Source organism: Rhodococcus wratislaviensis (assembly GCF_041228765.1).
In the GTDB taxonomy this organism is placed as follows: Bacteria; Actinomycetota; Actinomycetes; order Mycobacteriales; family Mycobacteriaceae; genus Rhodococcus_F; species Rhodococcus_F wratislaviensis.
This window is the reverse complement of the sequence record NZ_CP150489.1, coordinates 115,343-230,685: the sequence shown is the minus strand read 5'-3', so window position 1 is coordinate 230,685 and position 115,343 is coordinate 115,343. Positions and strand designations below refer to the sequence as shown.

Annotated in this window: 98 protein-coding genes and 2 pseudogenes (1 of these 100 cut by a window edge); 38 read left to right on the top strand and 62 right to left on the bottom strand. The window is 66.3% G+C overall.

The genetic code is table 11. From position 1 onward, the window contains the following. Positions 1-539: 539 nt before the first annotated feature. The 8 genes from WKC72_RS39940 to WKC72_RS39905 all read right to left on the bottom strand — a co-directional run bounded on the left by WKC72_RS39940 (position 540) and on the right by WKC72_RS39905 (position 10,735). Complete coding sequence (locus WKC72_RS39940; RefSeq protein WP_370185432.1) at positions 540-860, bottom strand: DUF202 domain-containing protein; 321 nt, start codon at positions 858-860, stop codon at positions 540-542. Further along, positions 861-1,214 (bottom strand): YidH family protein, encoded by a 354-nt coding sequence (locus tag WKC72_RS39935; protein ID WP_370185430.1) that lies wholly within the window; start codon positions 1,212-1,214, stop codon positions 861-863. A gap of 574 nt (positions 1,215-1,788) precedes the next feature. After that, entirely contained in the window at positions 1,789-3,324 is a 1,536-nt protein-coding gene (locus WKC72_RS39930; RefSeq protein WP_370185428.1) for an AMP-binding protein, read from the bottom strand. A gap of 114 nt (positions 3,325-3,438) precedes the next feature. Then, the gene (locus WKC72_RS39925) at positions 3,439-4,671 is read right to left on the bottom strand and encodes an acyl-CoA dehydrogenase family protein (protein ID WP_370185426.1); all 1,233 of its coding nucleotides are present in this window, start codon (positions 4,669-4,671) and stop codon (positions 3,439-3,441) included. A gap of 193 nt (positions 4,672-4,864) precedes the next feature. Further along, entirely contained in the window at positions 4,865-6,289 is a 1,425-nt protein-coding gene (locus tag WKC72_RS39920; protein WP_370185424.1) for an aldehyde dehydrogenase family protein, read from the bottom strand. Between the two features lie 32 nt (positions 6,290-6,321). Continuing rightward, complete coding sequence (locus WKC72_RS39915; RefSeq protein WP_370185423.1) at positions 6,322-7,446, bottom strand: NDMA-dependent alcohol dehydrogenase; 1,125 nt, start codon at positions 7,444-7,446, stop codon at positions 6,322-6,324. Positions 7,447-7,529: 83 nt separating this feature from the next. Continuing rightward, positions 7,530-9,425 carry an alkyl/aryl-sulfatase gene (locus WKC72_RS39910; protein WP_370185422.1) on the bottom strand — a complete coding sequence of 632 codons (1,896 nt, stop codon included), beginning with the start codon at positions 9,423-9,425 and terminating at the stop codon, positions 7,530-7,532. A gap of 53 nt (positions 9,426-9,478) precedes the next feature. After that, positions 9,479-10,735 (bottom strand): MFS transporter, encoded by a 1,257-nt coding sequence (locus WKC72_RS39905; RefSeq protein WP_370185420.1) that lies wholly within the window; start codon positions 10,733-10,735, stop codon positions 9,479-9,481. A gap of 376 nt (positions 10,736-11,111) precedes the next feature. Between WKC72_RS39905 and WKC72_RS39900 the strand changes: the two genes are divergently transcribed. Beyond that, positions 11,112-12,377, top strand: a complete 1,266-nt coding sequence (locus WKC72_RS39900) for a PucR family transcriptional regulator (protein ID WP_370185418.1) — start codon at positions 11,112-11,114, stop codon at positions 12,375-12,377. 285 nt (positions 12,378-12,662) lie between these two features. On the opposite strand, the gene WKC72_RS39895 is transcribed toward WKC72_RS39900, so the two are convergent. The 22 genes from WKC72_RS39895 to WKC72_RS39790 form a co-directional block, all read right to left on the bottom strand. Then, positions 12,663-12,983, bottom strand: a complete 321-nt coding sequence (locus tag WKC72_RS39895; RefSeq protein ID WP_370185416.1) for a DUF202 domain-containing protein — start codon at positions 12,981-12,983, stop codon at positions 12,663-12,665. Further along, complete coding sequence (locus WKC72_RS39890) at positions 12,983-13,336, bottom strand: YidH family protein (protein WP_370185414.1); 354 nt, start codon at positions 13,334-13,336, stop codon at positions 12,983-12,985. Before WKC72_RS39890 ends, WKC72_RS39895 begins: the two co-directional genes overlap by 1 nt. After that, on the bottom strand, positions 13,336-14,334 hold the full coding sequence (locus WKC72_RS39885) for a LysR family transcriptional regulator (RefSeq protein ID WP_370185413.1): 999 nt from the start codon (positions 14,332-14,334) through the stop codon (positions 13,336-13,338). The genes WKC72_RS39890 and WKC72_RS39885 overlap by 1 nt, the downstream gene beginning before the upstream one ends. A 105-nt stretch (positions 14,335-14,439) precedes the next feature. Further along, positions 14,440-15,633 carry an acyl-CoA dehydrogenase family protein gene (locus WKC72_RS39880; protein WP_370185411.1) on the bottom strand — a complete coding sequence of 398 codons (1,194 nt, stop codon included), beginning with the start codon at positions 15,631-15,633 and terminating at the stop codon, positions 14,440-14,442. A gap of 23 nt (positions 15,634-15,656) precedes the next feature. Then, positions 15,657-16,859, bottom strand: coding sequence for a CaiB/BaiF CoA transferase family protein (locus tag WKC72_RS39875; protein WP_370185410.1), 1,203 nt, complete (start codon positions 16,857-16,859; stop codon positions 15,657-15,659). Next, positions 16,856-18,202, bottom strand: a complete 1,347-nt coding sequence (locus tag WKC72_RS39870; protein ID WP_370185408.1) for an MFS transporter — start codon at positions 18,200-18,202, stop codon at positions 16,856-16,858. The genes WKC72_RS39875 and WKC72_RS39870 overlap by 4 nt, the downstream gene beginning before the upstream one ends. Positions 18,203-18,478: 276 nt before the next feature. Further along, complete coding sequence (locus WKC72_RS39865) at positions 18,479-20,167, bottom strand: acyl-CoA dehydrogenase family protein (protein ID WP_370185406.1); 1,689 nt, start codon at positions 20,165-20,167, stop codon at positions 18,479-18,481. A gap of 129 nt (positions 20,168-20,296) precedes the next feature. Then, entirely contained in the window at positions 20,297-21,448 is a 1,152-nt protein-coding gene (locus tag WKC72_RS39860) for an acetyl-CoA C-acyltransferase (RefSeq protein ID WP_370185404.1), read from the bottom strand. A 40-nt stretch (positions 21,449-21,488) separates the two neighbouring features. Further along, on the bottom strand, positions 21,489-22,271 hold the full coding sequence (locus WKC72_RS39855; protein WP_370185403.1) for a crotonase/enoyl-CoA hydratase family protein: 783 nt from the start codon (positions 22,269-22,271) through the stop codon (positions 21,489-21,491). Next, on the bottom strand, positions 22,268-23,032 hold the full coding sequence (locus tag WKC72_RS39850) for an SDR family NAD(P)-dependent oxidoreductase (RefSeq protein WP_370185402.1): 765 nt from the start codon (positions 23,030-23,032) through the stop codon (positions 22,268-22,270). The genes WKC72_RS39855 and WKC72_RS39850 overlap by 4 nt, the downstream gene beginning before the upstream one ends. A gap of 17 nt (positions 23,033-23,049) precedes the next feature. Then, positions 23,050-24,198 (bottom strand): acyl-CoA dehydrogenase family protein, encoded by a 1,149-nt coding sequence (locus WKC72_RS39845; protein ID WP_370185400.1) that lies wholly within the window; start codon positions 24,196-24,198, stop codon positions 23,050-23,052. Positions 24,199-24,271: 73 nt separating this feature from the next. Continuing rightward, positions 24,272-25,459, bottom strand: a complete 1,188-nt coding sequence (locus WKC72_RS39840) for a CaiB/BaiF CoA transferase family protein (RefSeq protein WP_370185398.1) — start codon at positions 25,457-25,459, stop codon at positions 24,272-24,274. Next, a complete protein-coding gene (locus WKC72_RS39835) occupies positions 25,456-26,775 on the bottom strand; it encodes an MFS transporter (RefSeq protein WP_370185397.1) in 1,320 nt (439 codons plus the stop codon). Before WKC72_RS39835 ends, WKC72_RS39840 begins: the two co-directional genes overlap by 4 nt. Positions 26,776-26,812: 37 nt before the next feature. Continuing rightward, complete coding sequence (locus WKC72_RS39830) at positions 26,813-27,607, bottom strand: enoyl-CoA hydratase-related protein (protein ID WP_370185394.1); 795 nt, start codon at positions 27,605-27,607, stop codon at positions 26,813-26,815. Between the two features lie 123 nt (positions 27,608-27,730). Next, positions 27,731-28,768 (bottom strand): LysR family transcriptional regulator, encoded by a 1,038-nt coding sequence (locus tag WKC72_RS39825; protein ID WP_370185392.1) that lies wholly within the window; start codon positions 28,766-28,768, stop codon positions 27,731-27,733. A gap of 26 nt (positions 28,769-28,794) precedes the next feature. Further along, a complete protein-coding gene (locus tag WKC72_RS39820) occupies positions 28,795-29,655 on the bottom strand; it encodes an SDR family oxidoreductase (protein ID WP_370185390.1) in 861 nt (286 codons plus the stop codon). Positions 29,656-29,833: 178 nt separating this feature from the next. Further along, the gene (locus WKC72_RS39815) at positions 29,834-31,726 is read right to left on the bottom strand and encodes a glycosyltransferase family 2 protein (protein ID WP_370185388.1); all 1,893 of its coding nucleotides are present in this window, start codon (positions 31,724-31,726) and stop codon (positions 29,834-29,836) included. A gap of 14 nt (positions 31,727-31,740) precedes the next feature. Next, complete coding sequence (locus WKC72_RS39810; protein ID WP_370185386.1) at positions 31,741-33,687, bottom strand: hypothetical protein; 1,947 nt, start codon at positions 33,685-33,687, stop codon at positions 31,741-31,743. Then, positions 33,684-34,880: an NAD-dependent epimerase/dehydratase family protein gene (locus WKC72_RS39805; RefSeq protein WP_370185385.1), complete on the bottom strand. Its 1,197-nt coding sequence runs from the start codon at positions 34,878-34,880 to the stop codon at positions 33,684-33,686. Before WKC72_RS39805 ends, WKC72_RS39810 begins: the two co-directional genes overlap by 4 nt. Before the next feature lie 360 nt (positions 34,881-35,240). Further along, positions 35,241-36,212 carry a TIGR00341 family protein gene (locus WKC72_RS39800; RefSeq protein ID WP_370185383.1) on the bottom strand — a complete coding sequence of 324 codons (972 nt, stop codon included), beginning with the start codon at positions 36,210-36,212 and terminating at the stop codon, positions 35,241-35,243. 33 nt (positions 36,213-36,245) lie between these two features. Beyond that, positions 36,246-36,704 carry a DUF6069 family protein gene (locus tag WKC72_RS39795; protein WP_370185381.1) on the bottom strand — a complete coding sequence of 153 codons (459 nt, stop codon included), beginning with the start codon at positions 36,702-36,704 and terminating at the stop codon, positions 36,246-36,248. Positions 36,705-36,817: 113 nt separating this feature from the next. Then, the gene (locus tag WKC72_RS39790; RefSeq protein WP_370185380.1) at positions 36,818-37,423 is read right to left on the bottom strand and encodes a DUF4203 domain-containing protein; all 606 of its coding nucleotides are present in this window, start codon (positions 37,421-37,423) and stop codon (positions 36,818-36,820) included. A 125-nt stretch (positions 37,424-37,548) separates the two neighbouring features. Between WKC72_RS39790 and WKC72_RS39785 the strand changes: the two genes are divergently transcribed. The 5 genes from WKC72_RS39785 (at position 37,549) to WKC72_RS39765 (ending at position 44,637) form a co-directional block, all read left to right on the top strand. Next, positions 37,549-39,420: an alkyl/aryl-sulfatase gene (locus WKC72_RS39785; RefSeq protein WP_370185378.1), complete on the top strand. Its 1,872-nt coding sequence runs from the start codon at positions 37,549-37,551 to the stop codon at positions 39,418-39,420. Between the two features lie 268 nt (positions 39,421-39,688). Beyond that, complete coding sequence (locus WKC72_RS39780; protein WP_370185376.1) at positions 39,689-41,335, top strand: SulP family inorganic anion transporter; 1,647 nt, start codon at positions 39,689-39,691, stop codon at positions 41,333-41,335. Between the two features lie 122 nt (positions 41,336-41,457). Next, a complete protein-coding gene (locus WKC72_RS39775) occupies positions 41,458-43,164 on the top strand; it encodes a SulP family inorganic anion transporter (RefSeq protein ID WP_370185374.1) in 1,707 nt (568 codons plus the stop codon). Positions 43,165-43,200: 36 nt separating this feature from the next. Beyond that, positions 43,201-43,857, top strand: a complete 657-nt coding sequence (locus WKC72_RS39770) for a GAP family protein (protein ID WP_370185371.1) — start codon at positions 43,201-43,203, stop codon at positions 43,855-43,857. Between the two features lie 189 nt (positions 43,858-44,046). Continuing rightward, positions 44,047-44,637 (top strand): hypothetical protein, encoded by a 591-nt coding sequence (locus WKC72_RS39765; RefSeq protein ID WP_370185369.1) that lies wholly within the window; start codon positions 44,047-44,049, stop codon positions 44,635-44,637. A gap of 232 nt (positions 44,638-44,869) precedes the next feature. Here the strand turns inward: WKC72_RS39765 and WKC72_RS39760 are convergent, their stop codons facing one another. Beyond that, a complete protein-coding gene (locus WKC72_RS39760; RefSeq protein ID WP_370185367.1) occupies positions 44,870-45,856 on the bottom strand; it encodes an AraC family transcriptional regulator in 987 nt (328 codons plus the stop codon). Positions 45,857-46,129: 273 nt separating this feature from the next. Between WKC72_RS39760 and WKC72_RS39755 the strand changes: the two genes are divergently transcribed. From WKC72_RS39755 to WKC72_RS39725, 7 genes are all read left to right on the top strand, one after another. Continuing rightward, positions 46,130-47,734, top strand: a complete 1,605-nt coding sequence (locus WKC72_RS39755) for a bifunctional 3-(3-hydroxy-phenyl)propionate/3-hydroxycinnamic acid hydroxylase (RefSeq protein ID WP_370185365.1) — start codon at positions 46,130-46,132, stop codon at positions 47,732-47,734. Between the two features lie 59 nt (positions 47,735-47,793). Beyond that, on the top strand, positions 47,794-48,852 hold the full coding sequence (locus WKC72_RS39750) for an alpha/beta hydrolase (RefSeq protein ID WP_370185363.1): 1,059 nt from the start codon (positions 47,794-47,796) through the stop codon (positions 48,850-48,852). A gap of 4 nt (positions 48,853-48,856) precedes the next feature. Continuing rightward, the gene (locus tag WKC72_RS39745) at positions 48,857-49,939 is read left to right on the top strand and encodes a maleylacetate reductase (RefSeq protein WP_370185361.1); all 1,083 of its coding nucleotides are present in this window, start codon (positions 48,857-48,859) and stop codon (positions 49,937-49,939) included. Between the two features lie 4 nt (positions 49,940-49,943). Next, positions 49,944-50,855 carry a dioxygenase gene (locus tag WKC72_RS39740; RefSeq protein WP_370185360.1) on the top strand — a complete coding sequence of 304 codons (912 nt, stop codon included), beginning with the start codon at positions 49,944-49,946 and terminating at the stop codon, positions 50,853-50,855. 171 nt (positions 50,856-51,026) lie between these two features. Then, positions 51,027-51,936 (top strand): IS5 family transposase gene (locus tag WKC72_RS39735; protein ID WP_370185358.1). Its coding sequence is split into 2 segments (ribosomal slippage): positions 51,027-51,419 and positions 51,421-51,936, totalling 909 coding nucleotides; the frame shifts between segments, so codons are not numbered across the junction. A gap of 13 nt (positions 51,937-51,949) precedes the next feature. Then, positions 51,950-53,125: an NADP-dependent malic enzyme gene (locus WKC72_RS39730; protein ID WP_370185534.1), complete on the top strand. Its 1,176-nt coding sequence runs from the start codon at positions 51,950-51,952 to the stop codon at positions 53,123-53,125. Beyond that, on the top strand, positions 53,122-53,409 hold the full coding sequence (locus WKC72_RS39725; protein WP_370185356.1) for a WhiB family transcriptional regulator: 288 nt from the start codon (positions 53,122-53,124) through the stop codon (positions 53,407-53,409). Before WKC72_RS39730 ends, WKC72_RS39725 begins: the two co-directional genes overlap by 4 nt. A gap of 143 nt (positions 53,410-53,552) precedes the next feature. Here the strand turns inward: WKC72_RS39725 and WKC72_RS39720 are convergent, their stop codons facing one another. The 3 genes from WKC72_RS39720 to WKC72_RS39710 are packed head-to-tail and all read right to left on the bottom strand — an operon-like array spanning position 53,553 to position 57,332. Then, positions 53,553-53,966 (bottom strand): DUF6262 family protein, encoded by a 414-nt coding sequence (locus tag WKC72_RS39720; protein ID WP_370185354.1) that lies wholly within the window; start codon positions 53,964-53,966, stop codon positions 53,553-53,555. Continuing rightward, positions 53,956-56,217 carry a tyrosine-type recombinase/integrase gene (locus WKC72_RS39715; protein ID WP_370185352.1) on the bottom strand — a complete coding sequence of 754 codons (2,262 nt, stop codon included), beginning with the start codon at positions 56,215-56,217 and terminating at the stop codon, positions 53,956-53,958. The genes WKC72_RS39720 and WKC72_RS39715 overlap by 11 nt, the downstream gene beginning before the upstream one ends. Beyond that, positions 56,214-57,332: a site-specific integrase gene (locus WKC72_RS39710; protein ID WP_370185350.1), complete on the bottom strand. Its 1,119-nt coding sequence runs from the start codon at positions 57,330-57,332 to the stop codon at positions 56,214-56,216. Before WKC72_RS39710 ends, WKC72_RS39715 begins: the two co-directional genes overlap by 4 nt. A 256-nt stretch (positions 57,333-57,588) precedes the next feature. Here WKC72_RS39710 and WKC72_RS39705 point away from each other — a divergent pair, with 256 nt between their 5' ends. Continuing rightward, positions 57,589-58,500 (top strand): DUF4192 family protein, encoded by a 912-nt coding sequence (locus tag WKC72_RS39705; RefSeq protein ID WP_370185348.1) that lies wholly within the window; start codon positions 57,589-57,591, stop codon positions 58,498-58,500. 141 nt (positions 58,501-58,641) lie between these two features. Here the strand turns inward: WKC72_RS39705 and WKC72_RS39700 are convergent, their stop codons facing one another. Both WKC72_RS39700 and WKC72_RS39695 read right to left on the bottom strand, forming a co-directional pair. Beyond that, positions 58,642-58,839, bottom strand: a complete 198-nt coding sequence (locus WKC72_RS39700; protein ID WP_370185346.1) for a hypothetical protein — start codon at positions 58,837-58,839, stop codon at positions 58,642-58,644. Positions 58,840-58,887: 48 nt separating this feature from the next. Beyond that, positions 58,888-59,331 carry a hypothetical protein gene (locus WKC72_RS39695; protein ID WP_370185345.1) on the bottom strand — a complete coding sequence of 148 codons (444 nt, stop codon included), beginning with the start codon at positions 59,329-59,331 and terminating at the stop codon, positions 58,888-58,890. Positions 59,332-59,573: 242 nt separating this feature from the next. On the opposite strand from WKC72_RS39695, the pseudogene WKC72_RS39690 reads away from it, so the two are divergent. Continuing rightward, positions 59,574-59,654, top strand: a pseudogene (locus WKC72_RS39690) (resolvase); the annotation flags it as partial. Between the two features lie 150 nt (positions 59,655-59,804). On the opposite strand, the gene WKC72_RS39685 reads toward WKC72_RS39690, so the two are convergent. After that, positions 59,805-61,070 carry a PucR family transcriptional regulator gene (locus WKC72_RS39685; RefSeq protein WP_370185342.1) on the bottom strand — a complete coding sequence of 422 codons (1,266 nt, stop codon included), beginning with the start codon at positions 61,068-61,070 and terminating at the stop codon, positions 59,805-59,807. A 180-nt stretch (positions 61,071-61,250) separates the two neighbouring features. Between WKC72_RS39685 and WKC72_RS39680 the strand changes: the two genes are divergently transcribed. Continuing rightward, on the top strand, positions 61,251-62,585 hold the full coding sequence (locus WKC72_RS39680; protein ID WP_011595769.1) for an MFS transporter: 1,335 nt from the start codon (positions 61,251-61,253) through the stop codon (positions 62,583-62,585). A 221-nt stretch (positions 62,586-62,806) separates the two neighbouring features. Here the strand turns inward: WKC72_RS39680 and WKC72_RS39675 are convergent, their stop codons facing one another. Together WKC72_RS39675 and WKC72_RS39670 are read right to left on the bottom strand one after the other, a co-directional pair. After that, positions 62,807-63,532: a type 1 glutamine amidotransferase domain-containing protein gene (locus WKC72_RS39675; RefSeq protein WP_016882068.1), complete on the bottom strand. Its 726-nt coding sequence runs from the start codon at positions 63,530-63,532 to the stop codon at positions 62,807-62,809. A 193-nt stretch (positions 63,533-63,725) separates the two neighbouring features. Then, positions 63,726-65,003 carry an NADH:flavin oxidoreductase/NADH oxidase family protein gene (locus WKC72_RS39670; protein WP_370185338.1) on the bottom strand — a complete coding sequence of 426 codons (1,278 nt, stop codon included), beginning with the start codon at positions 65,001-65,003 and terminating at the stop codon, positions 63,726-63,728. Positions 65,004-65,110: 107 nt separating this feature from the next. On the opposite strand from WKC72_RS39670, the gene WKC72_RS39665 reads away from it, so the two are divergent. From WKC72_RS39665 to WKC72_RS39630, 8 genes are all read left to right on the top strand, one after another. Continuing rightward, on the top strand, positions 65,111-65,722 hold the full coding sequence (locus WKC72_RS39665) for a TetR/AcrR family transcriptional regulator (RefSeq protein WP_370185336.1): 612 nt from the start codon (positions 65,111-65,113) through the stop codon (positions 65,720-65,722). 68 nt (positions 65,723-65,790) lie between these two features. Continuing rightward, positions 65,791-66,705 carry an acetoacetate decarboxylase family protein gene (locus WKC72_RS39660; protein WP_370185332.1) on the top strand — a complete coding sequence of 305 codons (915 nt, stop codon included), beginning with the start codon at positions 65,791-65,793 and terminating at the stop codon, positions 66,703-66,705. A gap of 50 nt (positions 66,706-66,755) precedes the next feature. Then, entirely contained in the window at positions 66,756-68,354 is a 1,599-nt protein-coding gene (locus WKC72_RS39655; protein ID WP_370185330.1) for a succinic semialdehyde dehydrogenase, read from the top strand. 188 nt (positions 68,355-68,542) lie between these two features. Further along, a complete protein-coding gene (locus WKC72_RS39650; RefSeq protein WP_037196781.1) occupies positions 68,543-69,514 on the top strand; it encodes an NAD(P)H-quinone oxidoreductase in 972 nt (323 codons plus the stop codon). A gap of 212 nt (positions 69,515-69,726) precedes the next feature. After that, positions 69,727-70,680 carry an alpha/beta hydrolase gene (locus tag WKC72_RS39645; protein ID WP_011595762.1) on the top strand — a complete coding sequence of 318 codons (954 nt, stop codon included), beginning with the start codon at positions 69,727-69,729 and terminating at the stop codon, positions 70,678-70,680. A gap of 527 nt (positions 70,681-71,207) precedes the next feature. Then, positions 71,208-72,539: a YhgE/Pip domain-containing protein gene (locus tag WKC72_RS39640; protein ID WP_370185328.1), complete on the top strand. Its 1,332-nt coding sequence runs from the start codon at positions 71,208-71,210 to the stop codon at positions 72,537-72,539. A 237-nt stretch (positions 72,540-72,776) separates the two neighbouring features. Beyond that, positions 72,777-73,886: a trans-acting enoyl reductase family protein gene (locus WKC72_RS39635; protein WP_370185327.1), complete on the top strand. Its 1,110-nt coding sequence runs from the start codon at positions 72,777-72,779 to the stop codon at positions 73,884-73,886. Between the two features lie 378 nt (positions 73,887-74,264). Then, on the top strand, positions 74,265-74,873 hold the full coding sequence (locus WKC72_RS39630; RefSeq protein ID WP_011595759.1) for a TetR/AcrR family transcriptional regulator: 609 nt from the start codon (positions 74,265-74,267) through the stop codon (positions 74,871-74,873). Between the two features lie 192 nt (positions 74,874-75,065). On the opposite strand, the gene WKC72_RS39625 is transcribed toward WKC72_RS39630, so the two are convergent. The 3 genes from WKC72_RS39625 to WKC72_RS39615 are packed head-to-tail and all read right to left on the bottom strand — an operon-like array spanning position 75,066 to position 78,252. Further along, positions 75,066-76,235 (bottom strand): phosphotransferase family protein, encoded by a 1,170-nt coding sequence (locus tag WKC72_RS39625; RefSeq protein WP_370185325.1) that lies wholly within the window; start codon positions 76,233-76,235, stop codon positions 75,066-75,068. Beyond that, complete coding sequence (locus WKC72_RS39620) at positions 76,232-76,996, bottom strand: SDR family oxidoreductase (protein ID WP_370185324.1); 765 nt, start codon at positions 76,994-76,996, stop codon at positions 76,232-76,234. The genes WKC72_RS39625 and WKC72_RS39620 overlap by 4 nt, the downstream gene beginning before the upstream one ends. After that, complete coding sequence (locus WKC72_RS39615) at positions 76,993-78,252, bottom strand: acyl-CoA dehydrogenase family protein (protein WP_370185530.1); 1,260 nt, start codon at positions 78,250-78,252, stop codon at positions 76,993-76,995. The genes WKC72_RS39620 and WKC72_RS39615 overlap by 4 nt, the downstream gene beginning before the upstream one ends. A 91-nt stretch (positions 78,253-78,343) precedes the next feature. Between WKC72_RS39615 and WKC72_RS39610 the strand changes: the two genes are divergently transcribed. Next, positions 78,344-79,357: an AraC family transcriptional regulator ligand-binding domain-containing protein gene (locus tag WKC72_RS39610; RefSeq protein WP_370185322.1), complete on the top strand. Its 1,014-nt coding sequence runs from the start codon at positions 78,344-78,346 to the stop codon at positions 79,355-79,357. 339 nt (positions 79,358-79,696) lie between these two features. Here the strand turns inward: WKC72_RS39610 and WKC72_RS39605 are convergent, their stop codons facing one another. The 12 genes from WKC72_RS39605 to WKC72_RS39550 all read right to left on the bottom strand — a co-directional run bounded on the left by WKC72_RS39605 (position 79,697) and on the right by WKC72_RS39550 (position 95,589). Next, positions 79,697-80,320, bottom strand: a complete 624-nt coding sequence (locus WKC72_RS39605) for a hypothetical protein (protein WP_370185319.1) — start codon at positions 80,318-80,320, stop codon at positions 79,697-79,699. A 95-nt stretch (positions 80,321-80,415) separates the two neighbouring features. Next, a complete protein-coding gene (locus WKC72_RS39600) occupies positions 80,416-81,711 on the bottom strand; it encodes a hypothetical protein (RefSeq protein WP_370185318.1) in 1,296 nt (431 codons plus the stop codon). 1,673 nt (positions 81,712-83,384) lie between these two features. Then, the gene (locus WKC72_RS39595) at positions 83,385-85,058 is read right to left on the bottom strand and encodes a CopG family transcriptional regulator (RefSeq protein WP_370185317.1); all 1,674 of its coding nucleotides are present in this window, start codon (positions 85,056-85,058) and stop codon (positions 83,385-83,387) included. Between the two features lie 166 nt (positions 85,059-85,224). Then, positions 85,225-85,443 carry a hypothetical protein gene (locus WKC72_RS39590; protein WP_370185315.1) on the bottom strand — a complete coding sequence of 73 codons (219 nt, stop codon included), beginning with the start codon at positions 85,441-85,443 and terminating at the stop codon, positions 85,225-85,227. Positions 85,444-85,541: 98 nt separating this feature from the next. Then, positions 85,542-86,612 (bottom strand): YhcG family protein, encoded by a 1,071-nt coding sequence (locus WKC72_RS39585; RefSeq protein WP_370185313.1) that lies wholly within the window; start codon positions 86,610-86,612, stop codon positions 85,542-85,544. A gap of 88 nt (positions 86,613-86,700) precedes the next feature. Next, the gene (locus WKC72_RS39580) at positions 86,701-87,243 is read right to left on the bottom strand and encodes an RNA polymerase sigma factor (protein WP_370185311.1); all 543 of its coding nucleotides are present in this window, start codon (positions 87,241-87,243) and stop codon (positions 86,701-86,703) included. A 138-nt stretch (positions 87,244-87,381) separates the two neighbouring features. After that, positions 87,382-87,795, bottom strand: coding sequence for a hypothetical protein (locus WKC72_RS39575; RefSeq protein ID WP_370185309.1), 414 nt, complete (start codon positions 87,793-87,795; stop codon positions 87,382-87,384). A gap of 175 nt (positions 87,796-87,970) precedes the next feature. Further along, a complete protein-coding gene (locus WKC72_RS39570; RefSeq protein WP_370185307.1) occupies positions 87,971-88,891 on the bottom strand; it encodes a C39 family peptidase in 921 nt (306 codons plus the stop codon). A gap of 126 nt (positions 88,892-89,017) precedes the next feature. Continuing rightward, positions 89,018-89,923, bottom strand: coding sequence for a hypothetical protein (locus WKC72_RS39565; RefSeq protein ID WP_370185305.1), 906 nt, complete (start codon positions 89,921-89,923; stop codon positions 89,018-89,020). 211 nt (positions 89,924-90,134) lie between these two features. Next, positions 90,135-92,033 (bottom strand): Hsp70 family protein, encoded by a 1,899-nt coding sequence (locus WKC72_RS39560; protein WP_370185303.1) that lies wholly within the window; start codon positions 92,031-92,033, stop codon positions 90,135-90,137. A 239-nt stretch (positions 92,034-92,272) separates the two neighbouring features. Then, positions 92,273-93,700 (bottom strand): GTPase, encoded by a 1,428-nt coding sequence (locus tag WKC72_RS39555; protein WP_370185300.1) that lies wholly within the window; start codon positions 93,698-93,700, stop codon positions 92,273-92,275. Continuing rightward, the gene (locus WKC72_RS39550) at positions 93,697-95,589 is read right to left on the bottom strand and encodes a dynamin family protein (protein ID WP_370185298.1); all 1,893 of its coding nucleotides are present in this window, start codon (positions 95,587-95,589) and stop codon (positions 93,697-93,699) included. The genes WKC72_RS39555 and WKC72_RS39550 overlap by 4 nt, the downstream gene beginning before the upstream one ends. 249 nt (positions 95,590-95,838) lie before the next feature. Between WKC72_RS39550 and WKC72_RS39545 the strand changes: the two genes are divergently transcribed. The 3 genes from WKC72_RS39545 to WKC72_RS39535 all read left to right on the top strand — a co-directional run bounded on the left by WKC72_RS39545 (position 95,839) and on the right by WKC72_RS39535 (position 98,723). After that, positions 95,839-97,101, top strand: a complete 1,263-nt coding sequence (locus WKC72_RS39545) for a hypothetical protein (RefSeq protein WP_370185296.1) — start codon at positions 95,839-95,841, stop codon at positions 97,099-97,101. A 287-nt stretch (positions 97,102-97,388) separates the two neighbouring features. Further along, on the top strand, positions 97,389-97,745 hold the full coding sequence (locus tag WKC72_RS39540) for a hypothetical protein (protein WP_370185294.1): 357 nt from the start codon (positions 97,389-97,391) through the stop codon (positions 97,743-97,745). Positions 97,746-98,180: 435 nt separating this feature from the next. Beyond that, a complete protein-coding gene (locus WKC72_RS39535; protein ID WP_370185292.1) occupies positions 98,181-98,723 on the top strand; it encodes a helicase associated domain-containing protein in 543 nt (180 codons plus the stop codon). A 114-nt stretch (positions 98,724-98,837) separates the two neighbouring features. Here the strand turns inward: WKC72_RS39535 and WKC72_RS39530 are convergent, their stop codons facing one another. Continuing rightward, positions 98,838-99,551, bottom strand: coding sequence for an HNH endonuclease family protein (locus WKC72_RS39530; RefSeq protein WP_370185290.1), 714 nt, complete (start codon positions 99,549-99,551; stop codon positions 98,838-98,840). 639 nt (positions 99,552-100,190) lie between these two features. On the opposite strand from WKC72_RS39530, the gene WKC72_RS39525 reads away from it, so the two are divergent. The 3 genes from WKC72_RS39525 (at position 100,191) to WKC72_RS39515 (ending at position 101,449) form a co-directional block, all read left to right on the top strand. Continuing rightward, positions 100,191-100,415: a hypothetical protein gene (locus tag WKC72_RS39525; RefSeq protein WP_370185288.1), complete on the top strand. Its 225-nt coding sequence runs from the start codon at positions 100,191-100,193 to the stop codon at positions 100,413-100,415. Positions 100,416-100,474: 59 nt separating this feature from the next. Next, the gene (locus WKC72_RS39520) at positions 100,475-100,714 is read left to right on the top strand and encodes a hypothetical protein (RefSeq protein WP_370185286.1); all 240 of its coding nucleotides are present in this window, start codon (positions 100,475-100,477) and stop codon (positions 100,712-100,714) included. A 243-nt stretch (positions 100,715-100,957) separates the two neighbouring features. Continuing rightward, positions 100,958-101,449 carry a hypothetical protein gene (locus WKC72_RS39515; RefSeq protein ID WP_370185284.1) on the top strand — a complete coding sequence of 164 codons (492 nt, stop codon included), beginning with the start codon at positions 100,958-100,960 and terminating at the stop codon, positions 101,447-101,449. 520 nt (positions 101,450-101,969) lie between these two features. Here WKC72_RS39515 and WKC72_RS39510 read toward each other — a convergent pair. After that, the gene (locus WKC72_RS39510; protein WP_037235132.1) at positions 101,970-102,215 is read right to left on the bottom strand and encodes an AlpA family transcriptional regulator; all 246 of its coding nucleotides are present in this window, start codon (positions 102,213-102,215) and stop codon (positions 101,970-101,972) included. Positions 102,216-103,028: 813 nt separating this feature from the next. Beyond that, positions 103,029-103,349, bottom strand: coding sequence for a hypothetical protein (locus tag WKC72_RS39505; RefSeq protein ID WP_370185282.1), 321 nt, complete (start codon positions 103,347-103,349; stop codon positions 103,029-103,031). A gap of 158 nt (positions 103,350-103,507) precedes the next feature. Here WKC72_RS39505 and mihF point away from each other — a divergent pair, with 158 nt between their 5' ends. Continuing rightward, the gene (gene mihF / locus WKC72_RS39500; protein ID WP_370185280.1) at positions 103,508-103,819 is read left to right on the top strand and encodes an integration host factor, actinobacterial type; all 312 of its coding nucleotides are present in this window, start codon (positions 103,508-103,510) and stop codon (positions 103,817-103,819) included. 607 nt (positions 103,820-104,426) lie between these two features. Here the strand turns inward: mihF and WKC72_RS39495 are convergent. Continuing rightward, positions 104,427-104,693, bottom strand: coding sequence for a hypothetical protein (locus WKC72_RS39495; RefSeq protein ID WP_370185279.1), 267 nt, complete (start codon positions 104,691-104,693; stop codon positions 104,427-104,429). 173 nt (positions 104,694-104,866) lie between these two features. On the opposite strand from WKC72_RS39495, the gene WKC72_RS39490 reads away from it, so the two are divergent. Then, positions 104,867-105,847 carry an ATP-dependent DNA ligase gene (locus WKC72_RS39490; protein WP_370185277.1) on the top strand — a complete coding sequence of 327 codons (981 nt, stop codon included), beginning with the start codon at positions 104,867-104,869 and terminating at the stop codon, positions 105,845-105,847. Positions 105,848-106,124: 277 nt separating this feature from the next. On the opposite strand, the pseudogene WKC72_RS39485 reads toward WKC72_RS39490, so the two are convergent. From WKC72_RS39485 to WKC72_RS39475, 3 genes and pseudogenes are all read right to left on the bottom strand, one after another. Beyond that, positions 106,125-106,878: pseudogene (locus tag WKC72_RS39485) on the bottom strand (SOS response-associated peptidase). A 50-nt stretch (positions 106,879-106,928) separates the two neighbouring features. Then, entirely contained in the window at positions 106,929-107,276 is a 348-nt protein-coding gene (locus WKC72_RS39480; RefSeq protein ID WP_370185275.1) for an Lsr2 family protein, read from the bottom strand. 282 nt (positions 107,277-107,558) lie between these two features. Further along, positions 107,559-109,100, bottom strand: coding sequence for an alpha/beta hydrolase (locus WKC72_RS39475; RefSeq protein WP_370185273.1), 1,542 nt, complete (start codon positions 109,098-109,100; stop codon positions 107,559-107,561). Between the two features lie 1,705 nt (positions 109,101-110,805). On the opposite strand from WKC72_RS39475, the gene WKC72_RS39470 reads away from it, so the two are divergent. Continuing rightward, entirely contained in the window at positions 110,806-111,411 is a 606-nt protein-coding gene (locus tag WKC72_RS39470) for a TetR/AcrR family transcriptional regulator (protein ID WP_370185272.1), read from the top strand. 12 nt (positions 111,412-111,423) lie between these two features. On the opposite strand, the gene WKC72_RS39465 is transcribed toward WKC72_RS39470, so the two are convergent. Beyond that, entirely contained in the window at positions 111,424-112,803 is a 1,380-nt protein-coding gene (locus WKC72_RS39465; protein WP_370185270.1) for an APC family permease, read from the bottom strand. A gap of 395 nt (positions 112,804-113,198) precedes the next feature. Here WKC72_RS39465 and WKC72_RS39460 point away from each other — a divergent pair, with 395 nt between their 5' ends. The 4 genes in view from WKC72_RS39460 to WKC72_RS39445 are tightly spaced (at most 53 nt apart) and all read left to right on the top strand, a layout consistent with a single transcriptional unit that may run on beyond the window. Next, a complete protein-coding gene (locus WKC72_RS39460; RefSeq protein ID WP_370185268.1) occupies positions 113,199-114,095 on the top strand; it encodes a phytanoyl-CoA dioxygenase family protein in 897 nt (298 codons plus the stop codon). Positions 114,096-114,148: 53 nt separating this feature from the next. Next, positions 114,149-114,271, top strand: a complete 123-nt coding sequence (locus WKC72_RS39455) for a hypothetical protein (protein ID WP_370185266.1) — start codon at positions 114,149-114,151, stop codon at positions 114,269-114,271. Positions 114,272-114,304: 33 nt separating this feature from the next. Next, entirely contained in the window at positions 114,305-114,619 is a 315-nt protein-coding gene (locus WKC72_RS39450; protein WP_370185265.1) for a hypothetical protein, read from the top strand. After that, positions 114,616-115,343, top strand: the 5' portion of a protein-coding gene (locus tag WKC72_RS39445; RefSeq protein ID WP_370185263.1) for an acyl-CoA dehydrogenase family protein. It continues 520 nt past the right edge of the window; only the first 728 of its 1,248 coding nucleotides appear in the window; its start codon is at positions 114,616-114,618; the stop codon falls past the right edge of the window. Before WKC72_RS39450 ends, WKC72_RS39445 begins: the two co-directional genes overlap by 4 nt.

Genomic DNA, 115,343 nt, shown 5'->3' with positions numbered 1-115,343 from the left:
GGCATCGGCGATCGGTCCGAGCGCCTCCGGTCCCGCGGCCTCGCATCCGTCGATCGCCGATCCGCGGCCTCTGGAGGATGCACGGAAGGTTCTCACCGAACCCCGATTGAAGGGGCAAGAGCTCCTGCCCTCAGATCCGAACGCGATTCCAGAAGGAGCGACATCTGTTCCGCGATAGTGATACTCGGCATGCGAGTCTATGTCTACAACGCCGCGACCCTTCACCCCGAAGAGGGGCGACCACGCTGTGGTGTACGAAGGAACTCGCCGTCCGGAACATGGCCCATCGCCGCCGGGCGGAGATCGTCAGGCCGGAATTTTCTCGCGTGGCACAGTAAGCCGGAACGCCGATGGGAGGGCGTGCATCGCACACCGTCCCTGGTATCCGTCTTGAGTCGTTCGCGGATTTCGGCGGATGGAAGGGTGGGTCACCTGACTCGCGCGTCTGCTGGTCGTAGACCGCCTCCTCTGGGCAGACGACCCCCAAAGCCGTCACGAGACTTCAGCGAGATGGCATCCTTCTTCCCGTAGCCCGGACTTCAATGCACCAACACCCACAGCCCACTGAAACTCAGCAGTACGACACTCACGGCCAACAACGCTCCAACACCCGTTGCTGGGGAAGCCTGCTCGACACCGAAACGCAACATCCGAGCAGACCGCGAGCGCCGCTCGTATATTGTGCCACCGGCAACGAGAAGCCCCGCGGTCGCCGACCCGATCAGTGCCACCGAACCGCTCGGTGGGAGCCAACGCAGACATGCCACGACCAGACCGAATATCGACAGGCTGGTCCGCACGAAGGACAGCGACGTGCGTTCCGGTTGCAGCCCGCGGTCCGTCACCTGTACGGCACTCATTCAGACACCGACCACTTCCACCACCAGGACGACGGCACAGATGACGAGGACTACCCCCACAACCGGCGCCATCACCGGCCCCGGCAGACTGCGTCCCATCCGCAGTGCACGCTCAGCACTGATCCACTGCGTGAACGACGCGATCGCAACGACGGCACCCGCAACCAGAAGCAGTGCCGCCAACCCCGTACGAACGGCTGGAGCGAGCAGAGTACCCCCGAAGGCCTCGATCCCGAGCCCGGAGGCGACGAATGCTGTGGCCGTACGCATCCAAGCCAGATAGGTTCGTTCGTTCGCGAGCGTGAAGCGCGGGTCGGGATCCTCCCCGGAACGAAATAGCGTCCAGTTATTCATCTGGTCCCTGGCCCTTCCCAGTTGCGGTTTCTGTTTGATCCCGTTCGGATGCTCGCGAAGGGCTGGTCACTGGTCACCCATAGCGAACGGCTTGTACGCGTGAGCAGGGCGTGCGCGCACCACCGGGAGGCACCGATCCACACCGAACCGTTCTACGTCCTCTCCTCATAGCTGCGCGCCGCGGTGGGTGGACGGCCAGCAGCACAATCAGGATTTGATTCGCGTGTCCGATCGGGCGGCTGTACATGAGGTCTCCTGGCGGGCCTTGCGGTAGATTCCGGGCCGGACGGCCAGGGGCGCAGCGTTTTCGTCGATGATGCGCCGGATATAGCGCCGCGTGGCGACCATGCGGACGGTGCACCGGTGCGCCGTCCGTACCGAGCACCTGCTCGATTTCCTCCCAGACCCGGTCGACGGTTCCGATCTGTCGACGGGTAGTGCAAGGCGAACGACAGCATCCCTGGTGGTCTCGTAACCGACGATAAGGAAGGTCAGTGCCCGGTTACGGATGTTCCGGCCCGATATCAGTTCCCCGGTCTCTTTGCCAGGGTTGTCGAGCATTCGCTGCGTAGGATCAGGCTGGCGTGCGATTCGAGTAGTGCTCCCTGAGCAGACGCTTGTAAAGCTTGCCCGTCGGATGCCGAGGCAGTTCCGCCTCGAAGTCGATATGCCGGGGGCACTTGTACTTTGCGAGCCTCGTCTGGCAGTAGGCAAGCAGTTCCTCTTCAAGGTCGGGGGTTACATTGACACCGGTGGCCGGCTGTACAACAGCGTGCACAATCTCGCCGAGCTCGTCGTGTGGGATCCCGAAGACCGCGGCGTCTGCGACCTTCGGATGGACGATCAGAGCGTCCTCCGCTTCCCTCGGGTAGATGTTCACCCCTCCTGACAGAATGAGGTCCGCTCTCCGGTCGGACAGATACAGGTACCCGTCGTCATCGAGATACCCGAGGTCACCAACTGTTGTCCATCCCTTCTCGTTTCGGGAAGAGGCGGTCTTCTCGGGATCATTTAGGTACTTGAAGGCAAGGCCGCCTTCCGACCAGATGGTGCCAGGCTCGCCATTGGGCACCTCCTGCCCTGCGTCGTCGAGGATGTGGGCAGTACCCACCAATGATCGCCCCACAGATCCGGGATGCGATAGCCACTCCTGCGAGTTCAGTGCGGTGAACAGGTCACTTTCCGTGCTCGAGTAGTACTCGTGGACTATGGGCCCCAGCCAGTCGATCATGGCGCGTTTGATGTCGGGCGGACAAGGAGCGGCAGCGTGGACGACGGTGGTGAGCGACGACAGGTTGTAAGCAGACCGCGTCTCGGCGGGAAGCTTGAGTATGCGGACGAACATGGTCGGAACCATCTGGGTGTGAGTGACTTGATATCGCTCGATCAGTTCCAGGGCGCGCTTCGTGTCGAATCTCTCCATCACCACTGCCGTACCTCCGTAGCGATGGACTGTCATATTGAAGCGCAGGGGGGCAGCGTGGTAAAGCGGTGCAGGAGATAGGTAGACGGTGTTGCCGTCGAATCCCCATTGTCTGTGCAACAGCTCAGCGACGCCGGGCGGAGTTCCCAAAGGATGCAGTGGTAGCTCAGCGACAACGCCTTTTGGGCGCCCGGTGGTGCCCGACGAGTACAGTAAGTCCACCCCTTCGCGCTCTGTGGGTAGCACAGTCTCATCCATAGATTTGGTTGCGGCGGAGAGACTCTCGAATCCGTCGATGGGATCGTCCACGATGAAACGATGCGCCACCGAGGGTAGCTCGGCAACCGCTGCAGTGGCAATCTGCTGAAGGTCGCGACTGGTAAACAGGCATCGTGCCCCCGAGTCGCCGAGAATATACGCGACATCGTCAGCGAGGAGTCGCGTCGATAAGGTCACGTATCGCAGGCCGATGCGCTGAGCCGCCCACGCAACCTTCAGGAGCTCCGCCTTGTTCTCCATCAGGATGGCGACACAATCACCGTGGCGCATTCCCCGAGACCACATCAGCTTGGAGATAGACCGGGATTCGTCGACCAGTTCACGATAGGTCACGACTGTGCCGGTGTCCGCCATAATGTAGGCCGGCCGCTCGGGGTGTGCCGCTGCGTGGGTGTCTGGAAAGTCCATGGTTGGAATCGCTCCTGTGCTGCTTGGAATGTCGTACTGCTGTTGCGGTGGCGAAGCCACGGGCTTTGGGCGCTGGTCGATCGTGAAACCGCAATCAAGAACACCGAACGGATTTCATCCTCGGGTCTCGGCCAGCGTGCGTGTTGCGGCGAACTCGGCGCGCGCGAGCGAACGCCGGTGAACCTGGTCAGGACCGTCGGCAATCTGCAGGAATCGGGCCTGCGAGTACAGCATGGCCAGCGGGGTGTCCGCGGACAGGCCCGCGGCACCGAAGATCTGAATCGCGTCATCGATGATCCTCTTGACCGTGAGCGGCACCAGGACCTTCGCGGCGGCGATGTCGTGACGGGCGGCCTTCGCTCCCTCCGCGTCCATCCGCCACGCCGCCCGCAGCACCATGAGTCTCGCCGCGTCGACCGCAATCCGCGCGTCCGCCACCGTGGCCTGCACGACACCTTCGTCGGCCAGCGGATGGCCGAACGCAACCCTGGTGCGGGCCCGCTCGGTCATCAGCGCGATCGCCCGCTCCGCCATCCCGACCAACCGCGACCAGTGATGGATCCGACCCGGACCGAGACGGGCCTGCGCGACCACGAAGCCGTTACCACGCTGGCCGAGTAGGTTCGACTTCGGCACCCGTACCTTGTCGTACACGATCTCGCCGTGACCACCCTCGTGCCGGTCGTCGAACCCGAGCACCGACGTGGACCGAACGACCGTCAACCCCGCGGTGTCCATCGGCACCAGCACAATCGAGTGCCGCGACCCTACCGGCGCATCCGGGTCGGTGATACCCATCACCATCGCTACCCGGTTGTCCTCCCGCAACGCCGCGGTCGACCACCACTTGCGGCCGGTGAGCACCCACTCGTCCCCCTCCTCGGCGATCTCGAGCCCGACGTTGTTCGCGTCCGAACTCGCGACATCGGGCTCGGTCATCGAAAAGCACGACCGGAACTCACCGTCGAGCAGCGGAGCAAGCCACCGCTGCTTCTGCTCCTCGGTGCCGTAGCGGGCGAGCATCTCCATGTTGCCGGTGTCCGGTGGGCTGCAGTTCACGGCCTCCGGTGCGATCGTCGGACTCCACCCGGTCAGCTCGGCGAGAGGGGCGTACTCGAGGTTCGTCAGTCCCGCTTCCCCGCTCGCGGAAAGGAAGAGATTCCACAGACCCCGCCGTTTCGCGGACGCCTTGAGCTCGGCCATGACCGGCGGTGCACCCCACCAGCTGGGCTTGCTCGCCAGTTGCTCGGCGGCGATGTGCTCGGCGGGCAGCACCCGCTCCTGCATGAATGCGGTCAACCGGGACTGCAGATCTTTGACCTCGGGGCTGTACTCGAACAACTCCATGGTGATGCCTACCTGTTCGAAGGGTCGTCAGCGTCAGCGACGCGGCTAGGTCGAGGGCGCGCTGCAGAAGCGGGGCCGTCCATGTCCGTCAAGTCATCAAATCCGTAGCCGGCGATCTTGCCTTGCTCCGTGGGTGGGCCATCCGCCCCCAGGCGGACCGGTGGCGGACGGTCGATGATCCGGTCCTTGGTTCTCAGGCTTGAATCGACTTGACCTCGAGGAACTCCTCGAGTCCCAATGATCCGAACTCGCGGCCGTTTCCGGACTGCTTGTAGCCCCCGAAGGGAGCATTCGGATTGAAGTCGGCACCGTTGATCGCCACCTGACCGGCGCGAATCTGGCTGGCTACCGCGCGTGCCCGCGCTGGATCCTTGGACCAGACCGAAGCGGCGAGCCCGTACTCGGTGTCGTTGGCGATGCGAACGGCCTCTTCTTCGCTGTCATAGGCAATGATCGACAGCACAGGACCGAAGATCTCCTCGCGGTGAATGACCATGTTCGGTGTTACCGAGGAGAAGACGGTCGGGCGGACGTAGTAGCCGACCTCGAGCCCGTCAATGGGGTCGGTTCCACCGGTCACCAGGGTGGCACCCTGCGCAATCCCCTGGCTGATGTACTTGCGAACTCGATCCCACTGTGTTTTCGACACCAGTGGTCCCAGGTTGGTTTCCGGTGTGTCCGGTGCTCCGACCACCAGCGATTCTGCTACCTGCTTCGCCAAACCTTCTACCTCGGCCAGCCTGTCGCGCGGCACCAGAAGTCTGGTCAACGCCGAGCAGGTCTGACCGGAGTTCAAGAATGCCCATTGCACCGCGTGGGGCACGACGTCCTCGGGATCGGCATCAGAGAGCATGATGTTGGGGCTTTTGCCACCGAGCTCGAGAGCCACGCGTTTGACCGTGTTTGCGGCCAGCGCCCCTACCCGTCTGCCGGCACTGGTGGAACCGGTGAACGAGATCATGTCCACCTCGGGGTGGGTCACAAGTGTTTCGCCGACCACCGGACCGGTTCCGCTGACGAGATTGAACACACCATCGGGAAGACCGATGGAGTCGATGATCTCTGCGAGAATCCAGGCGTTGAGGGGCGCTACCTCACTGGGTTTGACGATGATGGTATTCCCCGCCGCCAGGGCGAAGGCTGCCTTGGCAGCGACCTGGTGCAGAGGGTAGTTCCACGGGGTGATCGCTGCGACCACCCCGATCGGCTCGCGGACGATCAGAGAAGGGCCTTCGCGGCGCTCGAACTCATAGCTCTCGGCGATGTCAGCTGCTTGGAGGAAGCTGTTGATAGGCAACGGCACTTGCAATTCGGCGGCGAACGCGCGTGGTGTTCCCATCTCGTCCGAGATCAGCTGGACGAGTTCGTCCGTGCGTGCGGCCATTGTCTGCCCGATGGCTCGCAAGTACTTGGCGCGCTCATCGGCCGGTGTTTGCCACCACGATTCGAAGGCCGCACGTGCGGCGGTGACAGCGTCGTGCACATCGGATGCGGTGCCGTGCGGGACCGAGGCGATGATGCCCTCGGTAGCTGGATTCACGACGTTGATCACTGAGGTGCCGTGGGAGGGCACCCAGCGTCCGTTGATATACAGTTCGGTGAAGTGGTTCTGTGCCATCGGTTCTCTCGTTCCCTCTGGTGGAGCGTCGGTCAGTAGTCGGCGTCTGTGTACTTGATGAGGCCTCGCAGGTTCCTACCGGCCAACATGTCGTCGTACCCTTGGTTGATGTCTTCCAGTCGGTACGTCTGGGTGACCAACTCGTTGAGCTTGAGCGCACCGCTTCGATAGTGTCTGAGCAAAGCCGGAATCTGAGTGCGTGGTCCGATGCCACCGAAGATCGCTCCCTGCAGACGCTTCTGGAGAAGTGTCAGTTCGAACAGGCTCAAGGTGACCTCGCTCTTTTGCGCGTCGCCCATCCCGGTCACGACGACCTGGCCTGCCTTGGCGGTCAGGTTCAACGCGGGTTGGATCATGTCGCCTTCGATATCACCGACTGCCACAACTGTCACATCGGCCATGAGTCCCCAGGTAAGCTCGCGAAGTGGTTCGAGCGCGTCCTCCATGGATGCGTAGGCATGGGTCGCGCCGAGTTCCAGGGCCTTGTCCCGTTTGAATTCCACCGGATCGACGGCCACAACGAAGCGAGCGCCGGCAGCAGCCGCACCTTGCACGGAATTGATGCCCACTCCTCCGCAGCCGACGACCACCACGGTGTCGCCGACGGAGGTGCCACCGATAGCTGTGGCAGAACCCCATCCGGTCGCAATTCCGCAGCCGAGAAGGGCTGCCACGTCGAGGGGAATGTCCTCGTCGATCTTGACTACCGACGCGTGGTTGACAGTGATGTACGGCGAGAAGGTTCCGAGTAGACACATTTGGATCAGTGGTTCTCCATTTGCAGTCACTCGATATCCATCGTCGGAAATCGCCTTCCCGGTGAGCAATCGGGCTCCCTCGTCGCACAGGTTCTGCAGACCGCGTGAGCAGGGGCCACAGGATCCACAGGCGGGGATGAACGCAGTCACGACGTGGTCGCCTTCGGTGACTGTGGTCACTCCGGCACCGACCTTGGTGACCACTCCGGCGCCCTCGTGGCCGCCAATGATCGGAAGGGGTGCGGGACTGGCGCCGGTGCGCAGGTGGTGGTCGGAATGGCACATACCGGAGGCAGCCAAGCGAACCTGTACTTCACCGGGTGCAGGATCTGCCAGATCGACCGTCTCGATCTTCCAGTCCTCGTTCACCCCGCGCAGGACTGCGGCTTTCGTCTTCATGGTTACTCCCTAAATCTGTATGGTGTCTGGGTAGGTGCCCTGGATGCTCAGTGCGGTAGGACGGTTCGACCGAGGTCGCGTGGTCACGGAGTGACGATGTTGAACGATCGGCTGAAGCTGTCGAGGAGTGAGAAGAGGTCGTGCAGGAGTTCCGCGCGTCCTGAAACGTCGATCTTCCCGGCGACCGTCGCGTCTTCGATGGTGATTGCACCCAAGACGAGTTCTGCCAATGCTGCGCTCGTCAAATCGACGGACACGTCAGCCGTCGTGCCGTCGATCACGGGCGAGCAGATGAGAACCCCATTGGTCACCTCGACAAGGCGGTCCTCGCCGGTGTCGATCACGTGCAGATGTACGGCGAACTTCCGCGTGCCGGCCTTCGGACCGTTCAGCCGGATCGCCAGATAATCGAGGAGCATGTCCGTGGTCATCGCGGCCAGAACGTCCGATGTGGTCAGGGATTGATCATCGGTATGAACCCCGTTCCGCAGATCCTGGGCACCGGTAAGGTAAAAGTTCCGCCATGGCGCGGATTCGGCCTGGTATCCGAGCTGCTCGAGGGCATCGGCCTGCAGCTGGCGAGCCAACTCGTTGTCCGGCTCGGCGAATACGACGTGGTTGACGACCTGCGCAACCCACCGATAGTCGCCCTCGTCGAAGGAGAGTTTCGCCTTCTGGAGCACCGCGTCTGCGCCGCCCATGAACTCCACGTACCGTGTGCTGGACTCGACAGGCGGATGGGGATGCAGATTCGCTGGATTCGCGTCGAACCAGCCGAGATACCGCTGATACACCGCCTTGACGTTGTGGTTCAGGGACCCGTAGTACCCACGAGCGGACCAGCAGGTCGCCAGCCCTTCTGGCAGCTCGACTATTTCCGCTATCTCAGTCATTGTGTAACCGTGCGCAGCCAGACGCAGGGTTTCGTCGTGGATGTACCGGTAGAGATCACGCTGCTGGGTCAAGAACCCCCGGATCGCCGTTTGTCCCCAGACCGGCCACTGATGACTGATGAACAAGACGTCGGACTTGTCTCCATATCTCCGCAAGGCCTCGTCGATGTAGCCGCTCCAGGCAGCGGCGTCGCGGATCTGGGCACCACGAGGTGTATAGAGATTGTGCATATGGTGGGAAACGTTCTCGGCCATGCACAATGCCCGCATCTCGGGGATGTGAAAGTGCATCTCTGCGGGTGCTTCAGAATCCGGGGTGTACTGGAATTCGATCCGCACTCCGTCGAGCACCAGTTCCTGGCTGCTCTCGGTGATGAGGTCGGTCGGCTCGAGTAGGGTGATCTGTCCTTCTGACAGGGCGATTCCGAGCCCAGTCGAGATCATTCCGGCCGACCCGACAGGGAGATTCTGGCCGTACATGTACTGAGCACGCCGATACATTGCGTTTCCCGCGTAGACGTTCTCGCTGACCGTGTGCTCCATGAATCCGTACGGAGCCACGACCCGAACGGCGCCGCTGCGAACATCCTCTTCCGACACGATCCCCTTGACGCCACCGAAATGATCGGCGTGACTGTGGGTGTAGATCACAGCGCGAACTTCTTTGTCCCCCAAGTTTTCGCGCACCAATCGCATCGCCTCCCGTGCGCACTCGGTGGAGGTCAGAGGATCGATCACGATGTACCCCGTCCGACCCTCGACAATGGTCATATTCGAGATATCGAACCCGCGAACCTGGTGGATCCGGTCGGCAACTCGGAAAAGACCGTGTTCCAGATGTAGTTGGGAAATCCTCCACAGGCTGGGATTGACCGTCTCCGGCGCCTCCGTTTCGAGAAAGCGGAAGCGTTCGAGGTCCCAGACGACGCGGCCGTTCTCGTCCTTGATCACCATCGGGTCCAAGGTGGCAATGAACCCCCGGCGCGCATCATCGTAGGCACTGCGATCGTCGAACGGCAGGTGGTCGAGAAGTGCCTTGTTCGCAGATCGGGTGAATGCGGTAGCAGGTTTCGGATTGTTCGACATCGTTGCTCTCTGTTCGGTGATGTGTGAAAAGGGATGCGCAATGGCGTGCGTGGTCAGCGAGTTCGAGTTCCCGCTGCCACCAGCCCGAGAACATCACGTTCGGGGTGAATCAACACCATCGCGAGTACCCCGCCGGTGACAACAAGGAAGCCCGTGATGGTGAAAACGGTGTTGTAGCCGGAGAGCGGAACACTGCCCGCTTGCCCAACGAAGATGCCCGCGACGTACGGAGCGATAACCCCGGCAAGGGAATAGACGGCCACGAAGGCGCCGAGAACTGCCCCACGCTGACCCACAGGCGCTATCTCGCCACAGACCGTCGTGGCGCCGGCGAAGATTGCTCCGGACAGGCCGAGGCCGAGGGCAATGAGTACGATCTTGAAAGCACCGTCAGGTGTGTGGACAAATGCAAGCGTGCACACCCCCGAGGCGACTACTACTGCTCCGCCCAAGACACCTCGAGCCCATCTGCTCGAGACGCCCTTGCGCATCAGGCGCTGCGTAACGAGACCTTGAATCAACAGGATTGTGCTGGATACGATCCAGGGCAGGGTTGTGAGAGTTCCGGTCGTGGCCTTGCTGTATCCGAGGCCATCAGTGAGAAAAGGTGGGAGCCAGGAGATCAGCAGTGCTACAGACCAGTAGGCAGCAAACGAACTGAGCGCGCACCCAAGCCATGTCCGCGACACAAGGATTCGCCAGAGGGGCACGTGGACCCCATCGATTTCCCGAATAGCGTGCTGGCCTCTGCCATCCTTCCGATCGCCGACCGGTCCATCCCGCCCAATCAGAAACCACAGTGCACTCCACACGAGGCCAAGCACAGTCATGAGGATGAAGGCGGACCGCCACCCGTGATGAATTATCATCCACGAAAGACCAGGTGCAGCGAGGATGATCCCGACCGATGTCGCAATGGTGAGTAGTGCCGTCGGGACACCGCGCTCGGTGTCCACGAACCATTTGTGCAAGGCGTGTTGCGCGACGCCGAAGGCAGGACCTTCCGCGGCGCCCAGCACGATCCGCGAGGCGAGGATAACCACGAATCCGGCAGATCCGATCACCGGCAGCATCGACAACGACCACACCAAGGACAGCGCGAAGAGTACTTTTCGAGTGCTGAAACGGTCGGCAAGGTGACCCACGACGAGGGCCGAGATGCTGAAGAGGAGGAAGAAGGCACTGGCGATGGTGCCGTACTGCTCCGCAGAGATCCCGAATTCCGCGCGAATGTTCGTTGCAGCGAGCCCCAAGACAGCCTTGTCGGCGAAGTTGATCATCATCAATGCCATCAGCAAGGCGGTGATCATCCACGCCCGTCGCCCCCCCGCGCCGAACGAGGCCCCCATGGTGGTCTGATTGGGGCGGTTGCCTTCACCGGCTCGCACCGCGACTGCAGATCCGGAATTTTCTTGCTGCTCAGGAGGGTGCATTCAGGGCTTCCTAATGTGGGATTCGAGGGCTGACCACGGCACGAGAGTTCACTTTGTGTGAGGGGGCTTCGTAGCGCCAACCCTGCGATCGACGCATAAGTCGACGTCTTCACCAATGAAAGGGCCGGATGTGGCTTCAGTCACAGGGTTGGCATGACTAGACACTATGATGTGCGAATTACCACTGCAATAGCTGCTGAGCACAGCCATAGCGCGCTGACGGTGTGCTCGAGCACAACATGACGGAGACTTGATGAGCGAGTTGGTGCCAGCAACGCAGCCGCCCTCTGCGGTGGGCAGAATTCTCGATCAGCTACAGACCCGGGTTGCGATACTCGTCAAGGAGTCCACGATGGACAGACATGGCGCGTTGCAGTCGCTGCCGCCGGCGATCAGGCAGAGCGAGTTGCCTGCGATCACTCGCAGAAGCCTGTCGGTCATTCTCCGCTCGATACGTGTGAATCGCTCTCCGTCGGCCGACGACCTGCGGTCGGCGCGGGAGATCGCCGCGCAGCGCGCCGATGAGGCGGTTCCACTGCCACTCGTCATAGGTAATTGGCAGCACGGCTTCGAGCGGATCTGGCAAGAAGTCTCGAGTATCGCGAATCCGGATGAGATCATTGAGATCGAATACATTGGCGCTGCACTTTTTTCACTTCTCGGGATCTATATCGAGACCGTTGTCGAATCGTACCAACGTGAGCGTGCCGTCATCGACAGTGAAGTGAGCAGCGCGAACCATCTCGTCGCGCGCATGCTATTGGACGGTCAGGACGCCCAGTCTTACGCCGACCGCTTCAGGATCGAGCTGGCTTCTTCGTACCATGTTGTCGCTCTCGCGATCGAGCCGTTGCCGGACGAACTGGTCGAGGACCCGACTGGTAGAACAGTGGCCGGTCGACGAAAGCTTCGACACATTCTCAGAATCGCGGACTTTCACCGAACCCCACCGGTCTTGACGACACTCGGCCCGAGCGGCGGTCACCTCCTCGTGGCGGCGGCCGCCGAAGCGAGCTCGCCGCCACCCTACGACGTCGTCCGCGACTTGGTGGTCCGGATTCAGTCTTCTGCGGGAGCGCAGGTCCGAGCCGGCTTTATCGACAACGTTCCGCTCGACGAAGTTTCCCGATCCGGACAGCTGGCCACCGAGGTCCTGACCTTGGCCGGAAGTCGGCATCGCCCCCCACAGGTGTGCAGGCTCGCTGACGTCGCACTCGAGTATCAGCTTTCGAGGCCCGGCGAGGGAAGTCAGCTCCTCGATCTGCTCCTCGTACCACTTGAGCCTTTCCCTGAACTCCTCGAGCTACTGGAATGCTATCTACGCCGCGACATGGACCGGATGAGCACCGCCAGAGCCCTCCGAGTGCATCCCAACACGGTCAACAACCGGCTGCGCCGCATCACCTCCCTCCTCGGAACGGACCCGAACACCTTCGAGGGTGTAATGACGTTGGGCGCTGCGCTGGCCCGTCGTCGACTCAACGTGCATCGGTCAGGGAGCAATACCGCATGCTCGTGAATGTTCGGTCAGATTGGCGTGCGGCGGCGGTCAGCTAGACACTGTCACTGCCGCGTGCACGCTCAGGTCCGTTCCTGCGTCCGGTTCTGCGCGAGAACGGACGTCCAGGTACGGCGGTCCAGGAACCCGAGTGCACGTTTCCTCAGCTCCCTGGATGAAGCAGAGCGAATTCTGATATCCGTGGTCAGCGGTGCTGTGCACTCTCGCCATTATCGGTGCGCGTCAGGATGGATGTGCTCGGACCGACCGGTGGCGAGGTCTTCGCCCCGGCAGGCGTGCCAGGCCTCAGTGCACCAGAAACCACAGTCCGCTGAGGCTCAGCAGTGCGACACTCACCACCAGGAACCCTCCGGTGACGATGGCCGGCGTTGCGGACTCTGCGGCAAACCGCGTCATTCGGCGGGGCCGTGAACGGTGCTCGTTCACCGCGGCGCCGGCGACGAGTGTGCCGGCGATCGCCGGACCGACCAGCGCCGTGGGATTGCTGGGCGGAAGCCAACGTAGGCAGGCCACGACCAGCCCGAGTATCGACAGACAGGTTCGTACGAAGGACAGCGAGGTGCGTTCGGGCTGGAGCCCCGCGTCAATCGAGTGAGGCACGCTCATCAGGAGTTCACCACTTCGGCAATCAAGACGACGGCGCAGATGACGAGCACCCCGGCGACAACCGGTGCCATCACCGGTACCGGCAGGGTACGACCCGCACGCAATGCTCGCTCGGCGCTGATCCAATGCGCGAATGCGGCGATGGCGATCACGCCGCCGGCCACGAGGAGCAGAGCGGCCATCGCGACACGGATCGCGGGAGCAAGCAGATCGCCGGCGAAGGCCTCCAGTCCGAGACCGGAGGCGACGAGTGCCGTGGCTGTCCGAATCCAGGCCAGGTAGGTACGTTCGTTCGCGAGTGTGAAGCGCGGGTCGGGGTCCTCCCCGGAGCGGAACGGTGTCCAATTCGGCATCAATCGACGGGCCCTTTCGGCATGGTGTGTTTTCTCGAGTCCAATTCGTCGTCCGCCGTCAGGGCAGCGTCGAGTAGCGCCGCCCCGGCGGCTTGAAGTTCGGTGATCCGTGCGTTACGCCGGGCCAGATCCGCGTGACTCTGTACGACGAAGCTGCGCGCCGCCGGGTTCAGGGCTCCGGGGCGGTGCACGATCCCGAACGGGGTCCGGATACCGGGGCTGGTTTCGACGACGACGGCACCGAGTCGGTGCGCAGCGGTCGCCATCCTCAGGGGAAGAAAGGCGCTGGCGGCGCCATTGAGGACCAGGGTCATCTGCGCGTGCCGGTTCGGCACCTGGGCTCTGATCAAGGGAACCACCGATTCCCGCCGCAGTATCGAGGTGACGATGTCGTTCTCGCGGCGAGCCGAATTGCTCACCGCCAGCGGAACGTCACGGAGTCGAGTCAACTCGAACGGCCCGGTTGTGTCGGTGGGGGTGCCCGGCGGCATCACGAGCAGCAACCGCTGGACCCCCAGTTCCACCCGCTCGAGGTTGTCCATCGGAACCGGGAAGGTCGTGAATCCGAGCTCGCAGTGTCCGGCCAGTACCTCGTCACACAGTTCCCGGGCGGAGGGAAACTCCGACAGGTCGATTCGTATGTCGGGGTACAGACGGGTGAACGACGCGCTCCATGCGGCGACGGCCTCGCTGGACATCTCCGGCATCGTTCCGATCGTGATGGACCCGACCTGCATTTCACGGGCCCCCCGCATGATGTCTTCCGCAGCGACGATGTCGCCGAGCACTCTGCGAGCGGGCTCGACCAGCAGTTGGCCTGCCGGGTTGAGGACGAGATTTCGTCCGGTCCGGTGGAACAAGGACAGCTTCAGTTCGCGTTCGAGCTGACGGATGCCCTGTGACAGGGTCGCCTGTGCGACGTGGAGATGCAGGGCCGCTCGGTTGACTCCTCCGTGCTCGACGATGGCTAGGAAGTACTCGAGCTGTCGCAAGTCCATGAGTCCATCTTCCCTCTCGCCTCAGGCGGGATCCGTGCGGCGCCGACACCGTGAGGAACGGCCGTCGGGGGCTGCCGCGGCAACTGTTGCCACCAACTGCCGGGATCAGACGCGGTAGGAGTCGGGCAGTGTTCCGTCGACGCCGACCTGTGTGATCATGGCCTTGGCGAGGTTCCGCTCGTGGATCGGCGAGGATCCCTCGTAGATGCGCAGCGCACGAACGTCTCGCCACATCCGTGGGACGGGATGCGGGCCGACGATGCCCTCACCTCCCAGTAGCTGAACGCAACGGTCGGCGACCCGGCTCGCCATCTCGGAGCTGTACAACTTTGCGGAAGCAATGCGGTGGCGTGGGATGACACCGTCGTCGAAGGCCCGCGCACATTCGACTGTCAGCGCACGTCCGGCCTCGAGTTCGGCGAAGCTGGCTCCGAGTGCCGCCTGAACCGCGCCGAGATCCGCCAACGGAGCACCGAACTGTTTGCGGCCGTTGACATGTGAGGTCGTCTCTTCCAGCATTCGAGTGGCCTGACCGACACAAGTCGCGGCGACATGCAGACGCGCGTGATTGATGCCGCGCAGTGCCATCGTCAGCCCCGCGCCTTCGGTGCCCCCGAGAAGGTTCGCCGCGGGCACCTCCACACTGTCGAAGTAGATCTCGCCGACCGGCGCCTCGGCATGCCCGTTCATGATCGCGGGCAGGACCGTCCGCACGCCGGGAGAGTCGGCGTCCACGATGAGGGCTGACACTCCCGCGGCGCCGGGTTCGGCTTCGTCGGTGCGGGCGAAGACGATGAACGCATCCGCCCAGGCGGCGTTCGTGATGTAGCGCTTGCTGCCGTTCAGAACGTACACATCACCCTTGCGCACGGCGGTGGTGCGCAGGTGGGCTGCATCGGAGCCGGCCGCTTCCTCGGTGAGAGCGAATGCCGTGACCAACTCGCCTGCGGCCATGGCGGGAAGCATCCGTCGGCGCTGTTCCTCGGTTCCGTGATCGAGGATGGCCTGCGAGCACAGGCCGATCACCGTCGAGAAGCGGGAGCGGTACACGCACGACGCACGGGTGAATTCGAAGGTCAGCTGTACCTGCTGTTCCATGGTCCATTCGAGGCCGCCGTAGGCACGGGGGATGGAGATGCCGAACAGGCCGAGTGCCGCCATCCGGTCGAGGATGCGGGCGGGAACCTCACCCGCATCGACCATCTCGTTCTCGGCCGGAACGAGGTCGTTTTCGGTGAAGTCGGCAATTGCCTTCAGGTAGGTGGGGAAGTCGTAGTCGAGGACCTCAGGGTCGATCATGAGGGGAACCTTTCGAAATAGTGTCAGTGGGGTGCGCAGTCGCCGACGACGCCGCGGCCGAGGAGTCCGGCTACTTCTTCGTCCGTGTAACCGAGTTCGTGCAGAACGGCCGCGGTGTGCTGGCCGGTGGCCGGGGCGGCGACCGAGGTGGCGCGGCGACGGCCGTCGAGGGTGAAAGCCAGCCCGGGACTGGTGAACGACGAGCCGTCAGCCCCGGCGACGTCGACGAGGACCCCGGACGCGATCACGTCCTTGTCCTCGGCGATGTCGTCGAAGGATCGGATTGCGCCGCAAACGATCTGGGCGGACAGCAACCGCTCGACGGCTTGATCGCGCGTCATCGCGCCGAACGCCTCGGAGAGGGTCGCCAACAGTTCGCGCCGGTGCGCGACGCGCGCCGGGTTGTCGACGAACCGCGGATCGTCGATCATGTCCGGGCGATCGATGAGATGACACAGCGCAGACCACTTCTCGTCCGTGTAGGCCGAGAGCACGATCTTTCCATCCGTCAGGGTGACGACATCCGCGGCCGGTGCGGCGTGCGCCTGGCCGTTGCCCTTGCGCCGCGGTGCCTGCCCCGTGATCGTGTATTCCCCCCAGTTCGCCGCCTGCATCGCCAGTGTCGCCTCCATCAGCGAGGTCTGGATGTGCGCGCCTCGACCGGTCGAGGTTCGTTGATACAGCGCGGCGAGGATGCCGGTGGCGAGTGCGTTGGCCGCGGTGACGTCGGCGGCGGGGAGCCCCAGCCGTTGCGGGTCACCGTCCGCTTCCCCGGTGACGTGCATGAGCCCGAACTCTGCCTGTGCTGCGATGTCGAGTCCCGGACGGTCGCTGGAGGGACCGTTGACCCCGAATCCGGTCACGCTCCCGTGCACGAGTCGGGGGTAGCGCCGCCTCAGTTCGTCTGGGCCGATTCCCAGGCGTTCAGCGGAGCCGTTGCGGAAGTTCTGCACCAGCACATCGGCTTCGGCCAGTAACTTGTGGAGAATCACCCGGGCGTCCACTTGCCTCAGATCGAGGGCGATGCTGCGTTTGTCCCGGTTGTAGGCCTGCACCATCGCTTGACCGAACGTACCGATGCCGCGCGCCTGGTCGCCGCGCACGCTCTCGACTTTCAGGACGTCCGCGCCGAGATCTGCGAGGGTCTGGCAAGCGCTGGGGCCGGCGATGTATTGACCGAGGTCGAGTACCCGGATGCCGGTCAGGGGTCCATTCATGGTAGTCACCGCGCCTCTCGCGCCGCGTATTCGACGGTCAGCTTCTCGAGCCTGGCCTTGGCCTTCTCCGGGTTGAGCATCATGCCGCCGACGACACCGAGCACGCACACCGTGATGCCGACGAGCATGAAACCGGCCGAGTAGCCCTGCGCGGCGTTGGATGCATGTTCGACGATCAGTCCGAGGGCGTACGGGGCAACGATGCCCGCGACGCTGTAGGCGGCGATGATGCAGCCGAAGAACGCCACCCGCTGCCGGGCCGGCAGGAAGTCGGACGCTCCGGCGAAGGCGACGGAGAACGCGACGCTGTTGACCGCAAACGCGGCAATCACGAAAACCAATTGCACCGGACCGGCCGCGAGTTGGGTGAAGATCACCATCGAGACGCCTCCGACCAGCAGATAGGCACCGGTGAGGTAGCCGCGCGCGACCCGTGAGCTGTAGCCCTTGCGGAGCAGCCGGCCGGACAGCAGTCCCGCCGAGAGCAGGACCGCGACCGCGACGATGTACGGCAGCGTCACCAGCATGCCGACGGTGCTCGCCGAGTACCCGAGCCCCTCGTTCATGTACGCGGGCAGCCACGCCACCTTGAGCGAGGAGATGAGGTAACCGGCGAAGGAGAGGAGGACCAGCCCCCAGAAACTCTGCAACGTCAGCAGGCGGCGGAAGGGAACCACGATCGTGCCGTTGGGGTCTTCGATCTTCGCGACGCCCTCGACCGCAGCCTCGGTTCGCTTGAACGGCAGCTTTTCGGTGTACCAGAACCACCCGATCACCCACAGCACTCCCACGCCGACGAGGACCATGAAGGCGGCGTGCCACGACCAGGTCAGGATCACCCAGGTCAGCACAGGAGCGGCGATCAGCGGCCCCACCGACGACCCGGCATTGACCACCGCCCCGGCCGTCGCCCTCCTCTCGGGAGAGAAACGGTCGGCGACAATCGACTGGCACAGCGCATGTGCGGGACCTTCGAAGAAGCCCAACGCAATTCGGCACGCGAGGAGCACACCGAATGACGTCTGGACGGTCAGGGGCAGCATGCTGACGATCCAGGTGATCATCAGCAGGCCGGCACCCCAGGTATACGAGATCTTGCGGAGCACCGCGGTGAGGGCGACCGCACCGACCGCGAACAGCCAGAAGAAGGCACTGCTGAGTAGCCCGTACTGACCCGCGGTGAGCCCGAGATCTGCACGGATCTGCTGACTTCCCAAGCCGATCGCCGCTTTGTCAGCAAAGTTCAGCGTAAAAAACAGGAACAGCAACACAACGATTCCCCACGCACGCCGGCTTGCCTGGCGCGGCGGCCGGTGTCCGGTGTCGCCGGGACGGGTTTCTGTCGTCACCATCAATTTCCTTCGGAAGTGTGAGCGCTCAGGCAGTGGAGGCCCGGGTTGTGTGATGGCGGCCACTGGAGCGGTACTCACATCACATCCAAGTCCCGGTGCCGGATCAACCGGCAATACGCGGCCGGACCATACGGTTCTGCCTATATCCACAGGTCAAGCCGCACAGCGCCCTCCCATAACGCCACATCACCGATCATAAGGAAGGGCGCGGTGCGTTCGGCGCACGTGACCGGCGCTTACGCGTCGGCGCACACCTGGTCCGGTTCGGTGCCGCAGTCATTCACCCCACGAACGCTCGATGATCCGACCGAAATCCTCCCGAGGATCAAGCGTGCCGAACGCGAATCCCCAGTCCCCACCCAGGCGTGAGGAGCAGAAGGTCTGCGCAACATAGTCCGGGCTGTTACGCAGCAGCAGGGATGCCTGCAGTGCCAGCGCAAACTTCTCCACCACACGACGGGCCATCGGTTCGATGGTGGCGCGATCCGACGTCGCCCGGCGCAGCCACTGCGTCGTCCGGTCCAGATGGCGATCAAGGCCTTTGGCCTTCTCGATTTCCGCGAAGACGGGTTCGAATGCGTCGGGGTCATGGTCGAGCGCTCGCAGGACGTCCAGACAGATGACGTTGCCGCTGCCCTCCCAGAGGCTCTGCACCGGTGCTTCGCGATAGAAACGCGGCATCATGGAGTCTTCGATGTAGCCGAAGCCGCCGTGACATTCGAGGGACTCGAACGCATTCGCAGATGCCCGCTTGGCCAGCCAGTACTTGGTGATGGCCGTGACGACCCGCGCGAAACGCTTTTCGTCCTCGTCGCTGTCGGCGCGGTCGACGCTGCCGGCCAGCCGCATCGTCAGTGCCGTGGCCGCCTCGGACTCCACTGCCAGGTCTGCCAGGACGTTGCGCATCAGCGGCTGGTCGACCAGTCGGGTCCCGAACGCGGCACGTTGCTGGGTGTGGTGCAAGGCACGGAACAATGTCTGGCGGATGATGCCCGTCGAAATGGCGGCGCAACCAAGCCGTGTCAGGTTCACCATGTCGATGATGGTGCGGACGCCGCGGCCTTCGTCGCCGACGCGCCAGGCCAGGGTGCCGTTGTATTCGATCTCGCTCGACGGGTTGGAGCGGTTCCCCAACTTGTCCTTCAGGCGCATGATGGAGAAGCTGTTGCGCGTGCCGTCCGGCAACCAAAAGGGGACAAGGAAGCACGAGATACGTCCGGGCGTATCGTCGGCCTGCGCGACGGTGAGAAAGCAGTCGACCATGGGTGCCGAGAAGAACCACTTGTGACCGGTCAGTTCGTAGACACCGGGTTCTGCGGTCGCCCGGGCCCTGGTTGTGTTGGCGCGCAGGTCGGAGCCCCCCTGTTTCTCCGTCATGGCCATGCCGATCAGCGCGGCCGATTTCTCGGAGCCCGGCCGGTAGCGGGGGTCGTAACCGCTCGCGGTCAGCAGCGGTTCCCACTGTGCGCTGAGTTCGGGGACGTTGCGCAGCACGGGCACGCCGGCGTAGGTCATGTGCAGGGGGCACAGTGTGCCGCTCTCGATCTGCGCCATCAGCACACTCATGGCCGCCCGCGCGACATGACTGCCCGCCTGCGGCTCCGTCCAGGGAAGTGAATGTACCTGGTGCCGACGGCCCAGGCGCATGAGTTCGTGCCAGGACGGATGCAGGTGCACCTCGTTGATCCGGTGCCCGTAGTTGTCGTGGGTCGCGAGTTCAGGGACATACCGATTGGCGAGGTACCCGTGCCGGATGATCTCGGGATCCGCTAGTTCTCGGGCGAAACGTCCGAGGCGCTGCGCCGCCCATTGCGCACCTTCCCGCTCGACCGCCGCCTGCAGCGCCCGATCACGGGAGAACAGGTCGTAACCGCCGAAGGCCTCGGGTTGGTTGAAGACGTCATGGGTTGCTCGGTCGCCAGTGCGCTCGCCGTCGCCAATGATCCGGTCCTGTACGTGACTCATCGCTGCTCCTGTTCGGTTGTGATCGATTTCGACCGGGGGTCGAGGTCGCCCTGGTGGTGCCGTGGATTCGAGCCCGGAACGGGTGGTGGCCGTCGTGGGCGGCCGTGGCCCTGCGTGTCGGGGTGGTGGTCAGAGCCTTTCGAAGATGGTGGCGTTCGCCATTCCCCCGGCTTCGCACATGGTCTGCAGCCCGTATCGCAGGCCTTCGTCCTGCATGTGGTGCAGCAAGGTGGTGGCGAGTCGGGCACCGGATCCGCCCAGTGGGTGGCCGAGGGCGATCGCTCCGCCGTTGGGGTTCACCAATTCTGGCGGCGCCCCGGTCTCGGCGAGCCATGCTCCGACGACGCTGGCGAAGGCCTCGTTGACCTCGAAGGCGCTGATGTCGTCCAGGCGCAGGCCCGCCATGCGCAGTATCTTCGCGGTCGCGGGGATCGGTCCCGCCAGCATGGTGACGGGGTCGCCGCCGACGGCCGTAGCCGCGTGCACCCGCGCCAGCGGGGAAAGACCTAGCTGGCCCGCTCTTTCGCTGGTCATGATCAGCAGTGCGGCGGCGCCGTCCGAGATCTGTGACGCATTGCCCGCGGTGACCACTCCGTCTTCGGCGAACGCGGCCTCGAGCTGACCGAGGGATTCCACGGTGCCGCCCCGCCGGACTCCCTCGTCGACGGAGAACACGGCTCCGTCCGGCAGCGTTACCGGGGTGATCTGCTTGACGAAGCGGCCCCCGTCGATTGCCGCGGCGGCCCGCGAGTGTGACTGCAGGCTATACTCGTCCAACGTTCGCCGCGACAGTCCGTACCGGTCGGCGAGGATCTCGGCGCCGCGGCCCTGGTTGAATTCGACGCCCGGATAGCGTTGGGCCACGGCGGGACCGAAGGGTAGTCCGGGACCGTTTCGTTTTGCCGACCCCATCGGAACGCGGCTCATCGTCTCCACCCCGCCGGCCACCGCCACCTCGCAGTGGCCGGCGATCACCGAGGCGACCGCGAAGTGCAGGGCCTGCTGGCTCGAGCCGCACTGACGGTCGATGGTGGTGCCCGGGACCGATTCCGGCCACCCGGCGGCCAGCACGGCGTTGCGCGCGATGTTCGCCGACTGCTCCCCCACTTGGCCGACGCAGCCCCACATCACGTCGTCGACCAGGCCCGCGTCGATGCCCGTTCGGTCGACGAGCGCCCGCAGCACCGTCGCCGACAGGTCGACGGGATGAACGGCTTCGAGTGCGCCGTTGCGGCGCCCGATCGGTGTCCGGACGGCTTCGACTATCACAGCGTCACGCATAGTGTGTTCCTTTGTTCAACAGAGGTTTTCGGGTGTGTTTTCAGGTGCCGGACCACAGTGGCGCCCGGCGCTGTGTGAACGCCGCTGCTCCCTCCCGTGCGTCGTTGGAGCCGAATACCGGCTCTGCCACGGCTCGGGTACGGGCGAACAGTTCCTGCTGCGGCCATCCCGGTGACTCCACCACGACGCGTTTGCTGGCGGTCACCGCGAGCGGCCCGTTGGCCGCGATCTGTTCGGCCAATCCGATCGCGGCAGTACGGGCCTCACCGGGCGCGACGAGGCGGTTCACCAGACCGAAGCGGTGCGCAGCCTCGGCCGAGAGCTCGCCGCCGGTGAGCGCCACTTCGAGTGCGATTGTCCGGGGCAGCGCGCGGGGCAGCCGAAACAGGCCGCCACCGGCAGCCACCAGCCCGCGGGTGACCTCCGGGAGACCGAACCGTGCCGCGGTCGATGCCACCACCAGGTCTGCCGCGAGGACGATCTCGAAGCCGCCGGCCAGGGCCGGGCCCTCTACCGCTGCGATCAGCGGTTTCGCCGGCGGCGATTCGACCAGTCCGGCGAACCCACGTCCGGCAACCACCGGCCGCTCCCCACCCAGGAACGCCTTGAGATCCATTCCCGCGCAGAAACAGTCACCGGAACCGGTGAGCACCGCAGCCGACAGGCCGCTGTCCCCGTCCAGCAGGTCCATCGCCGCGGACAACTGCTCGGCAACAGCAACATTGATCGCGTTGCGGGCGCGGGGCCGGTTGATGATGACGGTCAGGACGCGGCCGACCCGTTCGGTGAGGACCACCTGTTCGGTGTCGGCGGCCGGGGTCATCGGGGCGCCATCCGAATGGCACCGTCGAGGCGGATGCTCTCACCGTTGAGCATCCCGTTTTCGATGATGTGGGCGGCGAGGGCGCCGTATTCGGCCGGGTCACCGAGCCGGCGAGGATGCGGCACCGTGGCGGCGAGCGAAGCACGAACGTCGTCACGAAGTCCGGCAAGCAGTGGTGTGTCGAAGGTGCCGGGGGCGATGGTGCAGACCCGAATACCCACGCTCGCGAGGTCGCGCGCCGCAGGCAGGGTCATTCCGACCACCGCAGCCTTGGCGCTGGCATAGTTGACCTGACCGATCTGGCCTTCGAACGCCGCCACCGAGGCCGTCAGGACGCAGACGCCGCGATCGCCATCGAGTGGCTCGTTGGTCGCCATCCGCGCGGCCGCCAGTCGGAGCACGTTGAACGTGCCGACCACGTTCAGCCGCACCACGGTCTCGAACGGCTCGAGATCGGCCGCTGCTCCGTCCCGGTCGAGTACCCTCATCGGTCGGCCGCGGCCCGCACAGTGCACGACAGCCCGGATCGGTCCGCGCTCACCCGCCGCGTCAATCGCGGCGACGAGCGACTCGGAATCGGTGATGTCGGCGGGCTCGAACGAAGCCGCCCCTCCCAGAGCTGTCGCCACCTCGGCTCCGTTGGACGTCGGAAGATCGACCAGGGTGACCGTCGCCCCGCCCTCGAGGAGCCGTTGCGCCGTCGCGCGTCCGAGGCCGGACGCTCCGCCCGTGACCACCGTGTTGATGCCTTCGATACGCATAATTGTGTTCCTTCGTCTCAAAGGTCCAACGACTTCGAGATCACGCTTCGCATGACCTCGCTGGTGCCGCCGAAGATGCGGGAGACGCGGGCGTCGGTGTAGAGCCGCGAGATCGGATATTCCCGCATGTAGCCGTAGCCGCCGTGCAGTTGCAGGCACTTATCGATGACACGGGACTGCATCTCGGTGCAGAACAGCTTGGCTTTGGCTGCGTCGGCGTCGGTGAGGGTTCCGGCGTCGAGTGCGACGATGGCGCGGTCGACCAGCGCCTGACCGGCCTCGAGTTCGGTGGCGCAGTCGGCGAGCACGAACTTGGTGTTCTGAAAATCCGCCACCCGCTGACCGAAGACCTTGCGGTCCTTCGTGTAGTCGATGGCCATGCTCAGTGCTGCGGCGGCTGCCGCTTGTGCGGTGACCGCGATGGTCAACCGCTCCTGGGGCAGGTTGGCAGTGAGCATCGAGAAGGCCTCACCCTCCACACCGAGCAGGTTCACCGCCGGCACCCGAACGTTGTCGAACAGCAGTTCCGCCGTGTCCTGCGCCTTGAGGCCCATCTTGTCGAGGTTGCGCCCCCGGGTGAAACCGGACATCCCGGATTCCACGACGAGCAGGGACAACCCCTGTCGCCGGTTCTCGTGGCCCTTCGAGGTGCGGGCCACGACCACGATCAGGTCGGCGTTGATGCCGCCGGTGATGAAGGTCTTGGCGCCGTTGAGGATGAAGTCGTCCCCGTCGCGCACCGCGGTGGTGGCCATACCGGCCAGATCCGATCCTGTGCCCGGCTCCGTCATCGCGATGGAGCTGACCAGCTCACCGCTGGCGAAGCCCGGGAACCAGCGCGCCTTCTGCTCGTCGTTCGCGAACTCCAGGAAATACGGGAGGACCGTGCTCAGGTGGACCTGAAGGCCACCCAGTGTCGCTGCCGCATAGCCGTTTTCCTCGAGCACGACGGCGTTGAATCGGAAGCTGTCCACTCCCCCGCCGCCGTACTCCTCGGGGATCTGCAACCCGTTGATGCCGATCTCGGCGGCCTTGGTGAACAGCTCGCGCGGGACGATCCCGGCGGCCTCCCACTCGGGAATGTTCGGCACGATCTCCTTGCCGATGAACTGCCGGACGGTCTCACGGAACGCATCGTGATCCTCGGTGTAGATGTCCCTGATCATGGTCTTTCTCCTGAAAATGGTATGTGGAAGTTGGGATTCGACGGTTGTCGAACCCCCGAGTGATGTGGCGGTGTCAGCGGGCGGCGCGGACCACGGCATCGGTGTCGAGGTCGGCGATGTCCTGCGTGGTGTATCCGAGTTCGGTGAGCAGTTCCGCGGTGTGCTGCCCGAGGTCCGGTGCCCCCAGGCCGGTCTGCTCGACCATGCTGCCGAGGCGCCACGGCGACTTGAGTGAGGTGTACCGCGCGCCGTCCGCGCCGGCGACGTCGATGAACAGGCCCGAGGCCTCCACGTCGGGATTCTTGCGGACCTCTCCGTAGCTGCTGATCCTGCCGGCCACCACCCCGTGCTGGGCGAGCCGTTCCAGCGCCGTGTCGCGGGTCATCCGGCCGAAGGCCGGACGTAGCTCCGCCAGTAGCGCCGCCCGGTTCGCTACCCGGGTCGGGTTGTCCGCAAATCGCGGGTCGTCGAGCAGGTCCGTACGATCGATGAGGCGGCAGAGCGCGGCGAAATGAGCTGGGGAATAGGCCGAGACGACGATGTCGCCGTCGAGAGTGGGCATGATGTCGGCGGCAGGGGCGACGGCCGGCTGGCCGTTTCCGCTGCGCAGCGGCTCGGTGCCGGTGAGCAGGTACTCGCCCCAGTTCGGGCCCTGCAGGTGCACTGCCACCTCGAGCAGCGACACCTCCACCTCGTCACCGATCCCGAACCGGAGCCGGCGGATGTAGGCACCGAGGATGGCCTGCGCGAACACGTGCGCGGCAGCCGCGTCGACGACCGGGAATCCGACGCGCTGCGGTTCGCCGCCCGCCTCGCCGGTGACCCACATGATGCCGCTCTCGGCCTGGGCGGCGATGTCGAAGCCGGGGCGCTGCTTGGACGGACCGTGCAGACCGAATCCGCTGACCGTGGCGTAGACGATCTCCGGGTGGGCGGCGCGCACCGCGTCCGCGCCGAGCCCGAGGCCGTCCATCACACCCGGACGCAGGTTCTGCACCACGATATCCGCAGTCGCGATCAACTCTCGGGCGATCTGCAGACCACGAGGGTCCTTGAGGTCGAGAGCGATGCACTTCTTGTCGCGGTTGTAGGTGCGGATGATGGCCTCGCCGTAGATGCCGATGATCCGGCACGCCTCGCCGTCGACGGCCTCGACCTTGATCACCTCGGCGCCGAGGTCGGCCAGGACCTGAGTTGCGGCGGGGGCGGCGATGAACTGGCCGAAGTCGATCACTCGCACACCGTCCAGCGGCTTGTTCACTGGGAAACCTCCACTCGTGTAGTGATTTTGATCAGGTCGCGTTCCGGGCGAACCAGGAACATCGCCAGCAGACCGCCGGCGGCCATGAGGATGCCGGTGATGGCGAATCCCTGCCCGTAGCCGGTGGCCTTGTCGGCGGCCTGACCGACGAAGTGGCCGAGCACCAGCGGCGCGATGACGCCGGCCATGCTGTAGAAGGCCACCAGGGCGCCGAGGATCGTGCCCCGCTGCTTGGGGTTGACCAGATCGCCCACTGCGACGAAGGCAACCGCGTAGGCGGCCGAGTTCAGCGAGAATGCCAGCGTGATCAGGACCATCTGCACCGGGCCCGCGCCGATCGTGGTGAAGAAGTACATCGACAGGCCCGCGGCCACCACGAGGCCACCCGTCAGGTAGCCGCGAGTGATCCGGCGCGAGACGCCCCGCGCGGTGAGCCAGTTGGACAACAAGCCCGAACTGATCGCGGCAACGGCAGCGACGGCATACGGAATCGTGATGAGCCGGCCGGCGGTGATGGTGTCGTAGCCGAGACCGTCGGAAAGGTAGAGCGGCAGCCAGGCGATCTTGAGGGTGGTGGCCCAGTAGGCGAAGAAGGTCAGCAGTCCGATGCCGGCGACGGTGCCGGTGGTCAGCAGGACCCGGTACGGGGCCTGCGGCGGCAGAGCCTTCTCGGATTCCGCCGCGGACTCTTCGCTCAGCAGTTCCTGTTCGGGTGCGTCCTTGCCGAGCAGGGCCCATGCGACCAGCCACACCGCGCCGGCGGCGATGAGCACCCCGAACGCCGCATGCCAGGACCAGGTGACGATCACCCAGGTCAGCACCGGCGCCGCGAACAGCGGACCCATCGAGGCGCCCGCGGTGACGATGCCGGCGGGCAGTGCCCGCTTCTCCGGCGGGAACCACGAGTGCACGACGTGGGTGGCCAACGCGTAGGCCGGGCCTTCGGCGAACCCGAGCACGATCCGGCAGGTCAGCAGCACGGTGAAACTTACCGGGCCGAGCAGCGGCAGCATCGTCAGGATCCACACCAGCATCACCGCCGCGAGGAGCCAGCGGACATTGATTTTCGCGGTCAGGGCACCGACGACGATGGCGCCGGCCGCGAACAACCAGAAGAATGCGCTCTGCAGCAGTCCGAACTGCTGAGGGGTGAGCCCGAGGTCCGTCATGATGTGGACACCGGCGAACCCGAGTACCGCCTTGTCGGCGAAATTCAGGAGCATGAAAGCCAGCAGCAGCAGGGTGACGGTCCACGCCCGCCCCGCTGTGAACGACGTCCCCGCAAGTGTGCGGCGTCGAGAATTCGTGACGGTCATCAGGTCAACTCCAGGGGGTGTGCACGCTTAACTGGGCTCATCGGGCGGAAAAGACCGGCCGGCGTTTGCCCAGAAACGCCGACGCCGCCTCTGTGGCGTCCTCGGTGTGGAAGCAGCGGACCATGCGGTCGACTTCGGCGGTGACATAGTCGCCCAGGGAGCAGGCCTGGGCCTGGATCAGGTTCTGCTTCATGGCGCGCATCGCGAGGGGCGCCGAGGCCGCCAGTCCATCGGCCAGTTCCGCGGCAGTCTTGGCGAGCACATCCGACGGCACAACCGCACTGACGAGACCCAGTTCCGCGGCCCGACCGGCATCGAACTTGCCCGGTGTCAGGAACAGCTCCCGGGCCCGCGCCCCGCCGAGGGCCTGGGTGAGGAACCAGATACCGGCGAGATCACCGGAGAGTCCGGCGGTCAGAAATGCGGTGTTGAAAACCGCGGTGTCCGAGGCGATTCGGAAGTCCGTGGCGGCCGCCAGGGACAGGCCCGCGCCCGCGCAGGCACCGCCGATCGCGGCGACGGTCGGTTGCGGCATCCGGTAGAGCAGCTCCGCGACCTGGGTCGCTGCCCGCAGGCGCGCGGTATCGCCCTCGATGGAATCGCCACGCAGCGAACGATTCTCGGCAGGCGCAGCGAGGTCGGCGCCGACGCAGAACGACGAACCCGCCCCGGTGAGCACCACTGCCCGAACTGTGGTCGAGGTTTCGAGTTCGCGGAGTGTGGCGCCCAGCTCGTCGAACATTCGAATCGACAGTGCGTTGCGGCGTTCGGGATTGGTGAGCGTGATCGTTGCGGTGGCGCCGCTGATCGCGCAATGGACGTGGGCTGACATCGAAGACCTCCTGTGGGGTGTCGGCCAGGTCGCAATCCGCTGGGGCGATGGCCTACATCACATCTAAGGTCGATCAACCGGCAGGGTCAAAGACGTGAAGCTGCCCATATTGACTGCGATTGCCTATCTATCTGGGTGCTCTTGCGCGAGGGGTGCGCGCCGGAGCGGCGATTGGCCGTGGAAGCCCTCGAGGTTGCGGCGTTCCATGGCGGCCACGGTCAGTGCAGCCGCCTCGATCCAGGGGTGACCGCCCGCCCGACGGCGTCCGACGGCGCGCTCCCACTGTTGGACCAACTCCTCGGAGTAGGTCAAGAATTCCGCCGCGGCCTCGCTGATCCGGCCCAGCCGGTGGACCGCCCCGATTTCTCGGTCGAGTGCCGGCACGACCTCCTTGACCACCGCGCCTCGCTGGTGCGCCTCGAGGGCCACCCGAAGCGGCAGAATCGCCGCGCCGGCGCCGGCGACCACCATCGGCAGCACGGCACCGCGCTGGGGGACCTCCACTGCCACATATGGCTCGATGCCGCTGTCGCGCAGCATCCGCTCGATGTAGTCGCGGCTGGCGGTGCGTCGTTCACCCATCACCAGCGGGATGCCCTCCAACATTTCGAGGGGGACCGTGTCCGGCAGATCGGATTCCGTCCCGGGCGGCAGGACCAGCACGAAGGTCTGCGTAACCAGGCGTCGTCCGGAGAACTCGTGCTGTGGCTGCGGCAGTGTGGTGACGCCGAGTTCGCAGGCGCCGGAGTGCACCAACTCCAGGACGCCGGCGACGTCGTCGCGTTCCTCGACCCGTAGCCGCATGTCGGGATACCGGACACGAAACCGTGCGACCCACACCGAGAGCGGGTCGGTCGACATGTCCGACAGCGCGGCGATGTCGATCCGGCCCCGCTTGACCTCCCGAACCTCGCGAACTGCCGCCTGAGCGGCTTCCATGTCCCGCAGGACCTGACGGGCCGGTCCGACCAACGCCTCCCCTGCCGGTGCGAGCACCAGGCCGCGGCCGACCCGGTGGAACAGCTCTGTTTTCAGCTCGCTCTCGAGCTTGCGGATGGACTGCGACAGCGACGGCTGCGCGACGTGGAGCGCTACCGCAGCCCGGTTGATGCCGCCGTTGTCCACGACCGCGAGAAAGTACTCCATCTGCCGCACATCCATGCTGGCAAGGTAGCGCACCCGGCTGGTCAGTCCAGGAAGATGTCGACCTCGAGGTCCGATAGGCCGGGGGTCACCGCGTAGCGTCCGAAATCGGTGACCCCGGCCTCCCGCAGGACGTCCTCGTCGATCACCGCGTGACCGGTGTACTCCCGGGCAGGACGGTTCAGAATCTCGTAGGCAGCATCGGCCACGATCTCGACCGTTCGACCACGATCCGCCCGGTTCTGCCCGCCGAGCAGGTTCTGAACGGCGGCAGTCGCGATCAGGGTCCGCGGCCACAGCGCATTGGACGCGATTCCGTCCTCCCGAAGTTCTTCGGCCAATCCGAGTGCACTGAGCGACATCCCGTACTTGGACAGCATGTAACCGACGTGCTTGCCCAGCCAATGCGGCGCCAGGTTCACCGGCGGTGAGAGGGTCAGAATGTGCGGGTTCGACGCCCGACGCAGATGCGGAATGCAGGCACGAGACAGGGAGAAGGTCCCCCGCACATTGATGTCCTGCATCAAGTCGTAGCGCTTCATGTCGAGCGCCTCGGTACGGGAGATGTCGATGGCGCTCGCATTGTTCACACAGACGTCGATGCCACCGAACTCGGCGACGGCCTTGGCCACCGCAACGGCAACGTCCTCGTCGTTGCGGACGTCCCCCACCACCGGCAGGGCCTGGCCGCCCGCCGCCTCGATCTCACGCGCGGCGGTGAAAACGGTTCCCTCCAACTTTGGATGGGGTTCTGCAGTCTTCGCCAGCAATGCGACATTGGCCCCGTCTCGGGCGGCGCGAAGCGCGATACCTAGACCGATCCCGCGACTGCCGCCGGACATGATCAGGGTCTTGCCGGACAGATTCGAACTCACAGAAGTCTCCTTCGATATGGGGACTCCCATCACATCGTGTCGACTACCGGAAAACCATGACGCAATTCGACTCGAAGACATAGGAATATGCGATCGATCGCCGTGCACCATTTAGCCGGGGCTCGGTGAAACAGGACCGAGTCGACGGCCACCTATGTTGCCTGCGAACTGGCCGTCGCGGCGCACGATGTCGGTCTCGGCCAGGCGGTCATTGCGCATGATGGTCACCGGCCGGGGTCTCGGCGGCCGGATGCGGTCGGCGGAGCCACGCCGACTTGTAGCGCAGCATCCGGGTGGGGATCCGTGGGTGCATCGGCGGGTAGCGCAGGCTCAGGGTGGAGGCGAGGGTGAAGTAGCTGCGTAGCAGGCGGAAGCATAGGTAGGCGGGAATGTACTTCACCGAGCTGGGACGCCAGATCAGGCAGACGGCGACGGTCATGATCATGGACATGCCGAGCATGGTGGCGACGATGGGTTGCCATTGCAGCGTGGTGAACGTCGAGGGGAAGACGAATCCGGCGATGGCGGCGAACATGAGCAGGGGTGCGAGCATGGCGCGTCGGGCGGCGTTGACCAGGTTGAATGGGAGCACGAAGGTGCCGATCATCGTTTGTCGGTCCAGCAGGATCGCGCGGTTGCGGGCGGTGAGGTGGTAGATGCTGCGGAACCAGCGGGTGCGTTGTTCGCGTAGGTGCGCGTAGGAGGCGGGGGTTTCGCTGTAGTACAACGCTTTCGGGTCGGCGACGCTGTGATAGCCGGCGGCGGTCAGTCGCATGCAGATGTCGGTGTCTTCGCCGTTCATGCCCTGGACCATGCCGCCGACCGCGAGGACCTGGCTGCGGCGGTAGACGGCGAACATGCCCGGGATGCCCATGACACCCTGGTAGCCGTCGAGGGAGACCTGGAAGAAGCCGTGCCGCATGTACACCTCGACCAGCCGGCATTTGTCGATCCAGGTCTTTTCCTCACGGGGCATCGGGATGCCGCCGACGCAGCCGACTCTGGGGTCGGCGAAGTGCCGCATCGCGGTCTCGAGGCAGCCCGGCCCGATCACCGTGTCGGCGTCGATGCGCGCGACAAACTCTTCGGTGATGTGTGCGATCCCCAAGTTCAGGGCGTGGGCCTTGCCCGGCGTCGGGCAGTCGAGAACGGTGCCCGCAATGTGGGTGCACTCGGCGATGACCTGTTCGGCGACCTCGTGGGTGGCGTCGGTCGAGGCGTTGTCGACGACGTAGAGGTGGATGCGCCCCGGGTAGGTGTGCGCGGCCTCGTCGACGGCGGCGATGGTGTCGCCGATGTCGTGGGCCTCGTTGTGGGCGGGGACGAGAACAGCGGTGGGCGGGGCGAATTCATGCCGGCGGGACTTCTTCAACGCGCGCACGCCCAACAGCGCGGTCGAAATGGCCAGCAGTTGCTGCATCAGGAAGACACCGGCGCCGAGGCCACCGAGGATCGCCCAGCTCTTCAACACTTCAACGAGGTCGTAGAGGACGGTCAGCGCGATCGCTGCCCCGGCGATCGCCAGCGCCAAACACGCCGCCAGGGTAAAGAAGGCGCGCGGGGGTATACGCGGGTCGAGGGGCAGCGGGCCCTGGGGAGGGAGCTGGGCTTGCTTCAGGATGGTGTGCGGGAAGATGGCCAGCGCGATCAGGCCGGAGATCATCTGGGCGCCGAACACCGAGATCGAGATGATCCCGGCGTCGTGGAGTAGCCAGGCAAGGGTGTCGACGACGACACAGAACAGGGCGTACTTGCCCAGCAGTGACACTCCGATGAAGACCCTGCGCCAGATGTTCGAATAGGCATGAATGGCGTAGGTCAGGAAGAACATGACGAGGAACAGTCGCAGTGGGAAGACGACCTTGCCGCGGTCCTCGGACAGGATGACCAGGTCCCCGGGCACGTGGGCGAAACCCGAATGCACCAAGAACGTGCGGATGCACATGACGATGATGGACAACCCGGCGAAGGTGATCAGGAAACCGTTGGTGCCGCTCTCGGGCCGGTCGACGGCATAGTCCACGGGTGCACTGTCCACCGACCGGAAATGGTCGGTGATCGCCGCGGGGTCGTCGTGTGGCACAGGTTTGACGTCGGTCATCGGGGTGTCCCGGTTCATCGGGGTGCGGTCGTCCGGGCTGGGATGTGGGGGGCGGTGGTGCCGTCGCTGTTGACGATGACACTGCCCTGCGCCGTGATCACGCGGGCGGACTCGGGGCCGAACGCCGGTAGTGGGATCGTCCCGGGCGCCCCGACGTACTGGATCACGAGTCCGCCGGCGCCGGTGGTGCTGGTGGCGGTTTCGACGACCATGCCGTCGTCGAACGACGAAATGTTCAGGGCGCCCGTCCCGGGTCCGGCCACGATCCGGCCGTCCTGGATCCGCACCGGCGGCGTCACCTCCGGGCTGTCGCCGATCAACACGAACGGGCGGCCTGGTACCGGCTGCGAGTTCCATACGAACACCGGATCATACTGTGTGGGAATGAATTTCGTTAGCACCGGCACGGTGGCGTTGAGCTCGTCGACCGCACTCGCGGCCTGGGCACCGGGCCAGTAGACGGCGAACCCGGGTGCCAGCGCCCGGGGCAGCCCGGTGAAACCGGAGCCCGGGTCATCGCCCAGAATCAGCGCCGAGGTGGCGCCCAGCTGGATCGGGTACGTGGTCACCCGCACGTCGCAGCCACCGAGGTCGCGGTCGCGTTGGACGGTCAACGTCAGGGTGTTCTCCAGCAGTTGCGCCGCCGCGGGCAGCGCGATCACGGCCGGCGGCGCGCCCTGGTCGAGTCTGCGGCTGTCGATGAGTTGTCCGTTGAGTTCGGCGTTGAGGATCCAGGTGAGGTCATCCGGTGAGGCGGGCAGGGTCATGGCCACCCGAATCGATTGCGGCAGCCGTCCGCCGGGCAGGTCGGCGAGGGAGTAGTTGATCCGCCAGCGGTGGTCCTCGGCGATCTGCACCACGGCGGTGTCGGCGCCGAGCCCGTCGAGGGTCACCTCGTTCCCGCCGACCGGTGTGCTGGTGAGCGCCTGTGGATCGCCCCGGTCGGAATCGGCGGTGGCCGCGAGTGGGTCGGTCAGAAACTGCGAGATCAGGCCGCCGTTCGGCGCCAGCACTCCGACGACCGGGGTGTCGTCGACGGTGCCGAGGACGATGCCCTCGTCGGCGGCGCCCGAGTCTGCTCCCTCCGGGGCGGACCAGCCGAGGTCGGCCACCGCCTCGCCGGGGCCGACGACCAGCACATTCTGCGGACCGGAACTGGGCAGCGTCTCCGCATAGGTCACCTGGTATCCGGCGGCGGTCAGCGCGATCCCCAGCTGTGCTGCAGCGGTGCGCCACCGATCGCTCTGGTCGGCGAGCACCACGGTGAGGCGCCGGTCCCAGGAGACGACCGCATCCCGCACGGTGTGCACCCGGTCGGACAGGGCCGCCTCGACCACGCTCGCGGGGTCGAGGTGCACCTGCATACCCGCGGAATGGTCGGGGGTGCACGTCCGGTCGTCCAGGGTGCCCTCGACCTGGACCTGAACCCGGACCTGCCCGTCGCTCGACAGCTCCTTCGGAACGTCCACCATCACATCCAGGTCGTTGCTCCCGCGCGGCAGCTCACTCTTGTAGACCTGTTGCCCGTCCATCCGCACGGTCAAGAAGACGACGCTGTCCTGGGCCACCTGGGTCGTCCCGGTCAGTCGGATCCGGGTCTCGCGGCGGTCGGAGTCGGCCGGGAAGGTGACCGGGAAACTCGTCGACGGGGAATCGTCGGTGAGCCACACCCCGTCGTCGTATCCGGCCCCCGACAACGTCTTGGTGTAGTGCCGGTCCGCGGGCACGTCGAGACTGGTGTCGTCGACATCGCGGGTGAACCACAACGGCCGCACGAGCACGAAAACCAGGAGCAGCGCCACCGCGGCCGCCAGGATCCACCAGGCCGACCGCGGGACGGTCCGTCCCCGCTCACCTCGGAAATATCCGGGCTCGGGCGAAGCCGGCTTCCCGGGCCGCCCGTCATCGGATGAGTTCTCCGGGGCTGTGCCGTCGTCCGGAGGGGTGTCGCCGCCGTTCACTCGATCTGCTCCGCGGCCACCGCTCTGCGGTCCCGGTTCCAGTACGAGGTGCACGGGATGCGGGCCACATCGACGCGGTCGGCGTATTTCTGCGCGATCTCGACGGACTCTGTCAATAGGCCCGACGCCAGCCTGGTCGGTTCGAGACCGAGCCCGAGGAGGTGATCGTTGCGCGCGCTGAGCTGGTTCTCATCCGCCTCGGCCCGGGGGTTGGGGACCGCGCTGACACGCGCTCCGACCGTCTCGGCGACCAGGTACGCCAGGTCGGAGACCCGGTGGGTCTCGGTCACCTGATTCATCACCCGCACCCGGCCACCGAGGTCCGCCCCGGACTCGGCGGCCAGTCGGATACACCGCACGGTGTCCCGGATGTTGATGAACGCCCGGGTTTGTCCGCCCGTCCCGTGCACCGTCAGCGGATATCCGACGGCCGCCTGCACCAGAAAACGGTTGAGCACCGTCCCGAAGTCGCCGTCGTAATCGAACCGGTTGATCAGGGCCGGATCGAGGACGGTTTCGTCGGTTTGCGTGCCCCACACGATGCCCTGGTGCAGGTCGGTGATGCGCACCCCGTCGTTGCGGGCGTAGAACTGGAACAGCAACTGGTCCAACGACTTGGTCAGGTGATACACGCTGCCCGGCTGGGTGGGGTACAGGATGTCCCGGGTGTGCGGGCGGCCATGGCGATCGGGATAGCTGACGGTCAAATACCCCTCGGGCAGATCGACCGGCACCGACTCGTAGCCGTACACGCCCATCGTCCCGAGATGCACGACGTGGGCGTCGACACCGACCTGCACCACGGCTGCCAGCAGATTGTGGGTGGCGTTGAGGTTGTTGTCGATCGTGTAACGCTTGAGGGCCGGGGATTTCATCGAATACGGGGCGGCCCGTTGCTCGGCGAAGTGCACGACGGCGTCCGGGCGCTCGGCCGCCAACAGTTCGGTCAACTGCTCGTACTCGTGGGCGAGGTCGAGCTCGACGACGCCGATCTCCCGCCCGGTAACCGCAGACCAGGTTTGCACCCGCTCGGCAAGCGGCTCGATGGGGGTGAGCGACTGCACCCCGAGTTCCTCGTCGATCCGGCGCCGCACCAGACTGTCGACGATCGTGACCTGATGCCCGTGCGCCGAGAGGTGCAGTGCGCTCGGCCACCCGCAGAATCCGTCGCCTCCGAGGATCAGTATCCGCATACGCCTCACCCTTTGCATCAGCAGACGCACGGTGGGACGGCGCGCCGTCGGATCCGCCGGGCTGCGGACGTGCAGGTCGGCGTGGGTCGCTCGACCGCAAACAATACCGGACATCCTGCAAGTTCGAAGAGGTTTCGGTCCCGATTCCCGACGGGAAGCACGGCGAAAGGGAACCACGGGGAGCGACGAAACTCGTTGCCTTCGAGTCAATCTGGAGCCCCTCCTCGCCGGGAGGTCCGCTCGAGCGCGCGGAATAGCGCTGCACGGGAGTTGATCTGGGCTTTCGGCGTTCTTTGATGCCCGGCGGGGTCGCTGGGGGTCGGAGATGTGGGGCGAGAGGTATGTGGCGGACCACGCGGGTCAATTCGCTACGAGTCGAGTCCCGACGGTATGGACGACCTGCACGTCGGGGTTCCACGGGATCAGCGCATCGACCGAGTGCTCGAGTTCGCCGAGCGGCGGCAGTGTCTCGGGACCGAGGACCGCGACGGTGGCAGTGCCGCCCTGCCAGGTGACATCGGTGACCTCGGCGCCGGGGGTGCCGGCGAGCCATTGCTCGGCTGCGGTGTTGATCTGCCGTGCCCAGACCGAGGACAGGGTGTTGACCACCATCGGGATCGCGACCATGAGCAGGACCACCGCCAGGACGATATAGGCCCGTCGCCGGTGGGGACCGGTGCCACTTTCGATCTCCCGGGTGTATCCCGCGGCGACGAGCACGGCCGTCGCGGTGATGACCATCGCCACGACATTCGACGCGAACAGCACGAACGCACCCACCGCCAGGGAGGGAGCCCCCGATCCCAGGCACACCCCTACCACCGCCAGCGGAGGTACCAGGGAGATGGCGATGGCGACACCGGGCAGGACGTCCCCGACATCTTTTCGGGCGATGGCGATGGCACCGACCAGGCCGGTGGCCAGCGCGGCAGCCAGGTCCATCAGCGTCGGGGAGGTGCGGCCGAGGACCTGCGAATTGGTCAGCACGTTGCCCGGATTCGGTAATACCTGCGCGAACACCGCACCCAACACGACGACCAGGACGATGCCGGCCGCGACGTAGAGCAAGCTCTGTCCGATCAGACGGCCGTGGCCGGTGGTGATGCCCAACCCCACGCCGAGGATGGGTGTCGACAGCGGTGCGACGATCATCGCGCCGATCACGGTGGCGGTGGAATCGCCCACGACTCCGGCCACCGCGATCACCGCCGACAGGGTCAACATCACCCAGAAGGCGGACCGCTTCGCACCGGGGTCACCGACCGAAAAATTGAGGCGGTCGTCGAGCTGCGCCAACGTGCGACGTTGCCCGTCGGGAACGATCTTCTGCATGCAACCCCCTCACCGTTGCGGCCGGGTGCTCGGTCAGTACCTGGCCGTTCGCGAGGTCTGCGCCGAGCCTGCGACACCGGAGAGCAGGGTGACGATCGCGATGCCGATGGCGAAGTAGATGGCCGCGCTGCCGATCCGTGAGGCGGTGCTGGCGTCGGCGGTGAACGGCCACAGCGCGGCGGCGAGGGTGGCGAGCACACAGATCCAGCCGAAGAAGCTTGCCGCCCGGGGTGTCGAGATCATGAGCACATGCAGCAGCGCGGTGGCGAGCACGGCGGCGAGCGCGGCGCCCACGGCGAGGGTGCTCGCCTGGGAGTTTCCGATGGTGGTTGCCGGGGTGATCACCGGGATGTCGAGCAACCCGCGCACGATCAACAGTCCGACGACCGCGGTCAGGGCGGCAACGAGTGCGGTGGCGCCGCCGCCGGCCCACAGCCGCTTCGCGTTGACGGCGGGAGCGGTCGGTCCGCCGGGCGGGATCTGGCTCGTCATCGGGTGGCTCCTTCGACGATGCGTGGAGGTGGCCTGCCGACACGGTATGCCGTTCGGATCGGTGAAGTGTCATCCTTCGCGGGTGAAGGGCCGTGGGGTGAGCAGGTGCGAGATCAGGAGTTGCCGTTCACCCGTCCCGGTTGCCACGAGCGTGTCGTGGTCTCGATCCCGAGCTTGTCGGCGAAGAGACGCCGTTGGACGATCCATCCCGCGACGCTGATCGCGATCCATGCCAGGGTCGAGAAGACCTGCTGCCATCCCGCATTCGGATCCCGCAAGAAGTCGAGTGGGTCGGCGGTGCGACCGAGTCCGCCCAGGATCATGCTCGCGCCACCGATCGAGGTGAGCCAGAGCAGAGCGCGGGCACGGTACTTGTCGGCGAGGAAGGCGGCCGCGACCGCAACGGCGAGGACGACGATCGCGCTCAAGGCCCAGTTGTTGTCACCGGGCTGCAGGACGTCGGCCAGGCGTGCCCCCGCCACCGCACCGGCCAGCCCGCCGATGAAGTACGCGGACAACTTGAAGACCAGCGTCGTCACCACCCATGCCGTGACGGCGCCGATGAGTGCGAACAGCAGCAGTGCGGTCAGTGAGGCATGGAACAGGTCCGCGATCAACCATCCGAGTCCGAATCCGGCAGCCAGCACCGCCAGGTGCAGCGAGCGGATCCCGTAGAAGCACAGCAGTGCCCCGACCAGCAGGATCACGATTCCGTTCATGAGCGCTCCTCAGGTCGTGCGGTGCAAACCACCCGAAATGGGTGATAGGCACGGGCCGGATTCTCTGTAGCGTGCGTCACAGGGTAGTTCGCTGGTGGTTGCAGCCGGAAAACGGGAGTTGTGGGATGGATCAGAACGAACCGACAGCATCGATCAAGGCAGCACACGCGAGACTGCTGGAGTCTCTGCCGATGGCAGATGTCGACGACTTCGACGATGTCGCTCGGGGGTTCATCGGAACGCTCGAGGATCCAGCAATCCGGAACACCGTGGGTGAGGTCGTATGGGACGCATCGACCTTCGATTTCCTGTCGGGTGACGTGCCGACCTCGGTGAATCCGAGCCTGTGGCGCCAAGGACAGTTGGTCTCCAAGCACGGACTGTTCGAGGTTGTCGAGGGTCTGTACCAGGTCCGGGGTTTCGATCTGTCGGTGGTGTCGTTCGTCGAGACCGACACAGGCGTCATCGTCATCGACCCACTGCTGACAGCCGAGACCGGAAAATCCGCACTGGGACTCTATCGCCGGCATCGCGGCGACCGGCCGATCGTGGCGATCATTTACACGCACTGCCACATCGACCACTTCGGTGGCGTGTTCGGCGTGGTGACCCAGGAGGAAGTCGACTCCGGCCAGGTGCAGATCGTCGCCCCGGAAGGGTTCCTGGAACACGCCATCGCCGAAAACGTGTACGCCGGCACCGCGATGTCGCGGCGGTCCGCTTACATGTACGGCGCGACGCTGGCCCGCGGCCCGAAGGGCCAGGTCGGCGCTGGACTCGGTCAGAGCACGTCGACCGGCGAGCCGGGAATCCTGGTCCCGACCCTGCTGATCAAGGAGACCGGCGAGAGCCATACCTTCGACGGGGTCGAGGTCGAGTTCCAGATGGCCCCCGGCACCGAGGCGCCAGCCGAGATGCACTCCTATTTCCCCCGTTACCGGGCGCTGTGCATGGCCGAGAACGCCACCCACACCCTGCACAATCTGCTCACCCTGCGCGGGGCGGTGGTGCGTGACCCGCACGGGTGGTCGCGCTACCTCAACGAGGCCATCGACCTGTTCGGACACAAGAGCGATGTCATGTTCGCCCCGCATCATTGGCCGAAGTGGGGCAACGAGAAAGTGGTCGCCCACCTGGCCATCCACCGGGACCTGTACGGCTACCTGCACGACCAGACCCTGCGAATGATCAACAAGGGCATGACCGGCGCCGAGATCGCCGAAGTCATCGAACTGCCGCCGGCGATCACCAAGACGTGGAGCACCCACGGCTACTACGGTTCTGTCTCCCACAACGTCAAGGCGATCTACCAGCGCTACATGGGCTGGTTCGACGGCAACCCTGCACGACTGTGGCCTCATCCGCCGCAGGCCTCAGCCGAGCGGCACGTCGCTGCCATCGGCGGGGTGGAACGGACTGTCGAGCTCGCACAAGAGGCATACGACAGCGGGGACTTCCGCTGGGCAGCGACGCTGCTGGACTATGCGGTTTTCACCGACACCACGCACGCGGGGGCGCGGTCGCTGTATGCAGACACGCTCGAACAGCTCGGCTACGGCTCGGAGAACGGCACCTGGCGCAACTTCTTCCTCTCTGGAGCAACCGAGCTGCGCGACGGCAACTTCGGCACTCCGCTGGTCGCGAACTCTCCAACGATCATCTCCGAACTGTCACCGGAGCAGGTGTTCGACTCCATCGCGATCACCGTCGATGGGCCACGGGCATGGGATCTCGACCTCGCCTTCGACGTCACCTTCAGCGATCTCGAGCGCAGCTTCCGCGTCACCCTTTCCAACGGTGTACTCATCTATGCCGAACGAGAGCCGGACGGTTCTGCACAGCTGCACCTGACGCTGACCAAGCCGCGTCTGCTCACACTCCTGGCAGGTGACAACTCCTCTGACGGACTGTCCATCGATGGCGACATGGCGACCCTGGAGTCCCTCACCGGTGTACTCGACCCCGGAGACCCCGACTTCAACATCGTCGTCCCGTAAGGCTGATTGCGCTGGGGAGCGGCGGCCCCAGTCCCGACCGCTCCTCCACAGGGACGCCTCGGTTCTCTCGCGTCTGACCGCAGTGCTCGATCCCAGGGACAAGAACTTCGCAATCGTCACACCGGACTGAACCTTTGACTCAGCTGCGCCGCGCTGCGCCGACGATGGGGGCAGGGACCCAGCCGGACTGGGAGGAACGCCACATGCACGTCGAGGCGACATGAAGGGGCTGGTGCGCCGGGTGCGTGCCCTGTTGCCCGCTGAGCGCATGACCCGATCCGACGTGATCGCGGGGCTCCCCGGCGCGATCGGCAGTGTCCCCGACGGCATGGCCTCGGGTGTGCTGGCCGGTGTCAGTCCCGTGCACGGTCTCTACGCGAGCATGGCCGGCCGGGTCTTCGGCGGGCTGTCCACCAGTACCCGACTGATGGTGGTCACCACCACGAGTGCGTCGGCCCTGGCGGCGGGGTCGGCGCTGACCGATGTCCCCGATGAGGACCGGGCCGCGGCTCTGGTGCTGCTCACCCTGATCGCCGGCGCCGTCATGATGCTCGCTGCGCTCCTGCGGCTCGGGCGGTACACGCGCTTCGTCTCGCATTCGGTGATGACCGGGTTCCTCATCGGCGTCGCGGCCAATATCGCCTTCGGCCAGATCCCGACGCTGGTCGGGGTGGACACCGGCGGCGGGTCCGCCCTCGCCAAAGCCATGTACGTGCTCACCCACCCCGGGCAGATCGACTGGCAGTCCGCGGTGGTGGGGGTCAGTGCGCTGGCACTGATGGTGGTGCTGGCCCGGACACGGTTGCGAATGTACGCATCACTGGGGGCGCTGCTGGTGCCGACCGTCCTGGTACTCGTGGCGGGGTGGGATTCGGTGAGCCGGGTGTCCGGGGTGGCCGCCATCCCCTCAGGGTTCCCGACCCCGAGTCTTCCCGATCTGACCGTGCTGAGCCCGTCGCTGATCAGCGGCGCCCTGGCCGTGGCGGTCATCGTGCTCGTCCAGGGTGCCGGGGTGGCCGAGTCCGCCCCGAACCCGGACGGTTCACGCTCATCGGCCAACCGGGACTTCACCGCCCAGGGCGTCGGCAACGTCGCCGCCTCGCTGCTTCACGGAATGCCGGTCGGCGGGTCGGTGGGCCAGACCGCCCTCAACCGCACCGCCGGCGCCCGCACCCGCTGGGCGGCGATCTGGTCCGGGATCTGGTTGCTCGTGCTGCTCGCCGCGTTCGCCTCACTGGTCGGGCAGGTGCCGATGCCGACACTCGCGGCCGTGCTGATCGTGGCGTCGGCCGGGTCCCTCGATCCCGCCCGGATCTTGGCGATCTGGAGCAGCGGCTACACCTCGCGGGTCGTGTTCGCCACCACGCTGGTGGCGACGCTGCTGCTGCCGGTGACGGCCGCGGTCGGCATCGGTGTCGCCCTCTCGCTGATCCTGCAACTCAACCAGGAGGCCATCGACCTCAAGGTGGTCCGGCTGCGGGTCGAGGGCACCCGACTGATCGAGGTCACGGCACCGAAACGGCTCGCCGACAACGAGATCGTGGTCCTCGACGTGTACGGCAGCCTGTTCTACGCCGGGGCGCGCACACTCCAAGTGCGCCTGCCGGACCCGGCCGGCGCGGCCTCGCCGGTGGTCATCCTCCGGCTGAGGGGACGTACCACGGTGAGCGCAACGTTCTTCACCGTCATCGCGGACTACGCCCGCCGCCTCGACGCGGTCGGCGGCCAGCTGCACCTGAGCGGCATCGACCCCCGCATCCGCGACAACTGGACCGACGAACTGCTCGCCGCGCACGGGGTGCGCATCGAGTTCCATCCCGCCACCGCAGCCATCGGCGAATCGACCCTCGCTGCCTACGCCGAGGCGAGGGTGTGGTTGCACGACGGCGACACACCCGACAAGGGCGGCCGCTGAACCTTGGGTTCACCCCCAACGTGTGACGGCCACCGGCCCCACCGCTTCTACTGTGGCGGGACAAGGGATCACCGAACCCGCCGCGGCGGGAGGGAAGGACTCGAGAAGGGACGGGCAACGCGGTGGCAGCACACTGGTGGGTGTTCACGTCCCTGCAGAACTACCAGCCGAAGTGGCTTCGCGCCGACGTGATCGCGGGCCTGACCGTGTGGGCGGTGATGGTCCCCGAAGCTCTGGCCTACGCCTCCATCGCCGGGGTGCCACCCGTCGCCGGTCTCTACGCCGCACTGCCCGCGCTCGTGCTCTACGCCCTCGCCGGCAGTTCCCGTCACCTCGTCGTCGGCCCCATGTCGGCGACCGCGGCATTGTCCGCGGCCATCATCGCCCCCCTCGCCGCCGCGGACAGCGACCGCTACATCGCCCTGTCGGCGGGGCTGGCCATCGCTACCGGTGTGGCCGGGCTGCTCGCCGGACTCGCCCGCCTCGGGTTCGTGGCATCGTTCATCTCCGAACCGGTGCTCAAAGGATTCATCGTCGGTCTGGCGCTGACCATCATCATCGGACAGGTTCCCAAGTTCCTCGGCATCGACAAAACCGAGGGCGACTTCTTCACCCAGGCCTGGGGCGTGCTCACCGGCCTCGACGACACCGACTGGCGCACCTTGCTCGTCGCGGTCATCAGCCTCGCCCTCGTTCTCGGACTGCGACGATGGTTGCCGCTGGTGCCCGGATCCCTGCTCGCAGCCGTTTTCGGGATTGTCGCGGTGTCCGTCTTGCACCTCGACGAGCACGGTGTGAGCATCGTCGGACACATCGACGCCGGACTCCCCGCCATCGGGTTACCCCAGGACGTGGGGCTCCACGACTATCTCGATCTCCTCGGGCCCGCCGTCGGTGTGCTGCTGATCGGGTTCGCCGAAGGACTCGGTGCCGCGAAAATCTATGCGGCGAAGGCCGGATACCAGATCGATGCCAACCGCGAACTCTACGGCCTCGGCGCCGCCAACCTCGGTTCCGGCCTGTTCTCCGGCATGGTCGTCAACGGGAGCCTGTCCAAGACGGCCGTCAACGGCTCCGCCGGCGCCCGAACACAGGTGAGCGGATTGGTGGTGGCCGCGCTCACCACCGTGACCCTGCTGTTTTTGACCGGTCTGTTCGAGAAGCTGCCCGAGGCGACCCTCGCCGCTGTGGTCATCGCCGCCGTCATCGAACTGGTCGACATCGCGTCCCTGCGCCGGCTGTACCGGGTGTGGACGCAGCGGTTGGGCAGCATCTACGGGGTAGCCGCGCGCGCGGACTTCGCGGCGGCTCTGGCCGCGATGCTCGGCGTGCTGCTCTTCGACACACTGCCCGGCCTGCTGATCGGCATCGGTGTCTCGATGCTGCTGCTGGTCTACCGCTCGTCACGACCACACATCGCACCCCTCGCCCAGCAGGGGCGGCTGTGGCTGGACGCCGACCAGCATCCCGACTTGCCCCGGAACCCGAACCTCCTCGTTGTTCGGGTCGAGTCCGGCCTGTTCTTCGCCAACGCCGACCACGTCCGCGACAGCATCGAAGCCATGTGCACCGACCGCACCCGTCTGGTCGTGCTCGACGCGCAGACCTCCCCGACCGTCGACGTCACCGCTGCGGCGATGCTCGCTGCGCTGCGCGATTCACTCGCCCGCCGCCGCATCGACTTCCGCATCGCCCGGTCCATCGGCCAATTCGGTGACGAACTGGGCGCCGCACCCACCGGCACCGCGGCGATCCCGGTGTACCCGACCATCCGCGCCGCAGTCGCGGACACACCCGACAGCACCGGCGGACCGGAGGCCGACAGGTGAACGAACCGTCCCGCCGCCGCAAGCTGGGAGTCGACCATGGGTGAACTGTTCGCCGAGTTGCTGCCGGAGATGATCGGCTTGATCCTCACCCCCGGGGCGGTCCTCGGCTGCATCCTGCTGCTCCGAACCCCACGGCCGGTGCCCAGTGCCGCAGCCTTCGGCGCCGGATTCCTTCTCGTGTACCTGTTCATCGCGATCTCGGCGCTGCTCGGTGGCGCCTCCGATCCCGACGCGACCGCCCCCGAGGTCTCCCACGGCGCAGGCCTGGTGGTCGGAGTGCTCTTCCTGATCGCCGGCACCTGGCTCTCCACCCGCCCACGACGACCACTCCAGGAGCGGCCCAAACTGCTCCGCGAACTCGACATAGCCGGACCGCGAAGGGCTTTCGTCATCGGCATCGCACTCGGGGTCCTGAACCCGAACCTGTTCATCATGATGTCCGGCATGAGCATCATCGCCAGCTCACCCGTCGGCACTGCCGGCGCCCTGCTGGCCGCTCTGTTGCTCCTGCTCTCGGCATCCCTGGACTTCGCGATTCCGATCGGGTCGTTCCTCGTCCTCGGCAACCGTGCCCGCACCGCACTCGCCACGGCAGAGAACTGGATGCTCCGCCACAGCCGTACCCTCACCCTGGCGATGTTTTACGTCTTCGGTGCGCTGTTCACCATCCGGGGCATCACCAACCTCACCTGAACCGGGCTCTCGCGGCGGTACCTTCGCTTCGCCGCGCTCGAAACAGCACCAACCGTGACCGGCTGGGACTGCGCGTTGTCGTGCGCTAACGACCGATGGAATCAACCCGCGGCCCGATCTGCCATTGACCCGAGGCATGTTGTCCACATAATCGAGACGGAAGGAGACACCGAGGCCGTCGACAAGCTGATGACCGCTGGCCGGTACCAGTTCCGCTACATCGCGCAACGACTGCTCGACGACCGCGCGGAGAAGGCCGAACGCGCCGCCGCCGCCCAGCCCCACCTCGACAAGGGATACACGATCCTCGCCGAAGAACCCCAGTACGGAACCGATGTCCTGCTCGCCGACCTGGTCACCTCCGACGGCAGCGAGGTCACCGCCGCCCACACCGAGACCGACCCGGCCCGGTGGGCGGTGTGGCTGAGCAAGGACGAACGCTACTTCGACACCGACACCGGCGAGGAAGTCGACGGCGAGGAGGTGGACTGGTCCACCGAGAACCACCCCGACGCCACCCCGTACGAGGGGCACCGGCACGCGAACACGGTGCAGACCCGCCAGGTCTGGACACCGGAGTACGTGTGCCTTGACCTCGACGGTGCCGCAGTGGCGCTCTCACCGGTACTCGCAGCCGCCCGAACCGCAACCGAGGGTGAAGGCACCGAGGACGACGCTGCCGCAGCCCTGCGGATGGAAGCCGAGTCCAAGGAACGCCAGCGCAAGGAACGCCGACAGGTGCGGGAGCTGAACAAACAGGCCGCCGTTATCTCAAGCTGACTTCGCCATAGCTGTTGTGACCAGTAGCGTTTCGACGAGGACGTGTCGCCGACGCAGTCGGCAATATCGCCCGATGTGGGTTCGATTCTTTTCTTCGGCGTGTCGCGAAGTTTGACGCCGGCGACCACGCCATCGGTGCCCCGGTCTGGCCTGTCGAAGTGGATCCGAGCACCAGAGAGTGGTGGACAAAGACAACACCATCATCTGTGCGGCACAGCGTTCGGTACACCACTTAGCCTTCGGATACCACCCGCGTCGCGGTGTCGGACGGTGCCTCCCCATAACGTTTACGGTAGGCGGCGGCGAAGCGAGAGAGGTGAACGAACCCCCAGCGGTGGGCAATCTGGGTCACCGATTCCGGCGACGTCGGATCCATTTCGAGGAGATCTTGCCGCACCTGAGCCAACCTCAACGATTGGAGATAGCGAGTCGGTGAGGTGCCGAGTTCTTCCTGAAAGGCTCGTTGAAGGGAACGTGCACTGATTCCGACGTACTGGGCGAGGTCCCCGACGGTGATGGGATCGGCGAGATATTCATCGCAGAAGTCCAAGGCCCGTTGGAAGGTTCGACGATGAATGCGCGGGTGGTCTTGTTCTTGCAGGTCCCTCGTGTAACTGTGCCGGTGGGACAGGAGCAGACCGGTCAGCAGCATGTCCTGCCAGCTCGCGGCAGCCAGGGGCTGGCGGGTGAGGCCGTCTTCCTTGTCGAGGTCGTCGATCAGCAATCGCAGCGAGGCCATCCAGGTCGACAATTGCGGCGAGGACAGATCCATCGTGAGGTCGAAGATGGCCGGGTCGTGGGGGGGCCGTCCGAGAAGGTTCTCCAGACGTTGATTGAGGACATGCTGGTCGATCCGCAGGTGCATTTGATGGTAGGTGGCGTCCATGCGCATCTGGGCGCGCATTCGGGGAGACAGCAATGCACCGTGGGCGGCGCCGACCTGGGTGAGCTGGTCTGAGCAGGTGATTCGGTTGGTTCCGGAGTACGCCAGCGTCACGTCGTAGTAGTCGAGTCGTTCGAGGATGTCGACGTCCATGTCCACCCCTTGTTCGAGGTAGACGAACTGGATGGCGCCCAGAGACGTTGCCCGTACCTGTCCGCGGAACGGGGTCGTGTCGAGGGCGTTGGTGCGATGGATGTCGTGCACGCTGAGGATCTGCGAGGCCTGGGAGCAGAACTCGTCGACGTCTGCCGTGCGGAGCAGGCGGTGACGGGCCAACGGCCCCCTCATCGACGCCCACACGGGTGCAGTGGGCCGTCGGCACTCATCCACAGACTCACGATCGCTCACATCAATCTCGGCCGCCCTTTGCGGCCACCGCTCAAACTGTTGCCCCAGAGTAGCCACGTACCCGGGTGGGCCGCCAGAACCCGGCAGGCAAATCCGTGGCGCAATGCGGATGACCCTGTCGCCTTGCGGATAGCGACGCAGATCACACCTGCCTAGCGTGGGGGCATCGGGCGAAGAAACCCCAGGTACAAGGAGTGTGCAGTGTCTTCAGATTTCGATGTCGCAGTGGTGGGATATGGGCCGACCGGCCTCGTGCTTGCGTCGCTTCTGGGCCGGGCCGGCCACCGTGTGGTCGTGCTCGAACGGTGGCCGGAGCTGTACGGGTTGCCCCGGCTGACCCATATCGACGGCGAGACCGCACGCATCATCCAGACGGCCGGTGATATCGAGTTCGCCCTCCGGGACGCCTCACCGAAGGACACCTACCAATGGTGCAACGGCGCCGGCGATGTCCTCCTCGAGGTCGACTGGGCGGGAAGGTCGAGCGGGTTCGCGGCCCATTACTCGATGTATCAGCCGGACATCGAGTCGGCGATTCATCAGCGCATCGGGAGCTACCCGAACGTGGAGGTCAATCAAGGTTTCGCGGTGGTAGCCGTCGAACAGCAAGCTGATCACGTTGCTCTCCATGTGCGGCCCTGGTCCCGCGACCGGGACGAGCAGTGGTCGAGCGGGACGGATCGGGTTGTGACCGCGCGGTATGTGGTGGGAGCCGATGGGGCCAACAGCTTCGTGCGGACCGCCCTGGGCATCGAGGCCACCGATCTGGGAGTGAACGATCGCTGGCTGAACATCGATACCGAGTGCGTGCGTCCGCTCGGTCCGGACTTCGATGTGGCGCGGCAGTTCTGCGACCCAGCGCACCCCAACATGTTCATGCCCATCGGCGTGAGTCGTCAGCGTTTCGAGGTCGCGGTTCTCCCGGGAGACGACGCCGCATTTATGGAGACCGAGGAGTACGCATGGCAGTGGTTCCGCGAACGACACCAGTTGGGGCCGGAGAATGTCCAGATCCTTCGGCAGATCATCTACACCTTCTCGGCCCGGAATGCGGACACCTGGCGAAGCGGGCGGGTGTTCTTGGCCGGCGACGCCGCGCACACCATGCCGCCTTACATGGGCCAGGGCGCCTGCTCGGGGATGCGCGACGGCATCACACTGGCATGGAAGCTGAACCTGGTGCTGACCGGCCGCGCGAGCGAGGAACTGCTCGACACCTACGAACTCGAGCGTCGTCCCCATGCCGAGGCCATCCAACAGTGCGCGATAGCTCTCGGTGAGATCGCGAACCTCAAGGATCCGGCGGCCGCCGCCGCCCGCGATGCGGCGTTCCTGCGCGGAGAGGTCCCACCGCTTCCGCCGTTCCCCACTCTCGGTGCGGGCGTCGTCGCCACGAACGCGGACCACTCACCAGCGCGGTTGGCGGGGACACTGTCCCCGCAGGGCGTCGTCACCGCCGGAGAGCGGGTAGGCCGTTTCGACGACGTCTTCGGCTGGGGGTTCTCGATCATCGCCACGCGTGATCCCCGCTCGGTGCTCGATCCCGACCAACTGTCGTTCCTCGATGACCTCGGTGTCATCGTGGCCACCACCGAGCCCGGAAGTGCCGGGTCGTTCACCGACACCGATGGAACCTACGCCGACTTCCTGCGAGCCCACGGTATCGAGGCCTACATCGCCCGCCCCGACTTTCACCTCTTCGGATCTGGTTCGATGAGCGAGCTGCCGGTCCTCGTCGACGCCCTCCGCGCGGCACTCTGTTACCAGGACCAGCGGGCACGCCGGACCGAGCGGGCGGCGCTGTGACCGAGGAAACCATCGTAGAGACCACGGTCTCAGCTGAGACCGCGGCGCACTGGCGGGCGATGCCGGCAACCAGGCTGCTCGACGGGGGCATGGACCACGCCGACGTCGTGTTGCTCGAACACGCGACCCGGGATGGGGTTGCGTGGGATGTCGCGGCCGAACGACTGGGCAATCTCCGGCTCGAGTTGGCGGAGGCCGCCCGAGATGCCGGGCACACCGTGACCGCGCGCAATGCTTTCCGGGCAGCGGCCGCCGACTTCGTGTTCGCCCAGATGGCGATCAACGCGGACACCGAGCGCAAGCGGGACCTCTACGAGTCGTTCAGCGCGGCAGTCGGCGCGACGGCAGCATTGTCACCGGCGTCGATGCACAAGATCGAGTTACCATTCGCCGGCGGACGGCTGGTGGGCTGGCACGTCCTTCCCGATCGATCACCCGTCCTCGGGACCGTGATCGTCTTCGGTGGACAAAGCGGTTGGGGTGCCACCTACCTTCGGTACGCAGACGCCCTCGCAGCCCGGGGCCTGGCGACGATCCTGGCCGAGGGCCCCGGGCAGGGGGAAAGCCGGCTACGGTACGGCACCCATCTGGATGTCGACGTCGCCGCCGCGTATGGCGAATTCGTCGGCTACGCCGCGGAATCCGGGGCTCCGGTGGGGATCTGGGGGAACAGTGTCGGTGGACTGTTCGCCGCCCTGACCGCCGCACGCAACGACGACATCCGCGCCTGCTGCGTCAACGGCGCCTTCGCCGCGCCGCGTCTGCTGCCGTTCCGCACCTTCCGGGAGCAGGCGGCGGCGATGCTGGGCACCAGCGACGAGGCCGCCATCGAACGGAACTTTCAACGTCTTGCGTTCGACCCGGCGAAGGAGCAGATTCGGTGCCCGCTGCTGGTGCTGCACGGCGGGGCCGATCCCCTCGTCAACCTCGAGGACCAGCAACCGTTCCTCGACGGCGCAGACGATGCGACGCTGCAGGTCTGGGACGACGGCGAGCACACGATTTACAACCACGCGGACGAGCGGAACGATCTCGTCGCCGACTGGTTCGCCGATCGCCTCACCACCCCATCGCGTTGTGACGCGCAAGAAATCAGCCTCGCAGATCGAGAGGTGTAGCGCAGTGTTGCATTTCGAGCATGAAAGCCTGCCGCAGCGGGTGTGTTTCGCCTCGGGGCAGGCGGCGACGATGCTCGCCGGGGAAGTGCAGCGACTGGGCGCATCGCGGGTGATGGTGATCGCGTCGCAGTCCGAGGCTGAGCGCTCGGAGCGGCTCACCGCCGAACTTACGGTCGTATTGCACCACAACGAGATAGCGATGCATGTGCCCGTCGAGGTGGCCGAGCGGGCCCGCTCCGCCGCGGGCCGGCACGAGGTCGATGCCATCGTCAGTGTCGGTGGTGGCTCCACCACCGGGTTGGCGAAGGCGATCGCGCTGACCACTGGGTTGCCGATCGTTGCTGTGCCGACGACCTATGCGGGATCGGAGGCCACCAACGTCTGGGGTCTGACCGAGGGGGCCCGCAAAACCACCGGAGTCGACGCACGGGTGCTGCCGCGGGCAGTGATCTACGACCCAGAGTTGACGCTGTCACTGCCCGTCCCGATGAGTGTCGCGTCCGGGCTGAATGCGTTGGCGCACTGCGTGGATTCGTTGTGGGGCCCACGCTCGGATCCCATTGATCGGGCGTTGGCGCAGGAAGGGATTCGGGCGCTACGAACTGGGCTGCCGATGGTGGTGGCCGATCCGACCGGCCTGATCGGCCGGGAATCCGTCTTGTATGCGGCGTACCTGTCGGCGGTGGCGTTCTCCTCGGCAGGCTCGGGACTGCACCACAAGATCTGCCACGTGTTGGGCGGGGCATACGAACTGCCGCATGCCCAGACCCATGCGGTCGTGTTGCCGTATGTGCTCGCGTTCAACGCCCCGGCGGCACCGGAAGCCGAACAACGGATCGCCACCGGGCTCGATGCGAGCACGGCACTCGCCGGCCTACAGGAACTACGGCACCGGCTCGACGCCCCGCGGGCACTGCGTGACTACGGCTTCGACGAGTCGGACATCGACAGTGCGGTGAACGCGATCTTGCCGACCGTTCCCACGAGCAACCCACGTCCGGTCACCGCCAAGAACCTTCGCCGTCTACTCCAGGCGGCGTGGCAGGGCGCCGACCCGTCGACGATCACCAGCAACACGGAGAAATGACGACATGATAACCGAGCACAGTACGGACCCGGCGCACATCACCGCAGACCAGCAGGCCGTCGAGGACGACCTCGTGGCCAGGGTCGTAGCCTCGTTCGACAACACCCCCGATCCGCGGCTGAGGCAACTGATGCAGTCCCTGGTCCGGCACCTGCACACCTTCATCCGCGAGGTGCGGCTCACCGAAAAAGAGTGGAACACGGCGATCGAGATCCTCACCGCGGCCGGGCACATCACCGACGACAAACGGCAGGAGTTCGTGCTGCTCTCCGACGTGCTCGGTGCGTCCATGCAAACGATCGCCGTCAACAACCAGGCACACGCCAACGCCACCGAGGCAACGGTGTTCGGCCCGTTCTTCGTCGCCGACTCCCCGCGAATTCCGCTCGGCGGGGACATCGGCGGCGGCGCGCCGGGGCAGCCGTGCTGGGTCGAGGGCACCGTCACCGACACCGACGGCCGCCCCGTCCCGGGCGCCCGTATCGAGGTGTGGGAAGCCGACGAGGACGGCCTGTACGACGTGCAATACCCCGACGGCCGGGTCTCGGGCCGCGCTCACTTCTTCACCGACGACAATGGCTCCTACCGGTTCTGGGGACTGACCCCCACCCCGTACCCGATTCCGCACGACGGCCCGGTCGGCAAGATGCTCAAGGCCGTGCATCGATCCCCGATGCGGGCGTCGCACCTACATTTCATGGTCACCGGCGAGAACCTGAGGACCTTGGTGACCCACATCTTCGTCTCCGGTGACGAGTTGTTGACCTCCGACAGCGTGTTCGGGGTCAAGGCCTCGCTGGTGCAGGACTTCCTCGAACAGGCTCCCGGCACCCCCACTCCCGACGGCCGCAAACTCGGCGACCGTTCCTGGTCGCGAGCCCATTTCGACATCGTCCTGGCGCCAGCGGGTACCTGACCATCGCACCAATCAACGGCACCGATCACCGCGGGTCCACCAGCAAACCATCGCCTCCCACCCATGCGGCAACCCGGAACACGGATGCCCGGCCAAAAGGAACCCACGTGACCCTTTCCCCTAGGGTGTGTCTCCCAATGATTTGTGGTGTTGTGCTGCAGACTCTTCGGTGTGGCAGACGTTGTTGATCGGTTTGAGGTGTTGACGGACAAGCAGTGGGAGTTGCTCGCGCTGCTGTTGCCCAGTTCCGATGGGCTCCGGGGGCGGAAGTTCCGGAACAATCGTGTGGTGGTCGAGGGGATGCTGTATCGACTGCGGACCGGGTTGCCCTGGCGAGATCTCCCGTCGCATTTCGGGCCGTGGAAGACGGTGTGGAAGCGACATCGCCGATACGCCGGAGACGGAACCTGGGATCGGGTGCTGACGGCTCTGGTCGCGATGGCCGACGCCGGCGGGAACCTGGACTGGGCGGTATCGGTCGATTCCACAGTGGTCCGTGTCCATCAGCACGGTGCGAACGCCGCCCGCCACACAGGGGGATCTACCGAATTACACGAACCTGCGTGACGAGCCTGCCGATCACGGCATCGGCCGGTCGAGGGGCGGGTTGACCAGCAAGGCGCACCTGGCGTGCGACGGTCACGGGCGCCCGCTGTCGGTGCTGGTCGGCCCAGGCCAAGCCGGTGACAGTCCGATGTTCGCCCACGTGCTGGAGGGCATCTGCGTGCCGCGGCTCGCGGGCGGAGCGCACCGCACGCGCCCCGTCGAGGTCCGGGCCGACAAGGCGTACTCATCACGGGCAAACCGGGAACTGCTGCGCAGCAGAGGCATCAAGGCGGTGATCCCCGAGAAGACCGATCAGGCAGCGAACCGGGTGAACAAGGGCCGCGCAGGCGGGCGGCCACCGAACTTCGACCCGGAGTCCTACAAGGGGCGCAACGTGGTCGAACGGGCCTTCAACAAGGCGAAACAGTGGCGTGCGGTGGCCACTCGCTACGACAAACTCGCCCTCACCTACCGCGCCGGATTCCTGCTCGCCGGCATCGTCGAGTGGCTCAAGTTATTGGGAGACATGCCCTAGTAGTTCCGCGGGGATACACCTCACCACCGAGGACATTTTCCAGGCACACCGCGACGGCAAGCTGGAAATTGGTCTGACGACCACCCTCGAGGACAAACGCGACCTGTCCATCGCCTACACCCCCGGCGTCGCCGAAGTCAGCCGCGCCATCTACCGCGATTCCGCGGTGGCGCCGGCCTACACCTGGGCGTCACGGTTGGTCGCCGTGGTCAGCGACGGCAGTGCAGTCCTGGGCCTCGGTGACATCGGGGCTACCGCCTCACTGCCCGTCATGGAGGGCAAATCCGCGCTCTTCAAGAAGTTTGGGAATCTGAACTCCATCCCGCTGGTTCTCGAAACCACCGATGTCGACGAGATCGTCGAAACGCTGGTACGGCTGCGCTCGAGCTTCGGGGCCGTCAACCTGGAAGACATCTCGGCGCCCCGGTGTTTTGAACTCGAGGCCCGCCTCGTCGAAGCCCTGGACATGCCGGTCATGCACGACGACCAACATGGGACCGCGGTCGTGGTGCTGGCAGCCCTGACCAACGCCGCGATCGTGGTCGGACGTGAACTCACCGGGCTCCGGGTTGCCATATCCGGAGCGGGCGCCGCGGGCATAGCTGTAGCCGAGATGCTGCTCGCTGCCGGAATATCGGACGTCACCATCCTCGATTCCCGCGGAATCATCCACTCCGATCGCGAGGATCTGACCTCGGTGAAAGCCACCTATGCCGCAAGAACCAACCCGCGCGGTCTCACTGGCACCTATACGCAGGCATTGGATGGGGCGGACGTTCTCATCGGGGTGTCCTCCGGCACCGTACCCGAGGAAGCCCTGGCGACGATGTCCGGTGACGCGATCATCTTTGCCCTCTCCAACCCCGACCCCGAGGTCCATCCCGCTGTCGCCGGCAGATATGCACGAATCGTGGCGACCGGTCGCAGTGACTTCCCGAATCAGATCAACAACGTACTCGCCTTCCCTGGCATCTTCCGCGGCGCCCTCGACGCCAGGGCCACCAAGATCACCCCGGCCATGAAGATCGCCGCAGCCGAGGCCATCGCGGCGCTCGCGGCCGACAACCTTGCGGCGGGTTACATCATCCCCAGCCCGCTCGATCCCCGGGTCGCCCCTGCCGTGGCAACTGCAGTGATGGCAGCGGTAGAAACTTCCACCGGCGTCATCAACGACCCGCTACGACCATGACATTCTGCCCAAGCCGTTCACTGTGGGGTTGGCAGGTACATGCCCGGTGCCGACCCACAGTCGAGCACCTGTTCTTCGCCCAGGACACCGAACGTTCGGGTGAACGGATCCGTAGAGAACGTTCAGCGAAGAGAATCTGCGAGCACTGCCCGGTGAGAGTCGAATGTCGCCAGCATGCGTTGGTCCATCCGGAGGAATTCGGAATCTGGGGCGGCGCCTCAGAACGAGACCGCCAAAAATCGTTGTTTCCCCGAAATTCCAGTCATCACCCTAAGACAGGGTAACCCGCATCACCGGACGCGGAGGTCGAGCTGCCTGGCGGGTTCCTGCGCCAAAGCTTCGGGTAACTGCGCACCCACGGACCTCACATCTCGATTGAATTCGTAGAAGTGCCCGAGACGATCACTCGCCTGAGTGGTGATCGGGTTTACAAGGCGTCATGAGCATCGCCGAGAATGGCAGCCACCCGTTGTTCGCCGAGCGCGATCGCGAGCGCGTCGCGGAGCTGGTGGTTCTCCGCCTCGAGGTGCCGGACGCGTTCGGTCGCGGATTCCAGCCGTCGCAGCAGTGACGCATCGGAAGCGCGCTGCCGATCAGGAACAGGGGGCGGTTCCGGAGCTGTTCCGTTTCTGCGGGCGCGGAGACGTTCGACCTGCGCCCGCAGATCGGGTTGGTTGTATAGCCAGGACCGGGAGACCTTCGCTTCCCTGGCCAGGGCATCGAACGTGACCGGTCGCCCAGCGTTGTCCATGCGCCGCAACGCGACGATGGCGCGTTTGCGGGTGACGGCCGCCCGCTTCCGGGCGGCGGCGGTGATGTGGTGAGAATTGTCAGCGCGCATCTGCGACGTCCTCGTCCTTCTCGACTTCGCTGATGATGCGGTCCAGATTGGCGGCGACCTGCTTGTTCATCTCGACCACCCGTGTGTTCCCGTTGCCTTCGGAGACATCGATGAGAGTGAGGGTCCGTCGGCGTTGCTCACGGAGCTCGGGCAGGAACTCCGGTCCTGTCACGAAGACAGGGCACGTCAAGCACGCATTGGCGTGCGGACAGGACCTCTGCAGCGGCAGCCCGCAATAGCCATTGGGCAGGGTTTGGGTGGCCATGCCGTAGCGGGTCTTCGCCCATTGGGCTTGAGCGAGCGGCCCGTCCGGGCCCAGTTCGACACGCTCGCCCTTGACGTTGACCTTGGTGGCCTGCTGCCAGCGCCGGCGGACGGTCGTATCCGTGATCTTCGCGTAATGCGATGTCATGTGGCTTGTTTCATGATCGAGGAGGACGCGGATCACCTCCAGTGGGACATCCCGATTGATCAGCCTGGTCGCGAAGGTGTGCCGCCATTGGTGCGGCGTCAGGTGAACCGGCCGGCCGTGTTCGTCGTGAATGTCGCAGGTCTCGAGCCAGCGATTCAGCATGCCCCGGTAGCTGCGGGAGAGAAGGGGGTGTCGGCCGTCGGTGTTGGCGGTCGGGCGGGGGAACAGGTTCGGGCTGCCACCGGGCCAGCGGTCGAGCACCCGTCGCTGTTGGTCGCGGATCTCGGCTTCGAGCTCCGCGTCGATGGGGACCGCGGCCTCGCGTTGCATCTTGTTGTTGTAGTAGCGCAGGTACGGGGCCTGCTGCCCGTCGTGCAGCAGGCAGTCGAACTGCAATGTGCAGGCGTCCGACACCCGCAGTCCGCAGCGAATCAGGATTGTGGTGACCAGCCGACCCTCGGGGTAATGCCAGCGGTCGAGGTTATCCGGGTGTTCGACCTGCGCCATGACGTACTCGGCCAGATGACGGGTGACGTGCTGGTGACGACGCCGGGGGTAGTCGCCGGTGAAGAAGGCGGCCGTGGTGGGCAGGCTGTCGTCCCAACCGTACTGCCGGATGGCCTGGAAGAACAGTTGCAGGCTGCCGACGCGGCTTCCGATCCCGCGGGCGCTGCCGGGTTGCCCCTGCAGCCAGGCCAGGTAACGCTCGAGCAGAGGGCGATCGACATCCGCCAGCGCCTCGACGTCGGGGACGGCGGCGGTGAGGAATTCGCTGAAGCGGGTCAAGGCTTGGACGTCGGTGGCGGCGGTCTCTACCGACAGACCCGAGACCAACCGCCATCGCACCCATCGTTTTCCGAGGTCCCGCAACCAGGGTTGGGTGACGCGGTCGAATCGCAGGTGGCTGCGCGGTCGCGTGCGGTCGATGCTGATCTTCAGACCGGGCAGCATCCATATCCGCCAGACATCACGCCGATACTCGACCTCCCAGCCGGAGCCGTCCCGCAGAGATTCCACCGTCTCGCGGGCGTAGAGCAGCAGCGAGTCCGCCCGTTTGGGACGTCTATCGCGTCCCCCGAGGGGGCGTTCACACCATGCCCGCCATTGCTCTTCCGATCGCTCGAGCAGGGAGGATGCTCCGCTTTCGGCCAGTTGACGGACCAGGAGCCGAAGCACGTCGGGGGGTGCGACCGCCTGTTGCTGGTCGTGCCGGTGCTGGACGGCGTATTGGAGTTCGAGTCGCATCTGTGCCGGCAGCGCCCGGAAGTCGATGACTGGGAGACCCCGGTGTTCGCAGTGGGCGATGAACTCCTTGGTATCGAGGCCTAGGCCTCGCCAGCGAGTGGTGTGGGATGTGCAGAAGATGGTGCGGTCGTTCTCCACCCACAGGGTGCAGAACGACAACGCGCACTCGTCGTGCGCGATGACGTCGAAGACGGGGACTGTCGTGATCCAGGCATCGAAATCGGGGTAACCGGCTCGTCGCCACCGACCGCCGTGGCGGGTGCACAGTCGCCGACTGTTGATGCCGTAGCGGCAGCCGGGCACTGTGCAGCTGTCGAGTTCGATTCGGCCGCGCAGCGGGGGTCCGGGATCAGCCAGGAACTCGGTCAGATCGGGGCAGCCGCGTTGACGCCAGCGTGGGCTGTGGCCGGTGCAGATGCCGTGCTCGTGCTGCGGGCGATCGCAGCCGTCGACTATGCAGAGTTTGTAACCCAGGACCGGGTCGTCCGGGTTTGGGACGAGGATGTCGACCCGGAACTCCGGGCGGACGGCACCGAGGAGCTTTTCCAGCAGTCGCGCATGCCCGGAGGTAGTGTCTGTTCCGGAGATTGTCACAACCGCACCTCCCGGCCGGTGAACCAACCGGCGGCTTCGAGGGTGTTGCGGGCGTCCTCGGCGGTGAGGTGGCCATAGGTGTCGATCGTTGTGCTCACCGAGGCGTGACCGAGCAGCTCCTTTACCGACTCCATCCCGGCGCCCCGGCGCAGTAGCCAGGTCGCGTAGGTGTGTCGGTAGTGGTGTGGCTCGAAATCGATGCCCGTGCGGCCGCGTAATCGGAGTACCAGGTCATACACGGCCGGGTAGGCCCAGGGCTGCCCCAGCGGTGCGGCCCACAGGTTGACGAACACGTAATCCGAGTCCAGGGACCCGTACTCGCGGTTGAGGTAGTCGGCGTACAGGCGCATCAACTCCGGGCTGGTCGGGATCGTCCGCGGGATGCCGGCCTTGGCGCGGGCCCGGTTGTCGTTGTCTCGTGGTGTGACAGTCACGGTCCGTTCGGCGATCGCAAGGTCTTCGTGACGGAGGCCGAGGGCTTCGCCGATACGGACGCCGGTGTCGAGCATCAGGGCGAACAACAGGCGATCGCGGAGATGGTCGCATGCGTCGAGGATCGACTGAACCTGTTTTGCGGTAAGAACTTTCGGTCGCAGCCGCCCAGTTTTCAGTTTCACCGTTCGGTGACGTTGCGGCTTGTGCTTGGTGATGTGCTCGAGGAACGGCTTGTATGACGTTGCCGCGTTTCGGCGCCGACCCGCCGGCTGCATGCTCACCAGCAGGCTGCTGACGTCGACACCGTGGCGGGCGTGGAACTCGTAGAACGAGGTGACCGCGGCCAGTTTGCGGTTCACGCTGGACGCCGCGCAGTGATGTTCCACAGACGGCAAGACCACCACCCGCCCATCGCGGGCTTCGGGCGGTAGCCGTAGCCATGCAACGAAACCACCGATCTCCTCCAACGTCACCGCCCGCCAATCAAGCCCGAGCCCCGCGAGGTAGGACAGCCAGTCCTTCAAATCATGCGCGTACGCCTTGATGGTGTTCGGTGACCGCTCGATCGAGGCGAGATACGCCAGGAACCGCTCGACCGGCTTCACAGGGACATGATCATCGCCCAGGAGTGTCCACGACTCGACCGCTGAGTCGGGCATCTGCACGCGTTGCACTCGCATCGAACCTCCGCTTTCCGTGATGGACAGCACTAGGTAATCCCATCCATGACGCAATCCCTGGGATTTCCGAACCTCGTCATGCACGTCATGGACGACACCACCTCAGCTCGAGATAACCGCCGCCGCGACCACCGTCCGCCGCGACTTCCTGCGCACCACACTGCTGGCACGCAAGACCCTGGACGACGCCCGCCAACAACGACTCGAGCAACCTCGACGTCATCAATTCGTCATTCCTGGACGGCTGCAGTCCATCGTGGCGATACTGCTCGGTCAGTTCGAGGCCGACGGCATCACCGGAACCCGCATCGTGGTTGCGGCCCGCTACGACGCCGACCAGGACGCCGAAGGGACCGCCGATCAGTTGTGCGGCATCGCCGCCCGCGAGAACGTCACCGCCGTGATCCTCGCCGTGATCGCGGGCGGACCCGGCGCGGCCACCGCCCTCGACAACATGACGACATTGCGCGACCGTCTCGCGGCCGAGGGCGTCGCCCCGTTGTTGTCGTTGCACACCGCCGAACTCACCGAGGGCGCAATGTGGGTCAACCTCGACACCCTCGAGCGCGGCGCAGTTCCTGACCCGACCACCTCCGCCGTCCACGCGGCCGCAGTGTTCGACGGCCGCAATGTTGCCACCTCACGCGCCGCGATCGCCGCCCGCTACGGTCTCGCCGCCGAAGCGGATCCCCGCATCGCGGCCCGGGCCGCCGCCGAACAGGGCGACGACTTCGCGCGCGCCACCATCACCGAGTTCGCCGCCGTCATCCGCAACGGCGAGATCCCCAGCGCCGATCTCGCCGCCCGCGTCGGACTGGTCGCCGCGAGCGGACCGACGCAGCGCGACGCGTTTCTCGGACTCGCCCACTACGGCGCGGCCGAGGCACACGCGGCAATGATTCTGGTTGCCAACCAAGTACGCGGCCACGCCCGCGTGCAAACCCTCACCATCACCGCGTACTTCGCCTACATCGCCGGAACCGGACCGGAGGCGGGCATTGCAATCGATGCCGCCCGCGCCAGCACCGAGGAGGCACCCGAGGCGGAAACCCGGTTGCTCGACCTGCTCGACATTGCATTGCAACGCGCAATGCACCCGGACACGATCGCCGGACTCACCGCCAGCGGCATCGAGTCCGCACAGAAGCTCGGCGTCGAGTTTGACTGACACAAACAAGGAGCGCGCCCCCGAACTAGGAGGGTTCGGGGGTGCGCTCCCGGACAGCGTAGAGGGTGTTCGGGCATCGAGCCCGAACACCCTCCGCGCGTCTACATGCGCACCACACGTCGTGTTGCGCGGCCGCCGGTTCTAGAGAAAGTCCTTCAACGCGTGCGGGTCCGGAAACGCAAAATCAACTCTCACATCGTTGGACGGACCTCGGGTGACGGGTTCGCCCGCGACGACCGCCTCGAGGTCCGCGTCGGACACCTCCCAGGTGTGCTTGGTCAGGTGATACAACGTCGCCTCGACGTCCGACCGATGCACTGGTGTTGCCTTCTCGCTCATGCTCTCCCCTTCCGTCGGCCTAACGTCGTGTCGTCGATCCTTCTGCTTTCAGAACAAGGTCGGTGTGTCGGTGTGCAGGAACGCGGCCTGTACGGCTTCGTCGTCCCACCCGCCGCGCACCGCTTCGCGCAATGCACGCGACCGTGCGGCGCGTGCCGCCCGATCGGGCCCGTACCAGTGCCATGTCTGCCCGCGGCCGCCGCCGCGTCCCTTCGCGCCCATCCCGGCGAGATTCTGTGCTTGCGTGCCGAGCACGACGTGCGGACGACCTAACGCTTCCAACGACGCCCGCACACAGATCGGGTTGTCGCACACTTCGTGCAACGCGACCTCGTCGTCGGTCAGTGGGCGGCCGAGTTCGATCGCCAGCGCGGGTGCGGCCGCACCACCTTCTGTCGGCCGTTGCGCGAGACCCAGAAGACTGGTGGGGTGCGATATTCGAAAGGTGTCGTATTCCATCCCCCACCGCAGCGGCTCCGGTTCCCGTCTCACGCGTGGTCCGGGCATAGAAGATCAGGCGTGACGGTCCATCCGGCTGCCGTGAGCCATCGCTGGACCGGCTTGATCAGATCACCCTTTTCGGCCAGCTCAGCGAGTCTGCCGGCGAGGATGGGGCCGTCGCCGCAGATTCTGCAGGCGATGTCGAATGCCGGTTGCCCGGGTTCGCAATGCCGACAGTGGTGTCGGCCGATGACCGTTCCGCGGTGGTCGGGATCGGGATGGAGCCAAATCACCGCCTCGACCGGCTCGGGCGGTCAACGCTGCACCTGATCACCCTCGGCGCCGACCTGCGCGAGCGCGGCATCGGGCTGAAGGGTGATCACCAGGACGTCGTCGGCGCGGCGCCGCGCCAGCACCAGATCGAGTTGAGGGCGTGACGCTTTCGCCCCGCCCGCGTGGTCGACGTGGATTCTCGACAGCTTGAGAGCGAAGTCGGCAGTGTGATCGCACTGTAACCTTGGGCGTCAGGCCACGGTTGAGCCCGCATGGCCACCGTCGGCGCCGCTCAGCAGTCGGACCGCGATCAGCAACTCCTGGACGTCGACAATTCGCCGCAGGTCATATCCGGTGCGCGCGGCGATACGGTCGAGTCGGTAGTACATGGTGTTCACGTGGGTGTGCAGGCGTTCGGCCGCGATCTTTGCGTTCAGGTCCGCGTCGATATAGGCGAGCAGTGTCGCGATCAGAACACCGCCACGACGTAGGTCGTCCTCGACGAACATCCGTAGCTTTGGGCGGATCAGGCGGTGCACTGTCGGGTCGGGTCGGCTTACCAGGTAGTCGAAGGTCGACAGCCGCGGCATAGCCCGGATCCCGGGCTCGCGGGCCAATCCGTCACGGGCGACACACGCTTCGGCGTATGCCTCGGACACCGAGCCGTGGCCGGCGTGCTCGGTCGAGACACCGAGGCACAAGCTCAGGCCGGCACGCTTCAGCTGCGCGTGCGCGCGAGTGAGCCGATCGATGAGCGCGTCGACCGAGCCCACCACGGGCGAGACACCGATCAACTCGTCTTGGCGGACGACGGTGAGTCCACGGTTTCCGGTTCCGAAGGCGCTGTGCAGCGTAATCAGCGCCTCGCGCAAGCTCTGGCCCGGGGCCAGCGACTGCGCCGGCACGGCAGAGGCTACGACCAGGCGTGTCGAGGTCTCGAGGCCGACTTCGCGAAGCAGGCCCCGTCGGGGCCCCGCCGCCGGCTCCCGCCCGGCCAGCAGATCCTCGAGCAGGTCGCGGCGCGCCCGGTCGCCGTCGGCGACGTCCAGCTGCTGGGCCTTCAGGTAGGTCTGGGCGGCGACCGAGGCTCCGGCCTCGATTACCTGCATCACGTGCGAGACCTGACCGAGCGCCGCGTCGCGCAGTTGCCGATCCCCGCCGCAGGCCGTGACGATGCCGTGCCACAGATTCTCCTGGTTGAGTCGGTAGGCACGGAGGAAGTCGGCGAGGCCGACGCCCTGACGCACCCGCCGCGTGGCCTGCGAGGCGGTCATCGGGAAGTCCTCGGGCCTCGCGGCGCGGCCTTCGCGCAGGGTGTCGAGCACCACCCGAAAGACCGCGTCGATGTGGCGGTGAAGGTCGTCCCGCAGACTCGCGTCGGGACTTGCGGAATATGCCCCCACTTCGTCCCAGGTGCGCTGCACGGACGACTCCACGATCTCCTGGAGTGAGCCATGCACCCGCTCGGCGATTCGTACGACCCGCGGGTCGGCTGCAGAGGTTGCTGGCACGTTCACGACACTCACTCTCTCTTTGTGTGGTTCGACCACAAGCCCTCCCCGAAGATCCTGTGACTGGCCCATCGTGTGTCCGGGGTCACGTCCGAGGACAGTTCTGTTCTGAGGGCCGGCGGGAGCCCTCGACCGAGCCCGCCGACTACCGAACGCCGCGGCAGCGGCTCGACCAGTGAGGCATTCATGACGACTAGAACCAGCAGGGGCGCGGCCCCGGGGCAGTCTTCCGCCCTCCGACGTCCGATGGCTCGCATCGCTGCGGCCTCGTTGGTCGGTACGACGATCGAGTTCTACGACTTCCTGATCTATGGCACCGCAGCGGCTCTCGTGTTCGGCCCGCTGTTCTTTCCTTCGCTCGGTCCGGGCGCGGCGACCGTGGCCGCGATCGCGACCTTCGGAATTGCGTTCGTGGTGCGCCCGCTGGGCGCGATCGTGTTCGGACACTACGGAGATCGGCTGGGCCGCAAGCGCACGCTGGTCACCAGCCTGGTTGTCATGGGCGGCTCGACCTTCGCGATCGGTCTGGTCCCGACTGCGGACGCCATCGGAGTTGCCGCGCCGTTGATGCTCGTGTTTCTGCGCGTTCTGCAGGGCCTTGCGCTCGGCGGCGAGTGGGCGGGAGCGGCGCTGCTGACGTCGGAATACGCCGACTCCGGCGAGCGCGGGAAGTACAGCATGTTCCCGCAGCTCGGCCCCGGGATCGGCGTCGCGCTGTCGAGTGCGACCTTCCTGCTGACCTCCTTGACCATGAGCGGTGCCGCGTTTGCGGCGTGGGGTTGGCGGATTCCGTTCCTGATCAGTGCCGTGCTCGTCTGCGTGGGCCTGTGGGTCCGACTCAATATTGCCGAGACGCCGTCGTTCACCAAGGTCGTGGAGGGTCGGCAGCAGCTCAAGCTCCCGTTCCTCGACGCGATCCGCGATCAGTGGCGGCAGATTCTGCTCGGCGGTGGCATGCTGTCGATGACATTCGGCTGTTTCTATATCTCGATCGTCTTCCTCACCGGCTATGCCAGCGCCGCGCCGGAGGTCGGCGTCCTCGGTCTGCCTCAGCGGTCGATTCTCGTGGTCAATATCCTTGCTGCCCTTGTCATGTGCGTTGTCGTCGTCGCGTCGGCGATCCTGTCCGACCGGTTCGGGCGCCGTGCCGTCCTGCTCACCGGCACCTGCTTCGGCATCGTCGCCGGACCGCTCGCCTTCGCGGTCATGCAGCCCGGCAACGCGGTCTCGTTCTTCATCGCGATGGCGGTGCTGATGATCACCCTCGGCATCCCTTACGGTCCGGCCGCCGCCTACCTGCCCGAGCTGTTCCATGCCCGCTACCGCTACAGCGGTGCCGGCATGGCATACAACCTGGCCGGCATCCTCGGCGGTGCCGTGCCCCTGCTCCTCGCCGACCGGTTGGTCGACGCCTTCGGCAAGGCGGGCATCGCCGGGTTCCTCTCTGCCCTCGCCGTCCTCAGCACGGCCTGCCTGATTGCGCTCAAGGAGCCGCTGGGCGAAACCATGGACGACGAGTGAAGAACGTCTCGGGGACGGCTGCAACCAGCGCCGCACCGATCCCCCGGCCGGTGCACGGGCGAGCCGATCCCATTGGTGGTGACGGGGAGAACCCAGTACTCGAGATCGGCGGCGCACACACCGGCGACTGGATGCACGATGACGCCAGTGCCCACAATCGCTCCGCGGCAGTCGGGAAATGCTCGGCACCAGGCCGACACCGAGATGCGAGCACGACGGCCCTACCCGGTCGCGGAGCCTTTCGCGGCGCCGACAACAACGTCGACGAGCTGGGTGGCCAGTTTCTCCGAGGACTGCGGGTTCTGCCCGGTGTAGAGGTTGCGGTCGACGACCACATGTGGGCGCAGCGGGATCAGTCCTTTGGAGTACTCGGCGCCAACTTCTTTCAGTTTGTCCTCCAACAGCCACGGCGCCTTCTTGGCGAACCGGTTCAGCAGTTCTTCGCGGTTGGACAGCCCGGTCATTCGGTAACCGGCGAAGGCCGAGGTGCCGTCGGGGTTGGTTGCGGCCAGGACCGCGGCCGGCGCGTGGCACAGCAGGGCCAGCGGTTTACCCGATGCCAGACGGTGGGTCAGCAGTTCGCCGGAGGTCTTGTCGTAGGCGAGATCTTCCATCGGGCCGTGTCCGCCCGGGTAGAACACCAGGTCGTATTCGTCCGAATCCACCGAATCCAGCGACGCCGGGTGGGAGAGTACGTCGGCGATGCTGTCGAGGTAGTTCTTCACATCGCGGCGCTTCCACGGCATTCCCCCGGAAATGCCGAGGCTGAGCTGATCGAGCGTCGGTGCCTTGCCGCCGGGGGTGGCCACGGTGATGTCCCATCCGGCTTCGGTGAAGATGCGATGGGGAACCGCGAGCTCCTCGGCCCAGTACCCCGAGGGATGCACGGTGCCGTCGTTGAGGGTCCACCGATCGGCTGCGGTTACTACGAAAAGGACCTTCGTCATGATGTGTTCCTCTCGAACGGGGCGTCAACGGGCCACGTGGGATGGTTTCGGTCTCGGCACACCGCCGAATGTGCACACTGCTTACATTATGCGGGTGGTGTGCGCGCGTCAACAGGTGGATGCCTTTGCCGCGAGGGGCAGGGCGCGGAGTAGTGGGAGGTTCGCCGCGCTGGATGGAGAGGTAAGCGCGGGATCACACGCGGGAGGCGCCGGTCTCGCTGCGCGGCTGGGAAGCGAGCCACTTCGAGTACTGCCGGAGCGCGCGGCGTTTGACCAGCTGATCGGCGACGAGAGCGCGGGCCGGGCCGACGCCGACCGCGGGCTGCTTCCCGCGGGCCAACCGGCGCAGCTGATAGCGCACCATGCCCATGCCGGCGAGGGACGCCAGCGGCTTGTCCTTCCACGTGACCGGCTTGAGCGACGCCGTGGCGTCGGTTCCCGCGCGCCAGCGCGCCGGCAGATCGGGGGTGACGGCGAGGGCGGTGCCGATGCCGACGAGTGCGACGTTGTTGGCGAGTACGTGCTCCGCGGTCTCGCGGCGGGTGATTCCCCCGGTCAGCATGAGCGGTACGGGGCTGTTCTGGGCCAGTTCGGCCGCCAGTTCCAGGAAGTAGGCTTCCCGGGCCGCGGTGCGCCCGTCCACCGGGCGCCCGGACATCGCCGGGCTTTCGTAGCTACCGCCGGAGATCTCGACCAGGTCGACGCCGAGTGGGGCCAGCATGGCGATCACGGTGCGGGCGTCGGCGGCGTCGAACCCGCCGCGTTGGAAATCGGCAGAGTTGAGTTTGACCGCGATCGCGAAGGTGGGCGAGACCTGTGAGCGCACCTCCCGCACGATGTCGAGGAGCATTCGCGCCCGATTCTCGAGTGAACCACCCCACTCGTCGGTGCGGGTGTTGACCAGCGGCGAGAGAAACTGCGACAGCAGGTAGCCGTGTGCGGCGTGAATCTCGACACCGTCGAACCCGGCCGCTTCCGCTCGCCGCGCGGTGGTCGCGAAGCGGGCCACGGTGTCGTGGATCTGCTGCGGTGTCATGGCGGTAGGACGACCGAAGTTCTTCGAGTGCTTGCCGACGTCCACCGCCTTGTCGGACGGCCCCCAGATGACACCGGGCATGTTCGCCTGGATCTGCCGACCGGGGTGGCTGATCTGCATCCACATGGCGGCACCGCCGGCCTTCCCCGCCTTCGCCCAGGCGGCAAACGGTCCCAGCGGCGAACCCTCGTCGAGCACCACCCCCCCGGGGCCGGTGAGCGCCTCCGCGTGCACCATCACGTTCCCCGTGATCAGCACGCCGGCCCCGCCGGCGCCCCACCGGCGATACAACTCGATCAGCCCCTCGGTGGGCAGCTGCCCCATGGCGGCCATCCCCTCCTCCATCGCGGCCTTCGCAATCCGGTTGGGCAGCAATTGCCCGGACCGCAACGTGATCGGCTGGAACAAGTCGGTGGCGAATATTTCCTTGGACACCTCGAACCCTTTCGGTCAAAGGCTTCCGGGCGACCCCGAAAGCAAGTAAGCGCCGCTTACACTAAGCTGGAATGTAAGCGGCGTCAACAACCGAGGAGGTTGAGTACATGACTGTCACGCCCTATCACCGCGGCGACCTACCCGATGCGCTCGTGCGTGCCGCCATCGAACTGCTCGATGAAGACGGTGGCGCGTCGGGCCTGTCGCTGCGCGCGGCCGCACGCCGCGCAGGCGTCTCGGCGGCGGCTCCGTACCGCCACTTCAGCGACCGCACCTCACTGCTATCCGCAGTGGCCGCCGTGGGTTACCGGGAACTCGTCACCACCCTGGAGGGGGCGCACCCGGCGCCCGAGGACCCGGGCGACCTTGCCGACATCGCGGTGGCATATGTGCAGTTCGCGCTTGCCAGGCCGGCGTTGTTTCGGGTGATGTTCGCCGAACCGTGCCATCCGGCGGACGCCGAGCGGCAGGGCGCCGCCGGCGAGATCGAGGGCTACCTGCAGACGCTGGTGCAGCGCGCCATCCCGTCCGCCGACCCCGCGGCGATGGCCACCGCAGTCTGGGCGCTGGTGCACGGCCTGGCGTTCCTGCACCTGGACGGCAAGTACGCCGGTAGCTCGACCCCCGATCTCAGGGCCCGGATTCGTGGGGTCGTGCACGCCACGCTCGGCCCGCATCGAGAACGCTCACCCCAACCTCAACAGCCCACGAGGTGTTGACATTGCTTACATCATCGGTCTAGCATCATGTAAGCAGTGCACACATACCGATGGCGAAGGACCGACACATGACTTCAACAAAGCAGAACACCATCGAGGTCGACCTGGGTGGACACACCGTCACAGTCCCCGCCGGCGGCCTGTTCGAGCGCTTCCGGATGGACACCGACCTGGACGAGGTGGCGCGCGATCCGCGGGTCAGCGGAGTCGACTTCTTCCGAACCCTTCCCAAGACCCGAGTCGAGTCCCGCATCGGGCCCACCTTGACCCCGAACTTCTACTACGCGATGTCGTCGGCACGTCTGACGATGATCGCGCCCAGCAAGGCGATCCGGAACCGGATCCCGCGCGAGCTCACCCCACTGGAGATCGTCCCTGGTCTCGGCCTGGTGTCGGTGATGTTCTTCCGCTACGACGTCTGCGACATCGACTTCTACACCGAGGCTGCGGTGGGGGTTGCGGTGCGCCCCGCCCGGCACGGCAGACTCCCCGTTGCAGACGTCGCGGCCGCGCTGGCGAACGACCACCTCCACTCGTACGTGCTCTCCCTGCCGGTGAACACCGATATCGCCCAGGTGCGCGGCCACCACGGCTACGGCTTCCCGAAATGGGTCACCGCACTCGACGTGAACATCGACGAGCGCCGGACCACCGCCCGCATCGCCAACACCGATGGCGGCGTCGACATCGCCTTCTCCGCCCCGACACCGGCCCAGAAGCGCACCCGGAGCGGCGAAAAGGTATCCACCCTGACCTCGTACACGAAGGTCGACGGCGCCTGGCACTCCACCCTGAATCAGACCCACGTGCTGGCCGGCGGAACCTCGATGTTCCCGCGCGGTGTCGACCTGACCCTCGGCGCGGGACGCATGGCCGACGACCTGCGCGCACTGAAGCCGATCCGCACCATCGCGTTCGACGTCAGCACCGAGGCGCAGGCTGCGCTGCACATGCCGGTTCCGTTCTCGGTCCGCAGCCGGTAATCGGCCATCGCATCCGCTCCGACATTCGACACCCTCAACGGAGTCCCACCATGTCCACCAAATACGCCACCCCCGAAAGAGTTACGACGACCGCCGGCCTCCCGTCCTCGCTGACCGCCCAGCTGCGGGATCGTCTGACCCGTCAGGTCGCCGCGGGTGCTGACGCCACCCGCGTCGCCACCACCGCCCCCTACACCGGCGGGCCACTCGCCGACTTCCCGGTCTCCACGCCGGGCGACGTCGAAATAGCCTTCGTCCGGGCTCGTCGCGCCCAGGCCACATGGGCAGCCACCCCGATCGGTGAGCGCCGCAAGGTGCTGCTGCGGTTCCACGACCTGGTCCTCGCACGCCAGAACGAAGGCCTGGACCTGATGCAGGCGGAGAACGGAAAGACCCGTCGCGACGCGTTCCTGGAGATCACCGACACCGCCATCACCTCCCGGTACTACGCGCGCAGCGCCGAAAAGCTGCTGGCCCCCCAGCGCCGGCGCGGAGCGATCCCGATCCTGACCCATACCACCGAACTGCACCATCCCAAGGGCGTGGTCGCGATCATCTCACCGTGGAACTACCCCCTGTCGATGGCCGCCGGCGATGCGATTCCCGCCCTGCTGGCCGGTAACGCCGTGGTACAGAAGCCCGACACCCAGACCGCGCTCACCGCGCTGTGGGCCATGGATCTGATGTACGAGGCGGGGCTTCCCGCCGACGTGTGGCAGATGGTGGTCGGCCGCGGCAGCTCGATAGGCGAGCCGCTGATGAACAACGCCGACTACGTGATGTTCACCGGGTCCACCGCCACCGGCCGCCAGATCGCCCGCGACGCCGGCGAACGTCTGATCGGAGCCTCGTTGGAGCTGGGCGGCAAGAACCCGATGCTGGTGCTCGACGACGCCGACCTCGATCGTGCCGCCGACGGCGCCGTCGCCGCCGCGTTCCCGTCGGCCGGGCAACTGTGCGTCTCGATCGAGCGCATCTACGTCGCCGAATCGGTGCGCGAGGAGTTCGTGACCAAGTTCGTGGAGCGGACCAAGCAACTGAAGCTCGGCGCGGCCTACGACTACAGCACCGACGTCGGAAGCCTCACCACTGCGTCCCAGCTGGACACCGTCACCACGCACGTTGCCGACGCCGTCGGCAAGGGCGCCACAGTGCTGGCAGGCGGGCACGCCCGCCCCGATCTCGGTCCGCTGTTCTACGAGCCGACCATCCTCACCGACGTCACCGCGGAGATGACCCTCCACGCGCACGAAACCTTCGGTCCAGTGGTCTCGATCTACGGCTTCGACGACGTCGAGGAGGGCATCGCGCAGGCGAACGCCACCTCATACGGGCTGAACGCCAGCGTGTGGAGCCGCAACGGCGCCCACGGACGTGCGGTGGCCGCCCGGGTGCACGCCGGCACCGTCAACGTCAACGAGGCGTTCGCGGCGGCGTGGGGCAGCATCGACTCTCCGATGGGCGGAATGGGTGACTCGGGCGTGGGACGCCGCCACGGCAAGGACGGCATCCTCAAATACACCGAACCGCAGACCGTCGCCCATCAACGCGCCCTCGGCTTCACCCCGCCCGCACGCATCCCGTGGACCACATGGGCGCCGGCGCTGAGCGCGGTACTGCGCGTCTGGAAGCTGATCGGCGCCCGCTGACCGGTCTCCGCATCCCTCATCCCTCAGAACCCGCGATCCGGACCAAGACGCATCCTGTTGCCGCACATCGGGATCCGCCGGTCATCGGACGACCCAACTATTCATCGCAGTCGCAGCGCGCCTGACCTCGCCGCCGCGGTTGCACGGAAGGCACTGACATGACCACCCCCGACACCGTTCCCGACACCATGCGGGCCATCGTCGTCGACAATGACAAGAACATGAACATCGAGCAGGTCTCCACACCGACCCCCGCCGCCGGCGAGGTCCTGCTCGAGGTCGCCGCAGCCGGCATCAACCGCGCCGACCTGATGCAGCGCCAGGGCCTTTACCCGCCGCCGCCCGGAATCACCGACATCATGGGCATGGAGGCCTCCGGGACCGTCGTCGCGGTCGGCGCGGGAGTCGACGGGTTTCGGCCGGGCGATGAGGTGTGCGCTCTCATCGCGGGCGGAGCATACGCCGAGTACGTCGTCGTCCCGGCTGCCCAGCTGTTGCCGATCCCGGACGGGCTCTCCCTCGTCGACGCGGCCGCGCTGCCCGAGGTGGCGAGCACCGTGTGGTCGACCATCGTCATGGACGCCGGCCTGAAGGCCGGGGAAACATTGCTGGTGCACGGCGGCGGCAGCGGCATCGGCACCCACGCCATCCAAGTCGGCAAGGCACTCGGCGCCACGGTGGCGGTGACCGTCGGCTCGGAGGCCAAAGCGCAGCGCTGCCGCGAGCTCGGAGCCGACATCGTGATCAACTACCGCGAGCAGAACTTCGCCTCCGAGCTCGCCGGACAGGTCGACGTCATCCTCGACATCATGGGCGGCCAGTACGTACCCGGCAACGTCGATGCGCTCGCGATCGGCGGACGACTGGTGATCATCGGCATGCAGGGCGGCCTCACCGGCGAACTGAACGTCGGAGCACTCATCGGCAAGCGCGCCCGGGTGATCGGCCTCAACGTCCGGAACCGGCCGCTGACCGGTCCCGGCTCCAAGGCCGAGATCGTCGCCGCGGTGGCCGAGAAGGAGTGGCCACTGGTCACCCAGGGGCTCGTGCGGCCGGTCATCTCGGCCAAGCTGCCACTGGCCGACGCCGAACGAGGACAGGCGATGCTCGATTCGAAGGACTCGGTCGGCAAGGTGCTACTGCTTCCCACCCAATCCTGACCCCCACGAACTGGTGCCGTCGACGGCAGGATGTACCGACCACCGACGGCACAGGACTTCTCGCGAAGAAAGGAGGCAGGAACCATCCCGGCTTGCCCAGAATTTACTGGTCGAGCCGAAACAGGTAGCACCGACGATGGGGCCGTGCCCCACGGTGATTCGCATACCGGCAGTGCACCCCGCAGCGCCGGAACCCGCGACAGGAGAGTGACATGACCGACATCAAGCCCGTCCTCGAGCCCGAGGCTGCCGAATTCGCGAAGGCGACCGACACGCCCCCGTTCCTGTTCCAGCTTCCACCGGCCGAGGGGCGCAAAACGGTCGACGAGGTCCAGTCCGGGGAGATCGACAAACCGGCGATCGACGAAGAGTGGATCACCGTCGAGGGCGGTCCGACCGGATCGGTGAAGGTGCGCATCGTGAAACCGGCAGGCGCCACCGGCACCCTTCCGGTCCTGTTCTTCATCCACGGGGCCGGTTGGGTGTTCGGCAACGCGCACACCCACGACCGACTGGTCCGTGAGCTCGCCGTCGGCGCCGACGCCGCGGTGGTGTTCCCCGACTACGACCTGTCCCCGGAAGCGAAGTACCCGACGGCGATCGAGCAGAACTACGCCGCCGCCCAGTGGGTGTTCGCGCACGGCGCCGAGAAGGGGCTCGATGCCACCCGGTTCGCGGTCGCCGGCGACTCGGTGGGCGGCAACATGAGCGCCGTCCTGACTCTGATGGCCAAGGATCGCGGCGATGTGCACATCACGCAGCAGGTGCTGCTCTACCCGGTGACCAACGGTGCATTCGACACCCCCTCGTACCACCAGTTCGCCGAGCACTACTTCCTCGCTCGCGAAGGCATGCAGTGGTTCTGGGACCAGTACACCAGCAACGAGTCCCAGCGTGCCGAAATCTACGCCTCACCGCTGCGCGCGACCGTCGACCAACTGCGCGGATTGCCCCCAGCCCTGGTGATCACCGCCGAGGCCGACGTGCTTCGCGACGAAGGTGAGGCCTACGCCGCCAAGCTCCGCGAGGCCGAGGTCCCCGTCACCCACGTTCGTGTCGGTGGCGTCATCCACGACTTCATGATGCTCAACGCGCTTCGCTCGACCCAGGGTGCGGCCGCCGCCATCAAGCTGGCGCAGGACACTCTCCGAACCGCCCTGCACTGATCGGTTACCGGTGGTCGCTCGGCGTCTGTCGAGCGACCACCAAACCGCTGCACCGCGGCATCCGCTGTTTCACCGATCCGCATCGACAGTCACGCGGAGTCCCGCGTCCACCTCGTACGTCCGGGGCCGAAATGACCGCGACATCAGACAATCTCGTGCGGCCCTGTACCCAGCTCGCCCGGATAACCCGTCCGCGGCACACGGCGTCACGGCGAGGTTCCGCCGTCACGCCCGCACCCGACCGGTCGAACTGCGCCACAGACACACCACCACCACCGCGCAAGTAAACCCACCGACCGCACAACCCGACTTCAGTGCCGCCCCTCGAAAGACCCGATCCCGGCACAGATCAGTCAGCCGCATACCTCGTAGGCGTCGGAAGTCGCCCTATGCACAACTTCGACCGGCTTCGGCGCGCGCGCAACGCGGCGTCCGATCCCATTCAGCGTCACCACCTACTCAACGAATGACCGAGGAGTCGCGCAGTGAGCGAACCCAGCCCAGCAGCCCGGACCACGAAACACGCAGTGCCCGAAGTATCTCCCTCGGTAGTCGCCGAACCCGTCACGCGGCGATTCCTTTGGCACCCGCGTACCTGGATAGCGTCCGTAACGATCCTGATCCTCCTCGGGCTCACGCTCCCCGCCGTCTACCTCGGCGGCACCATCGACCCGCAGGGTGACCTGAAGGACCTTCCCGTAGCGCTGGTCGTGGAGCCGCAGACCGTGCAACTCGGAGCCGCCAGCCCCGCCGACGCTGTGGCCGACGGCATCGAGCAACACGTCGACGACAACAAGATCACGCTGACGTCGATGTCCACCGACGAAGCCGACCACCAGATGCGAAACGGGCACATCGTCGGCATCATCCGAATCCCGAATGACTTCAATGCCCAGGTGGGCGCGCTGACCCGTCCCGGCCCGGGTGCGCCGACACATCCGGTTGTCCACTTGGACACCACGTCCCGGTCCGGTGCGATGACCGCCGGCATGTTCACCGGTAACGTCGGCCCGGTTGTCGAGGGGGTACGCACTGCACTCGGCCGGCAGCTCATGGCCACTGGTGGAGCACCTGTTGACACCGCCACCGCCACCGCCCTGGCGACTCCGTTCGCCATTGCCATCGCACCACTCGATCCGCTGCCCTCCCACACCGGCCTAGGCACCAGCGTCTTCTACCTGGCAATCGTCCTGATCATCGTGGCATTCATCGGCGCCTCCGCGGTACATCCACTCATTGACACCGTGATCGGGTTCATCCCTCAGGAGACAGGCCCCCGTGTCCGTCGCAACCCGTACCGCCATCTTTCCCGCACCCGCACCTTGATCCTCAAGTGGCTCGTGATGCTGGCTGCCACTCCACCAACGACGGCCGCGATCCTCCTCGTCGCCGGGCCGTGGCTCGGTATGCCGCTGATCTCACCGCTCACACTATGGCTCTTCGCGACCGCTACCGTCGCCGCGGTCGGCGTTGGTGGGCTGACCGTTTTCGCTCTGTTCGGATCCTTCGGTCCGCTCGTCAACACCTTCTTCTTCGTGGCATTGGCGATGACGTCGTCGGGTGGGGCCATCCCACTGCAAGCCACCCCGGACTTCTTCCGTGCGATCGCCCCATTCGAGCCGATGCGTGCAGTAGTCAACGGACTGCGCTCGATCCTCTACTTCGACTCGACGCCTGGCTCAGGAATGGAGCCCGCCTGGTGGTACCTACTGGTGCTTGCCGCGATCAGCATCGCGACCGGGCTGATAGCGACCCGCGTCTTCGACCGCTTCCCAGCCTTCACCCGGCTTCCAGACGACGGTGCGTCTCGCAGCGTCGACAAGGCTCAGCGCACAGAGGTGCACCAGGTCACCGCCTGAGAGCAGCCGGAATCACCGGTATTACCTGCGCCGGTAGGAAAGGAGGACCGCCGCCCGGGGAGCGCCCACTGGCGGTCGTCCGTACCGCCGCCGGGGCCGCACGATTGCGGATCACCGCGGACGCCTGGACCGGACCGAATTCGGCTCGCTGAGCTGAACACCGAACACCGGGGCCGCCCGAGGTACCAACCCCAGCACGGCCAGGCACACCGACCCGAACTCGAAGGAGACTCCACCATGACAGAGAACGCGCCAACCCGGATCGTCGTCTTCGGGGCCACCGGATACGCCGGTGGCCTGTCCGTCGAGGCGCTCGTGCGGCGAGGCGTGCGACCGGTGCTCTCCGCCAGATCGGAACACAAGCTCGCACACTTGGCGGCCGCGCACGGCGGCCTCGAGTATCGGGTCGCCGACGTCTCCGACCCCGCCAGCGTGCAGGCACTGATCGAGCCGGGCGAGGTGCTGGTAACCGGTGTCGGACCGTTCGAGCGGGTGGGATGGGTCGCGGCCGAAGCTGCCGCCCGATCCGGCGCGCATTACGTCGACTCCACCGGCGAGATCGGGTTCGTGCGCGAACTCCACCGCCGCCACGACGCCCTTGCCCGCGAGACCGGATCGGTAATGCTTCCCGCCTTCGGCTACGACTACGTTCCCGGGGTGCTCGCCGGTGCGCTCGCCGCCGAACAAGGCGGCGCGGCAACGTGGTCCCTCGACATCGGCTACTTCGCAACCGGACCTCTGTGGAAGGGGTTGAGCCAGGGAACCCGGAAGACGGTCGCAGAGGGGATGACCCTCCCGGTCACCGTGTACCGGGACGGGGCACTGGCAGACCGGCGCGCCGCCCAGGACGTCAGGCGCTTCACGGTGCGCGGTGCCACGCGGAACGCAATCCTCGCATCCGGCACCGAGGTGCTGCAGCTGCCGGCCCGGTACCCGGGGCTTCGCCAGGTGCGGGTGTTCAACGGATGGTTCCCCGAGCTCGCGCGACCCATGCAGGCCGCCTCGCTCCTGGCGACCACCCTGTCCCGCACCGCCCTCGGACGCCGCGTGCTCGACGGTGCCTTTGCACGGATGGCCGGCCCGGCCGGCGGTCCAGACGCGGCAGAGCGCGCCAAGACCCGGGGACTCGCGGTCGCAGTCGCCCGTGCGTCGTCCGGGAAGGTCCTGGCCGAAGTGGAGGTGGAAGGCCCATCCCCGTACACGGTCACAGCCGAACTCATGGCAATGGCAGCACACCGCCTGGCACTAGGTCTGGGACGAACCCCCGGTGTCGTCGGCCCGATCGACGGACTCGGCGCTGACGAGTTCCCCGCCGCCTGCGCCGAGGTCGGCCTCGCGCGCATCTGACTGGACGGCCTCGGCCCTACTCGCCGATAGGAGATAGACGATGTTGTCGTCCGGAAGGACTTGGCGCGCGAAGCTGAGTACGCGGCGCAGGAGAGAGGGATGCAGGTCACCGGCATCGGCTTCGGACCTTGGCACCGGATCCTGCGTGAGCGCTGGGGCGCTCATCGGTGGATTCTGCCCGGCGCGCCCGCTCCGACAATGCCGCCGCGGTCACGACACCGGCCACCGCGATCACGGCACCGAGGCTGCCGCGTGCCTGTGCCGCGCCTCGAGGACACGCTACCTGCCGGCGCCCTGCTGACGATGATCACATCATGCGTCGCGTCACTAACACCAGGCGGGTATGTAAGCGTTGTCAACACTTGCTAAATTGAGATTATGGCAACGACGACCCAGCCGTATCACCACGGCGATCTGCGCAACGCGCTGGTGCGCGCGGCGGTGGAACTCCTCGAGGAAGACGGAGCCGCCGAACTCTCGCTCCGCGCCGCCGCTCGACGCGCCGGCGTGTCCACGGCCGCGCCCTACCGGCATTTCTCCGACCGCGATGCGCTGCTGTCCGCCGTCGCCGCGGTGGGCTACCAAGACCTGGCCGGCCGGCTGACCGCAGCCCATCCCGCCCCGACCACCGCAGACGACCTCGCCGCGATCGCCATCGCCTACGTCCAGTTCGCGCTCGCCCGCCCCGGACTGTTCCGTGTCATGTTCGCCGAACCGTGCGACCCGACCAACCCTGAACGGGTAGCCGCGACAACGGCGATTCACGAGTACGTCAAATCTATTGTGCAGCAGACATTTCCCACTGCCGCCCCGGATGCGATGGCTGATGCGGTGTGGGCGCTGGTGCATGGTCTGGCGTTCTTGCACCTCGACGGCAAGTTCGATGCCATCTCCACCGGGGCCGTCGCCGAGCGAGTCCGCGCCGCGGTCCACGCGATCCTCGGGGCGTCGGGCTCGTTCGCAGCCCCGCCCGCCGCACAGCCCTGACACCACCTGTTCATTTGCCGAATTGAGGCGAGGATCAGTCGGGGCAGTCAACTCTGTGAGGGCACATACCGGACGTTGATCTGTTTGCATTCGGTCGGACGCCTCGGCGACGCCGACCTGGCCGACGGGCCGCGGTACTGCGACGACCATCTGTGTGGGATAGGCGACCCGGCCGGGGGAATCGCGGCGCGCTCACGACCGCTCCAACCCGATGCGCCGTGCAGCGGTTCCGGCTCGACGGCGGCGTTCGATCTCACGGATGATTCGGCGGCAGCGCAGTTCGAGGGCGACGACGGCAATCCCGAAGGTCCGGAAGGCGGCGTTGGTGGTCTGACGGTGGTAGTAGCGGTAGTAGATCTGCTGACAGATTCCGGCAAGTCGAAATAGGCCGAAGACCTCGTAGAACGCCCATTGTTCCTCGGTGACGTCGATTCGCGTCCGTTCGGCGTAGTGGGCGACGACCTCGCGTCGGGTGAGCATGCCGGGAACATGGGTGGGCTGGCGGCGGAACTGCCGGAACAGCCAGCCGTCGTCGGCTTGGACCCAGTACGCCAACGCGCTTCCCAGATCCATGAGTGGGTCACCAATGGTGGCCATTTCCCAGTCCAGCAACGCGACCGGGACGGTGGGGTCCGCCGGGTCGAGGACGATGTTGTCGAGTCGGAAGTCGTTGTGGATCAGTACCGCGGCACGGTCGGCGGGTTGGTTCACCCGCAGCCAGTCGATGACCCGGGCGAAGGACCCGACGTTGCGGGTGCGGGCCGCGGTGTAGCGCTTGGCCCAGCCCTCGACCTGCCGACTCACATAGCCATCCCCCTTGCCCAATGCCGCGAGTTCGGTCCCCTCGATCGGAACACAGTGCAGATCGACGAGCACGTCGACCACCCGGTGACACAGCCTGCTCACCTGCTCCGGTGCCTCCGCGTTTTCTCGGGGAAGATGCCTGCGGGGAATCGGCCCATCGACGCGCTCCATGAGGTAGAACGGGCTCCCGATCACGCCCGAGTCCTCGCACAGAGCGATAGTTTCCGGAGCGAGCGGGAAATGCGGACGCAGTGCGGTCTGCAGCCGGTACTCCCGCCCCATATCGTGGGCCCCGTCGGATTTAGTTCCCGCAGGCGGGCGCCGCAGGATCACCTCTCGTCCTGACGGAAACCTCAGCAGATACGTGAGGTTCGAGGCTCCCCCCGAGAACTGCGTGACCCGCGGGGTGCCCGACAGCTCCGGCGCCCACTGCGGGCCGACATGCTCGGGCAGCCAACCGGCGAGGGCGTCGACGTCGAAAGCATCCTCGCGGCGAACCTCGCCGGCGGCCTCGGGTCGGCGGTGGTGCTGCGTGTGCTCGCGGGCGCGCCTGCTCATGACAGTTTCCTGACCACCACGAGCGGCAGGAACCGCATCGCGGCACCCACGAGAACCCACGGCCAGACCGGTACGTAAGCCTTCTTGCGGCGCTTCTCGATCGCGGTGACCATAGCCTGGACGCCGGTGGCCGTGTCAACCAGGAACGGGGTGCGGTCGCGGACATGTGCGTTCATCTCCGAGGCGATGTAGCCGGGGTAGATGACCGAAATGTCGATGCCGCTGAGTCCTTCGGCGCGCAGCCCCTCGGCAGCCACGGCGACGCCAGCCTTACTGGCGGCGTAGGTGGTCATTGCCCGGCGCATACCTCGAACCGCCGACATCGATGAGATCAGCACCAGGTGTCCACGCCCTTGCCTCCGGAAGACCTCCATAGCGGCGTCGGCCTGAGCCAGTACTCCGACGAAGTTGGTCTCTGCCGTGATCTTGTTGGCGTTCCAGCCGCCGGTGCCGAGCGCGGCCCCCGTGCCGCTGCCGGCGTTCGCGATCAGTCGGTCGATACCGCCGAGGCGCCGATCGAGCTCGGCCACGACGGTATGCACCGCGTCACCATCGGTGACATCGAGCGCGGCAACCTCGACTCGACGATCGGGATGGGCGGCGAGAATCTCCTGACGAAGTTCGGCGAGTCGTTCCACCCGCCGCGCCGCCAACCCGAGGTCGTAGCCGAGGGCGGCGAACTGGCGGGCCATCTCCGCCCCCAAACCTGAACTGGCGCCGGTGATGACGATCGAACCACGCCGCTGCTGCCCCGCCCTCATCGGCTGGCCCCGTACTTGCCGAGCTCGACTCGCGCCACCATGCCCAGGTGCACCTCGTCGGGGCCGTCGGCGAGCCGGACCGCTCGGGCGGCGGTCCAGGCGCCAGCCAGCGGAAAGTCGCTGCTCAGACCGGCGCCGCCGTGCAGTTGAATGGCGAAGTCGATGACCTGCTGGGCCATGTTCGGCACCGCCACCTTGATCTGGGAGACCTCCGACAGCGCGTGCAGTGCCCCGCCTCGGTCGAGTTTCCACGCGGCATGCAGCACCAGCAGGCGTGCCGAGTCGATCGCGATCCGGGCCTGGGCGATGCGCTCGCGGTTGCCACCCAAGCTCGCCAGTGGCTTTCCGAACGCGGTGCGCTCCAATCCACGGCGACATGCGAGCTCGAGTGCATGCTCAGCCAAACCGATCAGGCGCATGCAGTGATGCACCCGTCCCGGACCCAGTCGCCCCTGGGCGATCTCGAAAGCGCGCCCCGGCCCGGCGATGATGTTCTCGACCGGCACCCGGACGTCGGTGAAGCTGACCTCCCCGTGTCCGTAGGGCTCATCCTGAAAGCCCATGGTGTCCAACAGGCGCTCCACCTTCACGCCGGGCGTTGCGACCGGCACCAGGACCATCGAGTGGCGGCGGTGGCGGTCGGCTTCGGGCGCAGTCACCCCCATCACCAGCAAGATCTGACAGTCCGGATGACCGACACCCGTCGACCACCACTTACGGCCGTTCAAGACGACCTCGTCGCCGTCGACGACCGCCGAAAGTTCCATGTTCGTCGCATCCGACGAGGCAACACCCGGCTCGGTCATGCAGAACGCACTGCGGATCTCTCCCGCGAGCAGGGGATCGAGCCACCGCGCTTGCTGCTCAGTGGATCCGTATTTGAGCAGTACCTCGGCGTTGCCGGTATCTGGCGCGTTGGAGTTGAAGACGTACGGCGCCAGGAACGAGCGGCCCATCGTCTCGGCCACCGGCGCGTAGTCGACGTTGCTCAGGCCGGTTCCACCGCGGGTGCCGTACCGCTCGGCATAGTCCCGCTCATGCCCCGCGGGAAGAAACAAGTTCCACAATCCCGCCGCCCGGGCCCGCGACCGCAACTCCGCCACAATCGGCAACTGGATCCATGGGTCGCCACCGCCGGCCCGCGGCTGCGCGACCTCCTGGTGATACTCGTGCTCGATCGGGGCGATGTGCTCGGCAATGAACCCGGAGACCGCCTCGGTCAGTTCCTGGGCGCGTGCCGAAGGTGTGAAATCCATGGCCCCAACGTATGGACGCGCCGTCCATCGAACTTGACGAATCGCGCCAACAATTTGACTGATCACGCCAACGGCCGCGACACTCTTCGCTATGGCGTGGGTGAGATCTGCAGGCCTGCGTGGCGTCCGCCACGTCATCGAGGAACTTGGCGGCGACGCTGATGAACTCGCGACCCGTGCAGGACTCCCCCTTGCCTCCCTGGACAGCGACGAACTCCTGGTCAGAGACACAGCCATGGCCGCGATGCTCGAACTCGCGGCCCAGAAACTGAACTGCTCCGATATGGGACTACGGGTAGCGCTGCGCCAAGATCTCGACCTGCTCGGCCCCCTGGCAATCGCCGTTCGCAATTCCCGATCGATCGCTGAAGCACTCGACTGCACTGCCAAATACCTCTTCGTCCACGCGCGCGGCCTCAGCGTCGCACTCGTCCCCGACCCGCGCGGCGTCCGCGGTGTCGTCGGCTGCCGCTACGGATACCCGCCCGGCGTCAGCGCCCCACCCCAGAGCATCGACATGGGACTCCTTTTCCTCCACCGCACGCTCCTCTACCTCAACGGCGGCAGCTACGGACTCCGCAGCGTCGAACTGCCCCATGCTGGGGTCGCACCCCTTGCCCGATACGAGTCGCTGTTCGGCACCCACGTCACATTCAACCGCGACGCCGCCGTGCTGCGTGTCCCCCAGTCGCTGTCCCGACAACCCATTGCCGGTGGCGATCGCACCACCCGACACCTGGCACTGACCTACCTCGAACAGCACCTCAGCCCTCCCGACCTAACCGTCACCACGCGCGCCAAGACCCTCCTGCGTCAGTCCCTCGGCACCAGCCACCTCAGCATCGAGGCGACCGCGAACCTCCTTGCCATGTCGACACGTTCACTTCAACGGCACCTCCATAGCGAGGGCACGAACTACGGCACAATCCTCGACGACGTCCGACGCGAACGCGCCGCGACCCTCCTCACCGAGACCCGATTGCCACTCACACAGATCGCCGCGACCATAGGGCTGGACAACCAAGCAACCCTCAGCAGGTACGCCCGCCGCTGGTGGAACACCACCGCCCGCCAGAAGCGGCAAACAGCATCGGATCCCACCTGAATCTCACGCCGAAAGCGACCACGCCACGAACCTGTATCGGACGGTGATCCTGCTTCGTCCTGTCCCGCTGGCGATGACCTTGTGAGAGAAGGAGTTGGGCGATCAACTGGCCCAGCGCAGCAGGCGCGGTGAGGACAATGACGTCCCCGGGGCGAACGCTCGTCGAGTCGGCCAAAGGCTGGCATCATTGCTCGCGACAGTTGAGCGCTCCCTACGGCGCCTACCGCGCCGTGGGAGCAGAGCGAATACCTGGCCACCACAACCGGCCCTCGACCTGATTGAAACCCTCGGACCAGGATTTCGCACGCCCCATCAGCAGTCGATGGCACTGCCTGGCGGTCACCAGAGGGTGAGGGGAAGTCCGGCCGTTTCGGCACACCGGATCCGCTCTTCGATGCTGTCGGGATCGTCGCCGCGCGCGAGTCCGGTGCGGATGGCGGCGGCGACCGCGCGGATGCGTCCGGCCGGGCCACGGACGTCGGCGAGGGGGCTGGCGAGATTGCGGCGCCGCAGGTGGTATTCGGTGCGGTTGACGGCGTTGGTGCCCAACCGCATGTGCGCGGGGTTGGTGCAGCCGGCGAAGTCGCATTGGTGACACAGCACCGTGTCGTCGGCGCCGGACCACCCCAGCCGCGGAATGACGCCGTACTCGAGCTGGTAAGCGAACAGGTGCGCGGGAACGGTGCCGCGGCGGGAGGGCCCGGGCAGGCTGGCCGCCCTAAAGGAGCCGTGACCGGTGGATGAGACACTCCCGAGCCACACCGTGCACCGGCCGCCCGGGCGTCGGTAGGTCTTCGCTTCGAATCGCGCCACGACGGTGGGGTCGTCGAGCCAGGACCGCCACAGCCGTTCGGGAATTCGGATCGGTTGCGGCTGGCCGATCAGTGCGAGTTGCTCGATCTCGGAGACCGCCGGGGAGGCGAGCATCCCCGGCAGCATCGGCGCGCTGGCGGCGGTGACCATGGTTCCCCTCCGCTCGCTGCTGATTGGTGCTGTTACCGGTGAGGGTAGGGGCGGGGACCGACACAACTCGCCCGCTGGTGCTCGGGTGCGGTATGTCAGCGGGGCGGATGTTCGACTCGCGCGGCGAGGTATTCGGCGTTGTCGCGGGCGGCGAGGGAGCTCCAGCGGGTCGCTGCACTGACGGAGATGCCGAGGAGGTCCGCCAGCACGGGTGCGGGCAGATCGGCGGCGAGCGCCGCCAACGCGGCGCCGCGGGCCGGCCGTACCGGGATCCCGGCGGTGCGCAGGAGGAGGGCGAGCCGGCCGGAATCGAGGTGTGCGCCGGGACGCAGGCCGGGTAACAACCATTGCGGCGTCGCCGACGACGTGGGCGCCCCGCGACGGCGGCGATCCGGCCTGCTGGTGAGCTCGGTGGTCAGCGCGGCGAGCGCCGGCGGCAGCAGGACGGGACGATCGCGCAACCGCAGGGTGCTGTCACCTCGTCTATCAGCGACGAGATCGCTGGCAGTGAGTTCGACGATGCGGGTGGGGATCTGACCGTAGAGCAGGACGAGCGCGCCAGCTACTCGGACTCGCAGGTCGAGGCCTTGGTCGGTCAGGCATCGGCGGAGCGCGGACCAGCGTTCGTCGTCGGCGAGAAGCTGGGAAGGAAGACCGTCACGGCCGAGCCAGGACACGTGCAGGTCGGCAGCACGATCGTGTTGGTGCGCCCAGCGCAGGAAGTCCCGCAGTCGGTGGCGGGTGCTGGCCCCCTCCCCCAGCCAGCGGTCGACATCGGCCTGAGTCGCGTCGGCGAGGGTGCGGTAATGGTCGGTGAGCCACGTCAGAAACTGAACGGCGACCTGGAGGCGGACACGCGCGTACTTGGGCGCGCTGACGCCGAGGTGCCCGCGTGCGGCGCGCCCGCGGGCCCGGCGCAGCACCGACCAGGACGCGTACGCGCGCACCGTGGCCGCGAGATCGGTGGGCAGGTCGGCGACGAGGGTGTCGAGCCACGGCGCAACCGAATCGACGGCGTTGTCCCGGGGATGAAGGGCACCGGTGTGGAGGAGGATGCTGCGCAGATGCTCGACCGGGATGTCGGTGCCGTGGTGGTCGAGCACGGCGAGGGTGATCGGGTCACCGGCGGCGACGAGTTCGCGGAGCAACCGGATCCAGGTGCTGTTACCGGCGAGCAGCCGATGTGCGGCTTCAGTCGCGTCCGGTTCGGTGAACAGGGCGTGCAGGCCGGTGAGCTGCGCCGAGATTTTCCCGTCGGGCCCGGTGAGGAGTTGGTGGCTGCGGAGGTGGGTGTCGCAGGCGAGGCAGTGGGTGCCGGCGACGAGGAGGTCGACGCGTCCGCAGCGGACGCAGTACCAGTTGCGGTCGTCGCCAGAGCAGGGACCGCACACCCGCCCCCCAGCGCCATCGTGGGCGACGAGCGGACGCCGCTGCCTGCACTGGGGTGCAAGGCTCCGGGTTACCCCGCAGGCGTCGATAGCAGGGCCCGCAGATACGGCCCAGCGGCAGCGTGGTGTGGATGGGCCGGACGTCGCCGCATTGCGCGCATCGGTGCGAGGGGCGTTGCCGGGCGCGGCAGCGGGAGCAGATCGGCCGGCCCTCTGTGGTGCGGCGGTCGCACGGTTTCTCCCTCCCGCAGCTGCTACACGCCGCAGTTGGCGGTGTCCAACAGCGGTAGCAGATCCAGGTACCGGCAGTGCGGTCGTCGACGCGGACATTCCTCGTGCTGCGGCCGCAGCGCCCGCAGTCGTGTACATGGTCGCGGCGGTAACAGCGCGGACAGAGCGGGCCTTCGTCGGTGACGGCGGCCGCGATCTGATTCTGACGGCCGCAGCCGCTGCAGGTGTACCGCTTGCGGGGACCACAGCTCTCGCATCGGTCACCTCCGGCGATCAGCAGTGCTTCGCACCGCGGCAGCCGGAGTGCCGTCGCCATCTCGGGATCCTGCACGGGACCATCAGCTACCTGGTGGTGCGCTCGTAGTTCCTCGGTGCACCCGAGCAGGCACGGGACGGTCTGGCCGAGATCGGCTTCGTCACAACCGCCCCCACCCACCAGAGGCGGGGATTGGAAACGCACCGATACAGTGCATCGTCGATCTTCCCAGCTACGACGAGTTCATCCTGCGCGACATCACCGACACCAACGCACCCGCGCTCGGTCTCTATCGCGAGTTCGTAACCGAATATCGCCGACGTCCCGTCCGCCTCGCGCGTCGCGTCGGCTTCAGCAACTACCTGTCGCTCCGCCTCAGCAGGGCGTAGACCCGCGCCTGCCACGATCGCTGATCGAGCACAGCGACAAGTTCTCACACTGGCCATGATTGGTAACCGACCAGAACATCTCCGCATGATGCGGCGGTGCTGATCACGCCGGACTCGTCGAACCGGCAAACCGTGAACGACTTGGTGCGGATCCACGGCCGAGACCGGACTCGACAGGACCGTCGATGTCTCGCGCACCAGACCGCGACCACCCTGGTCCTGCGCACACATCCAATGTCGTCCCGAGTGACACGAAACCTAGAAAGTGACACGCGAGTGACATGAAATCTGGAAAGTGACGCCGCTTCGCGGAACCTACTGGCGAGGACAGCCGATCGGGGGACCGCCTCCGAGGAAATGTCATTCCCGCAGTTCACTTGCCGATTTGGAGGGGGCGGGAGCAGCCGTGGGCTGGTCCTATCGGATGTGCACCCGGGTGTGCGCCATGGGACCGAGCGTGAAGTAGATGGGCGGCGGACACAGTGCGATGGAGGGCAAGAAGGTGGGCACCTCCGGCCCCCAACACGGTGATGGCGTTGACGGGATAAACAATGTTGGTGAACGGGACGCACACCAGTTCCAATTGGTGAGTATTCACCGATCCGGGTGCATTGGTCGACCTGGCACCACCGACCGCGAAGAACTGCATGTCGCACCCACTCGGAGCTGGGGCAGCGTGTGCGGGCGCCGCGTTCGAGGATAGGGCGGCGGCCGCCGTGGACGCGACGAAGGCGAGCCGCAGGAACCGAGACATGAGCCCTCCGGTGTTGCGGGCCCGACCCACCGCACATTCTCCCAGGTCAGGTATCGCTGCCGCGGTCCATCCGACGAATCCGCTCACGGCGGGCATGTCTGGCCAGCAGGTGTTTCCGGCTGGTCGGGGCGCGGAACATCTCGTCGAGCATCTGGTTCTCGATGTCTCCGCGGGAGCGGAGGATGCGTTTGGCCGCGAGATACACCAACTCCTGCCGGTCCGAGCCGAGCCGGTCGGCGAGGGCGTCGAGGTGCGCGAGGAGTTCGTCGTCGAGGGCGAGGTCGACCCGGGCGGTACGGTGCGCCGGGCGCAGGTCATGCACGGGCGCAACGTTTTCCAGGTCACCAGCGAGATCGCCAGAGTTGTCGAGGAGTCGGCGCACCGCGACGCGCACCAGCGCTGAGCTGAGCCGTGTGCCGTGCCGGTCGGCGAGCCGGTCGATGTCGCGTCGGGCCGACGGGCGAAGGGACACCTTGAACTTCTCGTCGAGCCCGGACACGCCGGCCTCGTCGAGCAGGGTCGGCCGGTAATGGCCGGGGGCGGTGAGGAAGCGGTGCACCGCCACCGCGACCAGGTCCCGAGGCGACGCCTCGTGGCAGGCGGCGAGGGCGCGGAAGCGGGCGGCCGTCAGAGAGTCCAGTTTCAGGGTGACCGGGTGATGCGGGAGCGCGCGGGCCTGGGCATCGGCCCGGCGTGCCTGCGCGAGAGCCTCATCGGCCGCCGGGTACGCGATGAGTCGGCGAATTCCGACGCGGAGCAGCGCGGAGACCCGGCGGGGGCCGTACTCGTCTGCCAGCTCCTCCAGGCGACGTTTGGTGTCCTCGTCGAACCGGAAGACGTGCCGGCGCCCGAACGGGTTCCCCTGCGGACTCGGTGCTCGACTGGGCGTGTGGGCAGGTTGGTCGGCCGCGGCCTGCCGACGGCGGGCGTCCCGGGCGAGGAGCCTGGCCCGGTTGGCGTCCCCGCGGTAGATCTCTTCGGTCACCGCCTTCTCGAGGCCCCGCGGGTTCGCCAGGAGCTGGCGGGCGGCCAGGCGCATCAGTTCGGCTCGGTCGGAGTCGAGTTGGTCGGCAAGGGTGTCGAGTTGGTCGCGCAGGTCGTCATCGAAGTGCACGTTCGTGCGCGGGCCGAGGACTTCCGGGGTCAGGTCGCGGGCGGCGCCGATCGTGGCCAGGTCGGCGGCGAGGTCTCCCAGGTCGTCGAGGAGTCGGCGGACCGCGACCCGGATCGCTGCGGCGGTGAGGGCGTCGCCGTTGCGGCTGATCAGCTTTTCGAGGCGGACCAGCGTGGAGCGGTTGAGGTACACGCGGGTGCGGCAGGTCAGATCGGTGCGGGCGTCTTCGCGGAGCACCGGGTGGCGGAATCGGCCGGCCGCGGTGAGGAAGCGGTGCAGTGCGACGCGGACGATCGCGCTGCGGTCGGTGTGAAACTCGTGGGCGAGTTCGTGGAGGCGAGTGTTGGTGGCGGGGTCGAGGTCGAGAGGCCGCTCCCCCCAGGGGATGCGGCGGGCGTCGGCGGAGGCGCGGCGGGCCTGGGCCAGGGCGTCGGGCACCCGGTCGGGGTCGGCGAGAAGTCGTCGGGCGGCCACCCGCACCAGCGCCCCGAAGCGGCGCGGGCCGATGCCGGCGGCCACCTCCTCGAGGCGTTGTTTGGTGGTCGGATCGAGCCGGAGCGGGATCGGATCCCCCACCGGTACGCGGCCCATGTTTGTCTCGCTCATCACCGGCAATTGTTCCGGTAGGGCCGGGGACCGCGAGTCGCACCCCACGGCGCCCGACCGCCGCCACGATCGGTCACGGCGCCTCGGCGAGCCGGTAGCTGCGAAATGCGGTGCACCCCAGCATCCGGGGGCGGGTGCTGGCGGTCGCGGGGAGTGTGACTGATACTCAGGAGAGGTTGAGCGGTTTGTACGGGGCCGGGGGTGGCGGGGTGTACTGGCTGACCGGGACGCCGCCGATCGTGCCGAACTGGTCGAGGTCCATGCGGAACACGATTCCGCGCTCGGGATCCCACTCGTAGGTGCCGAAGCCGTTCTCGGTGTGCTGCGGCACATTGTCGGCGGGCTCGGTCTGGTTCTCGTCGCTGCTCGGCGCGGGTTCCGTCATGTCACCAACTTTACAATGCTGCATTGTTATGTTGCAATCCGGTTCGAATAGCTCATTCATATCACTGGCTCGGCCCCGGTCGGCCGATACCAGCGGGTTCACTGATCGGTGCCGGCGCGTGGCGACGGGGTTTCCGCCAAGTGGGTGAGGGTCTCCCCCACTGCGGAGGCGAGTTCGTCATCGGTGGGGACGAGTTCCCTCACCGGTGCGGGCAGGGTGTCGTAGGTGTAGTCGGCGACCGCCAACGGTGCGGTGGTTCCCGCCAGGGAGTAGCGGACGACGTTGTCATTGCGTCCGGCGCACAGCAGGATCCCGATGGTCGGCGCGTGCTGGTTGTGGTCGCGCAGGTTGTCGTCGATCCAGGACACGTAGAAGCCGAGCTTGCCGACGTACTCGGGCTCGAAACGGCCGACCTTCAGCTCGACGACGACGAAGCGGGCCTGGATCCAGTTGAAGAACAGCAGGTCGATGTAGAAGTCGTCGCCGTCGACGTCGAAGTGGTACTGCCGGCCGACGAACGCGAAGCCGTGCCCGAGCTCGAGCAGGAACCGTTCCAACCGGGCCATCAGCGCGGCCTCGAGCTCTCGCTCCGCGACCCGATCGGTCAGATCCAGGAAGTCGAAGACGTACGGGTCGCGGACCAGTTGCTGCGCCAGGTCGGAGTCACCGGTGGGCAGGTGGTCGGTGAAGTTCGATGGTGCTGCCCCGATCCGCTGGTCGAGTCGGTTGCGGATCTGATGGGATAGGACGTTGCGGGACCAGCCCCGCTCGAACGCCGCGGCCGCGTACCAGTCGCGGGATTTCTGGTCGTCGAGACGGTCGATCAGCACGGTCACGTGTCCCCACGGGATTTGTCCAACAGCTTGTTGGACGAATGCGCTCCGGGGCCAGGCCGAGGCGATCTTCCGCATGTAGTGCAGATTGCTGCGGGAGAACCCGCGCATCTCGGGGAACTCGGACCGCAGGTCGACGGCAAGTCGGTCGATGACCTTGCTCCCCCACCCCTCGGCTGCCTGGCGGTCCAGGATCGCGCGGCCGATGTCCCAGTACAGCAGGAGCAACTCGGTGTTGACCACTCGTGTGGCCCGGACCCGGGCTTGGCGGACCTGGGTTTTGAGGTGCTCGAGGAAGTCGCGGTAGTCGTCGGGCAGCAGTGGAGAGTCACTCACCCTCCCATCCTCCCGTACGACCGGAAACGCGAATGTTGGGCACCGCCGATACGTACCGTGCATTGCGGACGGATCACGCGTGGTCGACTCACGGGTCGATTGCGGGTGCGAGGAGTGTGGCCAGTTGTTTGCGGGCGCGGTGGATTCGGGTTTTCACGGTCGCGACGGTGACGCCTTGGTGTTCGGCGATGTCGGCGTACGGCAGGGAGGCGAATTCGGCGAGCACGATGGCGACGCGGAAGTCTTCGGGGAGTTGGGCGAGGGCGCGGCGGACCGCGTCGATGGTGGTGATTTGCTCGTCGAATCGGGGTGTGGGATCTTCGAGCAGGATGCCGTATTCGCCGTCGGTGTCGTCGAGGCTGTCGGTGTTCTTGCGGCGTCGGACGACCGCGAGGGCGGCGTTGGCGGCGATGCGGTGCAGCCAGGTGTTGAAGCGGGCGTCGCCGCGGAATTTCGGCAGGTTCTGCCAGGCGGCGGTGAGTGTGTCCTGCAGGGCGTCTTCGGCGTCGTGGGTGTTGCCGGTGATCTGCAGGCACACGTGCCAGGCGTTGGTGCGGTAGCGGCCGGCGAGTTCGGCGAAGGCGTGGCGATCGCCGGCTTTGCACGCCGCGATCAGGTCCGCGTCGTCCATGTCTCGTCCCCCCGTGCCGTGATCACTGTCGTTGCCGCCCCCGGGCGCCGAGGGAATCGTACCCGCCGTCACATACAGCCGCCGGAGCCAGGAATTCGGTGTCCGACCGCGCCCGGGGCGGTGGGGACGTGCTGGTGGTCAGAGCGGGTCGATGTCGTGGTGCCCGCCGAGGTCGATGCCGAGGTCGGCCGGGTCGTCGGCGCCGAGGGTGGACGGGTCGACGCTGTCGTCGCCGAGATCGAGATCCTGCCCGGCGGGTAGGTCGAGATCCGGGTCGTCGGCGGCGTCGGTATCGAGGTCCGGGTTTGGGACGTTGCCGTCGTCAGCATCGGTGTCGAGGTCGGTGTCGTCGTCGAGCAGGATGATGTCGTCGTCCTCGGGTACGACCGGTACGTCGTCCGTGTCGGGGACGAGGTCGGCGTCGACGGGTGCGGTGGTGGGGTCGAGGGCGATCTCGAGGGCGCGCGCCCACACATCGTCGGGCACGGGCGGCAGGGCGCCCGATACCCCCAGTGCTGCAAGGACGGAGTCGTCGTCCACTGCTGCTCTCACCTCGTTTCCCTCAGTATGTCGGCGCCGACACAGACGCCCGCACTCGTTGGATGCACCGGACCGGCGAAAGGTTCCCGCCGAACCGACCGCATCTTTTGGAGCACCGCCACCCGATGTCGGTGATGGCCTCTCCAGTGTGCACGCCCAACCTGTTGTCGGTGGGTAGCGACTACCGCTACAGGTCGATCATCGCCCACCGGCGATCGGGTGCGGCCACCGACATTTCCACCGGGTCCGGGTGGTCGGCCAGGTCGGGATCGGGGGTGTCGGCGACCAGCATTTTGCAGCCCGAGTCCGCCCAGGCGTCCTCGAACTGGTCGATGGGCACCTCGAGCTGGTTTCCGTTCGGGGCGCCGGGGTCGGAGAGGATCACCACTCCGCGGGTTTCGTCGATGCCGGCGACGACGAGGAAGTGGTCGGCCGTCTCGTCTTCCCCGGCTTCTTGGTCCGGGTTCCAGATCTCCCCGGAGTCGACCATCGCGATCACCCCGTAGCCGTCTTCGAGCTTGGTTTTCAGGTCGTCGATGGAACTGTCCTGCACGGTGCAGGGCACCCCTTGGTCTTCGAGGAGGATCTCGAGGTTCGGCAAGGTCATGCCCTGCGCGGGCTCGCCGTCCTGCATGAGTCCGAGTTCGAGTGCCCGGTCCACCAACTGTTGGGGGTCGTCGATGACGACGCCGGTGTACTGGGCGATCACCTGCGCGGCGCTCGATGGCCCGCAGTAGCCGTCGACCTGCTGGAAGAACCAGTTCACCGACCATTCCACCGGGTCCCCGTACACCCCGTCCCCGCCAGCACCGTCGACCGCGGACTCCGGTGCGGTGTCCGGGTCGGCCGCCGGTCCGGTCGCGTCCTGCGGCGGTGACAGTTCCGGGGGTTCGGCGAGATCCGGGTCGAGGGCGCTCAGGTCGATGACGGACAGATCCACCGGTCCCGGCCCGTCGGCGACCTCCGCGAACGGGTCGTCCTCAAAGACCGGTTCGGGGATCGCGTCGAGGCTCTCGTCGATCGGGACCGGCGCGCCGAGGTAGGTGTCGTCGTCGAGTGGGCTGGCGGACCAGGCTGCTGCGTCCAGGTCCGCGGCGATGTCATCCATTCGGTACTCTCCCGGTGTGAGGTTCGGCCGCAACATAAATCGGGTGGGTGCGGGGTGTGCTGCGCGCCCACCGGCCGTTCGAGGTTGGTGGGCGCCGCCGGCGCGGCGCCGCCCAGGTGTGTTGGGTCAGGCCAGGTCGGTGGCGGTCTGGTCGGCCGGCGTCTCGGTCGGGTACGTACCGGCTTGCTCGTGGTAGTGGTCCTCGGCGGGGATGAGGGCTTCGAACTGCTCGATCGACCCGAGGTGCCCGTCGGTGGCGGTGTCGAACGACTCCTGGGTGCCGTCGTTGTCGGTGTCGGCGGTGCGCAGGTCGAAGGTGCCGTCACCGTTGGTGTCGACCAGGGTGTCGTTGGTGATGCCGTCGAGGTCAGTGTCGAGGAGGGCGGTGTCGAAGCGGCCGTCGCCGTTGCTGTCGATCAGGTGCACGTCCGGGTTGCCGTCGGCGGTGGTGTCGAGCCGAGTGTCGGTGATCCGCCCGTCCTCGATGACGTCCTGGCGGACCGGTGCGCCGGTGGCCGGGTCGAGATGGGTCGCGAGATCGACGGTTCCGTCGTCGTCGAGGTCGTCGGCGAGGCGGATCCCGGTGGCGGTGGGGGCGATACCGGTTTCGTAGGTGCCGTTGCCGTCGGTGTCCTGCTCGACGAGCGTGATGGAGCCGTCCTCGTCGATGTGGGTGATTGTTTCGACCCCCTCGATGCGGGTGTGGATCAGGTCGACGTTCCCGTCGCCGTCGACGTCGCGCGGCGAGTAGTACTCCCCGCCGGTGCCGGCGCCCGGATCGGGTTCGCCGGCGGTGCCGGATCCGAGGTCGGTGTCGCCGGCGGTGCCGGATCCGAGGTCGGTGTCGCCGGCGGTGGGGCCCGGAGCGGTACCGGCTCCGACCGGATCGGCTGTCACCGGCGGCTGCTCGCCCGCGGCGGGGGCGGTGGTGTAGGTGGCGTCCTGCGGGTCCCCGGTCAGGTTGGGGCTGGGGCTGGGCGAGGTGGTGCCGGTGGTGGTCGGGTTGTCCTGTGCGCCGCGGGGGTTGCTCATCTCGAATCCTTGTCCGTCGAAGGTATTGGCCGGGAAGCGAAGTTTCCCTGTTGTCGAGAGTTGGATGCGGTGAGTGCCCCGAAAGGTTCCCGGCCTGCCCGAAAAACTTTGCGGCCGGCCGTGACCGGGGGCGAAAGGCCTGCACAGACAACTGCGCCCGCCCCGAATCAGACGGGGCGGGCGCAGGATGTCTCTGCGGCTGCGGTGGGAGTTAGTTGATCAGGCCGGCGCGGGAGAGGAACGTCTTCGCGCCGTCGAGGCCCTGGGCGTCGCTGAAGCTGGCCATCACCCCGGTCGAGCTGTTGGCGTACCAGATCGCGTAGGTGTTCGCGTAGCCCGGACCGTCGATGTGTGCGGCCGCGGTCCGCGGGATGTTCTCCACGATCTCGTTGTCGGTCGAGGTGGTGTCGTTCTGGAAGCCCTGCCGGATGCCGAGGACCCGCTTTTTCGCCTCGGCGGCATCGACGCTGACGATGATCGATTGGTAGTCCTGGTCGGAGATCCCGGCGGTCAACGCGGTGCCCTCTTTCAGGGTGCATTGCATCTGGAGGCCACCGTTCTCGGTTTCCCCGTTGGTTTTGCAGTTCTCCAGATCTGTTCGCAATGCGGCCGGAAGGGCTGCCAGTACAGCCTCTTTCGTGGTCGGGACCTGAGTGTTTCCGGTTCCGGAGGCGCCGGCCTGCGCCGCGTTGGCGGTGTCACCGGCGGCGGCGGCGGTGTCGGCGGGCGGCACCTGGTCGGCGGCGCCCTTGTCGCCGGTGAGGGCAATCGCTCCGATGACGCCGGCGGCGATCACCACGGCGGCGGCCGCGGCGCCGATCACCGTCCACTTCTTTCTACCCGTACCGGTGCCCGCTGGCGCCGGCGTGGGTGTGGGTTGCCATGTCGCCGTCGTCCGGTCCGGACCGGACGACGGGAGGGGTGCCGTTGCCGGCGGCGCGCCCGGACTGTCGGGCGGCGACGGCGGGGTGGGATGGGTGTACCGCGCCCCGGCTCCCCCTGCGGCGGCGGTGTTGCCGAGGCCGCGGACGATCGGCGCTGCGGCCGCGATCGCCCCCTGCGCGACGACGGTTTTCGGGTCGTCGAGGGTGGCGATCGGCCCGAGTGCCTTGAGGTGTTCCTGCACGATCGGGATGCGGGAGGAGCCTCCGGTCAGATACAGCGCGTGCAGCCCGCTGGGGTCGGTGACGTGGGCGTCGGCGAGGGTAGCCCGGGTGAGGGTGACCGCCTTCTCCAATGCCGGGGTGATGAGTTCCTCGAACTCTTCGCGAGTGATCTGGAACTTCTCGGTGTGCCCGCCGCCGGCGACGGTGATGGTTGCCGACGGTGCCTCCGAGAGCAGTTCCTTGGCGCGGCGGATCGAATCGTCGAGGGCGTGCCGGATGTCGATCGGTGCCGATCGTAGGTAGTCACCCAGTTCGGGGTTGCGGGCGTCGAGTTGTTCGTCGACCCACCGGCGGATGTAGGCGTCGAAGTTCTTGCCGCCGAGGCCGTTGTCGCCGCGCGCGGCGACCACGTCGAAGGTGCCGTGGTCGTTGGCGGCCAACACGGCGATGTCGAGGGTGCCGCCGCCGAAGTCGAATACCGCGATCTTCGCGCCTGGGGGCAGGGTGTTCGACCGCGAATAGTAGTGCGCCGCTGCCCGTGGTTCGGACACCGTGGTCACCTGGGAGGGGTCCAGCCCGAGTTGGGCGGCGGCGTCCAGGAGTACCTGGATCTCGCGTGGGGACCAGGCCTCCGGGTGGGTGAGCACCAGCTGGGCGGGGGCCTGCCCGGCGTGTGCGGCGCGGGCCCGGGCCATGACCGAATCGAGGACCGCGGCGACCGGTACCGATGAGGGGATGGCGTAGCCGTTGACGTTTACCACGCCCTGGCCGATCACGCGCTTCGGTGAGGGCATGTAGGCGGCGGGGTTGGTTTCGGCGCGGTTGGTGGCCACGTCTCCGACCGCGATCTGGTGTGGCGATTCGACGAACACCGCCGAGGACATGGTGGTGCGGTTGTGGCTGAGTTGCAGTGCTTCCACGGCGCCGCTGACTGCGCCGGTGTGGGCGGCGGCGGTGTTGGAGGTGCCGAAGTCGATCCCCAGCAGCCAGTCCGGCCTAGACATTGATACCCCTCGTGATCGAACCCCACGGATTACGCCCGGCGGCCTGTGCAGCGCGGCCGCGCCCGGGCATCATGTCACGGCGGCGCGGGGGCGGTGGCTGCGGCGTTCGGTAGAACATCACGGGTCGGTCCTTCCACAGGGGTGTGCGTCGGCGGGTGATAGTTCGATGCGCGTCGCAGGCGAAAGGTTCCCGCCCCACACCCATTGATTCGCATGGGGCTACCGTCTGGAGGTTCGGGTCAGGTGGCGGCGAGGGTGCCGTAGGTGTGCGCCAGCACGATCAGGGCCGCGTCCTCGGCCGCGGTCATCGTCGACAGCGCCTGCGTGTGCGCCCAGCTCAGCTTCTGCTGCGCCGTTGCCCGCACCTGGTCCGGGCCCGCGCTGTCGGGGAGCCCGAGCTGCCCGGCCGGGGTGTGATGTTCGAGGAGCCTTCGCAGTTCGGTGGTGACCGGGGAGCGGGGATCGGCCTCGAGCATGGATTTGAGGTGTTCGAACAGCACCACGGTGTGTAGGGCGGGGTCGCGGCGCAGGTGGTCCACGACGCCGCGGATCTGGTCCCGGGCGGGGTGGGTGAAGGCGAGTTGGTCGAGTTCGCGGATGATCCGGCTGGCCCGGTGCACGGCGGCGAACCGGCCCAGATGCTGCGAGAGCACTCCCCGCAGCTGTGGGATCCCCGAGTGGGCGGTCAACCACTCGTTCAGGGTGGCGGCCCCTTGGGCGGCGACGTCGCGGCCATGGATGATTCCGTATTCGCCGACCAGATCGAGGAGCCGATCGCGCACCGCCGCGGGCACCACGGTGGGGGTGTCGGTGTCGAGGAGGTCGAGCACCTCGAGCGGCCCGTACCCGGTCAGTGACGCCAGCGCGCGGGCGTCGGCTTCGGTGAGGGCCCCAGTGTGGGAGGTTTCGGCGAGCAGCCCGGCGATCGGCATCACCGTCATGACGGTGTCGGCGAGCCGGTCCGCCAGGACCCGGGCGTGGGCGATCGCGTGCTCGAGCGGATTGCGCTGCCCCAGTGCGCCTTCCCCGAATCCGTCGGCGCGGGAGAGGACCCCGAGGGTGTTCAGCGGGGTGAACCCGAGTTGCTTGAGGAAGGAGATCTCGTCGGCGCGGGGCGCGGAGTCGAACAGGAACACCGCGGCGTCGGCGTCGACGGAGGCGGTGCGGGTCTGCTCGAACCCGTCGATGAGCACCCGGCGGGTGCGGGCCTCGTTCTCGGCGGTCAGCGTGGCCAGCCCGGGGGTGTCGACCAGGGTGTAATCGCGGATCGCCGCCGAGGGCAGCCACCGGTGCAGGTAGGCAACCTGCTCCGGGTCGACCCCCAGGTCGGCGGCGTGGCCGCGGGACAGGTGCAGCGGGCGGCGGGAGCCGTCCAGTAGGACCACCTCGGCGCGGGAGGGGGCGCCGTCCTGGTAGACGGCGACGATGCTGGTGGCCTCGAGGGCGGCGGTTTCGGCGACCGGCGCCCCGATCAGGGCGTTGACCAGTGTCGACTTGCCGGCCTTGAGTCGGCCGACGATCACGATCCGCGGCGGGGACCAGAGGATCTGACCGATCCGGTTGGCGTGCGCGGCCAGATCGGGGGCCAGGCCGGCGAACGCGTGCAACGCCCGGTCCAGGCCGGCGCGCACCGGATCCCAGGCCGGTGCGGTGGGGGTGGCCGTCACCGGAGATCACCGCCCGCGCCGGCCGATGGTGTGGTGTGCGTGGACAGTTCGGAGATCAGGGATTCGGCGCGGGTGATGTTGTTCTCGACCACCCGCAGGTTGTTCTGCAGGCGGGTCAGCTTTTTCTCCCGGGTGGCCTTGTCGGCCCGGGCGGTGTCCTCGGCGTCTTTGATCTGCGCCTGCAGGGTTGCGATCGAGGCTTTCACGTGTTCGCGGTAGCGGATGACGATTTCCGGGCGGGCAAGCGCCAGGGTGGATTCGAGCATCCGGGCGGTGGTGGTCTTCGTGGTCGCGATCGTCTCCCGCAACCAGGACAGCAGGTTCGTCTTTCCGGCCCGCATCGCCTTGAAACCGAGATTGAACCCGACCCAGGCGACGCCGACGACCGCCCCGACGCCCATCATCGCCGAGACCCCGATCAGGCCGCCGAGCATCGACGAGCCCATCACCCCCATGGTGATCATCGACGGATCGAGGAGTCCCTGCCGTTTGTCGGCGACCTGGTGGGTTTCGAGGGTGCGGTTCGACAACGTCGCGAGGACCTGCTCGGAAATTTCGTGCCAGATGACCTCCGAGGCGAACCTCGGTTGCACGATCTGGGTGTAGAGCTGCTCGAGGAACAGGTTGACCGACCCGGCCATCGCGGCCTGGAAGTCGTGCTCCATTTCCGCGGTGAAATGTTGCGGGTTCCGGCGCAGCACCGCCATCCCGTTCTTGTTGATTCGGGTGGTCCACTTCTGGCGGATGTCGTCGAGGCGGCGGTCGAGGTCGTCGGTGGCGTGCTGGCGGATCAACGTCAGGTCCCGTTGCAGGTACTGCTCCCACTGGGTCGAATGGTCTTTGAGGCCCTGCAATTCGGCCAGCTGTGCGGTCAGATCCGGGATGACCTCACCGCTGCGGGTGATCGCCGCGATTTGGGTGCGCATGTCCGTCGCCAACGTCCGCAAACCCTCGACCGCGGTCCGCAGCCCGGCGATCGCCGGAAGGTGTTCGGCGATGGCGAGTTTCGAGTCGATCAGGTTGCGCAGCTCGACGATCCCGGACCGTGCCTCGGCGTGGTCGCGCTGCGGGCCGGGTGCCATCTCGGCGGCGATCACCGCACGCACACTCGACACCGCGACCACCGGAATCTGTCGGCCCAGGTGCCGGACCAAGAGTTCGCGGTCTTCGTCGACGATCGGAGGCCAGCGGCGGATGTTCTTGTCGGTCTTGGTGACCGCCACGATCAGTGATTCCACCGCGGACCCGGTCTTGTCGATGAACGCCATCTCCGGCGCCGTCAGCGGGGTGGTGGCATCGCACACGATCACCAACACGCATGCCTGCGACGCCGACGCTTCCGCCAGGACCGCGTAGGACGGGTCCAGTCCGCCCACCCCGGGGGTGTCGATCACGGTGACGTCACCGAGTCGGCTGCCGGCCACCGGGACGATCGCCCGGGTGGGCAATTCCTCGATCCGGCTGTCGGTGACATGGGCGCCCTCGCACGAGACCCAGTCCGCCAGCTCCGTGTGGGGGATTTGCTCGGTTCGGTCCGGGAACAGGATCTGTGCCGTGCCACCGGGTTGCTCGGCGGTGGCCTCACCGAAGCTGATCGTCGTCGATGTCGTCACGTCCACCCCCACCGGTGAGGCGCCGCGCCACCCGACCAGCGCATTGACCAACGAGCTCTTTCCCCGCTTGACCTCGCCGACCACGACCACCGAGCGGGTCTGTTCCCGGCTTTGGGCTCGCTGTTCGGCGAGGTCGCTGATTGCGTCGTACCCGAACGGGCGCAGGATCTTGTCGGTGATCGACGAGAGCAGCACCTCGGCGCGCTCCCGCGGCGGCGCTTCGGCGGCTGGGGAGCCGACGGTGGCCGGTTGCCCGGCCTGGGCTGCGGATTCCACGCCCTCTCCCCTTCCCCGTCGATCTGTGTGCGCCCGGGTATTGGGCGCCGTCGAACCCTAGCGTGACCGGGCCTGGGCCTGCATCGCCAACCGGCCACCTCCCCCAAGAGCGGTGGGTGTGACGGAGGCCACCGGAAAGGTGTGGGAACCTTCCAGGCGGTCGCGGCCTCCAACTACCAAGACCACACGCTCCCGCCCGGCGACGCCGACACTCGCGGGGGGTGAGACAGGGAAGGGACCGACAAGACGATGAGGACAACCACGTGGATGCCGGCGGCAGTGCTCGCCACCGCCGTGCTACTGGCCGGCTGCACCAACACCACCGCAGAACCCACCGGTAAATCCGGCGGAGACCAAACTGCGACCGCGAGTGTCGATCCAGCCGCCCTCGACACCGGCAGCTACCCGACCAGCCCGGCCCCCGAGTTCGGGCGGGCCACCCAGGAAACCATCCTCGACGTCGACGGGCAGCGGCTCGCCGAGTTCACCATCGTTCCCTTCGAGATCGACCAGGAACTGACCTCGGTGAAGATGCCCACGATGGTGATGCGCAGCGGCAAGAACCTCGGTGTCGTCCTCAGCGACGCCGCCGGGGACATCGCTCACAACCACCAGATGCTCTACGGCTACGTCTCGACCGCCGCCACCCCCACCACGAAAACCACCGACCCGTCCCGGTCCGTCGTCCAAGCCGTGATGCGGTTCAACAACCCCGAGGACGCCGCCGCAACCGCCCGCGAAATCCACCAGAACCTGCTCACCGTCGACGACGGCACCGGCCTTGAGACCGCCGAAAACATCGACATCCTGCCCAACACCCTGGTCTCGACCGGACAGACGAACTTCGATGCCGGACCCGAGGTGTCGGTCAACGCGTTCACCCCCCACGGTGACTACCTGCTCTACACCTGGGCGAAAGCTCCTGCCGCCGACAAGGACTGGACCGCGAAGGCCATCGCGAAGTCCCTCCAACTGCAAGAACCGCTGATCGACCAGTTCCCGGCCACCCCGACCCGCGCCCAGAACGGAGGGCAGTCCGCGCAGCTGCCCATGATCGACCAGGACAAGGTCCTGATCTACGCCCTCCCCGAAGAGGACGCCCAAGCCCAACTCGGCGACGACATGGCCGCCTACGGCCCCCGCGGCATGGCGCACCGCTCCACCAACCCGCCACTGACCTACAAGATCCTCACCGACGCCGGATCCGAGCACAACGCCGTCTACAAGACCACCGTCTACCGCGCCAAAGACGATGCCGGCGCCGAGACGATCCTCACCGAGTTCTACAACGACCTGCTCGCCGAAGGCTTCACCGCAGCCCCCACCCCGCAGGGCCTGCCCGACGCGAAATGCGCCACCAAGGACACCGTCAACGGCACCCAGGACTACTGCATGGTCGCCAACGGCCGTTACGTCGGCGAAGCCAGCGGCACCGACAACAAGAAGGACGTCGATCAGCAGATCTCCGCTCAGTACCTGATCCTCGAGCTCGCCGACCAGAACGCCGAATAACCCCGGACCCGAATCCAGCTGGCACCGCACCCTGTGGCTGTGGCCTCGCCGACAACGGCGAGGCCACAGCCACACTCATCCGACGGCGTCGGGAAACAACGTCAAGAACAGCGGTAGAGACCTTCGGACGCCGATCGCCGTCGAGGACGCCCACTGACCACGATCTGACCCGCGCAGGCCAAGCTCGTGCGTTCGAAGAGCTACCTCACCCCGATGCCCCGGCACGTGTCCGTCACCGCCCACCGACCACGACCGATCTCCCAACATCCCCTTGCTACCGTCGGACAGTGCGCTCATTTCTCAGCCGTCGTGGCCCGTTGTACTGGAACCGGATCCAGCACGAAGCCAGCGACCGGTGGCTCACCGACGGCAGCCGCGGATTACGCGGCATGACACGCACACCGCCACCGCTGAGCGACCATGAGTGCGCAACCCTGATTGCGGCGCTGGTCGAAACAACGGGTGGCAGATGGCCCGCCAAGCAGGGTCGGATCGCCCGACTCCTCACCAGACTCGACATCGACGGCAACGCACCGGAAATGGCACGAACAATCCACACGCTGATCGCCGATCCCGACTGGCCCGCCCACGCTCTCGAAATCGAATCCAGTGCCACCGAGTGGTGGCTTCAGGCATCCCGCTGATGTGAAAGCTCGAGACCAGGATTCCCGATGGTGGGCATGCCCATCGTCTGAGCGATCGCGGGAATGCCTAGGTTGAGATCGTCACCCGACCGCGCGATGGTGCGAGCCGAGCTCTTGCCGATGCACTGCCACGCCACGGTCGAGCTTATCGGCAGTAGGAATTGTCACCCGCGGCCACGGGTCTGGCCGCGCAATCGAGAACAGAAACAGGATGCAACCTGGTGATCATCCCAACGATCGCACTGATCACCCTGCAGTTTTTCCGAGCAATAAGTCACGGCCGGTCATCGGCAAGAGGGATCTGCTCCAGCAGCGCATCCCCTTACGTTCTGTGGGATAGACCGGCTTTCTTGCAGAATCGTCAAACCGATTGACATACTTGGAATAATGACAAATTCGAAGACGTGCGACGGGTTTCGGAAGGATGCGATATCAATGCGCACCACCCAGTCCGCAGCATCCCCCCTGCAGCACTACCGCATTTTTCGGCGTCAACATCCTCGCACTGCGATCCCGGCCGACTACGTCACCGAAGACGGCTTCCGACTGGGGCGTTGGCAAGAGCGCCAGCGAGTTGCCCGCATGCTCGGCACCCTGCCGCCCCAACGCATCGCGCAACTCGATGCGATCGGGTTCATGTGGAGCGACGACGACGAGGTCCCGGTTCCGGCTGTGTCACCTACCGACAGCAAGCAGCGGCGAATGCTCACCGAAATCGCTGCGTACCGCGAAGAGCACGGCAACGCGCTGGTGCCCGCGAACTATGTCACCGCCGACGGCGAACAGGTAGGCCAGTGGCTGTATCGGGCGATCAAAAAATGGCGGGCCGGCGCATTGCCCGACGAGGAGCGTCGTCCGCTCGCCGCTCTCGGGGTCTCCCCCGGTCCACGGCCGCGGGGGCCGCGAACCTCGGCACAGCACACCGGAGCGGGAGCCCATCGCCGCGCCCGGCGGCCTGCGGCTCAAGCGCGGAGCTGAGCGCGAATCCGCTGGCTGCACATCCATTCCCGCAGATGAACGAGTGCTCTCGTACGTCGGGGCAGCGATGGTGTCCACCACTGCCCCCGCGGCCGAACCCAGGGGTGGGTGTCGTTAGCAGGAGTGCAGGACCTGGCTCATCGCGTCCTTCTCCGCCTGGGTCACCCACAGCCGGTAGAGCGCTTTGACGTCGATCTGCCGCGAGACGTAGGTGCACCGGTAGCTCTTGTTCGGCGGCAACCAGGATGCGGCGTCGGAATCGGACTTCTTCGAATTCGTCGGCCCGTCGACCGCCTGCAGGTTCCGTGGGTCGTTGGCCAGGTCGCGGCGCTGCTCCGGGCTGAGCTGCTGGGCACCCTTCTGCCACGCATCCGACAACGCGACGACGTGATCGATCTGCACCGCCGTGGAGGTGTCCTGACCCCGGACGAACGCGATGGTGGTACCGGTGTAGGTGTCGTGCAGGGTGCCGGTCGCCACCACACAGTCCCGGGTACTGGTTTTGTAGGTCAGGTCGACCAGGTCGCGGCGGAGGATGTCGTTGCGGGTGTCGCAGCCGTTGTGGCCGCCCTCGACGCTGTTGTCGTCGGACCACGACGGGCCGAACTGTTCTCGCGTGTAGCCGGTCTTGGGGGCGCGTCCCTTGACCGCCAGGGCGTCGAGCTTCGCCAACGCCGGTGCCGCATCGAATGCCGGTGCGGGGGTGGCCGGGGCGCCGCCGAGTGACCCGGTTCCCGGATCCGCATCGGCGATGGCCGAGCACCCCGACAGACCGAGGACGGATGCCGCAGCGAGAGCGAGGAAAGCGGCCCGGGGGCGATGGCGCATGATGTCTGTTCTCCTGTTACCTGTGGGGCTGTTGTGATTGCAGTATTGCGGGTGCCTCTGACAACTGTGCGAGTACTACCGGCTGAGGCGGACCCGGTGACGGAGTGGTATGAAGCCCGTCGATGATGCCGGATGTTGCACCGCGAGCCGCCAGAGAAGGAGGGTAGGGCAGGGAATGTTCGAAATTGTCCAGCAGCCTGCTGGACAATTTCTACAAGGATGGAACCGGCTTGCTGCTGCTCGCGTCCAAGCGAGTATGACGATGCGCCACGATGACCCGAATCTCGACGCCTGATCCCGGCCCGGTGCTCGCCTATGCCTACCGGACAAATCATTAGCACTCCACCATGGAGAGTGCTAAATTCGTCGTACTCGGTGACACGACCAGCGAGAAGCCGCTGGGCCCAGTCACAGTCGCCGGTTACAGGTGCAGTGCACTTGTTACCGGGTTGGGGCAGTGGCTGGAAGGTGATTGATTGGCACATCCGGCTTCGCAACACCGATGACCGGGCCACCCGACGTACTGGAGGAGGATCAGTGACCGACGCTACCTCGCGCCCATCAGGTGTCACCAGTGACGGGTGTTCCTCCGGGCGCGCACACCCGCGAGCGCCGTGTGATGGATCGCGGTTGCCCTCCGTGTCGATCGCCTTGGGGGCGTTGTCCATCGCGTCGTTCTGGGTGGTCGGACTCGGGTTCGTCCTGGGCGTGAGCGCCGTGGTGTGTGGCGCTTTCGCCACGTCCCGGTCCGGCGTAGCGGACGATGAGTCCGCATCGCTGCGGGCGTTGCTCGGAGTCGTCGCCGGAGTCGCGGGGATCACGATGTCCGCGATCGCGCTCTTTCCGGTGCTGGAGTACCTGTGACCCGCGCATCAGCCTTTTACACCTCCTGCCCTCGACTTTTGGAAGGATTCGCACCACCCGTGACCGTCGTCCCCGGCCCACATCTGCCCACCACACATGCCACCCTCGACACCGGGCGCGACGACCCCGCGGCGTCCGACGCTGCGCTCCTCGAGACCTGGGAAGCGGGTATCGCCGTGACCATCGGCTTGGCGCTGCTGACCACCCTCGTGTGCACGGTCCTCGGATCTTTCCCGCTGGCCCTTCTCGCGCTCGTCGCGGTGGCCGGCATTGCCGGCCTGATCACCGCCGCCCTCTGACACTGCCTGCATGCCCCGTCCGCCGGCGTGTGTATTCCGGTAGTGCGCGGTGTCACCCAGCATCCTGCGTTCGTCGTGCTCTGTGGACCTGGAGCAGACACGACCCTCTTCGGCGACAGCACAGGGGCCGGCACCCTGGTCTCAGTTACCGGGCTGTAGGTCTCGTTCTCAAATCGTTCTCGCGGGGAGGGACTCTCAGGAAATTCACAGACACCGCGGGGCCGAGTGATGCGACGATGAAGCATGCGCCGCCATCGTTGGCCGGCCCTCGCGCCGCCCACCACCGGAGGGATCACCGTGCACGCGGGCATGCCGATCGTGGCCGAGAACGACCTCACCCTCGAACTGTCCGCCGCGACCGCGTTCGCGTCCGGGCTTCTGCTGCGGTTCACGCTATCCGTCACCGGTATCCGCGCCGACTTCGCGCGCTACGAAACCCGCCCCCTGACCGACCCCCACGACTGGTCGGCGCAGTGGTCCTATCTGGCCGTGCGCATCCTCGCCGACGACCTGGGCGGGCTCGCCGATCCGTTCCACCCGGTCCCCGACTCCGGCCCGGAGGGATCCGGGCCGTACCGAACCACGCCGCAGTACTGGATCGGCACTTACCCGACCACCGGATCAATGACCGTCACCACCAGCTGGCCTCAGGTCGGACTCCACCCCACCTCGGTCACTCTCACGCTCGGTCCCAGCCCCTTCCCCACCACCTTCGGGTCCGATGCCCGTCGATGACTGTGTCCGAGTGCGCTCGGCGAGCGAATGTTCAGCCGCTGGTGACGATTCCTGGTTATCGGAACCCACCCGAGACATTGTTGCTAGCTATCCTAGCTAGGATTGCGTCTAATCAAGTGTCGGCGATCATTCCGGCACAGCCCCCAGTTGCGACGACCGACGCCGATGCTGTGACGAATTTCGTCAACTGCGCTAACCGGCTTTCAACCAGACGATCGCAACGTGCGGCCCTAACTCTCGCCACTTTCGTCACCGTGATGTAATTCGAGCGTCGGCCCGCCGTAACACCCCTTCGAGCGCCCACGACCTGCGGCCGACCCATGAAGCCGCGGAAGCACTCTCGACCTACACGTGCGGCAGCAATGCCATTTCTCGCGCCGGATGCAGTAGTGCATGTGCCACCTCCGCTTGTGCACACCACCACTCCCCCGCGAAAGGCTCCGCTGGCCCGCCCTTCAGGTGTGGGTGAACTCCCGCGGAGCGGCCTCCAGGTCGTCGACGTCGCAACGAGGAAACGCGCTCACTCGGCGCGGCGCCGGCGCGGTTTGCGGATGTCGGTGCGCGCGCCCTGGCCCGGCCTGTTGTTCGCCCACTCAACGATTTCCGAGCGCTTCCACAGCGGGGTGCGGCCGATCTTTTCCACCGGCGCCGGCGCTTGCCCGCGGGAGACGTATCCGCGGAACGTCGAGACTGACAGCTCGGTACCGGTTTCCTCCTTGATCAGGTCGATGACCTGATCGGTGGTCAGTCGATGTGGGTTGGCCATCTGGTGAGGGTCCTTCCTGTTCATCGCTCGTCGACGATGCGGCGAGTAGTCCGGTTGCCGCCGCCCGGGGGTCGACCGGCAGACGGGCTGCGACACGACGTCAGGCGGTGCGGAACTTTCCTCGGCATGACTCTACAACGGCGTGCTGTAATGCTCACGCACGCGTTCAGGGGTCAGATAGCGGTCCATACGGCCGGATCCCGCTCGTGGGGCGGATGTTTTCGTCGTCGTTACCGCAGGGGTGTGGCCCGGCATCGGGGGGGTGATGCCGGGCCACAGGGGGGTGTTCTGGAAACAAAATTGGGGGATGTTCACCAGAACGCCCATCAGTCTAATGACCGCCCGGGACGATTACGTCGCGGGGTCAGGCGGATCCGGGCAGCACGCTTCCCGAGGTTGCCCGATCTCCCAGACGAGGAGATGGCAGGCATCTGGGCCCCAAATCACGCCCGACTGCGCCTCCGCGTGGCTGTTGACTCGATGTCGAGCGCGACGAACGCCATTCGGGATCAGCGAGTGGATCGTTCCTGCCATATTTGGCTGCGCTGTCGTCGATGTCGAGTCCAGGCAGGAGGCGGTTGATTTCGGCTCCGAGTGACCAATCCCCGGCCGCGGTTGCTTCGACCAGCGCGGCATATCTGGGTTGCGCACTCATGTCCGGTGATTGGTGGGGGTCATTCATTCCCTGCAGTCCGCGGCTGGCCGCGATGAGGAACAGGTTGCCGGCTTCTCACTGGATCCGAGTGCAGCAGATCGGGTCACGGGTACCTCAGGAATTGACCACCGCCGGGCGGGAGGAACGCAGTGGATGGGTCAGTCCTGGTCGGCGGCGGTGACGGCCGCTGCGGGGCACCAGTGGGTGACCTCGAGACTTCCCAATTTGTTGCCGGTGGGGATGGTGAAGGTGCACGATGCGAGCCATTCGCCGCGGGAGGTGCGTGCCCAGGCATGGAGCATCCCCGGGACTCGGACGTCGAGGTCGAGTCCCTCGGCGCGGACTCGAAGGGGAAGGTCGTTCGCGGCGCGGCCACCGTGGTGAGCCATTGCGGCAGAGACGTCGATGGTCACCGGCCGCGGTGGGCGCACTTCCCGCCACGGTTTCGGGTCGTACACGGCTCTCCATCGTTCGAACATATATTCGACTCTAGTGTTCTCGTTGATCGTGCCGCCAGCGGTCGGCGAGGGAAGCGCCGACCGTTGGCGTCCCTTACGTCGGCGCCTACGTTAAGTGGCGCGATCCCTATCCGTGGCCGGCTGATCTGGGCCGGTCAGAGCAGTAAGGAGGTCCATTGATGGCATTGCCCGTTCTGACGCCCGAGCAGCGCGCTGAAGCATTGGAGAAGGCCGCTGTGGCCCGGAAGGCGCGCGGGGAGCTTCTCGCCGCGGTCAAGTCCGGTGAGCTCACGGTCTCCGATGTGCTCGCGAAGGCGGAAACCGACGAGGTTGCGAAGAAGACCAAGGTGTCGGCTCTGGTGAAGGCGCTTCCCGGTGTCGGTGCGGTGAAGGCGGCGCAGATCCTCGAGGAGCTGTCGATCGCTGAGACCCGGAGGATCGGCGGTCTCGGGATGAATCAGCGTCACGCGCTTCTGGGCATCATCGCCTGACTCGCTCGTGGTGGTCGGCCGTCGACGCCTGTGTTCCGGCGCTTTGTCGGTGGGACGATCTACTGTCACGATCGCGACGAGCAACAGGTCGCCACTCACTGCCCAGACCGGTGACTCGTTCCCGGTCCTGATCTGCGGGGTTCCGCAGATTGGTGTGTGGCGGCCTGTTGCTCTTTGCCTCTAGCTGCGGGATGGTCCGAGCCGAGGATCAACCTGCTGTCCCTGGCATTTACTCGGGCGCACCCGGGCGGGCCTCAAGATTCGGGGCCGTTCCGCTGCGTGAGCGTCTATCTAAGTGGTTGCTGGTTCCGTTCCCGGGTGTGCCGATCAGCTCCGGCGCACCGCTACCTCGTCGGGGATCCCGCCCCGGGTGGCGCGGTCGCGGGCGGCGTTGAACGCCCGGAATCTCGTCGTTTCCTGATGCATGGTCTCGGTGTACGACATTGTGGCGTGCTTCGGCGAGGTCTTCGAGCACCAACCCAATGGAAGCGGTCGAGGCTGGCCGCGATCTGGGCGATCGGCGCGGCTCCGGCCGACCTGTGCGCCACCGGTCAGCCGGTCCGAGCCGGCGAGCAGGACGCCGAGGACCCCGGCGCAGATCCCACTGCTACTCCGTGCCCTTTCGCGCGGCCGCAGCCTTTATCGGTTCCTTGGTGACCGCGACCAGGGCACAGGTGGCCGCGATCGCGACCACGAGTGTGAGCAGCAGGGGCAGCGAGATCTCGGACGCGGCTATCGCCCCGACGGCCGTGGCCACGAAGGCAAGCACGGCGAGCACCCAGAGGGCGCGGGCCACTCCCGCTTGATGTTTGATCTGGGCGGTTGAGCCGCCGACGACCAGCAGGGCGCCGAGCCAGAGGGTCCAGGTGGTCATGGGTGGCGCGGGTCCTTCCGGCGTTCGGCGGGTGTGAAGTCTCGTGGGACAGGGTGTCATGCCGGCGGTGGCCGAGCAGGCCGGCGGGTGGACGGTCGTGTGATCGCGTCGCACTCTCCGGGTAAGAATCGGAAGGGTCGTCTCAGCTGCGGATATGGGCGCACAATCGGCCCATGCGGCTGATTGCGCCGATGTTGGCCACTCCGGGTGAGCTCCCGGAGACAATGGGCAGCGGCTGGGCGGCGGAAATGAAGTACGACGGGTGCCGCGTCGTGGCTGCGGTCGGCGGCGGTCAGCCGCCGGTGTTGTGGACCCGCAACCTCAACGTGGTCACCTCCTCGTACCCGGAGGTGACCGCGGCATTGAGCGACGTGTTCGGCGGCCGCGGCCGCATCGTGTTCGACGGCGAGGTCGTGGCCCTTGCCCAGGGGCGGCCGTCGTTCGCGCAGTTGCAGAAGCGGATGAATACCCTGCGCCCGACTACGGCCCTGCGGCGGCAGGTGCCGGTCACCTACCTTCCGTTCGACGTTCTCTCTGCAGACGGTGGCGATTTGATGGCAGCTCCGTATCTGGAGCGCCGTGCCGCGCTTTCCGACCTCGGTCACGAGCTGCACGGGCCCGGCGTGCCCGTGCAGATCTTGCCGCATTGGGAAGGAGTGGACGGTGCCGTCATTCTGGAGGCCGCCAGGAATTCCGGGATGGAGGGCGCGGTTTTCAAACGGGTGGCGTCGCCTTACCTACCGGGTCAGCGCACCCGGTCGTGGCGGAAGGTACTGCTTCGCACGAGGAGCTCTTGCTTGATTGTTGGTTGGATCGCGGGCGGGGGTGCACAGCGCAATATGGTCGGCTCATTGGTCCTCGGCGCCTACGATGACCAGGGCGTTCTTCGGTACGTTAGCAATGTCGGGACCGGGTTCACGATGGCCGTGCGCCGCCAGTTGCAGGAGAAGCTGGCCACCCTCGAACGCCGCACCAGCCGGCTCGGCACCGCGGCCGCGGCCGCGGAGGTGCATGGGATCGTGCGCTGGGTCGAACCGGTGATTGTGGTGGACGTTGCGTATCGCGAATACCGGCCGGGCGGGCTTCGGCATCCCAGTTTCAAGGGGCAGCGAGGAGACCTCGATCCGGGGTCGATCACCCGGGACTTGCTGTGACGGAGCGTATCCGGGCATAGGGAAGCCGCTGTCGCCTTCCCCGGTGACAGCGGCTTCGTTTCCTTCCCGGGAACGCTACGCAATGTAGGTCTTACCCGGTCAGGGGACGGTGACGCCATATCGCCTCTCGGCAAGTGGTCGCTCGCAGCGACTTTTCTGATGTGGTACCCGGGGTATGCGCGCCACCGTCAGCCTCTTCAACAGCGGACCATCGGGTGGTATTCCGATCGGTGTGTCCGTCGAGCGTCCACGGTTTTTGCGCGGGTCACACCAGTGGTCAGTGGGCGTCCTCGACGGTGATCGGCTTCAGCAGGTCTTCGCCGTTGTTACGGACGTTGTTCACGGCCTTGGATACCGGGTAGGTCTCGAGGCTGCCTGGTGCCGGCGGCGCCATCAAGGATCGGGCGTAATCGACGTCGGTGTTGGTCGGGTCGAGCCAGTCCGCCCAGTTTTCCGGGGCCACGCTCATCGGCATCCGATCGTGGATATGTCCCACATCGTCGGTGGAGTTGGTCGTGATCACACAGAATGTGACCAGCCAGGCGTCCGGATCGTCGTCGGGGACGTCGGGGTTGCGCCAGAAGTCGAAGATGCCGGCCAACGGGAGAATGTCGCTCTCGGCCGGGTGGATGTAGTACGGCTGCTTGAGCGGTTTCCCGGACTTGCCGACCTCCTCGGTCGGGAACCACTCGTAGAACCCGGACACCGGGACGATCCCGCGTCGCGACTTGAAACACTGCCTGTACGCGGGCTTCTCGTGCACGGTCTCGGCGCGAGCGTTGATCATGCGTGAGCCGATCTTCGGATCTTTGGCCCAGAACGGTGTCAAGCCCCATTTGAGGTTGCGGAGCTGTCGTTGGGGTTGCTTCTCGTCGGTGTCCTTCGGCACCCGCGCGATCACAACCGGGGAGGTCTTCGTGGGCGCCACATTGTAGTCCGGCGCCAGTTTCCGGATCGGCCCGGTCAGGGTCGATCTCGAAGGTATCGAGCAACGTTCCCCGGCTCGTCGTCGATGCGTAACGACCACACATACCGACAGCCTGCCACGACCGACCACCGCGACGGGGAAGGCTGCGCATGTTCAGTGGGCGGCGTCGAAAGCCTGCTCGATCTCGGTGGGGATACGTCCACGAGAGGACAGTTCGTAGCCCTGCTCGAGCGCCCAGGCGCGGATCTTCTTCGTTTCGCCTGATGGCCGTCTCTCGGCAGTAGGGTTGACCGGTCGGTCAGAGCGGTGCTTGCGGCCGCCGACCCGGGTGGAGTGCGCGATGTAGTACTCGAAGGTCTCTCGGAGTTCCTTCGCGTGCTCCTCCTTCAGGTCGATCACGTACTCGACGCCGTCGACTGCATAGTGGATGCTCTCGCCGTCCTCACCGAAGGCGGTGCCGTCGATGTCGTCGACCATCTCAACTACAACCTTGCGTGCCACAGATGTCACTCCTCAACTCTCCGGTACGGACCAGATAACAATACTGGCAGTACCAGTAACTTCGTGAGGTCCAACCGGGGGCAGTGGGTACCCGTGGGATTACGAGAGCTGTGGCAGCTCGATCCGGTGACGCGAGAGCAGTGTTCGACACCCTAATTCGTTTCTCGCGGATCGGGTGTCGCTCACGTGCGGTGTGAACGAGCGCGGAGTCGGGGTCGCTTATCCGACGGCAGCGAACTGCCGGGCCCTCAGGGCCACCGACGGCGAACACCTCGGTCGTCATCAGCGTGGCGGGAGAATGTCATATGCCGGCAGCTGCGTCGTGTCCGTGCAGGATGTGTCCGGCTTCTCCGGATTGTCGAAAAACGACGCGATTATCTCGGCTCCGCACGGTGGCTCTGCATACACACCGTGTGCAGCTCCGGGCACTACCGCGACAATAGATTGCGAGAGATCCTTCGCGATGTAGTCGCCCCACACCGCTCCGGTCTGCCCGTCGTAGGTACCCGACAGCACAAGCGAAGGGATGTCACTGACGGTGATGTCTCGGATCGAGTCATGGGCCTTCGGCACGTCCCACACCTCGCAGGCGTCGCGCAGGAACGGCAGCTGTGGCGCTTGGGCCCGAACGGACTCCGGGAGTTCAGGGAATTCCTTTTCCGCCTGTTGCATTGACTGCTCGACGGTCTCGAACGGGATCCATTCACGGCACCAAATGCTCAGGGTAAGGCCCCAATGGAGGACGCCCCTCTCCGGATGCCCCCACACTTCGGCCCACCGCGACGCAATGGGCTGCGCATTCCCGTGTGCGAGCTCATCGACCGTTGATGGGAACTCTTTCGGTAGATGGGTAGCCACGGGGACAAACCAGTTCAGCAGCATTCCGCCGTCGACGACAACCTTCGTCTCTCCTACACCCTCAACGTTGACCGTCGTGGCGATGGGCTTCGCTTCAAGCTCATTGACCAGCCGGATGAACGTTGCCCCCAGGTCGGGATAGCGCTCTTTGCATGCTGGCTGGTCCTCGCACGCCTTGACCATGTTGTCGAATGCTTGGCGAGCGCTGGCCCAGGTCCACCCCAGGGCAGCAGCCGATGGGGGCGTCACTCCGTCGAACACGATCGACTCGACAGCGTCGGCGTCGTGACGCATGTAGATCAGCGCAAGGTCGGTACCGTACGAGTGGGAGAACACATTCCACTTCTCGAGGCCGAGTGCTTTGCGTAAATCGATCAGGTCATGGGTGCTCTCGGTCGAATTGAATGCCGAGAGGTCAACGGTGGGAGCCAGGCGGTCGTGGCACTCCTTCACCGCTTCTACGTACGCATCCCGTGTGGACTCAGCGTTCCACGCCATTCCGATCCTTTGGGCGAAGAACTCGAAAATCTCCGGGCAGGGCAACGGCGAGCTGGACGTTATGTTGCCGCGCTGTCCCATCAGGATCAGATCGCGATCATGGTTCAGCGGCAAGTCGGGGTTGACCGGGGGATCGGTGACCGCATCCTGACCGGGCCCGCCCATGAGAAAGACGATCGGAGCCTTGGCCGGCGGCTGTGTTTCCGACGGAACGATCGCAACTGCCAAGCGCAAGGATCCGCTGTCTTCTCTGGTGCGGTTCACCGGTACCAACAATTCCCCGCAGCGAGCATTCTCCAGCAGTGGGACCGGATTTGGCGTCTTCGCGCACGGCCCCTCGACAAACTCCGCCGGCGGATGAGCCACAGTCGTCGGTGGCGCACCGGACGGATCGGAATTGCTGCTACATGCTGAGCTGGCGAGAATCGAGACAAACGCAATCGCCGTTATTTGGTTCACAAACCGCATGTCAACCACCCTGCATGGCGACCGCCCGAACCTTGTGTTCGGGCTCGGCCCGAGTATTTACTCGGATAAATCCTGGCACACCCATAGCAGTGGGAGCGCCGTTACCGGTGAAGCGGCCACACAGGCCGCTGAAATCGCGAGGGCAGCATGCTACCCAGCCATCGCCATGCCCCCGCCCACCCTCGGTGCGACAATCGCCGCCCTCGTCGAAGTCGCCGCCCTCACCGGCGCCAACACCGGTCCCGGGGAGCCGGCGACAGCGATGTCGATGTTCTCCACCCTCGCGTCCCGACCCGAGACCACGCCGCGACCGCCCTACCGTCCGAGTGCCCGAGTCACTCCCCCATGCGAGCGGCGCGGCTTATCGACAACACCGCCGACCTCGCACACCAAGACTGCCCACTACCACCAGACGTCACCGAGGAGGCCCGACCCCACCCACAGAAAGCGCTGAGCGGCGACGCTGAACAGCTCCGGGCACTGATCCCCGACACCGGCCGACGGACCGGACGGGGCCTGTGGGCGGTTCCCGACGATCCATCGTGAACACACCGTGACTGTCGCGAGGCGCATTCGTGAGCTGCAGAAACGATAGAAGCGGAGCCGATCTCCGCGACGGACTGATCCTGGATGCGGCTCGTCGCGCGTACCTCAGCGAGTCGCTATCACCTCGGGACCGTTGTGCACCAAATACGCTGGCAAACAAGACTTTCCTCGGCCGGTAACAATTATTATGTCAACTAGTAAGTTGGTTATTCGCATGGCCTGCGAATACAACCGTCCACTGATGGGACAGTTGGCATTCTTGACAGGTTTGCGAGTGTTCAGTCCTGGATGCGTTCCCGGAATGCGTGTGTCGCCACTCCCTCCCGCGCGGGCGACCTCGCGCGCCTGCCAGTGCCGGGAGCGCGAACGAGCGAGCGGCGCTCGATGGAGGGCCCGCGGGCACGATCCGCTGGCTGCGGTTGCGCGGCCGCGCTCGCCCAGCGCTAGCCCTGCGTCGGCAGGGCACGATTCCTCTGTCAACGTCCCAGGCCCCGCGGCAAACGACTATCCAGGCCTTATGCGTCGGACAGGGGTGAGGATCATCGCATGCGACGCGCGCGCGATACCAGCGCGCACGCACGAATCTTGCGCCACGCGGGAATCGTTGTGATCGCCGCGATACGGTGGACGAGGCCTTCGCCTACCGCCGGTAAGTCGGTCCTGCCGTTGGTTCAACCGCTGAACGGGATTCGCAGCTGAAGCGCTTCCCGGACCTGAGCGGAGGAACAGGAGCTGCTTGTCGCACGGGGAGCGTCATAGATGAGCCCCCTTGACACCTGGGCGCGAAGCTGAAGGTGCGTAATAGCCACTTCGGCCGCGGGTACAAGCATCACCACTCGCCTGCATCGCCAGGTCGTCGCCAGTTTACCCGCTACCCATCCAGTCAACCCAGGAGCCCTCCGGCGACACTTCGCTCCGTTCTCGACTCCATGGCACCGCCTGGCCGGCTGCGGCGGATACGCGTACCCGCCCGTTCACGGTCCTGCTAAACAATTAGTCAACGACTCGATCTGGGCACACAGTCTTCACCCGGTCCGACCAGACATTTCATCAATTTGCAGGTGAGGCTTCCACGTTCAGACTCAGCTATACTCGATGAACACTTAGTCGGGTGATCATCTTGACGGATCGGACCGTCTGACAAAGCGAGGAGGGCGCGATGACGCGCGTGTCGAACGAGCAGCGACGGATTGATCTGATCAACGCGGCGGTCGAGGTGATCGCGGAGCGCGGGGTTTCGGGCGCGACGACGCGCATGATCGCCGACCGGGCCGAGTCACCGTTGACGATGATCCACTACTGCTTCGGAGCCAAGGAGGACCTGTACTTCGCGATCTTCGAGCACCTAGCCACGTCGCAGTTCGACGAGGTGCTCCACATCCTCCCCGGCGTCGGGCTCGGGCGCGCCGCGGCGTCCCTAACGCGCCAGGTCGGGGCGTGGGTCTACGACACCACGGCGTACGCCCGCGCCCAGACGGAACTGTTCGTCTGGGCGACGCGGCAGGACGTGGACAAGGCGAGGCGGGGATACGCCTTCACGGTCGATGTCTTCGCCGCGAAGCTCCGTGAAGGGCTGCGCCCGGAGGACGACGATCACCTCGTCGATGTCATCGCCCGCATCATTGCCTCCTACGGAGACGGGCTGGTGCTGCACGATCTCGCATACTCGGACAAGGCGATCCACCAGACGTGCGTGGATGCGATGGCCGAGTCGCTCGAGCACCTCGCGGACGCGCACCGTGCGCTGCCGGTCACAACCAGCTGAGGTGCCGCAAGATCATGCCGCACTTCGGCGGTGCCGCAACCCGATGAACGCCGTCATGACGGCGAGCACGACGATTGCGACCCAGACGGTGACATCCGTCGGCGGCGCGGGTGGGTTGATCCATCCATTGAGGTATACCCAGATCATCCCGGCGCCACCGATCGTCGCTGCCACTACGACCGTCGGGCTCAGTTCGCGCACCCGACGTGACACGAGCACCGATCCCACCGACACCAGGACATACGGCGCGACGCATCCGTAGACGACCAGGGGCGCGATCATCGAGTAGGCCTTCACGATGTCGCCGGTGGACAGCAGCAGCGCGAAAATGGTGGCGAAGCCGAGGATCAGAAGGGCGACAACTGCGCGGTGCGGGCTGTGGAAACGCGGGTGCACGGCGCCGACCCATGCCGGCAGGAGGCCGTCCTCGCTGATGGCCATGGCGATCCGTGAGCCGTAGTTGGTGAAGCCAATCAGTGCGGCGAAGCTGGCGACCGCGAGAACGAGGTCGGTCGCCGCACCCACGGCCGATCCGAGCCCCGCTTGCTCTGCGAGCGCCGCCGGTGCGGACGTGCCGGCAGACAATCGCCCCTCGGCCGCGAGCAGGCCGGGAACCTGCAGGATCGTGGTGACGACGTAGGTGGTTCCGAGCACCACGGGCACGCTCATCACCGCCATCGGAACGTTGCGGGTGGGGTTCTTTGTCTCGGCCGCCATCGCGGCGCAGCTCTCGAACCCGACGAGCCATGCGGCGCCTGCCGCGACACCCTTTAGCGCTCCGCCGATCGAGAACTGCTGGGCGTCGAACTGCTGACCGAGGTCGAGCCCGGTGTGCAGCGCACTCGCGACGGTGATGACGGCCATGAGCGGCACGGACACAGCGGCGAGAGTCACCGCCACTCGCACCGACGTATCGACGCCGCGATAGGCGACGACCCCCGCCACCACGATCGCGGCCACAAGGAGCACCGTCTGCACGACGGGGCCGAGCGCGTCGTTGACGCCGCGCCCCTCGAGGAAGCTGCCGCCGAAGATGCCCACGGTCGCCGCCACGCCGCCCACCTGGGCGACGAAGCTGACCATCAACGCGGCGGCGGTCAGGTACCTCGCCCACGACCCGAACACCTCCTGGATGTACGAGTACAGCGAGCCGGTTCCGACGTACCGGCGGGCGAAGGTGATCACCGATCGGCCGATGCAGATCACCAGCACAGCGGCGACCGTGGCGGACAGCCACGCGGTGGGGCCAGCCAGCGACAACATCAGCACCGGCAGCATCCCCATGCCGACGGCGGGAATGAACGACGCCAACGACAGCGAGACCAGCGACCGACGGCTGAGACGGCTGGTCTCGAGCTGCTGCTCAATGTGGGGTTGAGACGTACTGGACATGGGCATACGGCTTCCTTCATGAGATCCGGAATACGCGCCGACGCGACGCTGATCGCCGAGACGAGGTCGAGCACGGCGACGCGGGCCCGAGTGCGACACCGGACGGCGACTGAGGTCGCCCGACCACCGATTTCGAATTGATCGTGCGACTAACGCAGTCTGCACATGGCGAGATGGACCGTCAAGAGGTTCGTTCCCCGATCGCCCAATGTTAGGCAATCCGCCCACGTCATACTTGCAGAAGTATGCAGGTAGAGGGGTCTACCGAAATTCTGCTTCAGGACCGGCGGCAGCATCCGACTCTTGACAGGGGCAGTGTGGTGCTCAACACTCAGTTTGTCGTACGACTAACATGTGACGAGAGACTCACATGCCCCCGAGTATCGGAGACAACCATGGGTCTGACCACTCTGAACCCGCGCACCACCGTTGACGAGGTCATCGCCGTCATCGAGCGCGACGGTGGCGTCATCGTCCGCGACTTCCTGACCGCCGACCAACTGGCAGCCCTCAACGCCGACCTCGAACCCGAACTCGACGCTCTGCCGTTCGGCATCGATCCCGACTTCTCGGGGAAGAGGACCCGTCGGTTGGGCGGCGTCTTCGGACACACCCGGGCGGCCGATGTCATCGTGCGCAACCCGCTGTACTCCGGTGCGGCGGCGCACTACCTGCAGATCCCCGAGCACGTCTGGTTCGGAGAGGATCGGGTCGAGACTGTCCCAAGCATGCAGGTGGGCCTGTCCCAGGTGATCTCGATCCATCCGGGCGAGGGGGCGCAGCCGCTCCACCGCGACGACGCCGCGTGGCAGTGGCGCCATCCCGAGGGCGGACGCCAGGCCCGGGTCCAGATCATGGTCGCGCTCACCGATTTCACGGCCGAGAACGGCGGCACCCTCGTAATCCCCGGCAGCCACCGGTGGGACGACGAGCGCTCGCCGAAGCGGACCGAAGCGATCAACACGGTCATGCCCGCCGGCTCCGCGCTGATCTGGATCGGCGCGACCTACCACGGCGGCGGCACGAACAACACCGACCGTCCGCGCACCGGACTGTCGCTGAGCTGGGACCTCGGCTACCTCCGGCAGGAGGAGAACCAGTACCTGACCATCCCCGTCGAGAAGGCCAAACACCTCCCCGAGGACATCCAGCGGGCTCTCGGCTACGAGGCCTGCCCACCGCTCATGGGATGGGTCGAGGTTGAGGGTGTCATGCGCGACCCTCACGTCCTGCTCGAGGACGACTTCGACCGCAACGCCCAGGCGTCGACCGGCACTCGTACCGCCGTGTAACAGACTCCGCCAGAACATCATTCGGAAACACCTCACAGAGAAGAAGAATCGAAATGCCGACCACAGCAGATGTCGCCACCGTCGGAGGCGGACTCAGCGGATTCTCCGGATCCATCGACGGAGCCATCGAGACGGGCCTCCGCGCCGCCCGCGCGATCCTGTCCACGCAGGCCTGACGATCCGCCCCAACGCTCCGAAGGAGACGCACCATGTCCTATTGCGCTGAAATCATCACCTTCTCCACCTCGGTGGAGCCGAACAAGTTCCTCGCACGCCGCGCCGCCGTCGTCGAGATCGCGGTCCGGGAGGCGGACGGCCTCGTCGCCGTCCCGTTCTGCGGTCGACGCCAGGACGGGACCTGGCTCGACGTCTGGATCTACGCCACGCAGGAGGCCGCCGAAACGGCCGCCTCGAGCGGCGCGGACTTCCCCGAGTTCGTCGCCCTGATGGAGACGGTGACCGACATGGAGATCGAGTTCGTCGACGTCCCGGACGACGCGCTCGCCGCGGTGATGGCCCGATGAGCGCCACCGCGACCCACGTTGAGACCATCACGGCCCCGCGACAATTCGATCGCCTCTACCACGACGACTTGAGCCCCGCCGACGTCCGCCAGGTCCGCGCGCGCGTGCGTGCACTCGCCGACGAGATCGTGGCGCCCGAGGCCCACCGCATCGCCACCGGCGACGAACGCGTCGACGGGTTCCCCCGCAGAGTGTTCGACGATCTCGCACGCGCGGGCCTGCTCCGCATCCCCTTCCGCGGCGACGTCGGTGGGGACGATCTGGATCACCCCGCGACGGCCACGGCCGCGGCCGCGGAGGAACTCGCCTACCACTCGAACAGCATCGCCGCGATCTTCGACGTCGACTGCATCCTCGCCGGCAACGCCCTCACCCACGGCACCGCCGAACAGCAGGAGCGTTGGCTGGCACCGCTTGTCGCCGGCGAGCACATCGGCTCCTTCGCGACCAGCGAGCCCGGCGCGTCCAGCGACCTGTCCCCCGCCGCAGTGCAGACCATCGCCGAACGCACCGACACCGGCTGGATCCTCAACGGCCGCAAGCGATGGATCACCAATTCGCCGGTGGCCGCCTTCGTCGTGGTCCTCGCCCGCACCGGCGACCGGCTGACCACCTTCATCGTTCCCACCGACACCACCGGCGTCACCGTCGGGCTCCCGGACCGGAAGGTCGGCAACCGCGGACAGCTGACCGCGGACGTCGTATTCACCGACGTGGCCCTCGA

What these genes read in the sequence shown, in the direction of transcription:
- WKC72_RS39940 (WP_370185432.1), bottom strand. Translation starts at nt 860, where the DNA reads ATGAGTGCCGTACAGGTGACGGACCGCGGGCTGCAACCGGAACGCACG.
- WKC72_RS39935 (WP_370185430.1), bottom strand. Translation starts at nt 1,214, where the DNA reads ATGAATAACTGGACGCTATTTCGTTCCGGGGAGGATCCCGACCCGCGC.
- WKC72_RS39930 (WP_370185428.1), bottom strand. Translation starts at nt 3,324, where the DNA reads ATGGACTTTCCAGACACCCACGCAGCGGCACACCCCGAGCGGCCGGCC.
- WKC72_RS39925 (WP_370185426.1), bottom strand. Translation starts at nt 4,671, where the DNA reads ATGGAGTTGTTCGAGTACAGCCCCGAGGTCAAAGATCTGCAGTCCCGG.
- WKC72_RS39920 (WP_370185424.1), bottom strand. Translation starts at nt 6,289, where the DNA reads ATGGCACAGAACCACTTCACCGAACTGTATATCAACGGACGCTGGGTG.
- WKC72_RS39915 (WP_370185423.1), bottom strand. Translation starts at nt 7,446, where the DNA reads ATGAAGACGAAAGCCGCAGTCCTGCGCGGGGTGAACGAGGACTGGAAG.
- WKC72_RS39910 (WP_370185422.1), bottom strand. Translation starts at nt 9,425, where the DNA reads ATGTCGAACAATCCGAAACCTGCTACCGCATTCACCCGATCTGCGAAC.
- WKC72_RS39905 (WP_370185420.1), bottom strand. Translation starts at nt 10,735, where the DNA reads ATGATCACCGCCTTGCTGATGGCATTGATGATGATCAACTTCGCCGAC.
- WKC72_RS39900 (WP_370185418.1), top strand. Translation starts at nt 11,112, where the DNA reads ATGAGCGAGTTGGTGCCAGCAACGCAGCCGCCCTCTGCGGTGGGCAGA.
- WKC72_RS39895 (WP_370185416.1), bottom strand. Translation starts at nt 12,983, where the DNA reads ATGAGCGTGCCTCACTCGATTGACGCGGGGCTCCAGCCCGAACGCACC.
- WKC72_RS39890 (WP_370185414.1), bottom strand. Translation starts at nt 13,336, where the DNA reads ATGCCGAATTGGACACCGTTCCGCTCCGGGGAGGACCCCGACCCGCGC.
- WKC72_RS39885 (WP_370185413.1), bottom strand. Translation starts at nt 14,334, where the DNA reads ATGGACTTGCGACAGCTCGAGTACTTCCTAGCCATCGTCGAGCACGGA.
- WKC72_RS39880 (WP_370185411.1), bottom strand. Translation starts at nt 15,633, where the DNA reads ATGATCGACCCTGAGGTCCTCGACTACGACTTCCCCACCTACCTGAAG.
- WKC72_RS39870 (WP_370185408.1), bottom strand. Translation starts at nt 18,202, where the DNA reads ATGGTGACGACAGAAACCCGTCCCGGCGACACCGGACACCGGCCGCCG.
- WKC72_RS39865 (WP_370185406.1), bottom strand. Translation starts at nt 20,167, where the DNA reads ATGAGTCACGTACAGGACCGGATCATTGGCGACGGCGAGCGCACTGGC.
- WKC72_RS39860 (WP_370185404.1), bottom strand. Translation starts at nt 21,448, where the DNA reads ATGCGTGACGCTGTGATAGTCGAAGCCGTCCGGACACCGATCGGGCGC.
- WKC72_RS39855 (WP_370185403.1), bottom strand. Translation starts at nt 22,271, where the DNA reads ATGACCCCGGCCGCCGACACCGAACAGGTGGTCCTCACCGAACGGGTC.
- WKC72_RS39850 (WP_370185402.1), bottom strand. Translation starts at nt 23,032, where the DNA reads ATGCGTATCGAAGGCATCAACACGGTGGTCACGGGCGGAGCGTCCGGC.
- WKC72_RS39845 (WP_370185400.1), bottom strand. Translation starts at nt 24,198, where the DNA reads ATGATCAGGGACATCTACACCGAGGATCACGATGCGTTCCGTGAGACC.
- WKC72_RS39835 (WP_370185397.1), bottom strand. Translation starts at nt 26,775, where the DNA reads ATGACCGTCACGAATTCTCGACGCCGCACACTTGCGGGGACGTCGTTC.
- WKC72_RS39830 (WP_370185394.1), bottom strand. Translation starts at nt 27,607, where the DNA reads ATGTCAGCCCACGTCCATTGCGCGATCAGCGGCGCCACCGCAACGATC.
- WKC72_RS39825 (WP_370185392.1), bottom strand. Translation starts at nt 28,768, where the DNA reads ATGGATGTGCGGCAGATGGAGTACTTTCTCGCGGTCGTGGACAACGGC.
- WKC72_RS39820 (WP_370185390.1), bottom strand. Translation starts at nt 29,655, where the DNA reads ATGGGAGTCCCCATATCGAAGGAGACTTCTGTGAGTTCGAATCTGTCC.
- WKC72_RS39815 (WP_370185388.1), bottom strand. Translation starts at nt 31,726, where the DNA reads ATGACCGACGTCAAACCTGTGCCACACGACGACCCCGCGGCGATCACC.
- WKC72_RS39805 (WP_370185385.1), bottom strand. Translation starts at nt 34,880, where the DNA reads ATGCGGATACTGATCCTCGGAGGCGACGGATTCTGCGGGTGGCCGAGC.
- WKC72_RS39800 (WP_370185383.1), bottom strand. Translation starts at nt 36,212, where the DNA reads ATGCAGAAGATCGTTCCCGACGGGCAACGTCGCACGTTGGCGCAGCTC.
- WKC72_RS39795 (WP_370185381.1), bottom strand. Translation starts at nt 36,704, where the DNA reads ATGACGAGCCAGATCCCGCCCGGCGGACCGACCGCTCCCGCCGTCAAC.
- WKC72_RS39790 (WP_370185380.1), bottom strand. Translation starts at nt 37,423, where the DNA reads ATGAACGGAATCGTGATCCTGCTGGTCGGGGCACTGCTGTGCTTCTAC.
- WKC72_RS39785 (WP_370185378.1), top strand. Translation starts at nt 37,549, where the DNA reads ATGGATCAGAACGAACCGACAGCATCGATCAAGGCAGCACACGCGAGA.
- WKC72_RS39780 (WP_370185376.1), top strand. Translation starts at nt 39,689, where the DNA reads ATGACCCGATCCGACGTGATCGCGGGGCTCCCCGGCGCGATCGGCAGT.
- WKC72_RS39770 (WP_370185371.1), top strand. Translation starts at nt 43,201, where the DNA reads ATGGGTGAACTGTTCGCCGAGTTGCTGCCGGAGATGATCGGCTTGATC.
- WKC72_RS39765 (WP_370185369.1), top strand. Translation starts at nt 44,047, where the DNA reads ATGACCGCTGGCCGGTACCAGTTCCGCTACATCGCGCAACGACTGCTC.
- WKC72_RS39750 (WP_370185363.1), top strand. Translation starts at nt 47,794, where the DNA reads ATGCCGGCAACCAGGCTGCTCGACGGGGGCATGGACCACGCCGACGTC.
- WKC72_RS39740 (WP_370185360.1), top strand. Translation starts at nt 49,944, where the DNA reads ATGATAACCGAGCACAGTACGGACCCGGCGCACATCACCGCAGACCAG.
- WKC72_RS39725 (WP_370185356.1), top strand. Translation starts at nt 53,122, where the DNA reads ATGACATTCTGCCCAAGCCGTTCACTGTGGGGTTGGCAGGTACATGCC.
- WKC72_RS39720 (WP_370185354.1), bottom strand. Translation starts at nt 53,966, where the DNA reads ATGCGCGCTGACAATTCTCACCACATCACCGCCGCCGCCCGGAAGCGG.
- WKC72_RS39710 (WP_370185350.1), bottom strand. Translation starts at nt 57,332, where the DNA reads ATGCGAGTGCAACGCGTGCAGATGCCCGACTCAGCGGTCGAGTCGTGG.
- WKC72_RS39700 (WP_370185346.1), bottom strand. Translation starts at nt 58,839, where the DNA reads ATGAGCGAGAAGGCAACACCAGTGCATCGGTCGGACGTCGAGGCGACG.
- WKC72_RS39680 (WP_011595769.1), top strand. Translation starts at nt 61,251, where the DNA reads ATGACGACTAGAACCAGCAGGGGCGCGGCCCCGGGGCAGTCTTCCGCC.
- WKC72_RS39675 (WP_016882068.1), bottom strand. Translation starts at nt 63,532, where the DNA reads ATGACGAAGGTCCTTTTCGTAGTAACCGCAGCCGATCGGTGGACCCTC.
- WKC72_RS39665 (WP_370185336.1), top strand. Translation starts at nt 65,111, where the DNA reads ATGACTGTCACGCCCTATCACCGCGGCGACCTACCCGATGCGCTCGTG.
- WKC72_RS39660 (WP_370185332.1), top strand. Translation starts at nt 65,791, where the DNA reads ATGACTTCAACAAAGCAGAACACCATCGAGGTCGACCTGGGTGGACAC.
- WKC72_RS39655 (WP_370185330.1), top strand. Translation starts at nt 66,756, where the DNA reads ATGTCCACCAAATACGCCACCCCCGAAAGAGTTACGACGACCGCCGGC.
- WKC72_RS39650 (WP_037196781.1), top strand. Translation starts at nt 68,543, where the DNA reads ATGCGGGCCATCGTCGTCGACAATGACAAGAACATGAACATCGAGCAG.
- WKC72_RS39645 (WP_011595762.1), top strand. Translation starts at nt 69,727, where the DNA reads ATGACCGACATCAAGCCCGTCCTCGAGCCCGAGGCTGCCGAATTCGCG.
- WKC72_RS39635 (WP_370185327.1), top strand. Translation starts at nt 72,777, where the DNA reads ATGACAGAGAACGCGCCAACCCGGATCGTCGTCTTCGGGGCCACCGGA.
- WKC72_RS39630 (WP_011595759.1), top strand. Translation starts at nt 74,265, where the DNA reads ATGGCAACGACGACCCAGCCGTATCACCACGGCGATCTGCGCAACGCG.
- WKC72_RS39625 (WP_370185325.1), bottom strand. Translation starts at nt 76,235, where the DNA reads ATGAGCAGGCGCGCCCGCGAGCACACGCAGCACCACCGCCGACCCGAG.
- WKC72_RS39620 (WP_370185324.1), bottom strand. Translation starts at nt 76,996, where the DNA reads ATGAGGGCGGGGCAGCAGCGGCGTGGTTCGATCGTCATCACCGGCGCC.
- WKC72_RS39615 (WP_370185530.1), bottom strand. Translation starts at nt 78,252, where the DNA reads ATGGATTTCACACCTTCGGCACGCGCCCAGGAACTGACCGAGGCGGTC.
- WKC72_RS39610 (WP_370185322.1), top strand. Translation starts at nt 78,344, where the DNA reads ATGGCGTGGGTGAGATCTGCAGGCCTGCGTGGCGTCCGCCACGTCATC.
- WKC72_RS39605 (WP_370185319.1), bottom strand. Translation starts at nt 80,320, where the DNA reads ATGGTCACCGCCGCCAGCGCGCCGATGCTGCCGGGGATGCTCGCCTCC.
- WKC72_RS39595 (WP_370185317.1), bottom strand. Translation starts at nt 85,058, where the DNA reads ATGAGCGAGACAAACATGGGCCGCGTACCGGTGGGGGATCCGATCCCG.
- WKC72_RS39590 (WP_370185315.1), bottom strand. Translation starts at nt 85,443, where the DNA reads ATGACGGAACCCGCGCCGAGCAGCGACGAGAACCAGACCGAGCCCGCC.
- WKC72_RS39580 (WP_370185311.1), bottom strand. Translation starts at nt 87,243, where the DNA reads ATGGACGACGCGGACCTGATCGCGGCGTGCAAAGCCGGCGATCGCCAC.
- WKC72_RS39570 (WP_370185307.1), bottom strand. Translation starts at nt 88,891, where the DNA reads ATGGATGACATCGCCGCGGACCTGGACGCAGCAGCCTGGTCCGCCAGC.
- WKC72_RS39565 (WP_370185305.1), bottom strand. Translation starts at nt 89,923, where the DNA reads ATGAGCAACCCCCGCGGCGCACAGGACAACCCGACCACCACCGGCACC.
- WKC72_RS39560 (WP_370185303.1), bottom strand. Translation starts at nt 92,033, where the DNA reads ATGTCTAGGCCGGACTGGCTGCTGGGGATCGACTTCGGCACCTCCAAC.
- WKC72_RS39545 (WP_370185296.1), top strand. Translation starts at nt 95,839, where the DNA reads ATGAGGACAACCACGTGGATGCCGGCGGCAGTGCTCGCCACCGCCGTG.
- WKC72_RS39535 (WP_370185292.1), top strand. Translation starts at nt 98,181, where the DNA reads ATGCGCACCACCCAGTCCGCAGCATCCCCCCTGCAGCACTACCGCATT.
- WKC72_RS39530 (WP_370185290.1), bottom strand. Translation starts at nt 99,551, where the DNA reads ATGCGCCATCGCCCCCGGGCCGCTTTCCTCGCTCTCGCTGCGGCATCC.
- WKC72_RS39515 (WP_370185284.1), top strand. Translation starts at nt 100,958, where the DNA reads ATGCGCCGCCATCGTTGGCCGGCCCTCGCGCCGCCCACCACCGGAGGG.
- WKC72_RS39510 (WP_037235132.1), bottom strand. Translation starts at nt 102,215, where the DNA reads ATGGCCAACCCACATCGACTGACCACCGATCAGGTCATCGACCTGATC.
- WKC72_RS39505 (WP_370185282.1), bottom strand. Translation starts at nt 103,349, where the DNA reads ATGTTCGAACGATGGAGAGCCGTGTACGACCCGAAACCGTGGCGGGAA.
- mihF (WP_370185280.1), top strand. Translation starts at nt 103,508, where the DNA reads ATGGCATTGCCCGTTCTGACGCCCGAGCAGCGCGCTGAAGCATTGGAG.
- WKC72_RS39495 (WP_370185279.1), bottom strand. Translation starts at nt 104,693, where the DNA reads ATGACCACCTGGACCCTCTGGCTCGGCGCCCTGCTGGTCGTCGGCGGC.
- WKC72_RS39490 (WP_370185277.1), top strand. Translation starts at nt 104,867, where the DNA reads ATGCGGCTGATTGCGCCGATGTTGGCCACTCCGGGTGAGCTCCCGGAG.
- WKC72_RS39475 (WP_370185273.1), bottom strand. Translation starts at nt 109,100, where the DNA reads ATGCGGTTTGTGAACCAAATAACGGCGATTGCGTTTGTCTCGATTCTC.
- WKC72_RS39470 (WP_370185272.1), top strand. Translation starts at nt 110,806, where the DNA reads ATGACGCGCGTGTCGAACGAGCAGCGACGGATTGATCTGATCAACGCG.
- WKC72_RS39465 (WP_370185270.1), bottom strand. Translation starts at nt 112,803, where the DNA reads ATGTCCAGTACGTCTCAACCCCACATTGAGCAGCAGCTCGAGACCAGC.
- WKC72_RS39460 (WP_370185268.1), top strand. Translation starts at nt 113,199, where the DNA reads ATGGGTCTGACCACTCTGAACCCGCGCACCACCGTTGACGAGGTCATC.
- WKC72_RS39455 (WP_370185266.1), top strand. Translation starts at nt 114,149, where the DNA reads ATGCCGACCACAGCAGATGTCGCCACCGTCGGAGGCGGACTCAGCGGA.
- WKC72_RS39450 (WP_370185265.1), top strand. Translation starts at nt 114,305, where the DNA reads ATGTCCTATTGCGCTGAAATCATCACCTTCTCCACCTCGGTGGAGCCG.